Origin of the sequence: Falsiruegeria mediterranea M17 (assembly GCF_900302455.1) — a bacterium.
In the GTDB taxonomy this organism is placed as follows: domain Bacteria; phylum Pseudomonadota; class Alphaproteobacteria; order Rhodobacterales; family Rhodobacteraceae; genus Falsiruegeria; species Falsiruegeria mediterranea.
This window is the reverse complement of sequence record NZ_ONZG01000005.1, coordinates 1-115,343: the sequence shown is the minus strand read 5'-3', so window position 1 is coordinate 115,343 and position 115,343 is coordinate 1. Positions and strand designations below refer to the sequence as shown.

The following is a 115,343-nucleotide window of genomic DNA, read 5'->3' as shown; positions in this document are numbered from 1 at the left end:
GAGGATCAAGGGGGGCAGTTGCATAAGCCGGACAACCGGCGCAGGGAGGAAAATTTGGACAATTTGCAGCTGCTGATCAGCGGGCTGGCGAATGGCTGTGTGTACGGCCTGATCGCGCTTGGCTTTGTGCTGATCTACAAGGCGACCGAGGCCGTGAACTTCGCCCAGGGCGATCTCATGATGCTGGGCGCATTTATAACTATCGGGCTAACCAACACGGAATACATGGGGCTGCCATTCTGGATGGCCTTGCCGATCTCGTTGGGGTTGATGGCCGTTCTTGGGTATCTTCTGGATCGCTTCCTGATCCGCAAGATGTTCGGCGAAAGCCAAACCTCGGTCGTGATCCTGACCATCGCGCTTGGCTTTGTCATTCGCTTTGCCGCCGGGTTGATCTGGGGTCACGAACCACAAACCCTGCAAAACCCATTGGCCGGCAAAGAGCTCGCCCTTGGCGGACTTGTGTTGGGCATGGAAGACGTGGCCGTCATCATCGTTACCGTACTGCTGACGTGGTCCCTTTATGTCTTCTTCTCCAAAACCAAGATGGGCTTGGCGATGCAAGGGGCCTCGCAGAACCAGTTGGCCGCATACTACATGGGCGTGCCGGTGAAGCAGGTGCAAGGGTTGATCTGGGCATTGGGTGGCGTTGTCGCTTGCGTTGCGGGGATCCTCTTTGCTGCCAAGGGGTCCGTTGATCCGGCCACTGGTCTCATCGGTATCAAGGCGTTTGCCGCGGCGGTCATCGGTGGCTTCGGCTCGCTGCCCGGTGCCCTGGCGGGTGGCCTGATCGTTGGCGTGATCGAACCCTTTGCCAGCCGATATATCGCTGCCGGGTACAGCCAGATCGCACCTTATGCGCTGCTGCTTGCGGTGTTGATCTTCCGTCCGCACGGGCTGTTCAGCCAAGTGCGCACCAAGAAGGTATAAGCTCATGCGGATCGTATTCAAAACCGACTACATGCAAGACATCCGCCCTTGGAAGGACGGATATCAGCTGAGCCTTTACCTGCTGCTTCTGGCGGTGGCGATTGCCGCGCCCTGGTGGCTGGATGACTTCTATCTGGGCGAGCTCACCAACGTTCTGATCTGGGCCATCGCAGGCCTGGGGCTGATGGTTCTGACCGGGCACACCGGCCAGGCCAGCCTGGGCCACGCCGCGTTCCTGGCCATCGGGTGTTATGCCAACATCATCCTGGTCGAGGCGGGCGTACCCTTCATGATCGCCTTTCCCGTGGCTGGTTTGATTACCGGCATCATCGGGGCGACTGTTGCCGTCCCTGCCCTGCGGCTGCACGGCATCTATCTGGCGATCTTCACGCTGGCGATGTCGATCCTGATGGACGACATCATCGTTCTGGCCGAGCCGATCACCGGCGGGGTTGCCGGCAAATACGCGCCGCCCGTGGGTGTCTTTGGCTTCATGGTGGATCGCTGGGGCACTCCGAACGAGTTCTACTGGCTGACACTTGGCGTCGTGGTTCTGGTCACGCTTGGCTACATCAACCTGCTGCGCGCGCCTTTGGGCCGGTCGTTCATCGCAGTGCGTGACAGCGAAGTGTCAGCGCAAGCCATGGGCGTGGACATATCGCGCACCAAGACAATCTCGTTCGGCCTCAGCTGCATGGTCACTGGATGGGCGGGCGCCCTGATGGGGCTTTATGCTGGTGCCTTCAACAACGAGACGTTCAGCGTCGTGATCTCGATCCAGCTGTTGATGATGATCGTGATCGGTGGTCTTGGCTCGATCCACGGTGCCTTCTTTGGCGCTATCGTCATCGGCTTCCTGCCACAGTTCCTGTCGATCTCGAAAGAGTACGTCGGTGCTGTCTTTGGCGGATCCACGGTGGCCATTCCCGGTCTCGAGTTCGGCATCTTTGGCATGATCCTGATCGCCTTCATTCTGTTCGAACCCATGGGGATCTATGGCCGCTGGCTCAAGATCCGCACCTGGTTCGAGCTATTCCCGTTCTACCGCAAGGACATGTTCAAGCGGCAGAAATCCTACCTCAAGACGGAGCGCCTGAGATGAGCTTGCTTGAGCTTGAAAACGTCACACTGAAGTTTGGCGGGCTGACGGCGGTGGATGATCTGTCGTTCAGCGTCGAAGAGGGCGAGGTTTTCGCCATCGTGGGTCCCAACGGGGCGGGAAAATCGACCGTGTTCAACCTGATTTCGCGGTTCTATGACCCTTATGCGGGCAAGATCCGGTTTAATGGACACGACCTGTTGCAGGTCAAACCATCGGGCGTTGCGGCCTTTGGCGTGGCGCGGACGTTCCAGAACATCGAACTGTTCGAACACGCGACTGTGCTGCAAAACCTGCTGGTCGGGCGGCATCGCCATCGCACCACCAACCTGCTGTCCGAGGTGTTCTTCTCATCTTCGGCCAAGCGGCAAGAGATGGAGAACCGCGAAAAGGTCGAAGAGGTCATAGATTTCCTCGACCTGCAGGCCTATCGCGACAAGATGATCGCGGGGTTGCCATACGGCGTCCGCAAGGTGGTCGAGGTGGCGCGCGCACTCTCGACGGATCCAAAACTGCTGTTGCTTGATGAGCCGGCTTCGGGCCTCTCGGTCGAGGAAACAGCAGATATGCGGTGGTGGATCGACGACATCCGTCGTCAGATGGGCATCACCGTGTTGATGGTTGAACATGACATGGGGCTTGTGTCGGGCGTGTCCGACCGGGTTCTGGCCATGGCCGATGGCGCAAAACTGGCGCTTGGCACCCCGGCCGAGGTGCAATCGCACCCGGCAGTGATCGAAGCATATCTGGGGAAGGCCTCATGAGCGAACCCATCCTGAAAATCCGCAATATCGAGAGTTTCTACGGACCCATCATGGCGATCCGGGGCGTGTCGCTGGACGTGCACGAGGGGCGCGTGGTGTCGATCCTGGGCGCCAATGGCGCGGGCAAGACGACGCTGATGAAAACCGTGTCCGGCGTGATGGATCCCGAAAAAGGCACCATCACCTTTGCCGGGCAAGAGATCCAAGGATCGGAACCGCACAAGGTCGTACAGCAGGGCATCGTACATGTGCCCGAGGGGCGCGAGGTGTTCCCGCTGCTCACCGTGGACGAAAACCTGAGCTTGGGCGCCTATACCAGCACCGACAAAGGTCAGATCGAGCACGATCGAGAATTGGTGTTCAGCTATTTCCCAATCCTGAAAGAGCGGCGCAACCAGGAAGCGGGTACGCTTTCGGGTGGGCAACAGCAGATGCTGGCGATCGGTCGTGGGCTGATGGCCAACCCGCGCATCATGCTCTTGGATGAACCCAGCCTCGGGCTATCTCCACTCTTGGTGCAGGAAATCTTTGCCATTCTCAAACGGCTCAACGAAGAGCAGAACATGACCATGATGCTGGTGGAACAGAACGCCAGCGCGGCGCTGAACCTGGCGCACGATGGTTACGTGATGGAGGTGGGCCGCATCGTGATGGACGGCACCGCCGAGCAACTGATGGCGTCCGAGGACATCCAGAACTTCTATCTGGGTGTGCAAGAGGAAGGCGAGCGGGAGAACCGCCGCTGGAAACGCAAGAAAACGTGGAGGTGAGCCAAATGGATGCAACCACCCTACCCGCTCAGACCGTGATCAACGGTGTCTCGTTCAACGCCACACCCGGGCAACGCCCGGTGATGGTCGATGGCACCCAGACGATCGTGTCCCTGTTCAAGAAACGCTGCGCCGAAATGGGCGACCGCACCGCGCACCGCGAAAAGGACTTTGGGATCTGGAAGACCTACTCGTGGGCCGATTATTGGACCCATGCCAAATGGCTGGGTATGGCCCTGCGCAAGCTGGGTCTGCAACGGGGCGAGGTCGTCTCGATCCTGTCCGAAGATCGCAAGGAATGGGCCTACGCCGACCTTGGCATTCAATGCGTCGGCGGCATTGCGTCGGGTGTCTATACAACCGACAGTGCCAGTCAGCTTGCCTATCTGATCAACGACAGTGACAGCCGCTTTCTGATCGTCGAAAACGAAGAGCAGCTGGACAAGTTTCTGCAGATCGAAGCCGACGTGCCGGGGCTGTTGAATGTCATCATCCTGGAAGATGAAGGCCTGCACGATCTGGACCACCCGCGCTGCATCATGATCGATGACATCTACAAGATGGGTCAACAGGCGGAAAAGGATGAGCCCGGCGTTTTCGAGGCCGAGATCGACAAGGCGCAACCGCAGGATATCGGCCTTTTGATCTACACCTCGGGCACCACGGGCATGCCCAAGGGCGCAATGTTGAGCCAGGAAAACATCATGGCGGGGATCGAGGCCGGTGCGCACCGCCTGCCTGTACTGAGCACGGACGAGCAGCTGTGTTTCCTGCCGCTCTGTCACATCCTGGAACGCAACGTGTCGATCTATTTTCCGCTTGCTGGAATGACAACGGTGAACTTTGCCGAAAGCCCCGAAACGGTCTTTGCCAACCTGCAAGAGGTGTCACCTGCAACCTTCGTGGCCGTGCCGCGTGTGTGGGAGAAGATCTATTCCCAGGTTCTGATCCTGGCGCAAGAGGCCACACCAGCGGGCCGCGCGGCCTTTGGTATGGCGTTGAAGGCCGGGTTTGAACGGGCCGAGTATCTGCTTGCCAACAAACCGGTGCCTGCGGGCGTCGCTGCCAAATTCTGGTTGTGGGATCGTCTGGTCCTGCGCAACTTGCGTCGGATGCTGGGCATGGACAACATGCGCCGCGGCGGTACGGGCGCGGCCCCGATCTCGCCTGAGTTGCTGAAATGGTACTGGGCGATTGGTGTGCCCCTGCTTGAGGGTTGGGGCATGACCGAAACCTCTGGCCTGGGGTCGATCAACACGTTCGAGGAAAACAAGATCGGGTCAATCGGCAAACCGGTGCCAGGCTATGAAATCCGCATCGCGGACGATGGCGAGATCCAGACCAGGGGCCTCAACAACTTTAAAGGTTACTGGCGCAACAACGAAAAGACAGCCGAGACCTTTACCGACGATGGCTGGCTGCGCACCGGAGACATCGGTGAGATTGACACGGACGGCTACCTGAAGATCACCGGACGCCTCAAGGACATCATCATCACTGCAGGCGGCAAGAACATCACCCCGGCCGAGATCGAAAGCCGATTGAAATTCAGCCACTATGTCTCAGACGCGGTGATCATTGGCGACCGGCGTAAGTACCTGACGGCGCTGATAATGATTGATCAAGAGAACGTCGAGAAATACGCTCAGGACAGAAAGGTCCCGTTCTCGAACTTTGCGTCGCTGTGTGCTGCGCAAGAGGTCAAGGACCTGATCGCCGAAGAGGTCAAGGCGGTGAACAAGGAGTTTGCGCGGGTCGAACAGATCAAGGATTTCCGCCTGATCGACGTGCTTCTGACGGCCGAGGATGAGGAGCTTACGGCCACCATGAAGCTCAAGCGCAGCTATGTAGAAAAGGCGCACGCCCATCTGATCGACGACATGTACTGAGATAATAACAAGTTCCAAAGGGAGGAAACTTATGAAGACACTCATCAAACGGCTGGTCACAGCCACGGCACTGACCGCCGCTGCAACTCTGGCACATGCCGAAACCCAAGGCGTGAGCGACACAGAGATTCGCATCGGTTCGGTCAACGACCTGTCCGGCGTGTTTGCTGCCGTAGGCGTGCCCGCCACCAAAGGTGCAAACGTCTATTTTGACAAGGTCAACGCCGCTGGCGGTGTACACGGGCGCAAGATCACGTTCATTGTCGAAGACAACGGCTATCAAATGCCGCGCGCAATGCAGGGCTACAACAAGCTTTTGAACCGCGACAAAGTCTTTGCGATGCTGCAAAGCCTTGGCACACCAATGAACCTGGCTGGCTTTAAACTGCTGGATCCCAAGGGCATCCCAAACGTTGCGCCCCTGTCTGCTGCACGTCAGATGCTGCAAGAGCCGGTCCGCAACAAATTCGTGTCCTTTGCCGACTATTTCGAACAGGCCCGCATCGGTGTGAAGTTCTTGGCAGAAAAATATGATGCCAAAAACGTCTGCACCATGTATCTGCCCACTGACTTCGGCAAAGAGATCCTGGAAGGTTCGCATGCCGGTGCGAAAGAGGCGGGAATCGCATTTGCATCCGAGACAACGCACAAGCCGGACGAATCCGACTTTGTTGGCTCGCTCAGCAAGCTCAAGGCCGATGGCTGTGACATCGTTTCAATGGCGCTGACCGTCCGTCAAAGCATCACCGTAGCAGGCACTGCCAAGAAGATGGGCCTGACCGACATGAAGTTCATGAACACTTCGGCCGGTTTCCTGACGGTGGTTGCCAAGGTTCCGGGCGGTGTGACCGAGGGTCTTTATGCAGCGGCCAGCTGGCAGGATCTTTGGGCACGTGCCAACGACGAAGCCCCCAAGGCCTTCATCGAAGAGTACAAAGCCGCGACGGGTGAAGACCCGGTTGGCTTTGCTATGCTCGGCTACGCGGGTGCCCAGATGATGGTCAAAGCGCTTGAAGCGGCTGGCCCTGATCTGACACACGACAGTTTCATCGCAGCTATGGAAAGCCTCCGGTATGAGGATGAACTGGTCGGCAACTACATCGACTACAGCGCCGATGATCACCAGGGTGCCGACACCGTCTATGTTTCAGTCGTCGAGAATGGCAACTGGAAGAAAGTTCACGAAGAATAAGCACTTCGTCTTGGGGCGTTCGGGAAACCGAGCGCCCTTTTTCTGTCTACAGACACCCCAGCGAGGCCACCATGACCCAGCCGCAAACCCAGCACCGCACCTGCAACATCTGCGAGGCCATGTGTGGCTTGATCATTACCCATGACGCAACCCAGGTGTTGTCGATCAAACCCGACCCGAATGATCCGCTGTCGCGCGGTCACATCTGCCCTAAGGCCGTCGCTTTGCAGGATTTCCGCACCGACCCCGACCGGATCACCAAACCTTTGCGCAAAGTAAACGGTGAGTTTGTCGAGATCAGCTGGGACGAGGCGCTCGAATTTGCTGCTGAACGTATCCGCGCAGTGCAATCGGCCCATGACCGGGACGCTGTTGGCGTCTATCTGGGCAATCCCAACGCGCACAAATTTGGCAACCTTCTGAACCTGCCCAGCCTGGTCAAAGCGATTGGCACGTCAAACCGCTACAGTTCGGCCACGGCAGACCAGATCCCGCATCATGTCGCCTCTATTCACATGCTGGGCCATCCGATGCTGATCCCGGTGCCAGATATCGACCGCACCGACTACATGCTGATCATCGGTGGCAATCCGGTGGTGTCCAACGGCTCGATGATGACCGCGCCCGGATTTGGGCGCCGAATTGAAGAGGTCAAGGCCCGCGGCGGTCAGGTCATCGTCATCGATCCGCGCCGGACCGAGACAGCCGAAAAGGCGTCCGCCCATCACTTCATCCGCCCTGAAACAGACGCCTTTCTTATGTTAGCGATGGCACATGTGATCCTGGATCGCGGTTTGGTCGATTTGGGGCATCTGGCGGATCGGATCGACGGTTTGGATGCGCTGAAAGAGGCCATCAACCCCCTCACCCCTGCCCTTGCCGCGAAACACACCGGCATCGCGCAAGAGGTGATCGAACAAATGGCGCTGGATTTCGCCAACGCCAAATCTGCCGTCTGTTACGCCCGCATGGGCGCATCGACCCAAAGTTTCGGCAGCTTGTGCCAATGGGCCAGCAATTTGCTCAATATCCTTACGGGCAACTTCGACGCCGAAGGTGGTGCGATGTTCACCACGCCTGCGTTGGATTACGTCGGCATGACCAGCCGCAAGGGCAAGCACCGCACTTACCCTGAGCGTCGCTCGCGCGTGTCCGGGCAACCGCTCTACAACGGTGAGTTTCCCGTTTCCGTCATGGCCGAAGAGATGGAGACACCCGGCGCCGGTCAGATCAAGGCCTTGGTCACCGTCGCGGGCAATCCGGTTCTGACCGCGCCAAACGGGCGTCGGATCGAGGCCGCGTTGGAGGGGCTGGATTTCATGATGTCGATCGACATCCATCTAAACGATACCACCCGCCATGCGGATCTGATCCTTCCGGGCACCGTGGCATTGGAAGAGATGATGTACGACATCGTGTTTCACACCTTTGCCGTCCGCAACACCGCGGCCTATGCGCCCGCGATGTTTGCCCCGCCCAAAGGCAACCCCCAAGAATGGGAGGTCATCGCGCGCCTGACCGCCAAACTCACTGGTGCCAACCAGATCGGCCCGGCCCCGGAACAGGTGTTGTCGATGCTGCTGACCCAAGGGTTCCACGCCGATCAGGTCACGATCCCTGCCATTGAGACGGCCCAGGGTTCCATCGACCTTGGACCCATGGTGCCCAATCTGGCAGAGCGGTTGGAAACGCCCGAGGGTCGATTGAACCTGGCACCTGATGTGTTCCTGAACGACCTGCCCCGGTTGCTGGACAGTGCGTCGGCCAACACCGACGCCTTACCCTATCTGATGATCGGGCGGCGGCAGGTGCGCAGCCACAACAGCTGGACCCAAAACAGTCCGCGACTGGTCAAAGGACGCAACCGGTGCACGGTGCAGATCAACCCGGTGGATGCGACCCGGCTTGGCATCGAAGACGAAAGCGACGTGCAAGTCACCGGCCGGGTCGGATCCGTCACGCTTCCGGCAGAGATCACTGACGCGATGGCGCCCGGCGTGGTGTCGATCCCGCAGGGTTGGGGGCAACGGAACGGAAAACTGTCGGCGGCGACGCAGATGCAGACGGTGTCGATCAACGATCTGACCGATGACCTGCGCATCGACCCGATCAGCGGCAACGCGGCGTTCAACGGTGTGCCCGTGGCCTTGGCTGCGGCTGACTGAGCGAAATGTCATTCGACAGTCTGATCAAGTCTCGTATTGCAGCTCATCTCACGTCCGAGGCGCGCTTGAACGCAAGACGGCGGTCAGCAGAACGCAAGCGGTCACGCGGCGGGCAGCCGCACGTCGTGTCTTATTTCCACGATGTGTCCGACCCCTATTCCCACCTGACTGCGCAGATCCTGCGGGAATTGCAGGACCGATACAGTATTGAACTAAGGCCATTTTTGATCTCTGGCCCACCGGACTGGGCAACCCCGGCCCCTGAGCAGTTGAGGTCCTTTGCCCGGTCTGATGCGGCTCACTTGGCGCGCAGGGCTGGATTGTCCTTTTCATCTTCCTCCCACTATCCAGATGCGCGTGAAGTAGGCGTGGCCGAAACTCAAATCTGTGCAAGCCTAGGTTCCGAAGCATTTGCCGAAACGGCTGTGAACGTCGGAGCACAATTGTGGTCTGGCACCTTAGCGGCGTCATTGCTCAACGATGTGTCTGACACAAAGGCCAAAGGCGACAAAGAACTCGACCGTTTGGGCCATTATCTGGGCGCCACATTTCACTATGGCGGTGAATGGTATTGGGGGGTTGATCGGCTTCATTACCTTGAGACGCGGTTGATGGCCCTGGGGCTCGCACGCGATCCATCTGCGCGCGAACCCATTGTTCCCCCAGATCCAATTGTCCCGCCGCCCGCAACCAACGCAAATGTCGAGATCGAGGCCTTTTTATCCTTTCGCAGCCCGTACAGCTATTTGGCCTTTGAACGCGTGCGCGAACTGGCCAGCCAGTCCGGTGCGACGTTGCGCATTCGACCGGTTCTGCCGATGGTCATGCGTGGCTTGCCCGTTCCTAAAGCCAAGCGGATGTACATCCTGATGGATGTCGCCCGCGAGGCGCGCCGAATGGGTATTCCCTTTGGGCGTATCTGTGACCCGCTCGGCGAAGCGATCGAGCGGGCATATGCGTTGATTGGCTACGCGCGCGACACTGGCCGTCTGGAAAGCTTTACCTCCAGCTTTCTACGCGGCGTATGGTCCGAGGGCATTGATGGGCGCACCGACCGGGGTTTGGCGCGCATCGTGGAGCGTGCGGGGTTGAAGTGGTCAGAGGCCAAGCCGCTGCTCAACAGCACCGCTTGGAAACCTGAAGTCGAGACGAACCGCCAGGCCCTTACTGATATGGGTTTGTGGGGCGTGCCAAGCTTCCGCGTCGGTAAAACCGTCACCTGGGGCCAGGATCGCCTTTGGATGATCGCCGAGGCCCTAGGGCAGCATCATAACCAAGTCTGAAACTAAGGGTAATGTCGGAGAGACAGTCCGCCGTTTATCGTCAGCGGCAGCGACAACGCCACCGGGGACAGTTTTTGATCTGTTTGTCTTCTATGAGCATGGCGGACACGAATACTATGAGAGCGGTGGCAAGTACGGGACCGAGGGAGGCGATTTAAAGGCCGCTGTGGCCGCTTGTCGGATCATGTACACCAGTACTCATGGTTACGATGAAAAACAAAACCATCTCTTAGCAAATACCGCTATTTGGACCCAAAGGCGTTGACGTCAGACACCACAGGCGCTGACGTCAAATAGTTGCTACCACATCACACGATGCTCAGTTCCCAGATGTTTGTCGTCGTGTCGTCAAACTGGAAATATTCGACATTGATCAGACTGTCAGTGCCGTCTGCACCGACTGCCGTCACTTCGTTCGAAGAGGTCCGCGTCAGCGTGTAGTCTCCCCGGTTACCATCGAACAAGGCAAAGTCTGATCCGGCTCCACCATCCAGCGTGTCATTCCCGCGCCCTCCTTTCATGTAGTCGATATTGCCGTACCCCAACAGGTAATCGTCGCCATCCAAGCCCATCAGGTCATTGCGCTCACGGTTGCCCTCTAGCCGGTCGTTGAAGTCTGAGCCCACAAGGTTCTCGATCTCGAAGTAGAGATCACGGATCGCATCGCCGGCCGAGCCATAGCCCGTTTCCTGGCCTCCGAATTCGCCATTGCCGTTTCGGAGAGACGCGGTGACACCTGTTCCGGCGTTGTAATACGTCACGGTATCCACGCCATCTCCGCCAAAGTAGCGCTCGCGCCCTCCGGAGGAGCTGACGAACCAGTCAAAACCGCCTAGACCCCGGAAGTCATTTTGTTCGCCGTCCCCGAAAAAGACATCTTGATGCGAGGAGCCCGTAACACGCTCGACCGAAACGAGCGTCAGTCCTTCTGCCAAACCGGTGTTGTTCGAACCATCTGCAAGGTCCAGAAGTACCCCGCCCACGGCCGCGCCGGTGGGTGGAACGCCGTCGCTTTCAAAGATGTTCTGCACCACTGGAGCGCCGGACGCTTCGGCTTCGAGGAAGGTGATCATGTCGAGCCCATTGCCGCCATTCAGCGTGTCGTTTCCCGATGTAGCAATGAACCAGTCATAGTCGCCAATGCCTCTGAGTTCATCATTACCGTCCGTTCCGCGCATGACATCAGCGAAGATCGACCCGGTGGCGCGCTCGATGGAAATGAGTTGATCCACTTCACCGCCAAATATCTCGGCCCGGCCTGCGCCCAGATCAAGATCGACCATGAAATTGGTGCCGCGACCAGGAACTTCCTGAACGTCCGAGTAGGAAACCATGTCTCTGCCGGTGCCGCCATTAACAACGTCATCTCCGCGTCCAGGTACAATCCAATCATAGCCACCCAGACCATTGATCTGTTCCGATCCTGGCGTTCCGAAAAGTGTCTGTGATGTGTCGTCTCCGGTGATCGGAGATGACAGCGTCAGTAACGCGTTTGTGGTCAGGGTTCCGTCCGAAAACTTGAAGAACTCGATACCGCTAAGGGTGTCTTGCCCTTCTGCAGAGGTGAGGATCACCGTGTCGTCCACCTGGGTCACATCCTGAATTCCGCCGATCGCAAATCCGAATTGCGCTGTGTCGGTGCCCGCTTCGCCGTTCAGTTCATCATTGCCGAGGCCCCCCAACAGAGTGTCATTGCCAGTGCCGCCCAACAGCGTATCGTTTCCGGTTCCACCGATCAGACGGTCATTCCCGCCATCCGTCGCGACCCTGTCGTCACCGCCACCGGCATCAATAACGTCATCGGTTCCACCTGATGTGAAATTATTGTTCGTACCGTTGGCATCGGTGTAGTTGATGCGCTCGATCCCGTAGAACCAAACGTTGTTGCTGCCTGCGCCATCGATCACGCCGGAGAAGCCAGTTTCGTCACTGTTCAGAAACCCAAAGCCGATATTGCCAAGGTTCTGGTCATCTATGACCGTTAGCTCGTCAAAGCCCGCATTCCCATAAACGCTGTCATCGCCACCGAGCCAGAGGAAGAAGTCGTCGTCTCCGTCCCCTCCGACAAGACGGTCAACCAACCCGCTTGTCTGGTGCCCCGTGAGCCGGTCATCACCTGATGAACCAACAAGATTCATGCTTTCGAAATTGCGGACTGAACCGGTTCCTCTAAGCACTGACGTCGCATTAAGATCTATCTCAAGACCCGTGGTCTGGTCGCTGTGATCGGCGATCCAGTGATCATTGCCACCGCCACCGTCCAGCGTATCCACACCACCCGCAGAGTTGACGATATCGTTCCCGTCACCAGCGTTGATGAAATCGTTGCCGTTACCGGTGCGCAGGTTATCTGTTCCGCCTATCACGTCACGCAGACTGAAATGATCAACGTCATAGAACCAGACGTTGTTTGCTCCAACTCCATCCAAAACGCCTTGATTGCCGTCAATCGTGCCAGTGTTCCAGAAGCCGGTCGTAACGCCAGTTCCCAGCGTAAAGTCAACGGTGAGACGATCCGCGCCAGCGCCACCGTAAACGCTGTCGTCACCGCCCAGGGTCAATATGATGTTGTCACTACCTGCATTGGACCGCGCGATGTCCGTTAATGAGCTCGCCTCATGACCGATCAGGGTGTCATTTCCGGCCCCCGTCGTCACGTTGAAGCCTTCCATGTTGACGACGCTGCCGCCGCCCGACAGGGCCGAGCTTTTGTTGAGGTCGATCTCCACCGCGCCGGTTGCGGACTGATCGCCGATCCAGAAATCGTTGCCGTCGCCTCCGTCGATCGTGTCGCGTCCCGAACCGGAGTTCAGGGTATCGTCACCGCCGCCGCCCATCAGCGAGTCATCACCAGCCCCGGTGCGGATGTTGTCGTTGCCGGTGCTTTCGTCGATGAACGTGAAGTGGTTGATATTGTTGAACCATACATTGTTCGATCCGAACCCGTCGAAAACGCCAGAGTTGCCGTCAACCGATCCGACGTTCCAGAACCCTGTGGTGACACCAGCGAAATCGGAACCCAGCGTATTTGTCACCTGCAGGCGGTCGCCGCCCAATCCGCCATTGACGGTATCGTCGCCACGCAATTTCAGGATGATGAGATCATCGCCGTCATTTGACGTCACAACGTCGGCTCTGTCGGCGGTATCATGACCGATCAGGGTGTCATTTCCGGCCCCCGTCGTCACGTTGAAGCCTTCCATGTTGACGACGCTGCCGCCGCCCGACAGGTCCGAGCTTTTGTTGAGATCGATCTCCACCGCGCCGGTTGCGGACTGATCGCCGATCCAGAAATCGTTGCCGTCGCCTCCGTCGATCGTGTCGCGACCCGAACCGGAGTTCAGGGTATCGTCACCGCCGCCGCCCATCAGCGAGTCATCACCAGCCCCGGTGCGGATGTTGTCGTTGCCGGTGCTTTCATCGACGAATGTGAAGTGGTTGATATTGTAGAACCACACATTGTTGGCCCCGAACCCGTCGAAAACGCCAGAGTTGCCGTCAACCGATCCGACGTTCCAGAACCCTGTGGTGACACCAGCGAAATCGGAACCCAGCGTATTTGTCACCTGCAGGCGGTCGCCGCCCAATCCGCCATTGACGGTATCGTCGCCACGCAATTTCAGGATGATGAGATCATCGCCGTCATTTGACGTCACAACGTCGGCTCTGTCGGCGGTATCATGACCGATCAGGGTGTCATTTCCGACCCCCGTCGTCACGTTGAAGCCTTCCATGTTGACGACGCTGCCGCCGCCCGACAGGTCCGAGCTTTTGTTGAGATCGATCTCCACCGCGCCGGTTGCGGACTGATCGCCGATCCAGAAATCGTTGCCGTCGCCTCCGTCGATCGTGTCGCGACCCGAACCGGAGTTCAGGGTATCGTCACCGCCGCCGCCCATCAGCGAGTCATCACCAGCCCCGGTGCGGATGTTGTCGTTGCCCGCGCTTTCGTCAATGAACGTGAAGTGATCGATATTGTAGAACCACACATTGTTGGCCCCGAACCCGTCGAAAACACCGGAGTTGCCGTCAACCGATCCGACGTTCCAGAACCCTGTGGTGACGCCTGACATAGTGGGGCCCAGTGCATTCGTGACAACCAAACGGTCTTCACCGGCTTCCCCATTAACGCTGTCGTTGCCGCCCAAATGCAGGATGATAAGGTCGTCATTCGAACCCGACGAGATCGAGTCCTCAAGCGTACTGCTCTCGTGACCACGCAATGTGTCAGCGCCGCTTCCCGTTGAAAGGCGCATACCCTCGATGTTGCGGACTGCGCCAGTGGTCAAGAACGACGAAATCGCATTGAGATTTATATTGAAATCTGCGCTTTCGGATGAGTGATCACCGATCCAAAGGTCATTGCCTCTACCACCATCGATCTGATCGTTGCCCCCACCGGCATTGAGCGTGTCATCACCGTCACCCGAGTTCAGAATGTCGTTTCCATCACCAGTACGAATGTTGTCATTGCCAACAACGAAACTGTTGAAAGTGAAGTTTTCGATCCCTGAGAACCATGCATTGTTCGTTCCCAAACCGTCAAAAACACCTGAATATCCGCCCGGAAGCCCACCATTCCAGAAACCCACCGTTACCCCGGAATTTGGCACAGTGTAGTTGTAGATCAGGCGATCATCCGGCGTGCCGCCGACGGCAGTGTTATCTGCTCCCCCGGTCCCATCACCAAACGCATTTGTCACATTAATATCGGCCATGATAGCTCCCCCCCAAAATCAAACATATTCGAACTGTAGCAAGCGTAATCGAGACCCACTTTGATCTAGATTAAGCCCCATAATCCGCTCAGGCTTGGCCGCAGAACCACCCAAAACGGGTTACACAGCGAGGAGTTGGGGGGGTGCATACACAAGAATTGGCAAGGGCAATTTCAAAAGGTCAAACCGCTGTTTTGAAACAGGTCTCACATCCGGATGAGAATGGGCCCCAACGCGAAGGCAGCGTCATCACGATGCCCTCCGCTGCCTACGGGGGCGGAAGACCGGCCGCTTCAAAGCCAAGTCTGAGATGCGGAAAATGCCCGAGTTCGCAGGGGCAGGCTCGTGACCTTAAACTACAAGTGTTCTTACGGCATTGATCCAGCCCGGCCCAACTTTATCCGATCAACTCCGTTCGATGGCCTCAGACCGCATCGCACGTGAAAGTGTCATTGAACGAGGAGCAGCAGATAAGGCCACACTTGATGCTTTGGAAAACGAACTCTCGCAAGCTGGGTTCAAACGAAAAATTAGGCGTTTTCAGACAAGAAATCTATTCAGGCTCGTTAGCCTCCCTCACGGAGCAGATTTTTCTGTACCAGGCGCGGGGAAGACTACCGTTGCGCTAGCAGCAAACGCTATTCTGCGCGCCCGTAGTGTCGTCCGCCGCCTTGCAGTAATTGGCCCAATCGCGGCGTTTGGTGCTTGGAAGGAGGAACTTGTTGCCTGTTTTGAAAAGCCACCGATTCTCTTGATCCATGCTGGCGCAGGAACGGTCATACCGGGCAATACCGAAGTCTTGCTATCCAACTACAATCGAACGGCAAGCGACTAAGATACAGTCCGATCCTTCGTGGCAGCTGAACCAACGCAAGTGATCCTCGATGAAGCACATCGGGTCAAGCGCGGGGCGGCAGGTGTACACGGGAGAGCTGTTCTTGACCTTGCCTACGCGGCTCGTCGTCGGAACGTGCTTACTGGAATCCCTGCACCCCAAGGTGCTTTCGACTTGGTTGCATTGGTAAGCTTCCTTTTCCCAGGGCAAGATAGGCAGGTGCTTCCAGGCGCCGCATACTTCGAACGCAAAGGCCGGGATGAAGATGTTCTCATTGAAACAAACAGCGCGGTAAGACGATATTTTGTCCGTACCGCAAAAGCAGAGTTGGATCTGCCTCCTACTAGTTTCGAAGTGGTACGAGAACCTATGCGGCCAATCCAAGCGGCGATTTACGACGCTCTGCTGGGTCAGTATCGGTCAACGTTTTCCCTTCCCGACCGAGGTCGTCACGAGATGCAAAGATTAGGGCGGATCGTGATGTACCTATTGGAGGCTGCAACGAACCCAATGTTGCTTACCGCTGGTTCGGACGAAGGTGATGATCCGTCGTTTCTGCATCCGCCGTTGGAGCATCAAGGCCACGAACCATTGGCCGATTTGCTTGCTCGTTACAGCAGCTTTGAACAGCCCTGGAAGTACCAGCGTGTTTGTTCAATCGTCAAAGAAGCGGCCGAAAAGGGCGAAAAAATACTGATTTGGTCCAGCTATGTAAAAAACCTTAGGGCTCTCGCCCGTCTCTTGGATCAGTATCGACCAGCCGTTGTTCATGGCGGGGTACCCTCTGACGAAATCGCCCTTCCTGGAGTCATTACTCGCGAACGTGAATTCGAACGCTTTCGGCACGACCCGTCTTGCGCTGTACTCCTTGCGAATCCCGCTGCCTGTGGGGAAGGCGTTAGCCTCCACCATTGGTGCCATCATGCCGTATTTTTGGACAGAACATTTAACGCGGGACACTTTCTACAGAGTCAAGATCGCATCCATCGGCTGGAGCTAGCCGAGGACGTAGTCACACGTTTCACTTTACTAATTAGCGCAGGATCAATCGACGACTCAGTAGACGGGAGGCTAGCGGAGAAAGTAAGCGCGCTATCATTGTTGATGGACGATCCGGGACTGGTCCAAATAGCGTTGCCGTCAGCTGATGAAGGCTCAGGAGGCACGCCAGCATTTGACGACGACTATCAGGCAATTTCCGCCCATATCGCAGCTGAAAATGCGTGACCTACCCACCAGAGGCCGGTGTCATGCCGTTTTTCTCTTGGCTTTTAGCGCTAGGGTAAGGAGCTGACCCGACGTACATGCGTGGATTGTGGCAGCGCTGGACAAACCAACACATATGGCCGCCTCATTGGATATAACTGGAACGGCCAATCTACTTTTGGACATCGGTCTAGCTAGAGTTGATTCTTGTGTACTCACGGCTGGTGCTCTGTCCAGATTGGATCGAGAGGCGGATCTGACCACTCTTAAAGGCATTGCTCGGTTACTTTTGCGAAGCCGACCGCCAGGTTGGCTTAGAGCAGTTGTAAGTGACGGTCGTTTGCTGCCTGAGTTGATCCCACAACGTGACTTTGATGCGATCGCATGGCTAGGAGATGATTTAGAAGAGATTGTATTCACTGCTCATCAGCAGGTGTATGGCGCGAAAGATGAACATTTGCGTAAGATGCTAGGCGACGCCGGAGAAATTGCCATAATGTCTGCCTTGCGCCGCGATGGCCACAATCCGCGACATGTTTCGCTTACATCCGATCGCTTTGGTTACGACATAGAGCACAAAGAAGGTTTCCAAACCGTAGGACTGGAGATCAAAGCCGCCGTAAACGCCACGGCCGCCCGCGCACTCATCTCCCGCAACGAATTTGACGCCGCGAAAAGGATGGGCGAACGATGGAAACTGATCCAAGTGACGTTTTCATCGCGGGTGATAGCAAGTGGGCGCGTAACCGCAGGAGACGTGGAGAGGATACGCGAACTGCCAAGTCATTCACTCGTCGAGATGGCACCAGTCGAGAAAGAGGGATTTCGCTGGACTGAAGCTGCAGAAATTCGCCCCTCAGAAACTGAATGGAAGCCGAGCAACCTTCAAGTCGGAGAGGAATTTGAGGCCTTATTATCCAGTGACGAAGTATAGCGTCGGGTGCTCCGCACAGCGGTGGCCGGGGGCTTTGGTGCAAACGAAGTTAGGCACAAAAGAGCTTTGCAGCTGAGCTGCAAGATATAGGTGTTTCGACGACAGTTCTGTTTGGCACCGGCGTATTCGTTCCAAACGGACTGAAGCCAAGCCTGGAAATAGTCATTTAGTTTCCGACCCTTATATCTAATCACCGAAAACGTCGCAGTCATCAGGTCTGGAGAATATCGGCCCGGAGAGAGTGTTTTGAGGACCCCGCCGACCAGGACCGGTGTTCAGCTCCACCTGCACAACCCTCGAAAACAACGGGAAAATCCGGCCGCAGCCGGATGGGGAGAACGCTTTCTCAAGGGCAAGTGGCGGAGAGACAGGGATTCGAACCCTGGAGACGGTTTCCCGCCTACACACTTTCCAGGCGTGCGCCTTCGACCACTCGGCCACCTCTCCGTGTCGGGGTTATTTGGATGATCTTCCGGGGATTTGCAAGGGGGTAATCGCGCAGATCATGCATCTAAATGCAAGTATACGCGACGGTTCTGTCGGCCCTTCTTTTCGACCTTGCCCAAGCGGATTTTTCCGATCTCACCAGTGCGCGCCACATGGGTGCCGCCGCAAGGTTGCAGATCGACCTGCGCATCGCCCTGACCGATCAGAACCAGACGGATTTTGCCCGACCCACGCGGGGGCTGAACAGACATCGTCTTGACCAGACCGGGGTTGGCGTCCAACTCGGCATTGGTGATCCAGTCTTCGGTCACTGGCAAGTCCCGGTCGATCAGCTCCTGGAGCTGTGCTTGCAGTGCCGCCTTGTCTTCGGGCGCGTCGGGCATGTTGAAGTCAAGGCGTCCCTTGCCCGCGCTGATCGAGCCGCCGGTGACCTCAAGCGGAACCACAACTGACAGCAGGTGCAAGGCCGTATGGACGCGCATGAAGGCATAGCGTTCGTCCCAGTTCAGGTGCTGCGTAACTCTTGTGCCGACTGATGGCAGTTCGGCACCTTCGGCCGGAACGCAGGCAATTGTGTCGCCATCCGCCTTGACGGTGGTGGCCACGACCATTTCGCCGCCGTCCCACTGCAAGGTACCGGCGTCGCCGGGTTGGCCGCCACCGGTCGCATAGAACAGGCTTTGGTCAAGAACCACGCCGCCCTGATCGGTATGCGCCACAACTGTTGCCGGGGCTTGGCGCAAATACGCATCTTGCCGGAACAAAAGCTCAGTGGGTGTCGCCATCTGCGTCTCCATCGCTGTCTGCGTCCAGATCTGCCTCTGTCATCTCGGCAGGGGTTTGTGGCGCACTCGGCGCAGCCGAAGCGTTTGCCGCCGTCTGGGGACGCAGGGCCTCGGGGTTGCGCAGCCAGATGTCGCGCTGTGCGAAGGGGATTTCGATCCCTTCTTCGGCGAACCTTTTGGCGATCTCGTGGTTCATATCGGATTTGACCGACAGAACCCAGTTCACGTCCCGCAGGATCGCCCGGATCTCAAAGTCCAATGAATCGGCCCCGAACCCCTGGAAAACCACGCTTGGTGCAGGATTTGCCAGAACCATCGGATGGCTGTTGGCGATCTCGCGCAGGATATCCTCGATCACGCGGGTATCAGTCCCATAAGCCACACCAACCGGCACAATCACGCGGCCCACGGTGTTGCCGCGGGTATAGTTGGTGACCGAACCACTGATCAGGTCCGAGTTGGGGACGATCACGTCCGTGCGGTCAAAGGTCTCGATCCGGGTTGAGCGGACGGATATGTCACGCACGTATCCCATCTGACCATTCACATCGATCCAATCGCCTTTGGAGATTGGGCGCTCGACCAGCAGGATGATGCCTGAAACAAAGTTGGACACGATGGTCTGCAGGCCAAAACCGATGCCAACCGACAGCGCGCCGGCAACGATGGCAAGCGACGACAAGTCAAAGCCAGCCCCGGTAATGGCCACAAGCGCGGCCAGGAAGATCCCGATATAACCGGTGCCTGATACGATGGCATTCTGGCCACCAGGGTCCAAGTTCGTCTTGGGCAACAGCGAGTTGCGCAATCCACCCTGCACCAGCCGGGTCAGCCCGTATCCAACGGCAAAGATCACAGCAAAGGTCAAGAAGTTCGTCGGCGAAATGGTAACACCGCCGATGTTGATCCCTTGCAGCAGTCGCGCCCATTGTTCGGTCAGGTCTGCTTCGCGCGCGCCCCAGTAGAGTGCGATGATCGGCAAGGCGATGATGGCCAAAATGAATCCCACGATGACCGAAAACAGAGAATCCCGACCCGCGTCACCCTTTCCTGACAACCACCCATAAAGGTTCCCCAGGAACTGCTGGGTGATCACCAGAACAGCGATCAGGGCAATGGTCTTGACCGCCGGGAACACGATCGCCTCAGCTGCGTTGATGTAACCGGCAGCGGCCAGAACCGGAGAAAAGATGCCCAGAAGGTAAAGCCCGCGCCGAAACAGGTTTACCAGTTTGCCAAAGCCTGCCCCTTTGGGGCTGTCTTCAGGCGCCTCCTCCCGGTCTTGTGCACGGACGCGTTGCAGCTGAAACAACAGAAAGGCCGTGACAAGGATCACCGGGAAGGAAATCACAGCCCGGCTTGCATCCGATATGTTTTCGATCTGCTCTTGCAGAAGAACAAGATCGTGCAGGACAAGCATGACAGCAAGCAGATCGATATAGACCCTCAGAACCGCAATCTGCGGCGCCGTAAGGATGTTGAAGCTCTCACGCTCTCCGAGCAAAAACAGTTGTCGCCCGATCCAGTTGAAATACAGGATGGCCGCCGCCCACCCAGGCACATGTTCCCACAGCAACAGCCCGCGGATACCCAAGGCCCCTGTCAGGTAGACAGCCGACCACAGACACATCACACCCAGCCAGGGCAGCAGTATCCGAAACAAGGAAATGACAAAGGTCCAGACACCTGTGCCACGCCCGCCCAGCGAGCGCAGGTAATCACCTGCAACTTGAGACCAAGCCTTGCCGCGCCACAGCAGAACTGCGCCTATCGCAAACAACACCACGATTGCTGGAGCGTTGTTTTGCACCTGTTCACGTACCGTATCGGTACGGATATTCACGATGGTTTCATTAACCAGGGCGCTGGCGGATTCCTGAACGTCATGCCAAGCCGGGGTCCAATAGATCGGATTGAGAGGTGTCGGCCCGCGCTCCAGGAGTGTCTTGGTCTTACGGGCCCGGATTACCCGGTCAATCTCGTCAATTAACCCGTTAGAGCGGCTGAAAGCTTCTTGCGCAATGATGCGGGGCACCTGAACCGCATTGAGTTGATCTTCGAGGTGTTTGCGCAGCTGAGCCAGGTCCGGCGGCTCGGTCTTGCCATCGGCGGGCGCAGGGCCAAGGGCCGAAATCTGTCCCTCAAGCGTGCGGATGCGTTCCGAATTCTGGTTGCGAACGCGGTCAAAGATGTCTCGATAGTTGTTGATGTCGGACCGCAGCTGCTCGAACGCGGCATTGGACGCCTTGTTGGCGTCCACCGCTTCTTCGGCGCGTTCGGCAGTCTCGATCCAGCCGCGATAGTAGTCGCGACTTTCGTCGGAAAGTTGAGCCTGGGCGGTGCTGGCAAAAGCCAGCATAAAGACGGCACAGGCCGCCCACAGAATGCGGCACAGGCCGACCATGTCAGACGTCCTCGAACACGCCGGGGATCGAGCTGGGGGCGCGGGTCATCCATTCGGGCACCGGCAGCTCTTTTTCGCGCAAGAAATCGGGGTTGAACAGTTTCGACTGATAGCGCGTGCCAAAATCGCACAGGATTGTCACGATGGTGTGGCCCGGGCCAAGCTCTTTGGCCAGACGCACGGCACCTGCGATGTTGATGGCTGTCGAACCGCCCATGACCAGACCTTCGTCTCGCAGCAGATCAAAGATGTAGGGCAAGGCCTCGGCGTCGGTGATCTGATAGGCGTGATCGGGTTTGAACCCTTCCAGGTTCTTGGTGATCCTCACCTGCCCGATGCCTTCGGCGATCGAGCCACCCTCCGTCGCCAACTCGCCAGTCGTGTAATAGCTGAACAGTGCCGCGCCCATCGGGTCGGCCAAACCGATCTTGACGCCTTTGGGCTGAAGCACCTCGGACACACCAACAAGTGTCCCACCCGAGCCAACCGCAGAAACAAAGCCGTCAACCTTGCCGCCGGTCTGTTCCCAGATTTCAGGCCCGGTGGTTTCGATATGCGCTTGGCGATTGGCGACATTGTCGAACTGATTGGCCCAGATGGCGCCGTTGGGCTCGGTCTTGTTCAACTCGTGTGCCAAACGCTCCGAGTAGCGCACAAAGTTGTTGGGGTTGCGATAAGGGGCCGCGGGCACCTGCACCAGCTGGGCTCCGGCCAGACGCAGCATGTCTTTTTTCTCTTCGGATTGGGTTTCGGGGATGACGATCACCGTCTTGAACCCCATGGATGCGCCAACCAGGGCCAGGCCAATGCCGGTGTTGCCGGCCGTGCCTTCGACAATGGTGCCGCCGGGCTTCAGTTCACCGCGCGCGATCGCGTCCTTGATGATAAACAGCGCGGCGCGGTCCTTGACCGACTGGCCGGGGTTCATGAACTCGGCCTTGCCCAGAATTTCACAACCCGTTTCTTCGCTGACGCGGCGCAGCCGGATCAAAGGTGTTTTGCCTACGGCGTCGGCCAGATCGCGTGCAATGCGCATGGTGCCCCCAAAGTTCTGAAGATGTGTAACAGGTTTATCGCTCAGGTGACGCGACCTCAAGCTGTCATCGCACCCCGGCGCCGATCAAATATCGGCGCGCAGGCGCTCTCGGTTTCGGGCCAGCCAATTTGCGATCGAGATGAGCGGAACGTTTTTCAGTTTGCCTTGATCCAACTGGTCCATGAATGCGGCGAACGGAACGATATGGCTGCGAATGTCCTCGCCTTCGGTCTCGAGCCCCCCGGTCGAGGCGGGTTCGTCCAGGTCGGCCAGACCTACAAAAAGATGAAGGAATTCCGTTGACGAACCGCTGCTGGAATAGCCATCGCCAGCCGCAAACAGCTCTGTGACCTCGATGTTGGCCTCTTCACGGGTTTCGCGGCGGGCGGCCTCCTCGGGTGATTCCCCCGGATCGACCATGCCGGCGACAGCTTCGATCTGCCAAGGATTGGGATCGCCGATAAGATAGGCTGGTGCCCGGAACTGTTCGACCACCAGCACGCAATCGCGGACCGGGTCGTAAGGCAGGATGACCGCTGCCTGGCCGTTCACCAGAGCACTGCGGTGCAGGACAGGTCCCATCGAGCCGTCAAAATGGCGATGTCGCAGCGTTGCATCTTCCATGGTGAAATACCCCAGATACGGACGTCGATGGTCTTGCAACACCACGTCGCGCGATGTGTCCCACTCGGGGCTTGCCTCGCGCCGTCGCGCCGCCAACCGTCCTTGCGCCCGCATGCGGATCGCCGGAAAGCGTGGCGCGATGTCGGATGCAGGCAGGTGGCCAAAATGCGACATGACCTCTTCGGCGGCCAGAACCGTCAACTCTCCCCACTCGGCGGCCCAATCGTTGAGCGACCAGGGCGTCGACGGCTCCCACAGACCGGGGGCGGGAATGAACACCTCTGCCATCACGTCGTCACCATTGGCGGTGCGCAGCGGCAAAGTTTGCAGGTCATAGTCAAACCCGCCTTCGTAATAGATCACCCGCTCGATGTCCCCGGGCGTCAGCCCCTGCACCAGCAGGCCGTGGGTGACGCGCCCCTCGCCCTTGTCGACCATGGGAAATATCTGATCGCGCACCGAATAGGCGCCATAACCGTGCAATTCGGCCTGTGTCAGGTTGATGTGATCCGCAGTACGGCCCAGGACAAGTTCCAGAAGCGGCACATACCGAAGGGTGCCGTAGAAAAAGAGATCGGACACGAAATGAACCTTTTGTTCAGAAAACTTACCGCCACTGACGCCAAGCAAACTCGGTCGCAAGACCGGCCAGCACGCCGCCGACAAGCAAGGTCCATATAATACTGGGAACCATGATGGTAAGCCCATAATCGAACCCGATCGTGAAAATAGCGCCCAAGGCTTCGAACGGGCCGTCAAACCGGTTGCGCATGGCCTGGCGGAACATCTCGTACGCGCCTTGCACGAAAAGCCCCCAGAACAGCAGTGCCAGAACCCCGGTTACGCCGTTGTTGATCGCAGGCGTCATGCCGCGCCCTGCCCGCTTGCCCATGACAACCCAGCCGCAGATTACACCCAATCCCACATTCACCCAGGTGAAATAGCCGAAATCCATCCCCTCGGGCATCAGCGGCATAACCAGGCCTGAAACGATAAAGGCAATCAGAGCCAGGCTCAGGGCGGCGACTAGACGGGCGGCGTCGGGCATTTCTGGGGATCTTTCCTTGGTCGAGCTTCAGCCCTTGCGGGCAATGGTGATCTGGGTCACGTCGCAGTTGCCCATGTAAAAGGCCGCACCGCAAGAGGTCAGGTAAAAGTTCCACATACGCCGGAACCGATCATCAAACCCCATTTCGGCGATCTGCTCCCACTTTGCATTGAACGTGTCGTACCATCGGCGCAGGGTCAGATCGTAGCTTTGGCCGAACTCCTTGGATTTGACAAAAGTCAGCCCGGCCAGATCGACCTGCTCGTGCAGGATCTTTGGCGCAGGCAGCATGCCGCCCGGAAAGATATGTTTCTGGATGAAATCGACACCGTTCTTGTAGACCTCCCATCGGGCATCATTGACCGTGATGATCTGCAAAGTGGCTTGAGCGCCGGGTTTCAACCGGTCATGAACCGTGCCGAAATAGGTTGGCCAGTACTTTTGCCCAACCGCCTCGAACATCTCGATGCTGGCGATACCATCATAGCTGCCGGTTTCATCGCGATAGTCTTGTAGTTTGAAAGTTACCTGATCGGAAAGCCCTGCGTTTTCAATCCGCTCTTGCGCGTAGTTAAACTGTTCCTGGCTGATCGTCAGCCCTGTGACCTTCAGCCCGCGCTCCTTGGCCGCATATTCTGCAAACCCACCCCAACCACAGCCGATTTCCAACACGTGATCACCGGGTTGCACGCCCATTTCATCAATCAGGCTTGCGTATTTGGCGGTCTGCGCATTTTCCAGACTTTCCTGTCCGGTTTCATACAACGCGCTGGAATAGGTCATCGTATCATCCAGCCAAAGTGCGTAGAAATCATTCCCCAAATCATAGTGATACGAGATGTTCTTCCTAGCTTGCTCCTTGTGATTGCGATGCAGCCAAAAGCGCAATCGCTCATAGGCGCGGATCAACCCTCGGCCCGGGAAATGATCATACACAGTTTCGGAGCCTTGATGCACAAGATCCATAAAGGCCCGCAAGTCTGGTGAACTCCACCATTCCTCAAGATAGGCATCGGAAAAGCCGAGGTCCCCCTCGCGGATCAATCTTGCAAAGAGATCAGGATGATGCACGTCGATCTGGGCCACGGGGCCAGGTTTTGCACCGTCCGAACGAAACCTTCGGCCGTCTGGCAAGACGATGTCCAGACGTCCAGCTTCCATCTTGTGCAGCATCCGATGGACCTGCGTAAAATATCTTGGCAGATCTTTCTGCCCGTCAGTCGAAGTTAGAACCATCTTTCCTCCCCATGGTGGCTCTGGGGTAAAGGCTAGGCCGAGATGGTGTTTCTGGCAAGTTTTGAATGATTTAGCCCCTTTTTGAGGGCGAAACAGCCTATTTTAGGCGCAGTGCGCGGATGCTTGAATGCCTGAATGCTCAACGGCGCCGTGTTGAAGAGGCGCCGCTGGTCGTCATGGTTCTGCTTTTGGGTGCGGATCAAAGCACGTGATCGAGGGCTTCAATCAGCTTGTTTACTTCGTCCTGCGCGGTGTAGTGTGTGAAGCTCAACCGCAAAACCCCTTGTTTTTCTGGATCAATCCCCATCGCCTGCAGCGCGCGCACGGCGTAAAAGTCGCCACCACCAGCCATGATACCATGCTTGGCCAGCTCTGCGGCCACCGGCTCTGCGGGACGGTTCAGACCCAAGGCAACCGTGGGCGCGCGCTGCTCGGCGTCCGCCGGGCCGATCAACCGGACAGAGTTGCGGTCCTTGACGGCATCCAACAACGGCTGCAGCAAAGCCACCTCGTGCGCGCGCATCAGATCATGGGCGAAAGCACCTTTTTCGGCCAATCCTTCGGATGGGCCACCATGATGGCCGCTCAGATCTTCGATGTAATCCGCCATGCCGGCGCAGGCCGCGATTTGGGCATGGTCCGGTCCGGCGGGCGTGAAGCGTTTGTAAAGCACATCTGCGTTGAAATAATGCGCCTGGTTCGGCAGCAGTTCACCCAATGCGCGACGGATCACCATGCAGCCCTGATGCGGGCCATAGGTCTTGTAGGCCGAAAACAGGTAGATGTCGGGACCCAACTTACCCACATTCGCGAACCCATGCGGCGCGTATGACACGCCATCCACACAGACAAAGGCACCGGCTGCATGTGCGATCGCCGTGATCTCGGTCACCGGGTTGATCTCTCCGACAACGTTCGAGCAATGCGGAAAGCAGACCAGGCGCACTTTTTCGTCCAGCAGGGTTTCTAGATCGCTTGGGTTCAGGTGCCCCGTTTCCGGGTCGATGGCCCATTCCCGCACCTCGATGCCCTCGTCTGCCAAACGCCGCCAGGGGCCGCTGTTGGCCTCGTGATCCTGATTGGTGACGATGATGGCTTCGCCCGGCTTCATCCACTGCCGAAAGGCCTGCGCCAGAACATAGGTGTTCTGCGTCGTCGATGGGCCAAAGCTCAGCTCGTCCGTTTCAACGCCCAGGATCGCGGCCATGCGCGTGCGCGCCTCATCCATTTCTTCTCCCGCAAGACGGCTGGCGTCATAGGGGGCATACGGCTGCACCTTGCGCTGAGTGTAATAGCGGGTCAGTCGGTTGATGACCTGCTGACAGGTATACGAGCCACCTGCATTTTCAAAAAAGGCCTGTCCTTGCAGAACCGATTCCGAAAATGCCGGAAACTGCGCGCGCACAAAATCAATATCCAGGGTTGTCATCGCCACTATGTCCTTTTTCAGCTTCACATCTCGACCGGTCGCCCCAACCTTGTTTCGGGGCCTCCGGAACAGGGCAGGTCTTCCAGCCGAGCCGTGTCGCCGCCATTCCTCTTGTAAGGATAATGCGACACCGCGGCAGCCCTTCAAGTCGATTCCGACCCGATGGACGGGTCGAGGTAAACCTTTTGTGCCAATTCGGTCAAGCCACAGAAAAAGGGCCCCAAGGATTGCTCCCAGGGGCCCTGATTCATCATGTTACCGCGGGCCTACCGCTTTTCGCGCGACAGGCCGATGAAGATCGACACGCACATCAGGACCAGGATGATGGCAAAGGGAAAGCCCGTCGCAATCGCCGCCGCCTGAAGCGCACCCAGACCGCCGCCCAATAGCAGTACGATCGCGATCGCACCTTCCAGGATGCACCAGAACACGCGCTGTGCCGTGGGGGCGTTGGTCTTGCCCCCAGCGGTAATGGTGTCGATCACCAGCGAGCCGGAATCGGAGGAGGTCACGAAGAAGACCACCACCAGAATGATCCCTACCAGCGACAAAAGGCTGGACATCGGGAAGGCTTCGAACATCACGAACATCTTCAACTCCAACCCGGCGTCTTGCAGCGCCTCGGCACCACCTGCCATGACCTGCTCCAGTCCGGCGTTGCCGAACACGCTCATCCACAGGGCCCCGACGAGGGTTGGGATCAGCAGCACGCAAGTCACGAACTCTCGCACGGTTCGCCCGCGCGAAATGCGTGCAATGAACATGCCCACGAACGGTGACCAGGAAATCCACCACGCCCAGTAGAATGTGGTCCAGCCCTGCATGAAGTTGGTGTCTTCACGGCCAATCCAGTTCGACAATGCAGGCAGTTGAACGGCGTAGTCGACCAGATTGGTGAAGAAACCTGACAGGATGGCAACGGTCGGCCCAACAATCAGAACCAGCACCAACAGCGCAGCGGCAAGTATCATGTTGGCCTCGGACAGGCGCTTAACGCCCTTGTCCAGCCCCGCAACCACCGAGATCAGCGCAAATGCGGTGATGATGATGATCAACAGCACCTTCATGCCGTCAGTCACCGGCACACCAAACAGATAGTTGAGACCCGCCAGAGCTTGTGTTGCGCCCAGACCCAGGGAGGTTGCCAGACCAAAGATGGTGGCAAACACCGCCAGGACGTCAATGATGTGACCCAGAGGACCCCAGGTCGCCTCGCCAAAGATCGGGTAGAACACCGACCGCATCGTCAGCGGCAGTCCTTTGTTGAAGCTGAAGAAGGCCAGCGCCAGGGCCACGACTGCGTAGATAGCCCAAGGGTGCAGCCCCCAGTGAAAAATGGTAGCCGCCATTGCCAGGTCACGCGCGCCCTGCGGGTTATCGGCTGCCGCGCCAAGTGGTGCCCAGTCGGTGCGCAGGCCATCCTCGCCCGTGGCAACGCCACCCAGGCTGGCCCCATAGTGCGAGATCGGCTCGGCCACGCCCCAGAACACCAGACCGATGCCCATGCCAGCGGCAAACAGCATCGAGATCCAGCCCGCATAGCTGTAATCGGGCTTGGCGTCGGCCCCGCCCAAACGGATCGATCCATAGGGCGTCACGATCAACAGCAGCGAAAACACCACAAAGATGTTGCAGGCGATCATGAAGACCCAGTCGAACCGCGAGGTCAGCGCCACCCGCAGCCAGCCAAAGAATTCACCGGCTTGTTCGCGAAAGACCAGCGAGAAAAATACAAATGCAACGATGGTCAGCCCGGATACGGCAAACACCGGGTTGTGGATGTCCAGGCCCAAGACCTGAACATTGTCTTGACCGACCTCATAGTCGGTCTCCTTCTTTTCGGACATATATGCTCACTCCCATGATTGAGTGTGGCCGTGATCCGGAAATGCCGGCCAAATGGGCGCAGCAAAAGGGACGCCATGGCGTCTGAAAGCGACATTCCTGTTGGTTTTTTCGCGACACAAATTCAGTGGCTGGAATGCAAGGTCGGAAACGCAACATCAAGCGTCGCAAGGGTTTTTGATTTCCAGATCAATAAAAAACCCCGCAGATTTCACTGCGGGGTCTTGTGCCAAAAGCGACATCCAAGATGTAGGTTCAGGCGTTCACATCCACGACGACGCGGCCTTTGACCTGGCCTTGCAGGATATCCGCGCCAAGTTGTGGCAGGTCGCTGAGCGTCGCTGGCTGGATCATAGCCTCAAGCTTGTCCATCGGCAGGTCGGTTGCCACCCGCTGCCAGGCGCGCAGGCGGTTGTCATAGGGCTGCATGACACTGTCGATGCCCAAAAGGTTCACACCACGCAGCAGGAACGGGATCACGGTTGCTGGCAAGCCTGCGCCGCCAGCCAGACCGACCGATGCAACCGAAGCACCGTACTTCATCTGTCCCAGCACCCGCGCCAGCATGGCACCGCCAACCGCGTCGACGCAGCCTGCCCAAGTTTCGCTTTCCAGCGGGCGTTTGGTGGTCTCGTTGATCTCTTCGCGGGCTACGATCTGTGTGGCGCCCAAGGACTTCAGATAGTCCGCCGTTTCGGGACGCCCGGTGACGCCTGCCACCTCATAGCCCAAGTTGGCCAAGATCGCGGTCGCGACCGAGCCCACACCGCCCGCAGCACCAGTGACCAGAACAGGACCGTGATCCGGCTTCATACCGTGATCCTGCAGCGCCATCACCGCCAGCATCGCGGTGAATCCCGCCGTTCCCACCGCCATTGCTTGGCGCGCGTTCAGACCGTCGGGCAACGGAACCAGCCAATCGGCCCGCACATTGGCCTTTTGACTGTACCCGCCCCAGTGCGCCTCTCCCACGCGCCAGCCAGTCAGAACCACCTTGTCGCCCGGCTTATACCGGTCATCGCTTGATGCCTCGACCGTGCCGGCAAAATCGATGCCAGGAATATGCGGATACTTGCGAACCAAACCGCCGCCGCTGGAACTGAGGCACAGACCATCCTTGTAGTTCACGGTGGAATACTCCACCGCAACGGTCACCTCGCCCTCGGGCAGAGCGTCCAGACCGATTTGCTTGACCGAGGCGCTTGCCTTGCCGCTCTCTTCGTCTTTTTCAACAACCAATGCATTAAACATATCGTTTCTCCCCTGGTTACAGCGCCTTACGCGCCCACCTTCATCTTTTCCAAATGTTCCCGTCGGAGGTATCCGGCGGGGCAAAACTCACCGCCAGAACTTTTCCTGAACCACAGCACCACGCATCCCGTGTTCTGTTTCGATCTCCATCCGGGTTCCTGCGTCCCAATGCGAGCGGTCCACCATGCCGATGGCGACGTTCACGCCGAACTGGGGGCTGAACACAGCCGAAGCCACCTGCCCGACCTGACGACCATCCGCGAGCAACGGCCAGGAACCGGTGCAGGCACCGATCTCTCCCTCGATCACGATGGGGCGGATCTGACGTGGTGGGCCGTTCTGGGCCTGCTTGGCCAGCGCGACCTTGCCGATGTAATCCTCGGGCGAGTTGCAGAACCGCCCCAGTCTGCATTCATAGGGCGTGTTGTCCCGTCGCATGTCCGAGCCGAAGCTAAGCAATCCGCTCTCGATCCGCTCTAAGTTGTTGGGGCACCCTGCCCGCACATTCAGGTCCTCGCCAGCAGCAAACAAAGCATCCCACAGCGGCATGCCGTATTCCGTGCCCTCGACGTAGATCTCGAACCCGCCCTGCTTGGACCACCCCGAGCGCGCCACGACAAACTCCTGCCCCTCGAACGGCAGACGCTTGTAGCGGAAGAACTTGATGTCCCGTACCACGTCTCCAAAGACCCGCGCCATCAGATCATCAGCCTTGGGTCCTTGTACGGCCAAGGGTGAGACATCCGGCTCATCCACTTCGACATCCAGACCAAGCGCGATGGCAATTCCAAGCGTATATTGCCACAAATCACCATCCGCGACCGAGAGCCAATAGTGATCGTCGGCCAGCTTGATCGACACCGGATCGTTCAGCATGCCCCCGTTGTGATCCACGGATGGCACATAATAGCACTGATCATCCGCCATCTTGTCCATGTCGCGGGGACTGATCATCTTCATCAATCGCAACGCATCCGGGCCTTTGATCTGCACCTGGCGTTCCACAGACACATCCCAGACCTGCACATGCTGCTTCAGATGCGCGGCGTCGGCCTCGACGCTTTCGAAGAACGTCGGCAGCAGCATGTGATTATAGACAGTGTAGCCCTTGACCCCGGCGGCCTCGACCCCAGGCGAAAAAGGTGTTTTGCGCACGCGGCGCGATGGCATGATGATGGCCATGCCTTGTCTCCTCAAACAGTTGATGATCTGCCGCCGTTGTTTTCCCTAAGGCGGCAAGGTGCTTTGTCAGCGTGCGCCGCTCCAATTGATTGGGCAGATCTCGGCAGATTTTCCGCCGAAATCCCAGACGCGACCATAGTCGCGCACCTTGGATTTGGTGCCGCGCGCCACGATGATGTCGGGGCCCATCCAGTATTTAGAATTGCTGACCATGACGGGGTGTTCGGGATCCAGCCCACCCAGCATCTCGATTTCACCCTGGATCTTGCGTCCGATGGTGATGCGGCGCTTTGCACCGTCACGTTCGATGACAACCGGCGCGCGCTCGGCTCCGATGATCTCACTCACCAACATGGTGAACAGACCGGTGGTGCCGCCCGCCTTGCCCGAAAAGATCTCAAGCAGACCGTTATAGGCTTTGCCACTGGCGTTTTCGTCCACATAGGCCGCAACCTTCCACTGGCCTTCGCCCATGCGACCGGGAATGTCGACTAACAGACCCACGTTCAGGCCCGACAGATCCTCGCCCTCGTAATGACCTTCGTCGATGATGATCCCCATCCAGGCGTGGCAATGCCCTTCGGTCGGCGGGTGTGCGCCCAAGGAGACCACGCAGGGACAGAACACATCGCAGGAACAGTTCAGGATCAGCTCGCCCTTGATGGCCCAATCGGTGGGCGTCTTGTCGCGACGACTGGGATTGGCCATGCGGCTGTCTATCCGTTGGCTGACCGGCAGGCGGTCGGCATTGGGCTTACGTTTCACTGCCATCGGTTATCCTCCAATTACATATACATAGACCAGCAAGGCCAGACCCGCGGCGATCAGCAGAACGCCAAGGGGTTTGGTCACACGGTGGCCGATTTGCGGTAGTTTTTCCAGAACCATGAAAAAGGTGGCGAGGCCCATCCACAGCAGGCTCATGACACCACCGACGAAGCCAAGCGCCATGAACCCCCAGCAGCAGGCGGCGCAAAACGCGCCCAGACCCAGCCCCATTCGGAGCCCGCCGACGAACCCGGTGCGCCAATTGCCGATGAAATACATCATCGGGGCGTGACACACGCCATGGCAGACCTCTTTGGCGCGGGTGAACTGGAAAGCTCCGACTGCGATCAGCAGACCTGCTGACAGCCATGGTGACTTCGCGATCCCCAGCATATCCACGACACCGCCGAATAGCAGCGCCAGTTGCACGCCTGTGATCGCGGCGGCAAACGCCAGCCAAACCAGGAAATAGCCCAACAGAACACCGATCCAGCCAGCTCTTGTTCCGTTGGCCGACGTCATCAGGTCTTCGTAGCTTTGCAAGGTCGGGACCAATGTCGGCAACATCATCGCCGCCATCATGATGCCCCACATCCAGAACAGCGAGCCAAACTCGGCCATGGGCATGTACATGTCCATGCGCGGGTCCATCTGCCGCATGGCTTCGCCCATCGGGCCGGGACGGCCGATCAGATCCAGATCCATGTCGATCGCCATGGAATACAGGACCCACCACGCCGCCAGGATGATTCCGTAGAACCCAAGCCACAAAAATGATCTGACAGACAGACGGCTCACTTGATCCTCCCCGAGTCATCCCCTACGACTCAAATGTCAGACTTTTAAATGTCAGACAAATGAAAAATGGTGATGTCGTGAAAATTGATCCCAACAGCTCGGCCGATCTTTCGGTGCAAATCGCCCAGGCGATCAAAGACGCGATCATCGGCGGTGAGCTGATCGTCGACGAACGCCTCCCATCCGAGACCGAGCTGTGCGAGCAGTTTAAAGTGTCCCGTTCCACCGTACGCGAAGCCCTGAAACGCCTTGCCGCGCAGTCCCTGATCCGCACCCAACGTGGCGCCTCGGGGGGCGCATTTGTCAACCGGCTGAGTTTTGAGGACGCCTATCCTCAACAGGTCACCACCTCGACCCTATTGCTCAGCATGAATGCGGTCAGCTTTGACACGGCTTGCGAAGCGCGCTTCGCCTTGGAACGCGCCTGTGCGCCATTGTCCGCCCAACGCCGCACCCCGGACCACCTTGCCACCATGCGGGCTGAAATCGTGCGCCAGAGCCAGCCGGGCCTGACGGATGAGGCATTCTGCGCCTCGGACGTGGCCTTTCACCGGGCGCTGGTGGATGGGGCCGACAACCCGGTGCTGTCCTATCAACTGGCCGGCGCGGTCGAGGCGATGCAGCCTCTGATGAACATGATCACCTTCACTGCTCGTTCGCGCGAAGAAATCGTGGCCCTGCATACGCGTATTGCCGACGCGATTGAGGCCAACGACGCCACAACTGCAGACACCGCTCTGCAAGAGCTCACCGCCTATACTCTGACACTGAAAGACAACGTCATGGCGGCCCGCGCGGCGCGCGACAAAAGCTGATCTTGTGCCAACGGTCTGATCCGTCCTAGACGCAAGGTCAAAGATCTGGATCAGAGAGACCCCAATGCGCCCTACCGAACACCTGCGCCAACTGGCCGCCGACAATTGGCACGCCGCCACGACCCACGCGTTCACCACCGAACTGGCCGATGGCACGCTGCCGCTGGACAAGATGCGTTGGTATCTGGCGCAGGACTATCAGTTCATCGATGGCTTTGTGCGCCTATTGGCCAGCGCCATCGCCCATGCCCCGTCTCTGGCCGACAGCGTGCCCGCCGCGCAGTTCCTGGCGGTGATCACCGGACCGGAAAACACCTATTTTCTGCGGTCCTTCGAGGCGCTGGACGTAACCACCGACCAGCAGAACGCCGCCGCTGCCCCTGCCACCCGCGATTTCCAGGCCCTGATGGCTGAGGCCGCCGCGTCGGGCCGGTATGAGCTGATGCTGGCTGTTCTGGTGGTTGCGGAATGGACTTATCTTAGCTGGGCCACCCCGGTGAACCCACCGCGCGAGGATCTGCCTTTCTGGTTTGCAGAATGGATCACACTTCACGCAGGCGACGGGTTCGAAGGCGTCGTCGAGTATTTGCGCGCGCAACTCGACAAGGTATGGCCAACGCTGGATGCCGCTGCGCAATCTGAGGTCGAAGAACTCTTTACCCGGGCCGTTGAATTGGAACGCGCCTTCTTTGACGCCTCTTACGCTGCTTGATCTTGCCCCGATCCCGCGGGGTTCTAAATCGCGAACAAAGGAGCCCCGCATGATCCCCACCCTCAACACCCTTGCAGCACTGCTGACCATTGGGTTCGGCCTGTTTGGTTTTCTTGCGCCCAGTTACACCCTGGGTGCCCTCGACCTGGCGCCGACCAACAGCAACATGGGGCTCAGCGAAATGCGCGCCTCGGTTGGTGGTCTCTTTGTCGTGACCGCCGCTGCAGCTCTGTGGCTGGGCACGCCCGCAGCTTTCACCATGCTCGGTTTTGTCTATGCCGGTGCGGCCTTGGGTCGGTTCGTATCGCTTGTTTTGGACAATCCTCCCTTCGTCAAAGCGCTCGCCTTTGGTGGAATCGAGGCCGCCCTAGCTGCTTTCCTGATCATCGCCAACATGAGCCGCAGCGCGTAACCTTCTGCTTCTACTGATCTAAAATACGGGAAACCCGGCGATTGCATCCCCGGCTGCGACTGCCTATACAGGGGATGTCCTTCGGGACTATGGACATAAACGCGCTCGTAATAAACGGATCGGACCCGGGGGCGGTACCCGGCGACTCCACCATTCACTTTCGGCAGCATCCTTCGTTTGGGGATCACTTTCGAAATCGTGGGGTCGAAATAGGATCGACGGACGTCTAAAGGGGTTAGCTTTGTCTCGGCTGTCTGCCACCGTTACCGGCGAAAACAGTACAATTGCAAACGACAATCGTGCTCCGGTTGCTCTGGCTGCGTAAGCAGTCCGGGTTGAACCGACTTTAAGTCCTTGTGCCTAGCAGCGTAAGGCGGGGTTCGCAGGTACCTGGCAACAGAAACCTGCACTTTATCCCTAAATTGTTGGTGCTTTTTTCAATTTGGCGCAGGGTTATTCACCATTTGTTCACCTCATAGTCTCAGTTTGGACCTCGCAACGATGGAGGTGCATGATGACAAAATCCGAGTTGTTGAAGGAATGGTACGACCAAGTTTGGGTCCATGGCGATGTAGACGCGATTGAAAAGTTCTTTGACCCTGAAACGATGGCCGAAGGGATCATCCCCGAAATGCAGGTGGGTGTTGATGACTTTCGTGACCTTGTGACAGCCTTTCGCTATCACGTGGGCGAAATTGACGTGAAGCTGCCCAAAACCATCGAAAACGGCGATTGGGTGGCGGCGATGTTGCACGTTCACACGTCTCGGGCCGACAATGGTGCCCCGATCGAGGTCACGGGACAGGTCATGGCACGGTTCAAGGACGACAAGGTGGTCGAGGCCTATAACCAGTTCGACTTTATCTCGCTGTTTGAACAGCTGGGCCAGCTGCCCGAAGATACCCTGCCCGTCTGCATGACCGGGCAGCAGCTTTCCTGGGCCTAAACCCGGGTTGCCAATCTGGCCGGTGATCGGCCAGGCCATTGACCCCATGCGTCACTTTCCGTTACCCATGGCGCAAGGGGTCAACGTGCGAACGCCCCGTCAGGCTCAGGCCCAAGTTTCGCATTCTTTGCTGTACCAAAGCGGAAGGATGCCGACATGCCTGCCTTTAATTCTCTTTCCCCCAACGTTCTGATGCGTCGGATCGGGACACCTGATTGCCCGGTCGTTCTTGACGTGCGCATAGACGCCGATTTCGACGATGATCCTCATATGATCCCAAGCTCACTGCGTTGGCCCCATAACCGCGTGGAAGAGCTGAGTTCCGAACTGCAAGGCAAGGACGTCGTGGTCGTCTGCCAAAAAGGTTTGAAGCTGAGCCATGGCGCAGCAGCAATTTTGCGAAGCTCAGGCGCGTCCGCACAGGTGCTTGAAGGGGGAATGGTTGCCTGGCGGGATACCGCATATCCAACGGTGAACCCGGCCGCCCTACCCGCGCCAAATGGCGGCCAAACCACCTGGGTCACGCGCCACCGGCCCAAGGTTGACCGCATCGCCTGTGCATGGCTGATCCGCCGTTTCGTCGACCCCTATTCCCGCTTTCTGTTCGTTCCGCCTTCCGAGGTGGATGCGGTGGCTGAAAAGTTCAGCGCCACTGCGTTTGACACGGTTAACGCACCCTGGACCCATGACGGCGAGCTTTGCACGTTTGACGTGATGATCCGGGGTTTCGGTCTGCAAACACCGGCGCTCGAGCAAATGGGGACCGTTGTCAGAGCCGCCGACACCGACCGGCATGATCTTGCTCCGCAAGCCGCCGGATTGCTCGCGATCTCGGTTGGCTTGTCGCGGGCCTACAAGTCAGACCTGGACCAATTGGACGCAGGAATGATCCTTTATGATGCGCTCTATCGGTGGGCGCGAGACGGCCAAGGCGAACAGCACACCTGGTCCGAAGGGCACGGCGCATGACCCCCAGCTATTCTGACATGGCCCGCGTCTTTGGCCACATCGGCGTGATGTCCTTTGGCGGTCCTGCCGCCCAGATCGCCTTGATGCACAAGGAACTTGTAGAAGATCGCCCATGGTTGGACGAGCAAACCTACCTGCGGGCGCTGTCGCTGTGCATGCTGTTGCCAGGGCCCGAGGCGATGCAGCTGGCCACCTATTCCGGCTGGAAGTTGCGTGGCGTCGGGGGCGGTCTGCTTGCTGGCGGATTGTTCGTTCTGCCCGGCGCCTTCGTGATCGCAATTCTTGTTGGGCTTTATGCGCAGTTCGGCGATTTGCCTCTGGTGCAATCCATGTTTCTGGGCATCAAGGCCGCCGTGATCGTCATCGTTTTGCAGGCACTCAGAAACCTGTCCAGAAAGGCGCTCAAGGGGCGGTCGTCCTGGATATTGGCCGGGCTTGGTTTCCTGGCGATCTTTGCCCTGAACCTGCCCTTTCCACTGATCATCGCCGCTGCCGCGATTTGGGGCTATGCGACGGCACAGCCGGGAGAGACCCCACCTCTGTCCCAAGTCGACACGGGCGCCACGCTGCGGACGGCTTTGATCTGGGGCGGCTTGTGGTTGTTGCCGCTTGTGGCATTGACACTGACGGAACAAACGCTGCTCGCGGATCTTGGCTGGTTCTTTGCCAAGCTCGCCGTTGTCACTTTTGGCGGGGCCTATGCGGTGCTGGCCTACATGACGCAAACCATCGTCGACCAATACGGCTGGATTGGCACCGACCAGATGATTGACGCGCTTGGTCTGGCCGAAACAACGCCAGGGCCGCTAATCCTGGTGACGCAGTTCGTGGCCATGCTGACCGGGCAACTGCAGGGTGGCGCAACGCTGGCAATTGCGGCCGGGATCGTGGCGCTTTGGGCAACCTTTGTGCCCTGTTTCCTCTGGATATTCCTGGCCGCGCCTTACCTGGACCATATCTCTGCCCGCCCACGCCTGGCGGCCGCATTGCAGGCCATCACAGCCACCGTTGTCGGCATCATCCTGAACCTGTCGGTCTGGTTTGCCTTGCATGTTCTTTTTGCAGATGTCGGACAGAGCACGTGGGGCGTTCTGTCATTTCCAATGCCAGACTGGTCCACAATCGACGTGACGGCGGGCATCTTTTGCCTGGTTGCGGCCGTTTGGATTTGGGGCTTCAAACGGGGCTTGGGCGAGACATTGATCCTGATGGCGGCACTGGGGGCGGCCGTCCATCTGCTTTAAGCATTTAGTGTGTCGGCTGCTCTTTCGTTTCCCTCCGAATCCACTATGGTGAGGGCAAGACTTTTTGAGGAAATGACATGTCTCGGGACATCGACTACGGAAACCTCATGCACACGGCGATGCGCGGTCTGATCAAGACCGTTCTGCAAGACGTCGCCCAGCATGGACTGCCTGGTGCACACCACTTTTTCATCACCTTCGACACCTCGCACCCCGATGCTGAATTGGCCGATTGGCTGTCAGATCGCTACCCCGGGGAAATGACTGTTGTCATGCAGCATTGGTTCGAAAATCTGGAAGTTGGTGACGACGGGTTCGCGATCACGCTGAACTTTGGCGACGCGCCCGAGCCGCTCTATATCCCATACGATGCGATCAAGACCTTTGTGGATCCATCGGTGGAATTTGGTCTGCGGTTTGAAACCGGCGAGTCCGAAGAGGACGAGGAAGACAAACCCATCGTGGTTGAGGCGGATATGGCGGAAGAGGTCGAAGATGACACCCCCCACGATGCCGAGGTCGTATCGCTCGACAGTTTCCGCAAGTAACAGTTTGTTCTTGCTCAGGAAAACGCCCGCAAGTTGCGGGCGTTTTCCTGTGTGACCTCACTGTTTTTCGAGGAAGGTCTCAACCGTTCGCGCCTCTTTCCCGTTGCTCAAACGCGAAAATGCCAACATCAGGCCCCCTTCGGTTATTGTGCGATCAAACTGCTGCAACTCGTAACCGCCCGTTGCGTCGATGAACAAGTTGTAGACCGTCAACGTGTCACTCACGATCTGCCCCCAAACATAAGGCTCGCCCTTCATCGGATCGAGTTGCGTTGCATGGCCGAACACATTGCGCTTCATCGCCGCAGAAAAGACACCTGCGCGATCTGTCGGCAGGAAATCAACGGAATAAGATTTCTCCTTGGTGCGCCCGTCCGGCTTGTAGGTGGTTGAGCTCCAGGTGACGTTGAACCCGTCCTTGGTCTCGCCGATTTCGACACTCATGTCACGCGGCGTGCTCGAGCCATCCGCATTAATAACCTCGGCTGACCCTTTGTATTCACCTACAAAAGGCTCGATCAAACCGGAGCCTGCTTGCACCATTCCGGTGAGCAACAGAACAAGTGCAGACGCCAAGACCCAAATCGCAGGTCTCATTGGTCTCAAGCTGGAATAGCGCATCAAATGTCCTTTCGCGGGGTGGGGTTCTAACTTTCATTCTAACCCGCGCCGACCTGGGAACAATGGCCCAGTTCACACTGCACGCGGAAAAATGAACGTGATCGGCGTCTATACCTTGGCTGGCGTTGGTTTTATGCTGCGCGCAACTGGCCAATTGCGCGAATGGGCTGCCTTGGCTAAACGGCATACAAACGCATACCAACCGGAGTGAATACATGTCCGATACCCGCACCGAAACCGACAGCTTTGGCCCGCTGGAGGTCCCCACAGACAAGTACTGGGGCGCGCAGACGCAGCGTTCGATCATGAACTTCCCGATCGGTTGGGAAAAGCAGCCGGTCGCAATCGTGCGCGCGCTCGGCGTGATCAAAAAGGCCTGCGCCATGGCCAACAAGGAGAGCGGCAAGCTGGACGCCAAGATTGCCGATGCGGTTATTCAGGCCGCCGGCGAAGTGTTCGAAGGCAATTTTGACGACAATTTCCCCCTCGTTGTCTGGCAAACCGGTTCGGGCACGCAATCGAACATGAACTCGAACGAGGTGATCGCAAACCGCGCGATTGAGATCCTGGGCGGCGTCATCGGTTCCAAGGACCCGGTCCACCCGAACGATCACTGCAACATGGGCCAGTCGTCGAACGACACTTTCCCCACCGCGATGCACATCGCCGCCGCGATGACCGTGCGCGATGTGCTGTTGCCTGGCTTGACCAAACTGGCCGAGGGACTGGAGCAGAAGGCAGAAGAGTTCAAGGACATCATCAAGATCGGCCGGACGCACACTCAGGACGCGACTCCGCTGACCCTGGGCCAGGAATTTGGCGGCTATGCCCATCAGATCCGTCAGGGCATCGCCCGCGTCGAAGCGGCCCTACCCGGCATTTATGAGTTGGCACAAGGCGGCACTGCTGTTGGCACCGGCCTGAACACGCAAAAAGGCTGGGGCGAGACGGTCGCCGCCAATATGGCCGAGATCACCGGCCTGCCCTTTGTCACCGCGCCCAACAAGTTCGAAGCACTGGCCGCGCATGACGCCATGGTCTTTATGTCCGGTGCTTTGGCCACTGTTGCGGGCTCGATGTACAAGATCGCCAACGACATCCGCTTCCTGGGCTCTGGCCCGCGTTCGGGTCTTGGCGAACTAATCCTGCCGGAAAACGAGCCGGGCTCATCGATCATGCCGGGCAAGGTCAACCCGACCCAGGCCGAGGCGATGACGCAAGTTGCAGCCCACGTCATGGGCAACAACGCCGCGATGACCTTTGCAGGTTCGCAAGGCCACTTTGAGTTGAACGTTTACAACCCGATGATGTCTTACAACCTGCTGCAATCCATGCAGCTGTTGGGTGATGTCGCCGACAGTTTTACCGAGCGGATGCTGCTTGGCATTCAGGCCAACGAGCCGCGCATCGACAAGCTGATGAAGGAATCGCTGATGCTGGTGACGGCTCTGGCGCCGACCATCGGTTATGACAACGCCACAAAGGTTGCCAAGACCGCGCACAAGAACGGCACGACCCTGAAAGAGGAAGCCATCGCACTTGGCTTTGTCGACGAGGCGACGTTTGACGCGGTTGTCCGCCCCGAACAGATGATCGGGCCAAAAGACTGATGGCGGAACCGGTCAACCTGAACCGGTTTCGAAAAGAAAAAGCGCGGGCCGAGAAAAAGGCCCGCGCTGACCAGAACGCCGTCAAATTTGGCCGCACAAAGGCTGAAAAGGACTTGACCCAAGCGCGTGCGGACAAGGCCAAACGCGATCTGGACGGGCACAAGGCCGAGGAATGAGCGGCCCCCCGATCAAACGCTCTCTGACGCTCAAGGGCCATCGAACTTCGGTTTCTCTGGAGGATGAATTTTGGCTGGCATTCCGAGAGATCGCGAAAGCAAAAGGAAATCCAATCAATGTATTGGCCGCTGAAATTGATGTTGCACGCGACCCCGAAACCGGCCTTGCCTCGGCCATCCGCGTCTTTGTGCTAAACTGGTACAAGAATTCACAGGACAAGACTGGCTAGGCTTCGTACAGTCGGGCCATGTTCATTATTCTTCTGCGACTGACCAAAGACAACGGCCATATGGCCGAGCATCATTTTCCCGCACACAAGGCTTGGTTGACCCAAGGCTTTGAAGAAGGGGTCTTTGACCTGGCCGGTCGGCTCACCGATGTGGGCGGGGCCATACTGGCTCGAAACACCACGCGTGCCGATATTGAGGCGCGCATCGCCAAAGACCCTTTTGTGGTGTATGGCGTCGCTCAGCCTGAGATTTTGGAAATGTCCCCAAGTGTTGCCAGTGATGCCATGACGCATCTGATCCCCGAGGACGCGAGATGACAAAACTGATCGCCGGTCCTGACGACCAATCCCGTTGCGCGTGGAGCGCCTCGGCGCCCGAGTTCGTGGGGTATCATGACACCGAATGGGGATACCCTGTCGGAGATGATCAGCGCCTATTCGAAAAGTTCTGTCTTGAGAGCTTTCAATCGGGCCTGAGTTGGCGAACCATTTTGGCCAAACGCGAGAACTTTCGCGCGGCTTTTGCGCAGTTCGATTTCAACAAGATGGCCAAGTTCGACGACAAGGACGTACAGCGATTGCTGCAAGACGCGGGCATCATCCGCCATCGCGGCAAGATCGAGGCCGTGATCAACAACGCCAAGCGCGCGCAAGAGCTGGTGGCTGAACGTGGTTCTCTGGCCGCTTATGTCTGGTCCTATGAACCCGATCCCGCAGACCTGCCCGAACCCCAGACCGCCAGCATCATCCCGGCTTCAACCGCGATGTCCAAGGATCTGAAAAAGCGCGGGTGGAAGTTTGTCGGCCCCACCACCGTCTTTGCATTCATGCAAGCCATGGGGCTGGTCAATGACCACGCCATCGGCTGCGTCATGCGCGACAAAGCAACAGAGTTGCGAAAAAGCTTTGTGAAACCCGTTTGAACGCGGTCAGCTGTCGCTCATGTCGTTTCGATCGCGCTTAGCAAGCTCTGCAAACGGCTGCTGGACATATCCCGTGCAATGATCACGATCTTTGAGCGCCGGTCGCCCCCATACCAGGTTTTCAACTGCACGGGGGGCTCGATGGTGTGCTGCACACAGTGAAACACTGTCGGGGTGTCTTCGCCTTTGAAAAAGAGAATCCCTTTGACCCGCAAGATGTTCTCGCCCTGCCCCATGATCAGATCGCTGAGCCATATTCCAAGCCGTTGACGATCCAGGGGTTTGTCCACGACCAATGAGGCGGACTCGATACGCCCCTCATGCACCGACAGAACTGCAACGTTGGCAGGTGCGCTTGGGGCAAATCCTGACAGGTTTGCAAAGGGATCGCCCTTGGCCGTGTCCGGCTTTGGGGTCAACCAGGTCAGGACATCCGCCTGCGGTGCATCTTGTTTGATGGCCGAACAAGCCCAGAGAAGCGCAGGTTGGGCAACCGCTTCGTCCACTTCAATGATCCGCGCCGCATTCAGTCGCTCCAGCCTCGCACGCAAGTGTTGGATCTGCGCGGTCTCAGCGATATCCGTTTTGGTCAACACAATCAGATCTGCCATCGTCGCCTGCGAAACCGCCTCGAAATGCGCGTCCAGGGTTTTCGCCCCGTTGACCGCGTCCACCAAGGTCACGATACCGTCGAGCTTGATCAGCTTGGCCAGGGACGGTTCCATGATCAGCGTACGTTGGATCGGGCTGGGATCGGCAAGCCCGGTCGTCTCGATCACGATCCGATCGAATTCCAATTCACCGCGTTCCCGACGTGTCAGCAGATTGGGAATTGCCTCGACAAGGTCACCGCGCAGCGAACAACAGATGCAACCCGAGGATAACAAGGTGATATCTTCGGGGGTAACCTCGATGATCTCATGATCCAACCCGGCATCGCCAAACTCATTCACGACCACCGCCACGCGCCCTGTATCAGGATGCGTCAGCACATTATTGAGGAGGGTTGTCTTCCCCACCCCCAAAAACCCGGTGAGCAAGGTGACAGGGACGCGAGGTTCGGACATGTAAACGCCGTGAGGAAGGGGACAAAGTCCCCGTAGTTTCAATTAGCAGATCGACATCGTCAAAGAAAAAGACCCGCCAATCACTTGGCAGGTCAATCTCATACATTTCGTCAGCCACGGGTGGCTGTCTCTTTCATCAGCACTCAGATCGACGCGCGGTAGATCTTGTCGATGTTGCTGCCAAGCGCAGCGTTGAATTCATCATCCGACTGCTGCTTGGACAGGCCTTCGGTCAGCGCACGCGAGAATGATGCGATCATCTTGCCGTTCTGGCTCAGCAGATCACAGGCTTGCTCGGTCGAATAGCCACCTGACAGGGCCACCACGCGTACAACGCGGGCATGATCGGCCAGTGCGTCATAAAGGTTCGCCTCGGACGGGATGGTCAGCTTGAGCATCACGTCCTGACCATCTTCCAGAGTGTCCAGGTTTTTCAGGATTTCCGCTTTCAGGATCGCCTCAGCCTCGGCCTTGGTTTCCGAATGGATGTTCACCTCGGGCTCGACGATCGGAACCATGCCTGCTGCGATGACTTCGCGGGCCACGTCGAACTGCTGCGCCACGACGGCAGCGATGCCTGTCGCGTTGGCCTCATGGATGACCGAGCGTTCCTTGGTACCGAACACACCCGTCGCCTTGGCCAGAGTGTCCGCCAGGCCCGGGATCGGCTTCATCATCTGAACGCCGTTGGCCTCATCTTCCAAGCCCTTGTCGATCTTCAGGAACGGCACAACGCCTTTTTCCGACCAGATGTAATCGGCCACGGATTTGCCGTTGATCTGCTCGCCCAAGGTGCGTTCAAAAAGGATCGCGCCGATCACCTTGTTCTTGTCAAAGTCGTCCGACAGGATGATGCGGGCACGCATGTTCTGGATCTCGGCGAACATTTCTTCTTCGGATCCGTACTGCGCTGCATCAACGCCATAAAGCGCCAGCGCCTTGGGGGTCGAGCCGCCGCTCTGGTCGAGGGCCGCGATGAAACCCGCGCCGTTGGCCATCTGTTCGCGCTGTTCTGCCTTGGACATATCACTTTCCCGTAAATTGATTCCTCGTCGCGCTCGGCATACCCCAAGAAATCGCGGGATGATAGCGTGTTAGCGCCGGACAAGCCGCAGCCAGATACCATCCTTGGACCTCACCGTCAGATGCGCCACCGGGACCGGATCGCGCCCCTCGATCCGTTCCACACGATAGGTCCGCAGGATCATTGACAGGATCAATGGCCCCTCGACCATGGCAAAACCTGCCCCGGTGCAGACACGCGCGCCCGCTGAAAACGGCATATATGCTTCTCGCTGGCATTTCTTGCCGTTTTCCGTGGCCCACCGGGTCGGATCAAAGCCATCTGGGTTATCCCAAAGCCGTTCATGCCGGTGTAGGTGCCAGGGGCTCAGCACGATCTGCGAGCCCTCGGGGACCTCGCGGTCCCGGAACCGTTCGGGGCATGTGGCCTGTCGAACCATCATCGGTACCGGCGGGTACAGGCGCAGCGCCTCGCGGAATACATCGCGGGACAGGCGGAGTTTCGACATCACCGAGAACTCAGGCGCGCCCAACACCTGCGCCTCGGCCGCCAGTTTCTCCTGCCACTCGGGGTAGAGCGCCAACAGGTACAGCGTCCACGCAAGCGCCGACGCGCTGGTTTCATGCCCCGCCAGGAAAAAGATCGCGACCTGATCAACCATCTCCTGCGTGCTGAACCGTTCCCCCGTCTTAGGGTCCGCCGTTGTCATGATCTTGGTGGCCAGATCATCTGGGGCTGTCCCCGCTTCGATCTGCGCCATCTTTTCGGTGGTCAGTTGCGTGATCAACGCCCGGATTTCCTTGGCCGTGGCCTTGGTCTTGCGCGAATGAAACCGGGGCATCCATCGCGGCAATGGCACGAAGGCGGCAATGTTCAGGATCGGCTGTTCCCGCTGATAGGCGCGAAACTGGTGAAAGACCTGGGACGCCACCTCATGTTCGATCGGCAGAGAAAACAACGTGCGAAAGATCACATCTGCGGCGGCGTGGCTGGTGATCTCTTCAACCTCCACCTCCTGCCCGGCCTGACCCTGCATCCGTGCCACGCATGCCTCGGCAGCTTGCCACATGGCAGGAAAGGTGTCGCGCAGCCTGCCACCTTCGAACGCCGGGTCGATGATCCGGCGTTGGCGTTTCCAAGTCTCTCCATTCGTCAGAAAGACCGAGTCCCCCAGCAGCGGGCGCAAACCCTCGCTGATGCGGCTGGACTTGGGGAAATCATCGGGGCGCTGTTTCAGCACCTCATCCACCAGCTCTGGCTGGTTCATCAGGAACGAGCGAAAGAACGGCGTCTTGAACTCGGCCATCCACGCCCGATAGAGGCGCGCGGGTTGCGCCGACAGGATGTCCTGTCGGAACAGGCGCATGTAGCGGCCGAGCGAGACCTTGTCGGGCCGTGCGGGCGGTTTTGGCGGGATCATGCAGCAGCCACCGACGTGTATTTCGACACAGCCACATCAATACGTGATTTAGACGGTGCACGATCACGATACCGCTCAGCCAGGGTCATCGGCCCCGCCGTGATGCGGAAATAATCATAGTCCCCCGGGCGATCAAAGGCGCAGAGGTATTGAAAATGCAGGCGGAAAAACCGCCAGCGAAGTTCCGACCATCGTTCAGGCGACAGGGTCTGCGTGAAGGCGGCAGAAAAAACCAGCGGCCAGCGCTTGTCCTCGGGGGCTACGCCGCTGACGGTCACCGGATCGCAAAGCGCAAAGGCGCAGCCGTCCCCGGGTGCAGACACGTCGACCCAAGCCAGCTCTTCACGGGTCGAGAGGTATTGCAAGTCGGCGCGCAGACGGGTGGCATCGGGCAGGAACGACACCATCGGCACCACCTGCCCCAGCGAAAGAAATCCAAGGGCAGGCCCTTCAGCGGGCACCCGTTCTTGTCGGATCAGATCGGCAAGAACCGACACGCCGACGTGCGCGCCCGACGAATGACCCACCACCAGCACCTCATCGGCATCGCTTTGCAGCGCGTCGGCCACCAGCTCGGTGAATGCAGCAATCCGCGCGTCCAGCTCTGGCGGGTTGGCACCACGGGACTGCGCCGAATAGGCATAATCATGCATCAGGTAGTAGGCAAAGAACTTGCCGTCCCGCGCCCGGAACCACCGAAGCACAGCAATACCAGCGCCCAGCCCCAGGACAAGTCCCACAAGCTGCAGCGCAAGCGACGGCAGATAGGCATCCAAGAGCATGACCGCGCGTGTCACGCCCCAGCAAAGCAGCACGGCCAGCAGCAGCTGCAACAGCAGCATCCCAACCGGATAGAGCGCGGCGATCACCGGGCCCTTGCGCAGCTTCATCAACCGCCACAACGCACCCGACATGATGTAGGTCCAGGCCGTGCGCGCCAGTTGCAGATAGGTCGCAGGAATGGTCGATGACATGCTGTCGCGCACGATATCTGACCACACCAAGACCTCGACATCTGCCGCCACCGCGACCCCGTCTTGGGTTGAGGCCACGTGCCAGCCATAGGGCCCCTTGGTCGTTTTGGGCTTCAGGCCAACCTCATACCCCGAAATCCCCGCCTGCGCTGCGCTTTCCTTGCGATAAAGCTCGCGGTAGCGGCGCGGGTGAATCGGGTCGTAGCCGGGGATGTAAAACACCCGGCGACGGCGGACGGTGGTTGCGGGTTCTGAACTGCTCATGCTCTGGCCTCTTGGCCCGACCATACCCCATCAATGCGGCAAGACTACAGCAATTTGCAGGCTTTGACCGGCCCCGAGTGCCAACCGCCGAGCGAAGCGAGGCCCAGCCCAACGGGAGAAGGTTTTTCTGCAAAGAAAAATTGACGACGGGCGGGAGTGCTTCCCTCGATGGACCTACCAGTTACCCCAGCAGAGCCAACCCGGGGAAGGTTTCCAACAGCCACCAGCTGAACTGGGTGAACGCGCCGGTGACCAGCATCACACCAACCAGCAACAACAAGCCACCCATCACCTTTTCGATGGTGCCCATATGCGGCTTGATCTTGTTCATCACCCGCATCGAGCGGTTCAGGAACATCGCTGCCAGCAGGAACGGAATGCCAAGACCTGCTGCATAGACACCCAGCAGCAGCGTACCGCGCGCCACCGAGGCCTCGGATGCGGCCAAAGACAGGATCGCGCCTAACTGCGGCCCGATGCAGGGCGTCCAGCCAAAGGCAAAGGCCAGGCCCAGAACATAGGCACCGAAACTGGACCCGCCCGCATCACCCGTTTCCATCCGCGCCTCGCGGTCCAGGATCGAAATGCGGAAAATCCCAAGGAAATGCAGACCAAACAGGATCACCACACCGCCAGAGATCTTGGCGAAAAGCTCCTGATTCTGCAGCACAAATGCGCCAAAGGCCGACGCCGTGAACCCCAGCAGCAAAAAGACCGTCGACAGACCCAGCACAAAGAACAGCGCCGCAATGGTCGCCTTGCGCCGCGCGCGGGCTTCGTCCTGCATCTCGTTGATCGTCACGCCGCTCATGTAGGCCAGATAAGGCGGCACGATGGGCAGCACGCAGGGCGACAGAAAGCTGATGACGCCACCAAGCAGCGCCACCATCATGGCGGGAATCAGGCCCGCGTCTATGATCTCAATTCCGAACATGCATCAGCACTTAAGCCATCGAAGGGCCGTCGTCACGAGGCCATCCGGTCACATCCTCGTGGTGAAGATGTGGACAGCCGTGATCAAGCGGAATATCTCAAAGGCATGACTGATGAACCCGATACGCTGGATGCCCTGGGGCTGTTGTGCCCCCTGCCCGTCCTAAAGGCCCGCAAACGGCTCAAATCCATGGCTCCCGGCGCGCAATTGCGCCTGTTGGCTGACGACCCCGCGGCGGTGATCGACGTGCCGCATTTCTGCAATGAAAGCGGTCACCGGTTGGTGTCACAATCCGAGACGGACAACCATCAGATTTATGTGATCGAACGACGATAAGTACAAACTGCTTGGCCTTTAGCTTGCTTTGATTTGGACAAGGCTGGAAGAGACGCAAGCGAGATGAACCACTGCTGAGGCGAATATCCGTTTGGAGCCCAAACCAGCCGCGTCGCAATGAGTCCATTTAGCACTTGCAGCACGATCTGGAATTTTCACGACCGGCCCTGACATTCCCGTCAGTTGAATAAAGCATTTTGCTGTATTGTTTCTCATTGCGGACATTCATTGGTCGCGCAGTGTTTTTGGCAGTCAAGCGTTAGCCCAAGTGTCTGGAACCGCCTGTAACAAGTTGCCGCCGACAGACGGATCAGCCGTAATTCGGTCTGATTGAAGCGTAAAGTAAAGGCATGACACACCCCAAAAAGCGGTTAATGTCAGGTTTGGAGGGGTGTCGGTAGTTGATATCGGTACCTGTGGGAGATCAAGTTGCAGGATATTCAAAGCTGGCTCGCTAAACTCGGTTTGGAAAAATATGGACCAGCTTTTGCCGAGGCTGAGATTCAGTTCTCGGATCTGGTTGACCTGACCGAAGAAGACTTGAAGGAAGTCGGCTTGCCAGTGGGCCCGCGACGCAGGGCAAGCAGTGCAATAAGGGCGATGGCTGAAAACGATATGCCAGCGGCTATTGGCATTGCAAATGATCCAACCAAAGAACCCCAACATCAGGAACAGCTAGACACTTCTTCCGACGCCGAACGCCGCCACCTGACGGTTATGTTCGTCGATCTTGTCGGTTCCACCGAGATGGCGACGCGGCTGGATGCTGAAGACATGCGTACTGTCATCACCGGGTATCAGAACACAGTTGCTGGTGTTGTGAGCCGGTACGAAGGTTTCGTCGCCAAGTTCATGGGCGATGGCGTGATGTGTTACTTTGGCTGGCCCCGTGCCGGTGAAGACGATGCGGAGCGCGCTGTGCGCGCAGGGCTGGCGATCATCGACAGCGTCAGGTCAACAAAGGCTCCCGATGGTACAGCTCTTGCAACGCGGATCGGGGTCGCCACCGGTGTTGTGATCGTTGGCGACCTGATAGGCAGCGGTGCAACACAGGAAGCGGCCGTTGTCGGCGAGACGCCCAATCTGGCTGCTCGGCTGCAAGGCGTTGCAGGGCCGAACCAGCTTGTTCTGCCCAGCGAAACCCGGCGTCTGCTGGGCAGCACGTACAAGCTGACGTCAATTGGCACACAAGAGTTAAAGGGCGTGGGAACGCCGGTTGAAGCGTTCGTCGTCGAGGGCGAGGCAGCGCAGGAAAGCCGCTTTGCGGCGCGCCAGTCCGGCACCCTTACCCCCATCGTTGGGCGCGACCGTGAGATCGACCTAATGCTGGAGCGTTGGGCTTTGGCCCGCTCGGAACAGGGCCAGATGGTCATCGTCAGCGGCGAGGCCGGTATCGGAAAATCTCGTATCACCAGAGCGGTCATCGACGAAGTTGCGAAAGATGATCACACCCGCATCACCTATCAATGCTCGCCCTATCACGCAGATTCCGCGTTCTATCCGGTCATTCAACAATTGTCGTTTGCCGCCGGGTTCGCTCCATCAGACGGGCCGGATGTCCGGCTGGACAAGCTTGAGGCATTACTTGGCCAGGACCCCGAAACGCTGAAGCTGATCACGCCGATGATGGGTCTGGATGGAACCGCGCGATACGGTGCGCTTAATCTGACACCAGCCCAGCAACGGGCACATACCATGAAGACACTGGCCAAGCTGCTGGTTCAGCAAAGCCAGGACAGGCCGGTGCTCTTGGTCTACGAAGACCTGCACTGGATTGACCCAACTTCGCTGGAGTTGCTGGACCTGCTTTTGGATACTATTGCGGATCAAAAGATCATGATCCTCGCCACGGCGCGTCCCAGCTTTGAGTATGGCTTTGGGGGGCATCCCATCGTGACGCGGTTCGCGCTGAACCGGCTAGGAAAGGATCAGATCGGAGACATCGTCGCCAAGTTGACTGGCGGCAAGGCACTTCCAGACGAGATCATGGCAATTGTCGCTGCGCGCACCGATGGCGTGCCGCTCTTTGTTGAGGAACTGACCAAGACAATTCTGGAGTCCGGTTCGCTGAAAGAAGATGGAGACCGTCTCATTCTCGACGGACCGCTGAGCACCATCGCCATTCCGACCACGCTGCATGACAGCCTGATGGCGCGTCTGGACCGGTTGCAACCCATCAAGGAGGTAGCGCAGACCGCTGCCTGTATCGGGCGAGAGTTCAGTCACGGCCTCTTGGCGCAGATCTCTCTTTTGCCCGACGCTGAACTGACCGCCGCGCTGGACGGTTTGATCGCAGCCGAGCTGATCTATCGCCGTGGCCTGCCGCCAGAGGCGACCTATCTCTTCAAGCACGCGCTGGTCCGCGACGCCGCCTATGAAAGCCAGCTGAAGGAGAAGCGCCGCGCCATCCACGCGCGTATCCTGACAGAACTGGAGGCGGACACTGACATCGCCCCGGAAGTTCTCGCCGTACACGCCGAGGCTGCTGGTCTGACCGAACGAGCCATCGACCTATGGGAAGCAGCCAGCAAAACCGCCATCGCGCGACCGGCGTTCGACGAAGCGATCTCACATCTTGGTCGGGCAATTGAATTGATCACCCCTCAACTGGAAAACAGCGACGCCCCGCCGTTTGAACGCGCGCTTGGCTTGCAAGTGCCTCTCAGCATGACCCTTCTCGCCCGCAAGGGGTTCACGGCCGACGAAACACTGGACTCGTTTGAAAAGGCGTTGGTTCTTGCGGACAAGGTCGGTGAGACCCCAATGCGGTATTCAATTCTGTACGGTTTGTGGATTGGCAAGGGAGCCAGGGGGCAGCACAGAGAGGCTTTGCGAAGCGCGGAAGCGCTTGTCGAGGAGACGGCCAATGCGCCGAACACTCCCCCAATGGTGGTCGCCAATAGGGTTGCAGGCGCTTCGCACTTTTTGATGGGTAACTTTGCAGAAGCACAACGGTATCTGGATGTTGCCCTGGCTAACTATGACTCCATCGCACATGCGGGCCTCGCGAACCAGTTCGGGCAGGATATTGGTGTCACAATCCACATTTTCCAGGCAATGAACTCGTTGATGCTGGGTCAGACAGAGCGAGCCACGACTCACCTGAACGAGGCTGAGAGCGTTGCCAAGTCGACCGATCATATCCAGACAATCTGCTATCTGCTGAATATGCGTTTTATATATGGCTTGGCGTCCGGTGACCGACCTGACGTTGAGCGATGTCTTAACGAAGTATCGCCTATTGCTCAGGAACATAATCTGGCGCTCTGGTCGGCTATGATACCGATGTGTATCGAAAATTTGGCGGCATATAACGGCGACAAAACCAGTATGGAAAGATGGCAAAAGGCCGGAGCAGCGATTGACGCTATAAAGTTCAAATTGTTTATCGTGAGCTTTCACGTTGACCTTGCCCGATCAGCACTGGCGATGGGCTTTCACGACGATGCAGCCGAACTGGCCATGAAGGCGCAAGAGTTGATCGACGAAACAGGCGAGACTTACACCCTGTCCGACCTCCACCGGGTGCAAGCTGAGATCGCCATGGCGGATGACGACGCCGAGACCGCAGAAAACTACCTCGTTACGGCCCTGGACGTCGCCCGGCAGCAGGGAGCCAAACTGTGGGAACTGCGCGCGGCCATCGATCTGGCGAGCCTATTGCATGAACAAGGCCGGATAGATGAGGCCATTACCCTTCTAACCCCCATCCATAACAGCATCGCCGAAGGAGATTGCCCTGAAGATCAGGCGACGGTCCGCAAATTACTCGCTGAGTTGGCGGCGTAATTCTGCTGCCCACGGATTACAGTCGCGCCTCGTTTCGGCTGTGGTGTCAGCCAATGACCTCTTCGAACGGCCGCTTTATCGATTTTAAGTTTTTCATTTCCCGTTTCAACAGAGGCCCGGTTCACGCCCTCGCCAGCACAAGTCCCGATTTCAAAAGCCGAGGAGATGCAAGTGCAGCGAAAGGTAAGAAAGTCCGCAAAGATGCCTTTGTCTAAAGAAATAGAAAAAGCTCCCGAAGTCATCTTCGGGAGCTTTTTCTTGGGCTTTAATGTTGCTGCAGTGGATCCAGCGAACTCTCTCGCCTGTTAGCTTCCCAGCGACCACCAACCGCGTTTCTTAGGCTTGGGCGGCTCAGTGGCTTCTGGCGCTGGCGCGGATTCCTCTGCCACGGTTTCCAGAACCGGTTCAGGCTGCGGCTCTTCTGCCGGAGCTTCGGGCGCCACTTCCTCCGCAGCAGGCTCTTCGACCTGAGCTTCGGGTTCTGGTGTCACCTCTGCCACGGCCGGTTCTTCGACCGGCGGCGTTTCGACCGGTTGTTCTTCAGCGGCCGCTTCCGCGGGTGCCTCGTCGGTCGCATCGGTCACAAGCGTGTCAGTCACCTCTTCAGCAACCTCAACGGGGGTTTCGGATTCTTCACTGACGGCGACAGGCTCCTCGGCTGCAACCGCAGGTGCCTCATCGGTCGGAGTTTCTGCCGCAGGCTCTGTGGCGACAACCTCGGGCTCGGCTTTCTTGCGCGTGCGGCGACGTTTGGGCTTGGCCTCTTTATTGGGCTCTTCCTCGCCCTCTGCAGTGGCCTCACCTTCGGTCGGCGCGGCGCCTCCCTCTTCAGCAGCCTTTACCTCGTCCGCGGTTTCGTCGGCTTTCTTGCGCGTCCGACGGCGGCGTTTTGGCTTCGGGGCTTCCTCAGCTGCTTCGGGTTCTGCTGCGGTCTCGTCGGCCGCTTGCTCGCCCTCAGACGCAGTTTCAGCTTCCTCCGACGCGTCACCTTCCGGTTTGGCCGCACCCTCTTCGATGTCGTCACCATCAAATTGCTGCTGCGCCTGATCCCCGCCGTTTCCACCACGCCGACGACGCCGACGACGACGCTTGCGCTTTGGCTTGTTGTCATCATCCACTTCCGCGGTTTCCGCAGTGTCGACCTCAGCTTCGGCCTCGTCCGCCTCGTCCGCGTCGATCTGGTCCATCAACGAGGTGTCGACAGAGACCACCGGCGCGGTGGCTTCGGGCACAACACGGGTTGCGGTCTTGAACTTTTCGATCGAGAAATCCGGGCTCACCAGATGCACGTCCCCTTCGATGCGCACGGACAGTCCATAGCGCGCTTCGATCTGGGCGATATGCTCGCGTTTCTGGTTCATCAGGAAGTTCGCGATGCCAACCGGGCAACGCACCAGAACCTCGCGTGAGCGACGGCGCGTACCCTCTTCTTCGATCTGGCGCAGGATCGACAACGCCATGTTGTCGTCCGAGCGGATCAGGCCGGTGCCGTGGCAATGCGGGCAAGGCTGTGTCGTGGCCTCGATCATGCCGGGGCGCAGACGCTGACGGCTCATCTCCATCAGGCCAAAGCCCGAGATGCGGCCCACTTGAATGCGCGCGCGGTCGGTCTTGAGCTTGTCCTTCATCCGCTTTTCGACGGCGGCGTTGTTCTTGCGCTCGTCCATGTCGATGAAGTCGATGACGATCAGTCCGGCCAAGTCGCGCAGACGCAGTTGGCGCGCCACTTCTTCGGCGGCTTCAAGGTTGGTCTTGAGCGCGGTCTCCTCGATCGAGCCTTCCTTGGTGGCCCGGCCAGAGTTCACGTCGATGGCGACCAAGGCTTCGGTCACGCCGATGACGATGTAGCCACCGGATTTCAGCTGCACGGTCGGGTTGAACATCCCCGCCAGGTAGCTTTCCACCTGATAGCGGGCTAACAGTGGCAGCGCGTCCTCGTACCGTTTCACGTTTTTGGCGTGCGACGGCATGATCATCTTCATGAAGTCCTTGGCGATGCGGTAGCCGCGCTCGCCCTCGACAAAGACCTCGTCAATCTCGCGGTTATACAAGTCGCGGATCGAGCGTTTGATCAGGTCGCCTTCTTCATAGATCTTGGCAGGCGCGATCGACTTGAGCGTCAGTTCGCGGATCTGCTCCCACAGGCGTTGCAGGTATTCATAGTCGCGCTTGATCTCGGCCTTGGTACGTTTGGCACCGGCGGTGCGCACGATCAGGCCCGCGCCGGTGGGCACGTCGATTTCAGCAGCGATTTCCTTCAGTTTCTTGCGGTCGGCTGCGTTGGTGATCTTGCGGCTGATACCGCCGCCACGGGCGGTGTTGGGCATCAGGACGCAATAGCGACCGGCCAGCGAAAGGTAAGTGGTCAGCGCCGCGCCTTTGTTGCCACGCTCTTCCTTGACAACCTGTACCAGCAGGACCTGACGGACCTTGATGACTTCCTGGATCTTGTAACGGCGCGGACGTGGCTTACGACGGGGACGGATGTCTTCGCTGTCGTCTTCGTCAGCCACAGATTCAATGGTGTCATCCTTTGAGGTCGCATCCGCCTTGCGGGCGGTTTCTTCCTCGCCGTCGTCGTCCTGTGTGTCGTCTTCCGCGTCTGTCTGGGCCTCTTCAGCCTTGTCGTCACCGGCGTCAGCAGTTGCGGCCTCTTCAGGTTGCGCGTCGGCAGCTTCGGCTTGGGTATCCTCAGCGTTTGCGGCCTCGACCTCCTCGGCCGGTGCTTCCACAGCCTCAGCCGGGGTTTCGTTGGTCTCTACGACTTCTGCATCCTCAGCGGGCGCGGCTTCGGGAGCAGGATCTGCTTCTGCGGATACTTCTACGCCGTCTTCGGCTTCGACTGCGGCCGCAGTGGCCTCCTCCGCTTCGGGTGTTTCGGGTTCTTCAACGGGGGTTTCCGCCACCCGCTCCATTGGCGAACTGCCCTCAAGCGCGTCGATCACGTCAACTTCATCCGACTCATCGGTCAGATCGATGGTTTCCATGCCGCTGATTTCGGTCTCGACCTCTTTGGTCTCGACTGCATCCTCGGTTGTGACCTTGGCCGCCTTGGATTTGGATCGCGAGCGGGGCTTGCGTTTGGGCTTGGTCTCTTCTTCCTCATCCCGCGCCTTCATTGCCTCGGCATACGCGCGTTCTTCTTCCATCAGGGCTTCGCGGTCAGCGACCGGGATCTGATAGTAGTCAGGGTGGATTTCAGAAAAGGCCAAGAAACCATGGCGGTTGCCGCCATAGTCCACAAAGGCCGCCTGCAACGACGGCTCGACCCGGGTTACCTTTGCGAGGTAGATGTTGCCAGCAAGCTGGCGTTTGTTTTCGGATTCAAAATCGAACTCCTCGACCTTGTTTCCATCGACCACCACAACGCGAGTTTCCTCTGCGTGGGTGGCATCGATAAGCATCTTCTTTGCCATGTTACCTTGGTGCACCGCCGCAATCGCCCGCACCTGACCTGTCCTGGCGGTCCGGTGAGATTGGGGAGGTGTCTTGTAGGGGCGATAGAGAACGGCGCGCGGCAGGGTCTGGTCAATTGACCCCCTGCCCGAACTCTCGAAACTTGCGCGCGCGTCATCGCGGTTCTTCTCCGACAGGCGGGGTCTGTCCCAGTCGCCTGCCCATTTATTCCTTTCGCCCGTTTTGGGGCGAAGGCACTACAGCGCCCCTTTCGGGGCTCAATCGGTCTGTTGGATCCTTCGGCCTTGTGCCGCAGCAGATCAAACAGCGAATCTCAGGTCTGGGTCTTACGGCGCAAGATGCGCGCAGCCCGTCCAGACAACATAAGGGCAGACCTGTAGAAAAGACAATAGGTCAATGTATCTTCACCAACGCCTGCCCATGGTTTGGAGCAGCTCAATCTTCTTCTTGTAGGAAATGCGACGAGATGAATGTCACCGCAGGCAGCAGAGGGGGCTGCCCCCTCTGCCGATAATTCACAGGTAATCCGACCGTTGCAGACCGTATTTGGCCATCTTTTCGTTCAATGTCCGGCGCGGCAGACAGAGTTCTTCCATCACCGAGGCGATAGAGCCCTTGTGGCGCCGCATCGTGTTGTCGATCAGCATGCGCTCGAACGCCTCGACATACTCCTTGAGCGGCTTGCCTTCGGTGGTCATTACCGGCTGCATCTCTTCGTGATCGGACATCAGCAGCGACGCAATCGTCCCCGATCCACGCCGCGCCTGCAGCACGGCGCGTTCGGCGATGTTGATCAGCTGACGCACATTGCCGGGCCAAGGCGCCTGCAGCAGCTGTGCAGCTTCTTGTGCGGACACCTGTGGTGCCTCACAGCCGTATTCATCGGCAAACTGTTCACTGAGACGAGTGAAGAGCGACAGGATGTCCTCGCCCCGCTGGCGCAGCGGGGGCATTGTGATCCGCAGGGCGGCCAGTCGGTAGAAGAGATCGGGGCGCAGGGCATCTTCGCAAGTGCGGCCTGCCTCTTGCAGGTTTGAGATGGCGATGATGCGCGTCTCGGCTGGGGTGCCCTGCTCGTTGATTACATTGAGTAGCCGCGCCTGCAATGTGTCGCTGAGCGCTTCGATATCTTCCAACACCAGGGTTCCGCCCCGGGCCTCTTCGATGGCGGGCAGTTGGGTGTCTTCGGGCAACATCGGACCAAAGAGCCGCTTGGCCAGGGCCTCTTCTTCCAGAGCACCGCAGGACACCAGCACAAATTTCTTGCCCGCCCGGCTGCCAACCGCATGCAATGCATGCGCCACCAAAGTTTTGCCGGTTCCGGTTTCGCCGTCGATCAGCACGTGACCGTCCGCCTGCCCCAGATCCAGAATATCCTCTTTCAACCGCTCCATCACCGGGCTGGCACCGATCAGCTTGTTCATCAACTGGGTGCCGTCGCTCAGCTCACGGCGCAGTGCCCGGTTGTCGAGGGTGAGCCGCCGCGCGTTGGTCGCGCGTTTGGCAAGCTCGGACATCCGGTCCGGGTTAAAGGGCTTTTCCAGAAAGTCGAACGCGCCAACGCGCATCGCCTCAACCGCCATCGGCACATCGCCATGACCGGTGATCATGATCACCGGTAGGGTGCTGTCCGAACCCATCAGTTTTTTCAGGAACTGCATCCCGTCGATGCCCGGCATCTTGATGTCGGAAATCACGATGCCGGGATACTCTGGCCCCAGCACCTTGAGCGCCTCTTCGGCACTGCTGAAGGTTTCGGTGTCATAGCCCGACAGGGCCAGCCACTGGCTGATGGACTGGCGCATATCCTGTTCGTCGTCGACAATCGCGATTTTCATGGCCTGTGCCATACTGGTACCTCGTCATTCCGCGGCTTCAAGGCCGCTCTCTAGAATCGGCAGCTGCATTTCAAAGACCGCGCCGCCGTTTTGCCCGTTGCGCGCCGTCAGGCGCCCCCCAAGGTCGTTCACGATCCCAGAGGAGATGGCAAGCCCCAGCCCCACACCATCACCCGGTTGCTTGGTGGTGTAGAACGGCTCGAACAGGGCATCGAAATCTTCGATCCCCTGGCCATTGTCGCGCACGGTCAGCGTCGCGGTTTCCCCTGCGGCCAGAATGATTTCCACCTCGGGGTCTCGTACTGATTTGGTGGCGTCGAGCGCGTTGCGCAAGAGGTTCACCATAACCTGTTCAATGCGCAGGCGGTCCCCCATGACCTGCACCTGTTCATCGGGCAGGATCTGGGTGATCTGCACCTGCCGCTGGCGCAGCTGTGGTTCCATCATCGACAGGCTCGCAGCCAGCGCATCGCCCACGTTTACAGGCGAAAGCGTCTCTCCGCCCTTGCGGGCATAAGACTTGAGCTGGCGGGTGATCGCACCCATCCGCTCGATCAGGCTGTCGATCCGACCGAAGCTGGCCAACGCCTCTTCGGGGCGATTGCGGCGCAGTAGCAGACGGGCGCCCGCCAGATAGGTTTTCATCGCCGCCAAGGGCTGGTTCAATTCGTGGCTGACAGCCGCCGACATCTCGCCAAGTGCCGCCAGTTTGGAACTTTGAGCGAGGCTCTGTTCCGCCACTTCCAACGTCTTCTGCACCCGTTCCCGTTCAGCAATTTCCCGCTGCAGGCGTGCGTTCAATGCGCGAAGCTCTGCCGACTCGCGCTGGAACAGCGCCATGCGCACGGCCGTCTTTCGGCTCAGCGCATAGAAGGCCAGTGCCAGCAGAATCGCGAATCCCATGATTTCCAGCGCCAGCACCCCGTTCACCCGCTCGCGGATCGAGGCATAGGTTGTGAACGACGTCATCTGCCAGCCGCGGAACGGAATGCGGCTTTCCATGCGCATCACTGCCTCGCCTTGCAGATAAGCGTCCGCCGGCAGCGCGGTCCAATCCGCCGTAACCCGAATTGCGCGTTGAATAGCGCCCTGTGGGGTTTGCCTTTGCAGCGCTTCGGTCTCGTTCAAGCCACGCCAGCGAGGTTCGGTCGCCAGAATGATCGCCCCGGTGCTGTCAGTCACCATCACCGCATCTGAAATCCCGGCCCAGGCCCGTTCGAATTTGGCCAGATCGACCTCGACAACGATGACACCCAAAACCTCGGCCGCATCTTCCAGCCTGCGCGCGTAAGTAAAACTGTACCCGCCGGCCTCGCGCTGCAGCACGGTGAACACGGTCGCATTGGCCCGCATGGCATCGACGAAATGCGGCTCGCCCCGATGAGGTTCACCCAATCGGTTGCGGTCTGTGGCGGCCACGGTTCGACCATCTGAATCCAGCAGCATCAGCGAGGCGGCCCCGATCTCTTCGACAAAAGAGATCAAGCGTTGGGTCGAGCGGCTGAAGTCATTGGATTGCAGCGCCGAAATCAATGTGGGGTCGCGCGCCAAAAGCTGTGGCACGATGGCGTTCCGGCGAAGCTCACTCAGCAAGTTTCCTGAATAAAGCGTCAGGCGCAGTTCAGCGCGATTGCGGGTGCTTTCGGTAAATCGGTCGGTCAGCAGACGGTTGGTGATCCAGACCGTCGCTGACGCCACCACCAGCAGGACAAGCAAAGCCAGCCGCACACGCCAGCTGATCGCTGTGGATCTGGGCCAAGCCAATGCAGGTTCCGATGTTTTCCTAGGGGTGGTGTTCATGGCCCCACGCTACGCGCCCGGGGCCATCTACTCAAGTCAGGCCGGCGTGAGCACGCCCGCCAATGCGCGGAAGAGCGCCGTTCCGTCGGTGCCACCGTGGCCTTCGTCCGCCGCCCGTTCCGGGTGCGGCATCATGCCAAGCACGCGACGGTTTTCCGACAGGATGCCAGCGATGTCGTCGCGCGAGCCGTTGGGGTTCTCGGCATAGGTGAACGCGATCCGGTCCTGGTCGCGCAGCGCCGCCAGTGTTTCGTCATCGGCAAAGTAGTTGCCATCATGGTGCGCGATCGGAATGCCGATCACATCGCCCGCGTTGTAGCCTTCGGTGAAGGCGCTGTCGCTGGTTTCCACTTTCAAGCCGACGGTCTTGCAGATGTATTTCAGACCCGCATTGCGCAGCAGCGCACCCGGCAGGATGCCGGTTTCGGTCAGAACCTGAAAGCCGTTGCAGACACCAAAGGCATATCCGCCACGCTCGGTATGTGCAGCCACGGCCTTACAGATCGGCGATTGCGCGGCAATCGCACCGCAACGCAGATAGTCGCCATAGGAAAACCCGCCCGGCACGCCAACGATGTCCACCCCTTCGGGCAGCGCGTTGTCCTTGTGCCAGACCATCGAGACATCAAACCCTGCCTGTTCAAACGCAACCGCCAGATCGCGGTCACAGTTCGAACCCGGAAAGACTACGACCGCCGCCTTCATCCCTGCATCTCGATGCTGTAGGATTCGATCACGGTGTTGGCCAGCAGCTTTTCGCACATCGCGGTCACGTCGGCCTCGGTCGCACCAGCGGCCAGATCCAGGTCGATCACCTTGCCCTGACGCACGCCTTCGACCTTGTCAAAGCCCATGGCCCCCAACGCGTGGCGCACGGCCTCGCCCTGCGGGTCCAGAACCCCGTTCTTCAGCATCACATGCACCCGTGCTTTCATGTCGCGTCGTCCTTTGGCTCAGGTTCGAAACCTCTGTCAGGCTTCATCTTGTTTTCGTGGTCTCAACCTCAACGAGGCGAGGAATTCAGTTGATCAGTGTCGGCTTGGTGATCGAGGCCGGGTTGTTCGGCATCAGGCCCAGACGGCGCGCGACCTCGGAATAGGCGTCGGTGAGGCTGCCCAGATCGCGGCGGAACACGTCCTTGTCCAGCTTCTGCTCGGTCTTGATGTCCCACAGGCGGCAGCTGTCAGGGCTGATTTCATCGGCCACAACCAAGCGCTGGAAATCGCCATCGTAAATGCGGCCGATCTCGATCTTGAAGTCGATCAGCTTGATGCCGACGCCATACATGATGCCCGACAAAAAGTCGTTGACCCGCAAGGCGAGGCTGAGGATGTCGTCCATGTCCTGCTGACTGGCCCAGCCAAAGGCAGCGATGTGCTCTTCGGTGACCAGCGGATCGCCAAGGCTGTCGTCCTTGTAGCAATACTCCACGATCGGACGCGGCAGTTGCGTACCCTCGGCAATGCCAAGACGCTTGGACATGGTGCCAGCGGCATAGTTGCGCACAATGACTTCGAGCGGGACGATCTCGCACGACCGCACCAGTTGTTCGCGCATGTTGAGGCGTTTCAGAAAGTGCGTAGGAACACCCACCTGCCCCAGGCCCACCATGAAATATTCGCTCAGCAGGTTGTTCAACACACCCTTGCCTTCGATCACGTCCTTCTTCTCGGCGTTGAAAGCGGTGGCGTCATCCTTGAAATACTGCACGATGGTACCGGGTTCGGGACCTTCATACAGGGTTTTGGCTTTGCCTTCGTAGATCTTCTTGCGACGTGCCATGGGCAACCTTTCCAGGATGTGTGGGGAAATGAGTCCCCCCGCTTTGCCGCTCTCATAGTGCAAGCGCCGCAGTGTCGCAAGTTGGGTGCGCCCTCTTGCAGATATGATTGTCCGGCGTCATATGTTGATCAACGGTTTTACGGACAAAAGGGCCTATCCAATGAGCACATTCGACGATCGCGAAAATGCGTTTGAAAACAAGTTCGCACATGACGAGGAAATGCAATTCAAAGCCGTTGCGCGCCGCAACAAGCTGGTGGGTCTATGGGCCGCAGAGCTGATGGGCAAATCCGGCGACGAAGCCGCAGAATATGCCAAGAGCGTTGTTCTGGCCGATTTCGAAGAAGCAGGCCACGAAGATGTCGTGCGCAAGGTCGAGGGTGACCTGAACGGTCTGGCCGACGCCGATGCGATCCGCGCCAAGATGGCCGAGCTGATGCCGGAAGCCAAAGAGCAGATCATGAATGAAGTCGGCTAAGGCGACTTGCTGAAAGGCTCATGATCTTCATGAGTTTTATGAATTTGATTTGACACCCCGTTCATGAGAGACGGGGTGTCTGTATTTCCGGGCCAGGATTCCGGCCCCCTTTTCTCAGGAACACGATCATGACCAATGCGTTCTCCGCCATGCTGGAAAGCCACGATGTCATCCTTGCCGATGGCGCAACCGGCACCAACCTGTTCAACATGGGCCTGCAGTCGGGCGATGCGCCCGAGTTGTGGAACGTGGACGAGCCCGCAAAGATCCGCGCGCTCTATCAGGGTTCGGTCGATGCGGGCAGCGATCTGTTTCTGACCAATACATTCGGTGGCACCGCTGCGCGCTTGAAACTGCACGACGCCCAGGACCGCGTGCGCGAACTGAACCGTGCGGGTGCCGAATTGGGCCGCGAAGTGGCCGACAAAGCGGGCCGTAAGGTCATCGTCGCAGGGTCAGTCGGCCCAACCGGTGAAATCATGGAGCCTGTCGGGTCGCTGAGCCACGCCGCTGCTGTCGAGATGTTCCACGAACAGGCCGAGGGCCTGAAAGAGGGCGGCGTTGATGTTTTGTGGCTCGAGACGATTTCGGCTCCCGAAGAATACCGCGCTGCCGCCGAAGCCTTTGCTCTGGCAGATATGCCTTGGGTCGGCACCATGAGCTTTGATACCGCTGGTCGTACGATGATGGGCGTGACATCCGCCGATATGGTGCAGCTGGTCGAAAGCCTGCCAAACGCGCCGCTGGCTTTTGGCGCCAACTGCGGCACCGGCTCATCTGACATCCTGCGCACCGTTCTGGGCTTTGCCGCCCAAGGGACCGAGCGTCCGATCATTTCCAAAGGCAACGCGGGCATCCCGAAATACGTCGACGGCCATATCCATTATGACGGCACGCCCGAATTGATGGGCGAATACGCGGTGATGGCGCGCAACTCGGGCGCCAAGATCATCGGCGGTTGCTGTGGCACCATGCCCGAACATCTGCGTTCGATGCGCGAAGCCCTGGACACCACACCGCGCGGCGAACGCCCGACGCTAGATCAGATCACTGAAAAGTTGGGGGCCTTCACATCCGCCAGCGATGGCACCGGCGACGACGCTGCCGCCGCCCCTGAGCGCCGCACCCGCCGCCGCCGTCGCGCCTGATAAAAAGGGGGAGCGCCCATGAGCGCTCCCCTTCTACTTCCACGAGACACCTCGAGGTCCGGGGCCTAGCCCCGATCCGACCTCAGCGGCCTTCGAATTCCGCAGGTCGTTTCTGCATGAATGCCACGACACCTTCTTGGAAATCGCGTGTCCGACCACATTCGCCCTGCAAATGCGCCTCGCGGTTCAACTGGTCTGGCAGGGTGTTCTCATAGGTTCCCCGGATCGCTTTCTTGATCGCGCCATAGGCCGCTGTCGGCCCCTTGGCCAGGCTCGCCGCCCGCTTGCGCCAATGGGTGTCAAAGGCATCGTCTGACACCGCTTCCCAGATCATGCCCCAATCATCGGCCTGACGGGCGCTGATCTTGTCGGCAAAGAGCGCCGCCCCCATCGCCTTGGCCATGCCCATCTGACGCGGCATAAACCAGGTGCCGCCTGCATCCGGCATCAGGCCAATGCGCGCAAAGGCCTGCAGGAAATAGGCGCTTTCGGTCGCGATAACCACGTCCGTGGCCAAGGCCAGGCTTGCACCTGCACCCGCTGCCGGGCCATTCACGGCCGCGATGGTCGGCACGGGGCAATCATAGATCGCCTCCAACATCGGCGAATATTCATCGCGCAAGGTCCGCTCCAGGTCGATCTTGCCCGAAGATCCGGCATCGCCCAGGTCCTGGCCCGTGCAGAACGCCCCGCCTGCCCCGGTCAGCACGATGGCCCGCGCGGTCTTGGCGGCTTCGCGCATGGCATAGGTGATCTCGGCCCGCATCTGCGAGGTGAGCGAGTTCATTTTGTCGGGGCGGTTGAGCGTCAGAACGGCCAGACCGTCCGTGATATCGAGCGTGATGGTTTGGTATTCCATGACAATGGCCTTCACATATGCAGGTTTTGGCGCAGCCTGACCCAAGCGCGCGTCCGAGAAAAGGGGGACGGCGCGTCAATCGTCGAGAATTTCTTTCAGCCGCGCCTGTTCGCTGTCGCTGAGTTTTTCCTCGGGCGTGGGTGCCGCCTGAGACCGTCCGCGCAGGTAGAGCATCCCGACACCAGCCGCAATCAGCAGCATGATCGGCCCCGCCGCCCACAACAGCCAGTTGGCCCCGGTCACCGTGGGTTTGAGCAGAACATATTCACCATAGCGATCGACAATGAATTCGATGGCTTCGTCGTTGCTGTCCCCGGCCACCAGCCGCTCACGCACCAGTAGGCGCAGATCTCGCGCCAGATCCGCGTTGCTTTCATCGATGCTTTCGTTGCGACAGACAAGGCATCGCAAGCCCTGGCTCAAGTCGCGGGCGCGCTGTTCCAGCACCGGGTCATCCAGAACCTCATCGGGTTCCACAGCCATCGCCGAGAGCGGGGCCAAAAGACACGCCAGCAAAGCGGCACAAAGGACAAGCATCCGGGTCATTCCGCGGGCACTCCGCCTTGGGGCGCTTTGCGGGCTCCGGCCGCGACGCGGAACCGGCGATCCGACAGGCTGATGAACCCACCAAGCGCCATCAGGATACAGCCGCCCCAGATCCAGTTGGCAAAGGGCTTGATGTAAGTGCGCACCGTCCAGCCGCCATTGTTCTGCTGATCCCCGATCACGACATAGACGTCGCGCATCAGGCGATAGTCGATGGCCGCCTCGGTCGTGGGCATGCGGGCAACGGGATAATCTCGCTTTTCAGGACGCAGCAGAGCGATTTCACGGCCGTCATCCTCGAGACGCACAAAGCCCATGGTCGAGATATAGTTCGGCCCGGGCACACGCTCGACCATCTCAAGCGTCAACGTGTATCCGCCGACTTCGAACGGCTCGTTGAACTGCACAACGCGGATGTCTTCTTTTTCCCAGGCAGTCAGCCCAGCAACGGCAAAGATCGTGATCCCAAGCCCGGCATGGGCCACGGCCTTGCCCCAATCGGCCCGTGGCAGACGGGCCAACCGGGCCAAGCGGCCCTTGCGCCCCGTTCGGCTCCACAAGTCCATGACCGCGCCAGAGACCACCCAAGCCCCAAGGAAAAGGCCAGCAGGGCCAAGGGTGCTCTGCCCGGTTTGCATCGCCCAGACGAGCAGCGCCAGGGACACCGAAAGAACAAAGGCATAGCGCAGCGACCAAGCAGTCCGACCCAATCGCCCGCGTTTCCACGGCAACATCGACCCAATGGGCAAGGCCAGGCCCAACAACACCATGAACGGTGTAAAGGCAGCGTTGAAGAACGGTGGTCCGACCGACAGTTTCCGGTCAAAGAACATCTCGGCCACGATGGGCCACATCGTGCCGAAGAACACGACGAAACAGCTGACAGCCAGTAGGATGTTGTTCACAACCAACGCGCTTTCCCGGCTGACGATGCCAAACACACCTTTGGCTTCCATCTCTTGCGCACGAGCGGCAAAGAGCGTCAGCGCCCCGCCGGTAAAGAAGGCCAGAATGATCAGGATGAACACGCCCCGCTCGGGGTCGTTGGCAAAGGCATGGACCGAGGTCAGCAGCCCCGAGCGAACGATAAAGGTGCCAATCAGCGAGAACCCAAACGCGAGGATCGCAAGCAGAATGGTCCAGCTTTTCAATGCCTCGCGCTTTTCGACGACAATGGCGGAATGCAGCAAGGCAGCGGCCAACAGCCAGGGCATGAAGGACGCGTTTTCAACCGGGTCCCAGAACCAGAACCCGCCCCAACCTAATTCATAGTAGGCCCACCACGACCCAAGCGCGATGCCGATGGTCAGGAAAACCCAGGCCGCCAACGTCCAGGGCCGCACCCAACGGCCCCAAGCCGCGTCAACACGCCCCTCAATCAAGGCCGCTACGGCAAAGGAGAACGACATGCTCAGGCCAACATAGCCCAGATACAGGAACGGCGGGTGAAAGGCCAAACCAGGGTCTTGGAGCAGCGGGTTCAGGTCCTGCCCATCAAAGGGCGGCACCGCCATGCGCAAAAACGGGTTCGACGTGAACAGGATAAAGGCAAAGAACGCCACCGCGATAGCCGATTGCACGCTCAGCACTCGGGCCCGTAGGCCGGGTGGCAAGTTGCCTCCGAACCAGGCTGCCATGGCGCCAAACAGGGTGACGATCAACACCCACAGCAGCATCGACCCCTCGTGATTCCCCCAGGTGCCGCTGATCTTGTACAGCATCGGCTTGGCGGAGTGGCTGTTGAGCACCACCAGCCGAAGTGAAAAATCCGATGTGACAAAGGCCCATGTCAGCGCGGCAAATGAAAAGGCCGTCAGCAGAAACTGCGCATTTGCGGCAGGTTCTGCCACGGCCATCCAGCCGGACCACCGTTTCTGCGCGCCGACCATGGGCACGATCATCTGAACGACTGCGACCATGAAGGCCAGGATGAGGGCGAAGTGACCAAGCTCTGTAATCATGCTCATTGGTATAGACCGCCCAAGGGGACGGTCCAATCGCTTTCGTGCGAGGTCTCAGCGCATAGTGTCGCGGATCAGGCCGATTTAGGCTGTAGGGCCTTCCAATCCTCCAGCGCCGGATTGTCCGTGGGGGCCAGAGCTTTTACAACCGCGCGGGCGCCATCGCTGGGATTGGCCACGCCGGGGCTGTCCGACCGCATGGTCTGCAGTGTCGCGATATTGGCCATCACCTGCGGTGCCCGGGACATCGTTCCGGCCAGATCACGCTGCAGGTCCTGCACCTTGGCCTGATGGCGCGCGCCAAAATAGAACGACACGATCACGCCCAGCAACCACCACAGCGGCTCTGGCACCAGGGCGATACCCTGCATCCGCGCGGAAAACCACAACGGGTCCACCATTGCCGAAATGAACAGCCCCAAGGTACCAAGCGCCAAGGCTGGACGTGGCAGCCGGTTGAGCCCATCCACGAACCGATCAAACCACCCCTTGCGTGGCACCGCAAACTCGGCCCCGAATTGGGTCATCGCCTGCGTTTGCGTCGATTGCGCCCTCTGCGCGCCTGCTTCGGCGTTCTCGCGGAACACTTCGGCCGTTTCGCGCACGACATTGCGCCCGCCCGCAAACAGCAATTCAAATACGCCTGACATCAAGCCCATGACGATGTCCTTTCGCGAAACTGTACCGCTGTCAGATGATACCGGGGCGAGATGAACTCTTCGGCCCGCTTGATCCAGCCGCCCTTGCCACCACGGCGGGTGCGGGCGTATTTGCGGCTTTGCACACGCCGGTCTGCCAGTCGGAAATAGTAGTTCCGTCGCGCCACGCCGTATGCATCCGAAAAGGCCTGCGCGCCCTGCTCTGCCGCCTTCGCGGCTGCTCCTTCGGTCTGAGGCCCAAGGGCGCCGTCAACAGACACGGTGAACCCCATGTCCCGCAGCAACCGTTGCAAGATCTTCACCGCATTCGCACCGGCGTTGACATACATGTCGAAAACCGAAGCCTGAATGATGCGCGGCAAGCGATCAATACGCGGACGTTTGAAATAGTGTTCGATAAAGATTTCAACGGCTTGGTCACGGGTCAACGCTTTGACATCCGCCACCGACACACGCCCATCTCCGGTCAGATCCATGCCCAACCTTCGCATCGTATGGATGGTCATACCAAAATTCGTTGCACCACCCGGATCATCGGGATCATTCACGTAGCCACCTTCGCGGGCCACGATCTCTTCTGCGATCTGTTCCACTGTCAGCATTGAGTCGGTCCTACATCAGAATAGACGTAGATCACGCCACAGCCCGGTTAACGGGTCCAAAAGAACAAGGGCGCTGCCAAAGCAACGCCCCTTGTTTCGTCTTGTTCCCAATACAGGCGCCGCAGACTGCCAGCGCCAGCCGTCTTCAGCTGTCTTCGCCCTGATAAACGCCTTGTTCCTTCAGAGCATCAACGACCTCTTTCGGCATATAGGTTTCATCATGTTTCGCCAAAATTTCAGAGGCTTGAAAGACACCGTTCACGTAATTTCCGGTTCCAACCATCCCCTGGTTCTCAGCAAACAGATCCGGCAGCACGCCCGAAAACTCGACCGGAATCGTGGCCCCTCCATCGGTTACGGAAAAGCGCACAACCGCCCCCTCACCGCGTTGGATGCTGCCTTCTTCGACCAGTCCACCGATCCGAAACACCTCACTCGGCTGTGGCGGCTCGGCAGCGATCTGGCTGGGCGAGCGAAAGAAGTTGATGCCATCACGCATGGCATAACCAATCAGGCCCGTCGCGACCACAAGGGCCACGACAGCCAGCATGATGACCTGAATACGACGTTGTTTCTTGAGTGACTTCATGGCGACCTCAGCGGTGGCTTAGGGGAACAGCGGCGCCATCATCAGCCCGCGCGTTTCGTCCTCACCTAACATCAGGTTGGCGTTCTGCAAGGCCTGGCCGCTGCTACCTTTTGTCAGGTTATCCAAGGCCCCGATCACGATGGCGCGCCGTTCGATCCGATCTGCTGTCACACCGATGTGGCAGAAGTTCGAGCCGCGCACATGATGCGTCGACGGCGCTTCGCCAAACGGTAGCATCTGGATGAAGGGTTCGTTTTCGTAGGCTTGGCAAAGGGTTTCATAGATGCTCTGCGGATCACCGTGCACATAAGTGGTCGCCAGAATGCCCCGGTTTGCTGGCACCAGATGCGGGGTGAACTGCACATGCACGGTCCGGCCCGCGATCTTGGAAAACTCCTGATCGAACTCACCCAGGTGCCGGTGCGTGCCGCCAACGGCATAGGCGTTGTAACCTTCGCTCAACTCAGCATGGAGTAGATTTTCCTTCAGGCTCCGCCCCGCGCCGGAAACGGCGCATTTCAGGTCCAGAATGATGTCATCCAGATCAATCACGTTGGCCGAAATCAACGGACGCAGCACATATTGCCCCGTCGCTGAATTACAGCCCGTTCCTGCCACCAACCGCGCGTTGCGGATGTCATCCCGATAGAACTCGGTAAGGCCATAAACCGCTTCGGCCTGCTGCTCCAAAGCGATATGCGAATTGCCGTACCACTTTTCGTATTCGGCGGGATCGCGCAGCCGGAAGTCCGCCGACAGGTCCACGATCTTCAGCGTCTTGGGCAGTTCGCGAATGACCTCTTGGCTGGTCTTGTGCGGCAACGCGCAGAAACACAGGTCGATCTGGCTGAAATCGATCTCGCCGATCTTGCACAGGTCCGGCAGATCCATGTGGCGCAGGTGCGGGAACACCTGTGCCATGCTCATGCCCGCCTTACGCTCGGCGGCAAGCGCCACGATGTCCATGTTCGGGTGCTCGGCGATCAGCCTTACCAGTTCGGCGCCGGTGTAACCGCTGGCGCCCAGAATTGCGATTTTGTGGGTCATGTCAGACCTCTTCTCTTCAAATGTCGTGCAGTCATGGACCGCCACGTCGCGGTCCGGAGTTACCGGGCAAGATGCCCGCCGTCCTTGATCAGGGTCAAGCGGCTTGAAAGGTGATTTGTCGTCGGAGGAATTGCGTCGCCCGGTCACTGACGCGGGTCGGGTTGCCCGTGGTCAGATAACCCGCCTCGCCCGAACCCAGCATATGCGGGTGCCGATCCAGATAGTCGGCCAATGAATCGGCCACGAGCCGCCCTTGGCTGAACACCTTGACGTCCGGGCCCAATGCGGCCTGAAACGCCTCTTCCATCAGCGGATAATGCGTGCAGCCCAGAATGGCGGCCTGCGGATGGGGCATCTTGCGTTGCAAGGCCTCGACATGCGAACGCACCAACGCTTCGGCCAGGATCATATCGCCGTCTTCGATGGCGTCGACCACGCCGCCACAGGCCTGCGCTTCGACATCGACGCCGATGGCACGGAACGCGAGTTCCCGCTGAAACGCACGGCTCATCACGGTCGCGGGCGTGGCAAACAAAGCGACATGTTTGGTTTCCACCTCACGCGGGGGGGAGTTGTCGCCCCAGTTCCGCTCGGTCAGCGCCTCGATCAACGGCACAAACACACCTAGCACACGCTTGCCTTCGGGCACGCCCGCCTCTTGCATCCGGCGCAGGGCCGCAGCGCTTGCGGTGTTGCAGGCCAGGATCACCAAGTTGCAGCCTGCATCCCAAAGATGATGCACCGCCTTGTTGGTGAGTTGAAAGATGTCTTCGGCGTCGCGCACACCGTAAGGCGCGTGATCACTGTCTGCGAAATACAGAAAATCCACATCCCGCAGCCGCTTTTGCGCTGCGTTCAGGACAGTCAATCCGCCCAGACCAGAATCAAAGATACCTACTGCCATTTGCCCCTTAGGCGCGATGCCGTTCCTCAAACTCATAGCCGTAGTCGTAAGACTTCAACGGCTTCGGAGACAGCTCATACGTGGCTTTGCGCAGGAAATCCATCATCGCGCGGCTATCTTTTGCCATCGGGTCCAGAATGTCACGGCCAATGGGGTCACCGACAACCACTTTGACCGGCGTATCGACGCGTTTTTTGAACTCTTTGATCAAAAGCCCCATGCGCAGTGTGTTGTGCAAATGGCTGGCGATCTGGAACAGGCGGCTGGTATGGCCGTCGAAGTAGACCGGGACGACCGTGGCGTTCGATTTACCCACCATTCGCGCCGTAAACCCGCGCCAGCCGGGATCCATCGGCTGACCAAAGGGCTTGACCGCAGTACTTACAGTGCCACCCGGGAAAATCCCAATCGCGCCGCCCCGACCCAGGTAATTCAGCGAGGTTTTGCGCGTGTCCAGGTTCAGCTTCATCGCCTCTTTCGTCTGATCGAACGAGATTGGCAGGATGATGCGGTTGATGTCTTCGGCCTTGCGGAACACGCGATGTGCCAGAATACGGAAATCACCGCGCGTCTGAGACAGGATATGACCCATCATCAACCCATCCAGAATGCCATAAGGATGGTTCGCGATCAGAATCACTGGGCCATCTTTGGGGATGTTCGACAGGGACCCCCCAATCACATTCAAAGACAGGCCATAGCGTTCAACCATGACCGACCAGAAGTCGCGCCCGTTGGCCACCTCATGCTCATACCCATCCGCCCGCTTGATCAGCCCGATCCGTCCGGTCGAGTTCTCCATCAGCCGGATAACAGTACGGCCACCTTTGGTGGCTGCTGAATGAGCGTAGGAAATGTCGCGTGCGATATGACGGCGCGAGGTCATGGTCTTCTCCGTTTGGATGCCCGTTAGATAAGAACGGGCATCCATTTTGCAAAGATTGCATGACAGCAGTGTGACGGTATTACTCAGCCGCCTGTTTCAGATCAGCACCACCCTGACGGATCGCGGCGAGCAGCTCTTCACGACGCTTGGCGGCCTTGGCCTCATTTTGCAATTTGACAGGACCAAAGCCGCGAATATCCAGAGGCAACCGCGCAAGGGCGCAAACTGCGTCCTTGGTTTCCGGACTTACCTTGGCCAGCGCATCCTTCATGTCTTTTTCGTACTGACGGATCAATGCGCGTTCCATCTTGCGCTCGGCGGTATAGCCAAAGATATCGAGCGGCGTACCCCGCAGGCCTTTCATTCGTGACAGTAGCTTCATGGGCCCAAGCATCCACTCCCCGAACTCGCGCTTCTTGGGGCGCCCATCCGGTCCCGTGCCGCCCAGGATCGGCGGCGCCAGATGCAGGGTCATCTTCAGGTCGCCGTCAAACTCGGCCGCGGCCTTGCTCCGGCTGTCGAGCAGCAGGCGCGCAACCTCGTATTCATCCTTGTAGGACAAGAGCTTGTGATAGCCCAAGGCCACCGCCTCTTTCAATTCGGCATCCTCAATCCCCTCGAGCATCTTGGCATAGCGTTTCGCCAGTCGTTTGCTCTGATAAGCAGTCAGATGATCGGCGCGAAAGGCGATCTTTTCGTCCAGCGACTTGGGCAGCTCGACCACATTGGGTGTCAGCACCTTGGCCACCTGATCAGGATGCAGCACGGCCCAACGGCCAATCTCGAACGCGCGTTTGTTGCGTTCTACAGCAGCGCCATTCAGGTCAATAGCACCCATGATCGCGTCATGGCTCAGCGGCAAAAGTCCGCGCTGCCACGCGGCGCCAAAGACCATCATGTTCGAGAAGATGGAATCGCCCATGACATCCCGCGCCAGATCAGAGGCATCAAAGAGCGCCAGCCGCTCTTTCAGTCGCGCCTCCAGCGCCAGTTCCAGCCGGTCGGACGGGATCTGGAACTCGGTATCGCGAGTGAAATCACCGGTGATGATTTCATGAGAGTTGACCACGGCACCGGCCGTTTCGTTGCGCAGCAGACCAATGGTCTTGGCCCCGGCACTCACAACCAGATCGCCGCCGATCAGCGCATCACATTCACCGGTGGCTACACGGATGGCGCTGATGTCGTCGGGGTCATTGGCCAGACGGCAATGGATGTGAACCGCCCCGCCCTTTTGCGCCAGCCCGGCCATTTCCATCATGCCGGCACCCTTGCCGTCGATCTGAGCGGCCTGAGCAAGCACTGCGCCGATGGTCACGACACCGGTACCACCCACGCCCGTGATCACCACATTGTGGGTGCCGTTGATTGTCGGCACCACCGGCATCGGCAGGTCCGGCAGATCAATCTCGGTCGTGGCTTCCTTGCGCAGCTTGGCGCCCTCGAGCGTGACAAACGACGGACAGAAGCCTTTGACGCAAGAGAAGTCCTTGTTGCAGCTGGATTGGTCAATTGCCCGCTTGCGGCCCAATTCGGTTTCCTTGGGCACGATCGAGACACAGTTCGACTGCACCCCGCAGTCGCCGCAGCCTTCGCATATATCGGTATTGATGAACACGCGCTTGTCGGGATCAGGGAATGTGCCCCGTTTGCGGCGGCGGCGCTTTTCGGCGGCGCAGGTCTGGATATATACGATGACGCTGACGCCTTCGATCTCGCGGAACTTCTCCTGCACGTTCATCAATTCGGCGCGCTCATGGGTCTCGATGCCCGCAGGCAACGCCTTGAAGTTCACGTCTTCTTTCTCGTCGTAGACAACAGCGACGTCCTTGACCCCCATCGCCTTGACCTCGGCCACAATGCGTTCTGCGCTCAGGCCACCCTCGTTGTCCTGTCCCCCCGTCATCGCGACGGCATCATTGTACAGGATTTTGTAGGTGATGTTCGTTCCGGCGGCCAAGGCAGCACGGATCGCCTGGACACCCGAATGGTTGTAGGTACCGTCGCCCAGGTTCTGGAACACGTGATCGGTGGTCGAAAACGGCGCCTCGCCGATCCAGTTCGCCCCTTCGCCGCCCATGTGGGTATACCCCAGCGTTTCGCGGTCCATCCACTGCACCATGAAATGGCACCCGATCCCGGCATAAGCCCGGCTGCCATCTGGCACCTTCGTTCCAGTGTTGTGCGGACAGCCCGAGCAGAAATACGGCAGGCGCGCCGCGATCTCTTGCGCGTTATCGGCGCGCCGTGCGTCATCGAGCGCCTGTAGGCCCGCCCGAACGCCGTCGGTATCATGACCCTCATCGATCAGGATTTGCCCCAGCTTCTCGGCAATCATGATCGGATCCAGCGCGCCGCGCGTCGGGAACAGCTCTTCGCCATGCATCGAGCCCGCACCGCCACCTTTGTGCCAGCCATAGACACGACGTCCACGGCGGTCGTCAAAGATGGCTTCCTTGATCTGAACCTCGATCAGCTTGCGCTTTTCCTCGACCACCACGATCAGGTCGAGGCCCTCGGCCCAATCGTGGAACCCTTTCATGTCCAGCGGGAAAACCTGTCCCACTTTATAGGTGGTGATGCCCAACCGTTCGGCTTCGGCCTCGTCAATGTTGAGCAGTGCCATCGCATGGACCAGATCCAGCCAGTTCTTGCCCGCCGCGACAAAGCCGATCTTGGCCCCGGATTTGCCCCAGACACGTTTGTCCATCTTGTTGGCATGACTAAACGCCTCGGCCGCAAAGCGTTTGTGGTCGATGATCCGCGCCTCTTGCGGGGTGCGGTCGTCGACCAGCCGGATGTTCAGCCCGCCCTCGGGCATGTCGAACTCAGGCGTGACGATCTGCATCCGGTCCGGGTCGCCATCGACCACCGATGTGACTTCGATCGTGTCTTTCATCGTCTTCAGGCCAACCCACAGACCCGAGAAACGCGACAGAGCCATGCCGTACAAACCATAATCCAGGATTTCCTGAACACCCGCGGGGCTGACGATGGGCATGTACGCATCCATCAAGGCCCATTCCGACTGGTGCAACACGGTCGAGCTTTCGCCTGTGTGGTCATCCCCCATGGCCATGACGACGCCGCCCAACGGCGCGGTGCCCGCCATATTCGCGTGCCGGATCGCATCGCCCGAACGGTCGACGCCCGGCCCCTTGCCGTACCACAGGCCAAAGACGCCGTCGTACTTGCCGTCGCCACGCAAACCCGCCTGTTGCGCCCCCCACAGCGCGGTGGCCGCCAGATCCTCGTTCAGACCGAATTGAAACGTGACGTCAGATTCAGCCAGCTGTTTGGCAGCACGGTTCATCTGCATATCAACGGCGCCCAAGGGTGAGCCGCGATAACCTGTCACCAGCCCCGCCGTATTGTGGCCTGCCGCCTCGTCCCGCGCCTTTTGCATCAGCATCAAGCGAACCAGCGCCTGTGTGCCATTCAACAGGACCTGTTTCTTGCTCAGGTCAAAGCGGTCGTTCAGCGAAATTTCGTGCTGACTCATCAAACGTCTCCCCACGTAAGATTAGTTTGCCGGGGTATTTTCCCCTCTCACCACCCACTTTAGGTCACAATTGCTGACCTGTATAGTCGCTTTTTTTCCCGCTGCGACAGCAAGACGGTTGATTGTAGCCTTTGGCATGCCATTGATATAGTGCGTCGGCTCCAAATCGAAAGTTGGGACAATGGACTGGGATAAACTGAGAATTTTTCACGCCGTGGCCGACGCGGGCAGCTTGACCCATGCCGGGGACAAACTGAATTTGTCGCAATCTGCTGTCAGCCGCCAAATCCGCGCGCTTGAGGAATCCTTGAATTCGACCCTCTTCCACCGACACGCACGCGGCCTGATTCTGACGGAACAGGGAGAGCTGTTGTTCGATGCCACCAGCGCCATGACCAAACGCCTTGATGCTGCTGCAGCGCGCATTCGCGACAGCGAGGAAGAAGTCTTTGGCGAACTGCGTGTCACCACCACATTCGGGTTCGGCACTCTGTGGCTGGCTCCGCGCCTACCCAAGCTCTATGAAAAATATCCGGACCTCAAGGTCGATCTGATGCTGGAAGAGCGCGTATTGGACCTGCCCATGCGCGAAGCCGATGTTGCAATCCGCATGAAGGAACCCAGCCAGGCCGATCTGATCCGCAAGCGACTGATGACAGTGCGCATGCAGCTCTATGCTTCGCGTGAATATCTCAACGAGCATGGCACGCCGACGGGAATCGTTGATATCGTCAAACATCGATTGATTTGTCAGAACACCAGCGCCGCGCAGGTTGGGGCCGGTGCGACGTTGGTCCAGACCTTGATGGCGCATAATCCGCAATCGCTGCTGACGGTGAACAACTACTTTGGCGTTCTGCAGGGTGTGTTGCACAACTTGGGGATTGGCGTGCTGCCTGATTACGTGACCCAGGATTTCCCGGATCTGGTGCATGTCATGACCGAGACGGAGTCTGCCGATGTCCCAGTATTCTTGGCCTATCCCGAGGAATTGCGGCACTCGCAACGGGTCGCGGCCTTCAAGGATTTTGTCCAGGACGAGATCATCGCGCACCGCAAACAGTTGCGACAGCAAGGAAAAATCTGAGCTATGCATTCCAGGCATATCGGGAATGTCAAGAGCGTGACATTATAAGCCTTGATCGTTCACAAAGTGCCACCTAAATGAACTCTCGAAGGCGATGATGCTGAAACGCTGGTCACCTTCATACCTCCCTGTTGGACTACGGCCGAGCTTAGTGCTCGGCCTTTTTTTTCTTGCCGATCGTCCTGACAGGCCGGAAAATCCGATACGAAATCGCACTCGGACTATTCTTTAGCTCGTAACATTGCCCTATGAACTCGGCGCTTGGTTGAGTAAGCTTCGCAAAACAAACCAAAATCCGTTTCGAGGGCAAATTTATGGTCTACTTGTTTCGATTGCTTGCTGTGCTGGTGTTTACCAGCGTGCTCGCGGTCCCACTGCATGCGCAGGTTCCTGTATCGACATCCAGTGGGTCCACCACATCTTCATCCGCACCTGTTGTACCCGAAGACCTGTCCCCTGATCAGGTGGACGATCTCGTGGCGCGCATGTCCGATGACCAGGTTCGTGCGCTTCTTCTCGAACGACTGGATGCGGTTGCGGAACAGCAGACCCAAGCGGCCCCAGAGAAAAGCATTCTGACCGTCATTCGCGAGCTGGGAACCAACATGGTCCTCGGATGGGTCCATGTCTTGCAGCAGGTCCCCAATCTGGTGTCGGGTCAGTTGCAGGCTTTTGCCAACTTTGCAGCGTCATTTGGCTCCGGTGAAATGGTGGCGATGTTCGGCTACATTCTGGCTGCACTTTTGGCCGGTTATGGTGCTGAAAAACTCGTTGTTTGGCTTGTTCTACGACGAGCGCGGGCCGAGACTGGCCAAGAGGCGGACAACCTCTGGTCCACAGTCGGTTTCTTGTTCCGCCGGTTCTGCCGTGAATTGCTGGGGTTGGTCGTTTTTTATGTTGTCCTGCGTTTTGTCGGAACCCAACTTCTGTCGGCCGAAGAACTGACATTTGCCGCCCCATTGGTTTTCTATCTGATCTGGATTCCACGCCTTGGCGCCGCGATTTCGCGATTTGTGCTGGCCCCGAACCGAGCTGACTTGCGATTGGTAAATGTCTCGGACAAATGGGCCAAATACTTGCACCGCAATCTCATCGGCCTGTTTCTGCTGGGTGGCTTCACAATATTTATTGTTGGCTTCAACCAGGCGAACGGCGTTCCGATGGGCGAAACGCGATTGGGCTTTTGGCTGAACACATCCGTCCATATCTATATCGGCATCATCGCTTGGCGCGCCCGCGAGGGCCTGAGCGACATGATGCGCGGAACCGACCCCGACCGCTCGCGCTTTGACGAGGCCGTAGCAAAGGCATATCCCTTCATGGCGATCGGTGTTTCCTTTGTGATGTGGCTTGTGGTCGAAATGATCATCGGTTCCGGGGACCGCCGGTTGCTGATGCTTCTCGGGACCGCTCCGCATTACACCACGATGTTCTGGTTGCTGATGGCGCCCGCCATCGACACGCTGATCCGCGGTCTGGTGCGCCATCTGGCACCGCCGATGATGGGCGATGGTCCAATTGCTGAACGTGCCTATAAATCAACAAAGCGCAGCTACATTCGCATTGGTCGGGTTCTGGCCGGCATATTCGTGATCCTGCAGATTGCCAACGTCTGGGAAATCGACCTGCGAAACGTTGCAGCTGCTGGTGTCGGACACGACGTGGCCGGTGCTTTGGTCGAATTCCTTATGATCGTGGCAATTGGCTATATCTTGAACGAGGTCGTCTCGCTCTGGATCAACCGTCGTCTGGCGGCAGAAATGACCGCCAGCGAACAGAGCCCGGACGAGGAAGCCGGCGAAGGAGGCGGCGCAGGCGGTTCGCGCCTGGCAACCGTTCTGCCGCTTTTGCGGGTCAGTGCGCAGGTGGCGATCTCGGTCATCTTTGGCCTGCTGGCGATCGGTGCTTTGGGTGTCGACATTACCCCGCTTCTGGCCGGTGCCGGTATCTTGGGTCTGGCCATCGGTTTCGGTGCGCAGAAACTGGTCGCTGACATCGTGGGAGGGATTTTCTTCCTGATCGACGACGCGTTCCGCGTGGGCGAATATGTTGATGTCGGCGGCACCATGGGTACGGTCGAAAAGATCTCGATCCGCTCGATGCAGTTGCGTCACCATCGCGGCGCGGTTCATACGATCCCCTATGGTGAAATCCAGAAGCTGACCAACTTCAGCCGTGACTGGGTGATCATGAAACTCAAGTTCACCGTGCCCTTCGACACCGACCCCAACAAGGTCAAGAAGATCTTCAAGAAGATCGGCGCCGAGATGATGCAGGACGAGGTTCACAAGGATGGCTTCCTGCAGCCGTTCAAATCGCAAGGTGTCTTTGACTTTGACGATGTCGGCATGATCATCCGAGGCAAGTTCATGGCCAAGCCCGGCAAGCAGTTCACATTGCGCAAAGAAATCTTCAACCGCGTCAAGACGTCGTTCAACGAGGCAGGGATTGACTTTGCCCGCCGCGAGGTGCGCGTTGCCATTCCGGGCATGGAGGACCACGACAACATGACTGACGAACAGAAGACGGCTGTTGCGGCTGCTGCGTCCGAGGCTTCCAACCAACAGGGGCAAGCCGCGCCGCCTGCTGACGATCGCTAAACACTGTCCCGCCCCGGCTTTAAACCGGGGCGGAATCCTTTGATTGTATTCGCCACGAGAGCACCTTGAAACGCACGTGTTTTGTCGCTGTACTATGGACCTTCATCGTGTCCAGCCAAGTCCAAGCATCCGGGGTTGTCGACGCCCAGGTGGATGATTTCGACGATGTCCAAAAAGAAGAAACCGTCGGAGTGCGCGAAGGCTCTGTGGTTGTCGCCCCGATCCCCTTTTCCAATCCGACCATAGGATCAGGCCTGGTTCTGGGAGCAGGCTATCTGTTCAACATCGACGAAGGGTCCGACCCGTCACTCTTGGGTCTCGCCGCGTTGCGTTCGGACAATGGCAGCGAAGGGTACGGACTGGCGGCAAATTTCTATTTCGACAACAACCATTGGCAAATCGAGACGCTTTTTGCCAACGCCCAGATCAACTATGACCTCTATACGCCGACGGCCCCCTTGCCCATCAGCCAAAGCGGCATCCTGGCCCGTGCCAGCCTGTCCTATGGGTTCACGCAGGACGCATCTGTTGGAATGTCGTTGCGCTACCTGAACACCGACATCAACCCGGCTTCCCCAGGGCTGCCCCCAATCCCGCCACCCTTTGACCAATTCCTGAACGTTGAGATCGCCAACATCGGTCTTGTGGGGAAATGGGACACCCGCGACGACACCATCTATCCCACCAACGGCTTCATCGTCGAAGGCGAGGTCACCCAGGGGTACACGCTGGCGGGTCTGACAGACGACTATGGCAAGGGGTGGATCAATTTCACCCACTACATGCAACCCTTTCAAAGAGCCGTCATCGCGACGCGTCTTTCAACCTGCGCCGTGTCGACCACGACGCCCTTCTTCGATCAATGCTCTTTAGGTGGCACAGACGGGTTTCGTGGGTTCTCGGCCACGCAGTTCTTGGATTTTCGGTCCCTTTCGGCTCAAGTAGAGTTTCGTCGGCAGTTTACCGACAGATTGGGAGCCATCGCATTTGCCGGAGTGGGTATGGTCGGCCCCCAATTCAACGAACTCAAGATCGGCGGCACGCACAGCTCCTACGGCTTGGGTGCCCGCTATCGCGTGTCCAAGAAGTTTCCGGTGGATTTTTCGATCGACTATTCCCGAAACAGCGAGCGCGAAGATCAGCTCTATATCTACGTCGGGCAACGCTTCTGACGACCCACCCGACCTCCTGTGCGTTCTTGGCTCTTTCCACCGGCGCGCCCTTGCCCTAAAAGGCCCGCAATATCGGCCACCCTGGGGATACGGATACACGATGCAAGAGCCAGCCATCACACCCGAACTGATCGCGAACCATGGGCTCAAGCCCGAGGAATACGACATGATCCTCGAGATCATCGGGCGCGAACCCACCTTTACCGAGCTCGGCATCTTTTCGGCCATGTGGAACGAGCACTGCTCGTACAAGTCGTCCAAAAAATGGCTGCGCACCCTGCCCACCGACGGACCCCAAGTGATCTGTGGCCCGGGTGAGAATGCTGGCATCGTGGACATTGGCGATGGTCAGGCGGTTGTCTTCAAGATGGAAAGCCACAACCACCCGTCCTACATCGAACCCTATCAGGGCGCAGCGACCGGCGTTGGCGGCATCCTGCGCGACGTCTTCACCATGGGCGCTCGCCCCATTGCCTCGATGAACGCGCTGTCCTTTGGAGAGCCCGACCACCACAAGACCCGTCAGCTGGTCAACGGTGTGGTCGAAGGCGTCGGCGGCTATGGCAACTGCTTTGGCGTGCCTTGTGTCGGTGGCGAGGTTCGTTTCCATCCGGCCTACAACGGCAACTGTCTGGTGAACGCATTTGCTGCTGGTCTGGCCGACGCGGACAAAATCTTCTACTCCGCAGCCTCTGGCATCGGAATGCCTGTCGTGTATCTGGGTGCCAAGACCGGCCGGGATGGCGTTGGCGGCGCGACCATGGCATCGGCCGAGTTCGACGACACCATCGAAGAAAAGCGCCCCACCGTTCAGGTCGGCGATCCCTTCACCGAAAAACGCCTGATGGAAGCGACGTTGGAGCTGATGCAGACAGGTGCCGTGATCTCGATCCAGGATATGGGTGCTGCTGGCCTGACCTGCTCGGCCGTGGAAATGGGTGACAAGGGCGGCTTGGGCGTACGTCTGGACCTGGAAAACGTGCCACAGCGCGAAGAGAACATGACAGCCTACGAAATGATGCTGTCGGAATCTCAGGAACGCATGCTGATGGTTCTCAAGCCCGAGCTTGAGGCCGAAGCCCGCGCCGTGTTCGAGAAATGGGACCTGGATTTCGCCATCGTTGGTGAAACCATTGCCGAAGACCGCTTCTTGATCATGCACAACGGCGAAGTGAAAGCCGACCTCGTGCTGTCGAAACTGTCCTCGACCGCCCCCGAATACGACCGCCCCTGGGAACCCACGCCGCAGGCCGAGCCGCTGGCGGATGTGCCCCAGATCGACCCCATTGATGGCCTGCGCGCTCTGCTCGCCTCGCCCAACTATGCGGGCAAGCAGTGGGTGTACGAGCAGTACGACACCATGGTCATGGCCGACAGCACCCGCACCCCGGGTCTTGGCGCTGGCATGGTCCGTGTGCACGGTACCGACAAGGTGTTGGCGTTTACCAGCGACGTGACCCCGCGCTATGTGCGTGCCAACCCGGTTGAGGGCGGCAAACAGGCGGTGGCCGAAGCTTATCGCAACCTGACCGCCGTTGGGGCCAAACCGCTGGCCACCACCGACAACCTAAACTTCGGCAACCCCGAAAAGCCCGAGATCATGGGCCAGTTCGTGGGCGCGATTCAGGGCATCGGCGCCGCCGTTGGCGCATTGGACATGCCGATCGTCTCGGGCAACGTTTCGCTCTACAACGAAACCGACGGTCAGGCGATCCTGCCCACGCCCACCATCGGGGCTGTGGGCCTGCTGACCTCGACCGACGATATCATCGGCAACGAGGTCCGTGACGGTCACATCGCCTTGGTGATCGGCGCCACCGAAGGCCACCTGGGCCAATCGGCGCTGTTGGCCGAGGTCTTCAACCGCGAAGAAGGTGATGCGCCTGCCGTGGATCTGGCCGCCGAGGCCCGCAACGGCGACTTCATCCGTGAAAACCGCGAAATGATCAAAGCCTGCACCGACCTTTCCGACGGCGGCCTGGCTTTGGCCGCGTTCGAACTGGCCGAGGCCGCTGGCGTTGGTGTGCAGTTGGATGATGCCCCGACCGAGTTCCTGTTTGGCGAAGATCAGGCGCGCTATCTGGTGGCCTGCAACTTTGACCAGGCCGAGGCGCTGATGATCGCGGCCGGTCAGGTTGGCGTACCGGTGACTTCTGTTGGCCGCTTTACGGGCGACAGCGTCAAGATCGGTTCCTCCGAAGCGCCGCTGGCCGAACTGACCGAAGTGTTCCGCAGCAGCTTTGCCGCTGCAGTCGCCTGACCTAGCGCTTCCGTCCGCTCCGAATACAGCAAGCCCTGCGCTCCCTCGAGGGTGCAGGGCTTTCCTCTGAGACGGGCCACGCCCACTTGCGCGCCCTGACCCATCGCCCTACATTTCTGCCAAGAGCAACACACGAAGGACCACCCTAATGCCAATGACAGCCCACGAGATCGAAGAACTGCTGCGTGAAAGCTTTCCCGATGCAGAGATTCAGGTCGGCGGCAACGACGGTGTCCACATGGCAGCCATGGTCGTGGACGAGAGCTTTCGCGGCAAGAACCGGATCCAGCAGCAGCGCGCGGTCTATGCCGCTCTGAAGGGAAAGATGGACGGCCCTGATGGTGATCTGCACGCGCTTGCCCTGACCACCAAAGTGCCGGACTGACCGCGCCAGGACCATCAAGGACCGTGTCACATGTCTTTCTGGAGCACCCTCACCTATCCGTTTCGTCGCGGCCCCCGCAGGCCACTTGCCGCGCGGCAGCCGAAGCTTGAACAACGTGAGACACCACTAGGCATGGAAGCCACTGATCTGGACGTTGTCGAGGCCACGATCCGCCAAAACCAATCTCTGGAACGCTCTGGTACGATCTTTGGTCAACCCAAGGGCAGCTTTGCCCAGGCCGCTGACAGAACGGTTCGCACATTCAAAGACGATGAAACCTATGCTGCGGAATACCACCGCACCTTCGGGAAAAAGGACTAACCCCATGACCGAGACAACCAACCCAGCCCACGCGCAAATCGACGAAACCGTCAAAGCCAACCCCGTTGTGCTGTTCATGAAAGGCACCAAGGAAATGCCGCAGTGCGGGTTCTCCTCGCGCGTGGCTGGCGTTCTGAACTACATGGGCGTTGATTTTTCCGATGTGAACGTTCTGGCCGACGATGCCCTGCGCCAAGGTATCAAGGATTATTCCGACTGGCCGACCATCCCCCAGCTTTACGTCAAAGGCGAATTTGTCGGCGGTTGCGACATCATCACCGAAATGACCCTGTCGGGCGAACTGGACACTTTGTTTGACGCCAATGGCGTGGGCTACGACAAGGACGCCGCAAACAAGATCCGCGAAGCAAACGCCTGATTTTACGCGGCCTTTTGCCTAATCAATAAAGCCGGGGGCGTTCGCCTCCGGCTTTTTTCCGCTTTATTGAAATCGGATCAAGAAGTTGCGCCGCGCTCTTCAACGTCCGCAGCCAGTGCTTCGGCACGGGCAGCAAGTTCCGCCAGAGTGTCCGTAACCGACGGCGGGATCACCGCAACTTCGACCCGCTCGGGATCAGGTGCTGGCGCATTGCGAAGCTGAGACAACTCTGCCTCACGCTCGGCCAACTGACCTTCGACCTCTTTGATCCGATCCTCAACCGCTGCGGTCTTGTCGGCCAGCATTAGGCCGGCCATCAACAACATCCGCGCCTCGGGCATACGACCGATCTGATCGGACAGAACCTGCGATTCATCGTCCAGCATCTTGGCGGCGGAATGCAGATAGCTTTCTTCGCCTTCCTGGCACGACACCTCGAACGAGCGGCCACCGATGTGAATAGTAACCTCGGGCATTATTCATCCTCCCCTTCGGCAAGATCGGCTTGCGCCAAAAGCGGTTCAAGACGGGACAGGATCGCCTTGGCTTCAGCCGCGTCCGTGGCCCGGCTGGCGCGCAACGCTTCGAGCTCGGCCAGCATGGCCTGATTGATCAAGCTTGGCTCGCCGACGCCCGCCTCATTGGCCTCGCGCAGGGCTGCGTTTGCCTCGCGAAGCAGATCGTTTGCCTTGCGCAGGCGTTGCAGGTCCTTGTCCAGTTGCGTCGTGACGTCTGCCTGGCTCACCCGTTCAGCGCGCAACATGTTCAATTCGGATTTCAGCTCATCCAAACGTTCGGAATTGGCCAGTTCCGCTTTCAAAGCCGTAATTTCGATATTCAGACCATCGACTTCTTCTGTGTTGTCGGCCTTGGCGCGCAGCTCTTCCAACTCGGCACGCAAGCTTTCAACTTCTCCTGCGTCTGCCGCCGCCGCGTTTGCTTCGGCCTTGGCCGCTTCGGCTGCGACCAGCTTGGCCGTTGCCTCGGCCAGTTCCGCCTTCAAACCATCAATTTCGGAGGTATCCGCCACTTGCGCCTTGAGCCCATCCAGCTCGGCCTGTAACGCGTCAACGTCGGGACCATCTGCGACAGGTTCAGCCGACTGCGCCGCTTCCAACTCGGCGGCGTGTTTGGCCTTGATGGACTTCAATCGTTCTTCCAACTGAGCGTTGGCCAGTTTTTCTTCTTCCAGCGCAGATTGCAGGGCGGCATCCGCATCGGCGTTGGACCCCATCTGGTCTACCAGCGTCTCGACCCCAGCCCCGATGCGATCCATCGCGGCGGTGATACGGCTTTGCAATTCCTCGATCTGGCTCATGCCCCTCACCTTGCTTGTTTACGTTCTCTTGCCCGCCGCAAATGCCTGGTCGACCTGACACGCGAATCGGACTTGCGTGGTATCAGCCTTAGTCTAACCAAACATGATCGAAAATACCCCCCCTTTGGTTTCAGGCACTTGGGGCGCACTCCTGAAGTTGCATAGCAGAGTTTCGCCCAGTTCTGCTTGATCTTTGGAGGATGGGTGGTATTGAGCGCCAAACTTGTCCGAAATCCCAAAGGAAAGCTTCTCGTGGATCTTACTGCGCTGCGCACTGCGAACCCTGAACATTGGACCAAGGCCGCGGCTATTCGCGCCCTGACCCTTGACGCCATCCATGCTGCAAATTCCGGTCACTCAGGCATGCCCATGGGGATGGCCGACGTGGCAACCGTGCTCTATGAAAAGCACCTCAAATTTGATGCATCTGCCCCCAACTGGCCCGACCGCGACCGGTTCATCCTGTCCGCAGGCCATGGCTCGATGCTGCTTTACTCGCTGCTGTACCTCACCGGTAACCCGGACATCACGCTCGAGCAGATCAAGAACTTCCGCCAGATGGGCGCGCTGACAGCGGGCCACCCGGAAAACTTCCTGGCCTCGGGCATCGAGACCACCACAGGTCCGCTGGGTCAGGGCATTTCCAACGCCGTTGGCTTTGCCATGGCAGAGGAAGTCCAGCGCGCCCGCTACGGGAAAAAGGTCGTAGACCACTACACCTATGTCATCGCCGGCGACGGCTGCTTGATGGAGGGCGTCAGCCAAGAGGCCATCGGTCTTGCCGGCCGTCACGAGCTGAGCAAGCTGATCGTCCTGTGGGACAACAACAACATCACCATTGACGGCACCGTTGATATCGCCGATCGCACCGATCAGGTTGCGCGCTTCAAGGCGTCGGGCTGGCAGGTGATCGAGATCGATGGCCACAACCCGGCCGCGATCGACGCTGCGCTGACCAAGGCGAAATCGTCGAACAAGCCCACGATGATTGCCTGCAAAACCCATATCGCTCTGGGTCACGCGGCACAGGACACCTCCAAGGGCCACGGTGCGTTGACTGACCCCGATCAGCTCAAGGCAGCCAAAGACGCTTATGGCTGGGACCACGGCGCGTTCGAGGTGCCGGCGGACGTTCTGGACGCCTGGCGCGCGATTGGCGCGCGTGGTTCGGCCGACCGTGTGGAATGGGAAGAGCGCTTTGCACAGATCTCGGAACGCAAGCAGGGTGAATTCCGCCGTGCATATGCGTTTGAAGCCCCCAAGAAACTGTCCGGTGCCATCCGTTCGCTGAAAAAGCAGGTTTCGGAAGAGCAGCCCAAATGGGCGACACGCAAAAGCTCCGAAGAAGTGCTCAAGGTCGTGAACCCGATCGTGACCGAAACCGTTGGCGGCTCGGCTGATCTGACCGGCTCGAACAACACCAAGACCGACGACATGGGTATCTTCCTGCCCGAGAACCGCAAGGGTCGCTACATCCATTGGGGCATCCGCGAGCACGGTATGGCTGCTGCCATGAACGGTATGGCCCTGCATGGTGGCATCCGCCCCTATGGCGGCACCTTCATGTGCTTCACCGACTATGCCCGCCCCGCGATGCGTCTGGCCGCCCTGATGAAGATCCCCACGGTCTTTGTCATGACCCATGACAGCATCGGTCTGGGCGAAGACGGCCCCACCCACCAGCCGGTCGAGCATCTGGCGATCAGCCGCGCAACACCGAACACCTATGTGTTCCGTCCCGCCGACACTGTCGAAACGGCTGAAGCCTGGGAAATCGCGCTGAGCACCAAGGAAACGCCTTCGGTCCTGTCGCTGACCCGTCAAGGGCTGCCGACCGTGCGCACTCAGCACAAGACCAAGAACCTGACCGCGCAAGGCGCCTATGTTCTGGCCGAAGGCGAAGGCAAGCGTCAGGCCATCCTGATCGCCACCGGGTCCGAGGTGGCCATCGCGATGGAGGCCAAGGCCAAGCTGGAGGCCGAAGGCATCGGCACCCGCGTTGTGTCCATGCCCTGCATGGAACTGTTTGCGCAACAGGAAGAAGCCTATCGCAAGCGTGTCCTGCCAGCAGGCGCTGTACGCGTCGGCATCGAGGCAGCTGTGCGTGATGGCGGTTGGGATCGCTGGTTGCTGGGCGAGCGCGGCCGCGAAGCCAAGGCCGGTTTCATCGGAATGTCTTCGTTTGGTGCATCGGCTCCGGCCGACGAACTTTATGCAAAATTCGGCATCACCGCTGAGGCGACCGTAGCCAAAGTCAAAGACCTGCTTGGCTAATGCCTAGTGATAGAAACACCAAAGGGCGGCCCTGTGGCCGCCCTTTCTGTTTGAACATGTCGCTGTTCAGCAACTTCACCTCATACGAAAATAACGACCGACTGCATGCCGTCGATCACCAAATCACCATCGGCATTCCACATCCGCATGACCTGCGAGCTATAGCCATCGCGCGCCACAGTCAGATCGGTCTCCATCATCCACCACCCATCACGACTGGTCAGATCCTCGCTCAGAAAGTTGCAGATCCAGTTCATCGACGAATTGGGGCCCAGTTTGCGCGCCTTGGAAAACACCGCGGGCGGGAGAACATCGGCAAGGCTCATCAACCCTTCTGGTGTTTGCCGGACGGCGTCGTCCCTGTGACGCACCCAGGCGCGGATGTACCCGCGATCCGCACCGGAAAAGGGCCGATGCCCTTCGATCAGCTTGGCGTCGAAGTTTTTGAAGAAGTTGATGGGCAGTTGGATGTTGGCCGGTAGAAAATCCTCGACTTCGTCCGGCAATGGCGCAGACGGAGCAGGCAAATCTTGGCTGATGTGGCTCTCTTGCGCCTGCCCGAACGAGAATGTGCTTTGCGCGCACAGTGTGTCCTCGCAGAACGCCTCGACCTGTACGGTGACAACATTGCGCCCCTGCCGCAGGATACGCGTGGTCATGGTCGGCGCGCTGGTGACAGGTCCGGTGAAATTAACGAGCACCGAGCGCAACGGTGGCAGATCGGGCAGCGTCTGGCGGGCAGCTGCCAAAAGCAGCCCGGCGGTGAACCCGCCATAGGCCGTCCGCCCCTGTTTCCAATTCTCCGTCACCGCAAAGCGCAGGCCCTCGGGCGTCTCCTCTGCCGTCTTAAGGATCTCTCCAAAGGTCAGGTCGCTCATCACGTTATCTCCGCCAAATCACTCGCCAAAGCTTATCGGGCAAATGCGACGGGACCATCCGTAACCTCGCGTCAGATATCTTTCAGCCCCAAGTCCGCAACCGGGCTGGCACCATAGGGCAAACCGGTACGAAAGATCAAAGACTTGCCTGTTTTCCGTTTGATCTTGAATGCCGATGACCTGAAACCTTTCACCGCATCGGTGCGTTTCAATTTGCCGTTCCATCCCCCCAAAGGCGCGCAGAGTTTGTAGTCGAACTGAGAAGCCTCGAACACTGGCCCGCTCACACGTTGGCCTGCAACCTGGCCCCCCTGGGCGCTGTACTTTTGGGGGAAACAAGGCTCATTGGTTACCATCTCCGCGACTTCCATCCCTTCTGTCCAAGTCATGAGCTCAAACACCTGTTGCAGCGGCGCAGGTTCAACAGGGTGTTCTTTGGCATAAAGCCCCATCAACGTGTAGCGGTCAGACCACTGCCTGGACCGCCCCTCGACCGCGTAATTCGTACGGGCCTGCACCGAGTTGAACACAGACCACAGCCCTTTGCGTGGCGCAGGTTCCATATTGTCGGTCAGCTCGGGTGGCGCCAGGAACTTGAATATCTTGCCGCCCGTATTCTTCTGCTTGGGTCGCCCGCCCGGTCGTTCGGTGTTCAGGAACCAATTCCCGATGATCACGTAATCACGTATCGCCACCCCATCCAAAGACATCGCCGCATGGCAGTTGAAGAAGTGGTTGTTGTAAATCGCCCAATCTTCGGCGCCCATTTCGGGTTCCACCGCATTGTCCCGGATGAACGAGAATTTGTTGTTGTAGACCCGAACCTTGCGATTGCGGGTGATCCGAGGCTCATCTTTGGTGCCCTTGATCCGCTTGGCGCGAATGTCCATGCGGATGGCATTGAACGCATGCGAAATCTCGCAATTCCGGATCGTCACATCACCCTTGATGTCGAACGAGCCGAACATGGCCCCGTTGAAAAAGCTGTTGTCGATATGACCCGGCTTGGCCTTGACGTCTTTCCAGGTGACCTTGCCCTGCCACATTTCGAAATGCCGGTCCTGCACCCAGTTGACACCGTCCAGCGTGATACCCTTGGTGTCACGCCGATTTGTTTGACGCGCATAGACGAAATACCGCGACCCGCGCCCGCTGCAATTGCGGATCTCGATGTTCTGGGCCGAGCGTACAAAGATCGAACTGGGCCAACAATTGTCGAACGCCAGCCCCTCGATCCGGATGTGTTCGGCGTGAAAAATTTTGATGAACGCGAAATCCCCATCCGTGGGTTTCATCCCGCCCGAGCGCCCTTGCTCGCGCGTACGACCGCCCTCCATTCGAGCACGGCCCTGTTTCGGGCCGCGGATGGTGATCGGTTTGTCCTTGGTGCCCGACACGGCTATGACAACAGGCGCGATGTAGTCGCCCGGAAGCAACTCGATCACGTCACCTGGATTGGCCTTGTTGATCACCGTTTGCAAATCAAGGGACCAAGTATTGTCCTGGCCTTTGACTTGCTGATTGATCACGCGAGTGGTCGGGGCTGCATACAATACGGCCATCTGACTAAAATCCCTTTGGTTGCAATATCCAGGGATTTGACAGGTCAAACGGGTACAGTTGCAAGAAAATTATGCAGCTGACCCAATCACCCCCGCTTGAATACGGATGTGATGGCCCCTGCGATCGGGGCCAGAACTTTGGTTGCAACCGGGATCAGGGCAAAGCCGATCGCCAACCCCAGGATGCCATCCATCGTCGCTGTGGCGAACCACTTGACGAAACCAGCCCAGGCTTCGGGCACCATATGACCCACCGCATAGGCCCAATCGTGGATGTGATGCCCCAGCCAGCCATATCCCATCTCTTCCAGACCATGAACGATGATCGAACCGCCAACCCAAAGCATGGCAGCCGTGCCCACGATGGTCAGCAGCTTCATGAACCCTGGCATCGCGCGGACCAGACCGCGACCAAGCGCCCGGGTCAGGGCAAAGTTGCCGTTCTGGGCGGCGTAAAGCCCCACGTCGTCCGCCTTAACGATCAAGGCCACCGCGCCATAGACCGCAACGGTGATCCCGATCCCGACAAGTGCGAGCGTCGCCGCCTCCATCCAGATGTTGCTTGGCGGGATAGCGGCAAGCGCAATGGTCATGATCTCGGCGGACAGGATGAAGTCGGTCTTGATTGCACCGGCCGCCTTCTGCTCTTCCAAATGGGCGGGATCGCCCGGCGCATCCTCTTTGAACACATGGGTGTCGTCATGGGGCACCAACAGGTGATAGATTTTTTCGGCCCCTTCAAAACACAGATACCCGCCGCCCAGCATCAAGAGCGGCGCAATGGCCCAGGGCGCAAAGCTGCTCAAGAGCAATGCGGCGGGCAACAGGAACAGCAGCTTGTTCTTGAAAGAACCCTTGGCAATCTTCCAAATCACCGGCAGTTCGCGTGCGGCCGAAAACCCATGCAGGTATTTTGGCGTTACAGCCGCGTCATCAATCACGGCACCGGCCGCCTTTGACCCGGCCTTGAGCGCCTGTGCGGCCACGTCATCCACGGACGCGGCTGCAACCTTGGCGATACCCGCCACATCATCCAACAACGCCAGAAGACCGCTCATCGAGACACCTTTCACCTTGATCTGTCGCAGCTGCACCCTAAACGATCGCACGTCTGGTGCAAGCGTTAGCGCAACCGCGTGAAGTTTGCGCTAACACACTCAAAATGCGGCGCTTTTGCACTTTCTGCACACGATCAGGGCGTCTATACGGCGAGGCAATTGCACATGTTCGGAGTCGCAAAATGACCATCAAGGTTGGCATCAACGGTTTTGGCCGCATCGGCCGCTGCACCCTGTCCCACATCGCCGCATCTGGCCGCGACGATATCGAAGTGATCAAGGTCAACGCGACCGGCCCCCTGGAAACCGCTGCCCACCTGATCAAATACGACAGCGTCCACGGCCGCTTTCCCGGCGAGGTCACCATCGGCGACGGCACCATGAACCTGGGCCGTGGCGACATGCAGATGTTCTCAACCTACGACATGAACGAGCTCGACTGGGACGGCTGTGACGTGGTTCTGGAATGCACCGGTAAATTCAACGATGGCACCAAGGCCAACGCACACCTCGATCGCGGCGCAAAAAAGGTTCTGCTGTCCGCGCCGGGCAAGAACGTCAACAAGACCATCGTATTTGGTGTCAACGACGGCGAGCTGACCGCAGACGACAAGATGGTGTCGAACGGGTCCTGCACCACCAACTGCCTGGCACCGCTGGCCAAAGTGCTGGACGAGGCCGTTGGCATCGAGCACGGCATCATGACCACCATCCATGCCTACACCGGTGACCAGCCGACGTTGGACCGTCGCCACAAGGACCTGTATCGCGCCCGCGCAGCTGCGATGTCGATGATCCCGACCTCGACCGGGGCAGCCAAGGCGCTTGGCGAAGTGCTCCCCAACCTCAAGGGCCGTCTTGATGGGTCTGCGATCCGAGTGCCAACGCCCAACGTTTCAGCCGTTGACCTGACCTTCCGCGCGGCGCGTGATGTGACCGCAGAAGAGGTGAACGAGGCCGCCCGCGCCGCCGCCGAAGGCGCCCTGAAAGGCGTTCTGGGGTATGAACCCGCGCCGCTGGTGTCGACCGACTTCAACCACTCGCCCGAAAGCTCGATCTTTGCGCCGGATCAGACCCGCATCGTCGGTGACCGCCTGGTGCGCGTTCTGGCCTGGTACGACAACGAATGGGGTTTCTCGGTTCGTATGGCCGATGTAGCCGTTGCCATGGGCAAACTTGGGTAAACAGCCCAACCTCTTGAATCAAAACGCCCGCTCAGGTTATCTGGGCGGGCGTTTCTTATCTCTTGAGGATGACATGACCAATCAAATTGCCGTATGGCTTGCGGTGTTCATCCTCGGAGCATTGATGCTCGACATCACCTTTTTCGGCACCGAGCACGTGTACTTCCTGGGCAAGAAATTCTACGAGTTCCTCGAATGGCTGGCCTTTTGGCGCTAGGACGACTGGCTGCCGAGAAACTTTGACCCGTTGAGCAGATAGGTCGTCATCATCCCTCGCCCCTTGACCTCTACTTCGCCCCGTTCCGTGATGTCATACCGATAAGACAACCGGTCACGGGTCGCCTTGGTCAACTGAATGGAGCCGTCCTCACCGGTGGATTCCATCCGACTGGCAAGGTTCACCGCATCGCCCCACAAGTCATGGATGAACTTGTTCTTGCCTATGATCCCGGCCACCACGACACCGCTGTTGATCCCCACCCTGAGCCGTAACGCCACCCCCCGTTCCTGGGAAAAAGCCTGCGTCGTTTCAATCATTCTGAGCGCCATATCCGCCAGCTTGTCGGCGTGGTTTTCATCCGGTTCCGGTAGCCCCGAAACCACCATATAGGCATCCCCGATGGTCTTGATCTTTTCCAACCCCGACTGCATCGCCAAATCATCAAACTGGCTGAACAACCCGTTGAGAATGTCCAACAGTTCCGCTGCGGGCATGGTAGCTGACATTTCGGTAAACCCGACGATATCGGCGAACAGGATCGACACCTCGTCATAGCTTTGAGCGATGGATTTCAGGTTGGTTTTCAGGCGCTTGGCGATGGGCTCTGGTAAGATGTTGAGCAACAGCCCCTCGCCGCGCTCATGCTCTTCTTCCAGTTGCCGGTTGCTCAGCTCCAACTGTTCCAGCATCCAGTCCACAGACTGACCCACGCGCGAAAACTCGTCCTTTCCGGATGCGGCGACGCGCCTTCCAAGGTCTTGTGTCTCGCCGATACGGACCACATCCTGCCCCAGTTTTGCCAACCGCCGCAACACGATCTTGTCCAACAAAACCAGAACGGCCAGGATCAACAGGGTTCCCGCCGCTGCCAAGGCCATGAGCAGAATGTTCAGGCTTTGCTTGCCCGCCGCATAGATCGTTCTGGGAATCGGTGCCAAGGCCAACAGGATCGGGTCCCCATCGGGATCCGAAAACAGCACATGCCCATGAGCATGTCCTCATCCAAATATTCGAGGTGCTTCAGGGGGCTTTCCGTCTCAAACACTTGATCATGAGAGGCGCCAAAATGATGCGCGTCATCCGCTTAAGGTCCCGCTCTGCACTTGCGCGTTCCAGCTCGCGGTAACTGGCCATCTGGATGTGGGCAACAACCTGATACAAAACGATTGTCGAAACGGTCAGGACAATCCCGATCAGGATCAGAGTTCTGGCACGAATGCTCATCAGGTATCGCACCGGCTTGGCATATCAGAATGCAAGGAAACGCCCCCAACAAAAACTGCGCCCAAGCTAACATGCCGGACGCAGTTCTCAAAATCTGGCGCTCTTTTCAGCTCAGGCGTTCGGTCAGCGCTTCATGCACCTTGGGTGTCACGAATTTCGAGACGTCGCCGCCGAGCCGGGCGATTTCCTTAACCAGCTTGGAGGCGATCGCCTGGTGCCTGGCTTCAGCCATCAGAAATACGGTTTCAACCGAGTCGTCGAGCGACCGGTTCATGCCAACCATCTGAAACTCGTATTCAAAATCCGCCACAGCGCGCAAACCCCTGACGATGATTTGCGCGCCAACATCATGGGCGCAATCGATCAGCAAGTTTTCAAATGGGTGCGCTACGATGTCGGTACCGGTCTGTTCCGACAGCTTCGCACATTCCGATTCGATCATGGCCACCCGCTCTTCGAGCGAAAACAAAGGTCCCTTGTCACGATTGATGGCCACACCAATGACCAGTTTGTCGACGAGCGCAGCAGCGCGGCGAATGATATCTACATGGCCAAGGGTAATCGGGTCAAATGTTCCCGGATACAAACCGACGCGCATGATTGTCTCCACTTTGAGGCATTATGCTGCGCACGCAAACACATGTGCGCACTGGGTTCAAGAGCAGGTTTTTAGTGACCCATAATCATGCCGGCAAGGGCGTCTTTTTCCATCGCAACCTCGGCCAACTGAGCTTTGACGGCGTCGCCCAATGTCACGATGCCAACCAGCTTACCGTCTTCAACGACGGGCATATGGCGAAAACGTCCCTCGGTCATCTTTGAAAGAACGTCCTGCACGTTCGAATCGCTGGTACAGGTCACCAGTTCCGAGGTCATGTACGTGCTCACCGCCTGGTTCAGACAGCCGCTGCCGCTCTTGGCCAGCTCTCGCACGATGTCCCGCTCTGACAGGATACCAGCAGGTGTTTCCCCGTCATCGGACACAACCACCGTCCCAATGCGCTTTTCCGACAAAATCTTGGCTGCGTCAGCAACAGAGGCTGAAGGTTTGACTGTGACCACACCGGAACCCGATTTGGAGTTCAAAATTGCCCGAACTAGCATGCCTCTGGACCTCCGCAATAATCTTTCATATTCCAAAGCGTTGCCGCAATAAGTGACGGTGTCAAGTCGCCGCTTCCAAGGTGGCCACTTCGTCGCGGAGGTTCGAAACCAACAGCTCTGCAAATCGGTTCATGCGCTCACTGCGTTGGTCAGATTGATGGCGTACAAGATAGAAACTTCTAGTCAGCTCAAATTCCTCTGGCAGAACCTTGCGCAAGGGCCGATGTGACGGCATGGCAAAGGTGTGTGCTATACCAAAGCCACCGAGTTGAACCACCATCTTGAGTTGGACGGACACCGAGTTTGACGCCAATTGGACACGCTCCACGCCCAACTCGTTCAAGTAGTCTAATTCGGCGTCAAAAATCATGTCCGGGATATAACCGACAAAACGCCGCCCTTTGAGATCATCGAGTGTTTCAATCGGATCCTCAGTGGCCAAAAGCCGTCGCGATGCAACCAGGTTCAATTTGTAATCCGTGATCTTTTGCACCAGCAAACGCCCCGCCGATGGCGGGCTGACGGTGATGGCCATGTCCGCCTCGCGCCGAGACAGGTTCACCACACGGGGCAGCGACACGATCTGAATATCCAGATCAGGGTTTTGTTCAGAGATTCTTGCGCAGACGTGCGGCAACAGATAGTTGGCACAGCCGTCCGGCGCTCCGATGCGGATTTGACCCTCCAGCGTGTCCTTTGGTCCGGCCAAGGCTTCGGCTGCTGCACGCATGGCTTCTTCTGCCTGCTCACCATGGGACAGCAGACGCTCGCCCGCAGTCGTCAGGGAATATCCTTGGGGGGACTTCAAGAACAACGGCGCATCAAAAGAGGTTTCCAGCCGCGCAATGCGCCGCCCCACTGTCGCAGGATCCAGCTTTAGAATGCGCCCTGCCCCTGACAAGCTTTCCTCTCTCGCCACTGCAAGAAAGATTTTCATATCGTCCCAATGTGGTTCCATTCTGCCCCTCTTGCGGTTTTGCAAAACCTTTTTGAAATCTTGCCCCTGTTCGATTGAAATTTGCAAGCCTATCCTGTGCCCAAATTTCCCGGAGGAGACATCCAATGCAGGAACTGACGCATTACATCAACGGCGAACACGTCAAAGGCACCTCGGGTCGCTTTGCTGACGTGTACAACCCGGCAACCGGCGAAGTGCAGGCAAAATGCCCGCTGGCCAGCACCGCCGAGATGGAACAAGCGGTCGAAATAGCCGCCGCCGCGCAACCCGCATGGGCCGCGACCAACCCGCAGCGCCGCGCGCGTGTGATGATGAAATTCGTCGCCCTTCTGAACCGCGACATGGACAAGCTGGCCGAGGCGCTGAGCCGCGAGCACGGCAAGACCCTGCCCGACGCCGCAGGTGATGTGCAGCGTGGCCTTGAGGTCGTCGAATACTGCATCGGCGCCCCCCAGATGCTGAAAGGTGAGTTCACCGACAGCGCCGGCCCCGGCATCGACATGTATTCGATGCGTCAAGCCCTGGGTGTCACTGCAGGCATCACGCCCTTCAACTTTCCGGCAATGATCCCGATGTGGATGTTTGCGCCCGCCATCGCCTGCGGCAACGCTTTCATCCTGAAACCGTCCGAGCGTGACCCGTCCGTTCCGCTGATGCTGGCCGAACTGATGGAAGAAGCCGGTCTGCCCAAAGGCATCCTTCAGGTCGTCAACGGCGACAAGGAAGCGGTCGACGCGATCCTCTACAATGACACCATCCAGTCGGTTGGCTTTGTCGGCTCGACCCCGATTGCCGAATACATCTATGGCACCGGCTGTGCCCAAGGTAAGCGCGTACAGTGCTTTGGCGGCGCCAAGAACCACATGATCATCATGCCCGATGCAGACATGGATCAGGCTGCAGATGCTCTGGTGGGTGCCGGTTACGGCGCGGCAGGCGAACGCTGCATGGCGATCTCGGTCGCGGTTCCGGTGGGCGATGAGACCGCCGATCGCCTGATCGAAAAGCTGGTTCCGCGTGTCGAGGCGCTCAAGGTAGGCCCCTATACCGCTGGCAACGACGTGGACTATGGCCCCGTTGTCACCGGCGCGGCCAAGCAGAACATCCTGAACCTGGTGCAGTCTGGCATCGATCAGGGCGCCAAGCTGGTGGTCGATGGCCGTGACTTCAGCCTGCAAGGCTATGAAGACGGCTTCTTTGTCGGCGCACACCTGTTCGACAACGTGACCCCGGATATGGACATCTACAAGAAAGAGATCTTCGGCCCCGTCCTGTCGACCGTTCGTGCGCAGACTTATGAAGAGGCCATCGGCCTGGCCATGGATCACGAATACGGCAACGGCACCGCGATCTACACCCGCGACGGCGACACCGCGCGTGACTTTGCCAACCGCATCAACATCGGCATGGTCGGCGTGAACGTTCCGATCCCGGTTCCGCTGGCCTATCACACCTTCGGCGGCTGGAAGAAATCGGCATTCGGCGACCTGAACCAGCACGGCCCGGATGCATTCAAGTTCTACACCCGCACCAAGACGATCACAGCACGCTGGCCGTCGGGCATCAAAGAAGGCGGCGAATTCTCGATCCCCGTCATGGAATAATCAGACCTGATCTGAACCAGGAGAAACGCCCCGACCAATCGGCCGGGGCGTTTTTCGTTCACGTCACAGGACCGATACCCATGGCATTGCGCAGGATTGTCGCCGTGGGCCGATAGAAATGCCGGTCGGTCCAATAACCGTTGTGCGAAGCGGGGTTCCAAAACTCCAAAGCACCGCCGCTGTCGATCCAACGGTCATCCAAGTGCCCCGAGGCCGCCAAGGCCTGATACCCCGGCGAGGTTCCCGCCAGCGGCATCCCAAGCGCATCGTCCTTGTCGTTCATGTTCACCCACCAGGGATGCAATCGTTTTGACTGGGGGATGTTGGTGCCGGGGTACTTGATCGGGTGAATGTCCTGGGGCTTGTAGGCAAAGGAAAACACCGGGATGTTGCAGCCAAAGGTCACAAACCCGGCCACAGTCTTGAGCTGTTGAAAATCCGACCCTGCCGCAACCTCGGGGTCGCCTTTCATCATGTCGTAAATGTAGTTCGACATGATGTGGCCCCCGAGCGAGTGCGCTAAGATAACCAGCGGAGTGTTTGCATCCGTGATCTCTTCGAGCCGCGCGATGGTCTGATGCACCCGCGCATGGATGCGGTGATAGATCTGATCACGCACGTCGCCCTTGTTGCGCCGATATGACGCCGCATCGGCCAGGTTGTGCATCACGAACCGCCGGGTTTTCATCCAGCGTGCACCTTTTGCAGCAAGGTTATCCTTGATGAAATCCTCTTGCCGGGATTGCAGGATGTCTGCCCAGAAAACCTCGCGCCATCCGACACGCTGAAAAAACTGGTTGCCCATGTGCTCTTTCAGACGCTTGTAAAGACCTGCAGAAAAACTAAGCTCGTCAACACCTTGGGTTTTCTTCCCCTGGCTGCCCATTCCATGTATCACTGCGACTGCAATTTTGTTTGATGCCATAATCAACTCCCTGAAAATACCATCAGTGTACCACATCCGACGCCAATGAGCATCGGCACTTTTCCGCCACGTTGGTTCCCTGCCGTCTCAACCCGCGAAAATGTGAAGCATGTCGGTATGGAAATGAGGGTCAATCGACCCTAATTTGACCCAGATTCAAGGTATTCGAGGTCCCCATGTCCGGCAGCAAGATCACCCGCCGTAGCGCCCTGCTGGGCGTTGCAGCCACCCTGTCCACGCCCGCGCTGTTGCGTGCGCAAGATGCATTTCCGCAAGATGAACCGCCGATCGAGACGCAAGTCCCCGTGCGTCGTAATATCTCATCCTTTGCGCAGCAACGGTGGGAAGATCATTTCAAAAAGCTGGGTGTTGGCTGTCTGTTGGCAGACATCACCAGCCGCGCGGTGCACTATTGGGGCGAGGATGGAACCTATCGTCTGTATCCCTCATCCGTCCCGATGTCCGAAGACCTGACCAAACGCGGCTATACCGAGGTGGTGCGCAAGCGCGAAAACCCCAGCTGGACGCCAACTGCATCCATGCGCGAACGCGATCCTTCCTTGCCAGTAAGGATCGAGGGCGGCGAACAGGGCAACCCATTGGGTACGCGCGCAATGTATCTGACCTGGCCTGCTTATCTGGTGCATGGCACCCACGACACACGCAAGATTGGCCGTCAAAGCTCGTCCGGCTGTATCGGTCTCTACAATGAACACGTGGAAGAGCTTTTTGCTCTGGTCAAGATCGGCACCCAGGTCCGTTTGACGTAAAGCGATTAGTCCAACGCAAACGTCAAACCATACGTCAGCGTGGCATCCACCGAGCTGCCACCTGACGGGATCGCCTGAACAAATACGTTGCGATAACGGGCTTGCAGGCCCGCAATTGGCACCACGTCGCCGATGGAATACGTGAACTGATCGCCTTCTCCGGGATAGGTCGCGAGCGCTGCAAACAGGTCCAACCCCCAATTCTGATTGCGTACCAGTGGAAACGCCGTCGTCGCCACCACCGATGCATCACCATAACTGTTGCGAAAGACGCCAACGCCGACATCAAGGCGGTTCTGCCAAAGCACCTCTTTCCAGGTCAGGATGACGCCAGGATTGAACTCTTCGAAATTGCGGGTTGCGCCGACGTGGTGCGACCCCAGCAGGATCGAGACCTGATCAGGGCCTGCGTCCGCTGCCGTTGCACCGCCAGCCAATAGGGTCACGGCCAGAATGGCCTGTTTCACTTGCATAGCTCGACTGCCTCTATCTGTGCCCGGTCTTGTGCCGGGCTGAACGTGCTTGACCCCATGTTAACCATGGAATTCGACCAGACTATGGCAGAGAACACACTTTAAGTCTTGCGGATCCAGAAACTCTGAGCGCGGCCACCGGCCAGAAACGGCAAGGCCTGCACGGCGTCCGGGCGATCCTGCTGCAGGTAATAACCAGGCCACAGCAACTGATAGCCACTGGTCTGGATCAGCGTGTGGAGAACGTACTGCTCCGCCCAGGACGGACAATCATAAAAGAACCGCTTGGGGTATTCGTAGGGCAAAAACACGTCATGCACATGGATCACCACACCCGGTGCAAGCCTTGGGATGATCCGGCAGAACAGATGCGCCACATCGTTGCTCATGCGCACCTGATGGCTGCTGTCGATGAACAGGATGTCCCCCGGCCCCAGCGTGTCAAAGAGCGCCGGATCCACCTCTTCCAGTCGTTTCTGTTCAAAGGCGTTGACCACATGGGCGATGTCGGCGCGCGGATAGGGATCGATCGCGGTGATCTTGGTGTCCAGCCCACCATCGATAACCGCCTGCCGCGTGATCCGGGTGGAGTTGCCGCATCCGACCTCGATCACATGCTTCGGCTGATAGCGTCGTACCATCAAGTACAGCGCCTCGGCGTCTGGCGTATCGTAATAGCCGTTGTTCGATGTGTAACCGGTCTTGTTCTGCTCAGGATCGTGAAGCGCGGCGAGCGCGTCCTCATAGGTCTCGTACTCGCGCACCAGGCCCGAGATATCGAACCCTTCCATCCCCGGGCTCAGCGCATATGCCGGTTTTTCCAATCCGCCGCGCCGTTCAAAGGCCACCAAACGCTCGGTCTCGGCGATCTCATCTGCACGGTCGATCAGCTTGACATCAAGAGGGTCCAGCAAGGTGTTGATCTTGGGGAATTTTCTTTTCTTCACGATCTGATCCCTTTTGGCATAGGCTGCCTGTGCTTACCGTGCTTTTGCGCGCGGTCCAACCCCGACAAAACAGAACCCGCCGCGGTGTTCCGAAGCGGGTTCTCTTGTCATCCTGCCGCGTCGATCATTCAGAGGTTTCGACAACCATCAATTCGCGTTCTGATGCATCACGCGCATGGCTCAACGCCTCTTGGTACTCGGGCGAGTTGTAGCAATCGACCGCCGCATCAACGCTCGGAAAGCGCGCCACTACATTGCGGGGACGTTCCTTGCCTTCGAGCTGAACAAACCGGCCGCCGCGCGCGATGAAACTGCCGCCATGTTTGGCAATCGCGGGCCCTGCCAGTTCTGCATATTTGCCATAGGCCTCGGCGTCGGTGACGGTCACATGTGCGATCCAAAGTGCGGGCATGGGTGTTCTCCTTAATGTGCTTTCCGGCAGCTTACGTCATCTGCCGGAAAGACCAACCCGTTTTTGACCAGTTGGTCAAGCTTGCAGAACAGCCTCAGCCGCCTTGATCGCCGCATCGGCGTTCGACGCATCCTTGCCACCGCCCTGGGCCATATCGGGACGGCCACCGCCGCCCTTGCCGCCCAGCTCAACCACGGCCGCCTTGACCAGATCCACCGCCGACACCGTATCGGTCAGATCCTTGGTCACGCCAGCTGCCACAGCTGCTTTGCCGCCAGCATCCGCGATCAGCAGAACCGCGCCCGACCCCAGACGTTCCTTGTGCTCGTCGATCAGCGCAGGCAGGTCTTTGCCCGACACACCGCTCAGGGCTTGGGCCAGGAATTTGACGCCATTCACGTCCCGCGCCTCGGCACCGCCGCCCTGCCCCGCACCACCGGCCATGGCCAGTTCGCGGCGCAGGCTTGCAACCTCATTCTGCAGCGCCTTGCGCTCATCCATCAACGCTTTGACACGATCTGCGGCCTCAGCCGATTGCGCCTTTAGCATGCCGGTGATCTCGCCCAGAAGGGACGCTTCAGCCGACAAGTGTTCAAACGCGGCTGCACCGGTCAACGCCTCGATACGACGCACACCAGCCGACGACGCACTGTCGCCCAGCAGAACAAAAGTGCCGATATCACCGGTCTGCTTGACGTGCGTACCACCACAGAGCTCGATCGAGTAAGTGCTGCCGTCCTGCCCCTTGCCGGTCTCGGCCTGACCCATGGACACAACGCGCACCTCATCCCCGTATTTCTCACCAAACAGAGCCTGCGCGCCAATACCGCGCGCATCATCCGGCGTCATGATCCGGGTTTCCACGGTCGAGTTCTGACGGATGAAACGGTTCACATCGGTCGCAACCTTGCCCAGTTCCTCTTCGCTCAATGCCTTGCCGTGGCTGAAATCAAACCGAAGACGATCAGCGGCATTCAACGAGCCGCGCTGCGCTACATGATCCCCGAGGTGTTCGCGCAGGGCTTCATGCAGCAAATGCGTGGCAGAGTGATTGGCACGGATAGCCGACCGGCGGGCATGATCCACCTCCAACTCGACCGGATCGCCTTTGGAGATCGCGCCGCGTTCGACGGTCACCTTATGGGCATAGATCTTGCCATCGGCGAACTTCTTGGTGTCCTCGACGAGCGAGACTTCGTCCCGGTTTTCCAAACGTCGAATCACGCCACTGTCGCCTACCTGACCGCCGGCTTCACCATAAAATGGCGTCTGGTTCACGATGATCCAGCCGGTGCCCCCCTCGGCAATCTTGTCGGTCAACGCACCATCCGCAACCAGGGCCATTACCTGACCTTCGGCCTTTTCGGTGTCATAGCCCAGGAAATCAGTCGCATCGCTGGCATCCAGCACATCAAACCAAACCGCATTGTCCGCAGCTTCACCCGAGCCTGCCCAGGCAGCACGCGCCTTGGCCTTCTGCTCAGCCATGGCCGCATCAAACCCGTCAGTGTCCACCGTGCGCCCAACTTCGCGCAACGCATCCTGCGTCAGGTCCAACGGGAAACCATATGTGTCGTACAGTTTGAAGGCAGCCTGCCCCGACAGCGGCGCACCTTCGTCCAAGCTGTCCAACTCGCTGTCCAGCAAGTTCAAACCGCGGTCCAACATTTTTTTGAACCGGGTTTCTTCCTGCTGCAACGTCTCCTCGATCAGCGCTTGCGCCTGACCCAGCTCCGGATAGGCCGCACCCATCTGCTGCACCAGCGCGGGCACCAGCCGGTGCATGACCGGATCTTTGGCACCCAGCAAATGCGCGTGACGCATAGCGCGGCGCATGATCCGTCGCAGCACATAGCCGCGCCCGTCACTTGCAGGCATCACGCCATCGGCAATCAGGAACGAAGTCGAGCGCAGGTGATCTGCGATCACCCGATGATGCACGTTCTGATCCCCATAAGGGTCGACGTTGGTGACATCAGCGCTGGCTTCGATCAGCGCCTTGAACAGATCCGTGTCATAATTGTCATGGCTGCCCTGCAGCAGAGCACCTATGCGTTCCAACCCCATGCCGGTGTCGATCGACTGCATGTCGAGCGGCACCATAGAGCCATCTTCGAACTGCTCGTTCTGCATGAAAACGATATTCCAGATCTCGATAAACCGATCGCCATCTTCTTCGGGAGAGCCCGGAGGGCCACCCCAGATATGGTCGCCGTGGTCATAGAAAATCTCGGTACAGGGACCGCAAGGGCCGGTTGGCCCCATCTGCCAGAAGTTGTCGGATGTGTCGATGCGGATGATCCGATCCTCGGGCACGCCGACTTTCTTCCAGATCTCAAACGCTTCGTCATCGGTATGATAGACCGTGGTCAGAAGGCGCGACTTGTCGATCTCGAAATCTTTGGTGATCAGTTCCCAAGCAAAAGGGATCGCCTCATGCTTGAAATAGTCGCCGAACGAGAAGTTGCCGAGCATCTCGAAAAACGTGTGGTGGCGTGCGGTGTAGCCCACGTTGTCGAGGTCATTGTGCTTGCCACCTGCCCGCACGCATTTCTGTGACGTGGTGGCGCGCTTGTAGTCGCGGCTTTCCAGACCGGTGAACAGGTTCTTGAACTGCACCATCCCTGAGTTTGCGAACATCAGCGTCGGATCGTTGCGCGGCACCAGCGGGCTCGAGGCGACAACCTCATGCCCTTGCTTGGCGAAGTAGTTCAAAAAGGTCGAGCGGATATCATTCAGCGTGGCCATCAGGTTCTCTCGGCGGCGGGGAAAGTGTTTCCGTGCAGGTGTATCGCCACGGTTTCCGACTGTCCACAGGCCGCAATGCCGCAAACGAAACAAGACGGCCCCAAAGGCCGCCTTGTTCCGCGTGTTCTCAGCTCTACTTCAGTGCCGGGAGATAGGTCACCACCCCCCAAAGCGACCATTCACGCTTCCAGGATATCGTCATCCGTCGCTTCACCAGGCGGCATGTCAAAATCCAGCCCATGTGCAGCGCGGATCTTGTCTTCGATCTCAAACGCAACGCGATTGTTGTCTCGCAGGAACTGCTTGGCGTTTTCGCGACCCTGCCCGATACGCTCGTCGCCATAACTGAACCAAGAGCCCGATTTCGCGACCACACCCGCCTTGACGCCCAGGTCCAGCAACTCACCCATTTTAGAAATACCTTCGCCGTACATGATGTCGAATTCCACCTGCTTGAACGGCGGTGCCACCTTGTTCTTGACGACTTTCACACGGGTCGCGTTGCCGACAACCTCGTCGCGATCCTTGATCTGACCAATCCGGCGGATATCCAGGCGCACCGAACTATAGAATTTCAACGCGTTGCCGCCAGTGGTGGTTTCAGGCGAGCCGAACATGACGCCGATTTTCATCCGGATCTGGTTGATGAAGATCACCATGCAGTTCGAACGGCTGATCGAGCCGGTCAGCTTGCGCATCGCCTGGCTCATCAACCGGGCTTGAACACCAACGCTACTGTCGCCCATGTCGCCTTCAAGTTCGGACTTGGGTGTCAATGCGGCCACCGAGTCGACGATCACCATGTTCACCGCCCCGGATCGCACCAACGTGTCGGTGATCTCCAGCGCTTGTTCGCCAGTGTCGGGCTGAGAAATTAAAAGCTCATCCAAGTCAACGCCCAACTTGCGCGCATATAGCGGATCCAGCGCGTGCTCCGCGTCGACAAATGCGCAAACCCCGCCGCGTTTTTGCTGTTCGGCGACACAATGCAGCGTCAGGGTTGTCTTGCCCGAACTTTCCGGGCCATAGATCTCGACAATCCGGCCCATCGGCAGGCCACCGATCCCCAGCGCGATGTCCAGTCCCAGTGAACCGGTCGAGCTGGCTTCGATCTCCTGGATGGCGTTGCCATCACCCAGCTTCATGATCGACCCTTTGCCGAACTGCCGCTCGATCTGGGCCAGGGCGCTGTCCAACGCCTTTTGCTTGTCCGCGTTCTGCTTGCTGCTCATTGTTAGAAGATCCGCCATTGTCTCGTTCGCCTTCCTTATTGTCATAGCCTGCCGCAGGCGGCAATCACTGCTTTGTTCCCCTCTTGTTCCTTATGAGATCAAAAGAGGAACATTTCAATTAAAATCTTACCTGCCCTACTTTTTCCGAATTGTATTAACAGTAGGTTTACGGCATTTTCTGACTGAAGTTGCGATGAGAGGTGCCCAGCAAATGCTTGTTTTCTACAAAGAAAGACTGGCTTTCCTTGCCGTTCCAAAAACGGGAACGACCGCCTATCAGTCCGCGCTCAGGACCCGCGCCGACATCGTGATTGCGAATCCCCCCGAGCTGAAACATGCGCCTGTCTATCGCTACAACCGGTTCTTTCGACCGATGTTCGACCGGGTTTGTGGCGTCGAGATGGAAACCTTGGCCGTTATTCGCCACCCGCTCAGTTGGCTGGGCAGCTGGTATCGCTACCGACGTCGCGAAGGCATGGAGGGGCACAAGAACTCCACTCATGATGTCAGTTTCGATACATTTGTGGACGCTTACCTTAGGGGGGATCGCCCAAGTTACGCCAATGTTGGAAGCCAACTCAAATTTCTGGAAACGCGTCCAAACGGGACAGGAATCACCTTTTTGTACAAGTATGAAAACCAGCCTGGCCTAAATGCCTTTCTCGAAGAGCGTTTGAAGGTTCGGTTGAACCTGTCTCGGGAAAACGCCTCTCCTGAGATGGAGCTTTCCTTGTCCCAAGGCACCAGGAACAAATTGGAGCGCAAATTGCAGCAAGAGTTCGAACTGCACGCAAACGCTTTGTGATATTAGACACTCAATGAAGTTGCTGGTGCACCGTCTCGGTCAGTTGGTTCAACGAGAAAGGCTTGGGCAGGAAGACCGAGTTTGGAATGTCAGGGTCACAATCCCCGAATGCCCCCTCGGCATAGCCCGAAACAAACACCACGCGAACCTGCGGTCGTTCTTTCAAAGCTTCGCGCACCCACGTTGGCCCATCCAGGCCAGGCATAACCACATCCGTCACAAACACATCCACCGATAGATCCGGGTCTTTGAGTGTTTTCAAGGCATCTTCAGCGGATTCAGCCTCCAGAACTGTATATCCCCTCAATCTCAATGCTCGTGAAGCAAAGGCACGCACGGGGGCTTCATCTTCGACCAACAGGACAACTCCTTCTCCATGTCGGGCGGCCGGATTTTTCTGGTCTTCCTTTGGTTGGGTTTCGATCCGTTCGGATTGGTCATGGACCGGGAAATAGATGATGAATTCGGTTCCCTGCCCTTCGACGCTGTCTACAAAGATGTACCCGCCCGTCTGTTTGATGATTCCGTAAGCAGTTGAAAGGCCCAATCCCGTTCCTTCGCCCGTACGTTTGGTGGTGTAAAATGGCTCGAACACGTTTTGAATCTTGTCCGGCGCGATGCCGATGCCCTCATCACGAACCTTGACGGTCACGTATTCGCCTGGCGGCAAAGTTGCTCTGTCCCGTTCCAGAGCGTTGTCCAGGTGGACGACTTCGGTTTCAATCCGGATTTCACCGCCTTGCGGCATCGCATCACGGGCGTTGACAACCAGGTTCATAAGCACCTGTTCAAGCTGGCGTTTGTCGGCTCTGACCGGCTTCAAAACCGGATCATGGCTAAGTGTCAGCGTGACTTTTTCACCCACAAGCCGGTTCAACAGATGGGTCAGATCGGACAGCGTATCGCGAAAATCCAGAGTTTCCGGGCGCAACGTCTGCTTTCGTGAAAACGCCAAGAGTTGTCCAACCAATGCAGCTGCACGATTGGCATTCTGATTGATCTGGACCAGATCGCCATAGTCCTGGTCCCCCTGATCATGGCGCAACAACAACAGATCGCAATGCCCGGAAATTGCGGTCAAAAGATTGTTGAAGTCATGCGCCACACCGCCGGCGAGCTGGCCAATGGCTTGCATCTTCTGGCTTTGAACAAATTGGGCTTCGAGCGTTTTGAGTTCTGTTGCGTCGTTCAATACGGCGATCAGCCCGGTGTTCCCGTTTTCCGAAGTTCGACTGAGCGTAACTTGGACATAGACCTCTTTGTCTTTCCGCGACAACCTAAGGAATTCCGATTTTTGCACGGCCACGCCCTCGGCCACATCCCGCAGCCAATCCTCGATCGGCCGCCCCAGACCTTGCATGAACTCACTGATATGCATTCCGCCTGCGACTGCGTTCCCCAACAACTCTGAAGCCAGCCGGTTTGCTTCCCTTACTTCTCCATGTGCCGCAATCTTCAACATCGGCACTGGCAGGGTGTTGAACCCTTCTTCTCTTTCTGGCCGATCCAGATTGCGGACCGTCATCAGATACAGCTCGCGCCTGACCGGGGACGTGCCGTGTTCCCCCACGACGACCGAGACAATTCCCGTCGATGTGGTGATGTCCTGTACCTGACCAGGTTCGACCGGGGTAGAGACAAACAGACGATCCAAGGATTTCACCCGTTCCCCCACCATCTTTCGGGCAGCCTCATTCATGAACAGGACAGCGCCGGAACGCCCGACGGTCAGCATTGGAACATGACAGGTATCACCGCCGCTCCCCCAACCGGATCGATCCGATACCTCCTCTACCCGCCACAAAAGACCGCCATCCGCCAAAGAGTGCACCCTCAAACGGATGTGTCCACGTCGGGTCACGATATCTTCGGCAGCATTTCCGTCCATGCGAGCGCGCGACTGGAGCCGAAACAAAACAGCGGATGGATTCGCAAAAATCGAGCGCAGCGTCGCTGCCAGCGTATCCGCTTGATCGTCTGAGAACCGAACGCGCGCCGCGGAATTCCGGGTCAGGATCAACCCTTCGTCATCGGTCACGAAACTTGGGCTCACGTCCTTTTCAATGAACCCCGCCAGCATGTCCCGCGCCATTGAATGCGCAGCCGAGACCCGATGCCCCCAGACCCCCAAAACAACGGCTACGACGGTCATGCTGCCTGCGGCGGCAATCAACACCCGATCCACCAAGTCAGCGAACGGGCCCCAAACTCCGGTCACAGCCAGCACCAATGCCAACAACATGACGGCAAAGATACGCGCACCACTTGGGCTCCGCTCCGGAAGGTCGGGGGTGATCGAGGCGCTGAACGCGGACAAGGCGCGACTCCATTCGAGTTTCTTTGACAGTATTTCGCGCCACAAGGGTTAAGCCCTGCTTAACGAAATGAAACTCTACTCTGAGTTGTTACTTAAGTCAAAGCACCCGCGAAAGCAGTGCAACAAAGAAACCATCAGCACCGTCCAGAACGGTCCATGCCTGACTGAACCCCAATTCCCATCCAGAATTTTTGTCAAGAAACGCGTTTACGCGACCGGAGTTTTCGGCGCTCAGAGACGAACATGTCGCATAAGCAAAAGCACCGTCTGCACAAGTGAACTGACTGGCCTTTTCGATGACTTGCAGCTGGGTTTCCAGCAGTTCCTCAAATCTCGCTGGTGTAAGCTGCCACTTACCTGCCGGAGCTCTCCGCCACGATCCACTTCCCGAGCATGGCGCGTCTGCCAAGACCAGGTCAAACTTTCCGGCCTGGTCAAGCTCACCCGGTGACAGCACAGTAACCTTGGCCTTCGCACGGGACGCGCGTTCGGGCAAATCCCGCATCCGTTTCGGCGCAATATCGTGCGCAAAGACATCAACGCCAGCATGCGCGGCCAAGGCCAGGGCCTTTCCTCCGCCGCCAGCACAGTAGTCGAGCACCCGCATACCCGGTTCCAGCGGCAGAGATTCGACCACAGCCTGGCTGGCCGCGTCCTGCAATTCTATCAAACCCGATTTATACGCTTCGCTTTGATGGACGCGACGCGCGCCTTCGACAACTTCCAAGGCGGTCGAAGCCATAGGATGCGGACTGCAGTCAATTCCTTCTGCGGCCAGTTTTTCGATCGCTCTCTCGCGACTGGTTCGAGCAACATTGACTCTCAGGTGAACCGGTGCGCGCGTTTGCATGACTTGGGCCGCTTTGGCAGCCTTGTCTCCAAGGCTCGCACTGAATTCCGGCCACAACCAATCCGGAAGGTCTGCCGCTTCCGGCCCGTCGAGAGGCGCCCGCCCCCCTGCTCGCTCTGCGTCCGACAACTCGGCAGGTGCGTGAGGCGCCGCATTGAACATGTCTTCGGGGGAAACGCCGGTTCGACGGCACAATCCTATCATCAGGTGTCGGCCACTGTCGCCTCCGCCCAATGCGGCAAGGGACCGGCGTTGGCGAATGACATCGAACACATGATCCCGGACGGCCGCCCGATCCTTGGAGCCGGCATAGCGGCTGCGCCGGGCCCACCCGGTCAAGGCCTTCTCGACGGGGCCCCCGGCGCCTATTTCATCCAGGATGGTAATCGCGGTTTGAACGCGCGCCGCCGGGGTCATGTCCGTTGCCTCACATGATGCGGTAGTTGGGGCTTTCGCGGGTGATCTGCACGTCGTGCACGTGGCTTTCTTTCAGACCCGCGCCGGTGATTTTGACAAAGTTGCAGTTGCGCCGCATCTCATCGACCGTGGCACAGCCGGTATAGCCCATGGCCGCGCGCAGGCCTCCCACCAGTTGGTGGATCACTGCACTGGCCGGGCCTTTGTACGGCACCTGCCCTTCGATCCCTTCGGGCACCAACTTGTCGCTGGCCGCATCCTTTTGGAAATAGCGATCGGCCGAGCCGCGGGCCATGGCACCCAGAGAACCCATGCCACGATAGGATTTGAACGAACGGCCTTGATACAAGATCACCTCGCCCGGGCTTTCGTCCGTGCCCGCAATCATCGACCCGACCATGGCGCAGGACGCACCCGCCGCAATCGCCTTGGCAAAATCGCCTGAGAACTTGATGCCACCATCAGCGATCACCGGCACGTCTCCTGCTGCCGTCGCGCAATCCATGATCGCGGTCAGCTGAGGTACGCCCACACCGGCAACCATGCGCGTGGTACAGATCGAACCCGGCCCGATGCCCACCTTGATCGCGTCAGCTCCGGCGTCGATCAACGCCCTGGTCGCCTCACCAGTTGCGACGTTGCCCGCGATGATCTGAACTTCGTTCGACAGTGCCTTGGCGCGCTTCACCGCGTCGATGACACCGGCCGAGTGGCCATGCGCCGTATCCACGACAATGATGTCGACGCCTGCGTCCACCAGCATCTCGCTGCGCGCAAAACCGCTGTCCCCGACCGAGCTGGCCGCAGCCACGCGCAACCGGCCCAGCTGGTCCTTACACGCCGTTGGGTTCAGCACCGCTTGTTCGGTGTCCTTGAGTGTCAGCAGACCGGTCAACTTGCCATCAGCATCCGTCACCAGCAGTTTTTCGATCCGGCGAGCCTGCATCAATGACTTGGCCTCGTCCCGATCGGCAGGTTCGCGCAAGATCGCCAAATTCTCCGACGTCATCACCGCCTTGATCGGCGTGTCGTCGGAGGTGGCAAAGCGCATGTCGCGGTTGGTCACGATGCCTACAACGCGGCCTGCTTCGTCCACCACGGGGAAGCCGGTGAAGTTGTAACGCTGCACCAGCGCCTTGGCATCGGCAACCGTCTGCTCTGCACGCAAGGTGACCGGGTTGTAAACGATACCAGATTCGAAGCGTTTCACTCGGCGCACTTCGCGCGCCTGTTTGTCCGCGTCCAGGTTCTTGTGGATCACACCAATGCCACCTGCCTGGGCCATGGCAATGGCCATACGCCCTTCGGTCACGGTGTCCATGGCCGAGCTGAGCAATGGGATATTCATCGAAATCGACCGCGTCACGCGCGTGGTCGTATCCGCCGTTGCAGGCAGCACCGACGAGGCCGCCGGCTCCAGTAGAACATCATCAAAGGTGAGCGCCTCACGAATCTGCATTTGTCATCCCCATGCATAACCCCGTTTGACGGTGACCCTATGACATGGATCGAAACCGGGGGAAAGGTCTGGAAACAAGGAAATTGACCCAAGAATACGCCAACCCGCGGGTTGCCCGATGTTTGGGCTGCCTACCGTCTGGCCATCAAGTGCACATCAGGCCGCGCCTGAGGCCGCACCGTCAGCCAATGCACCTCGGTCTGTGGGTTGGCAATGGCGGACATGTCGACACGTTTGTCGAACCAATTCACCACAATTTCGCGGTACCCTTAAAAGACCACGACGCAATAAGCGCCCAAGGTCACATCGCAGCTGTCACGCTCGAGCACGTTCACGATAAACGGGTCCGAGATATTGCGCTGTATCTGGATCATTGCCATGCGCCCCTTGCCCGTCACAACCAGACCGCCAACAAAAACTGCAATCGCAACGCCGATCAGACCAAATCCGGAAAACCCTGCTAACGAGTTGGAAACCTTCAAGCTGGGACCAAAGGCCGCAAATACCTGCCGCCCAACCAACCCCAAAATCGCGATCATCAGGATAATCGTGAATTTTCCGGACAGACCGCTGCGCGCCTCGGAAACCCGGGCCACCAATCCGGAAACGTCGAACCCAAAGTCCATAACAAACCCCTTACTGGTCAAATCTTCTGTCAAATGTCTCTGACGCCACTTAGCGTCTTGATTCTGTCGGGATTGGGGCGGCCATTGCGCATTTTGGCGAAAGATTTCAGACCGGGCGTCCAAAAGGTTAACGTTGCAGGAATCCGGCCACAGAAGCGGGTATTTTTGGTGCTTTTCCCAATCGGCCCTGATCAAAAACTGCATTTCAGGTGCAAGATTTTTTACAAAATGACGCCCACTGACCGAAATATGCCGCCGGACACCTTTCGCTTTGCTGTGAACTTCATATTCTCCGCGACATACGCGGAACCAGAAGGCACCTGAATGAGCACCGATCCTCTTGTCGTTTTCACCCCATCCGGCAAACGTGGCCACTTTCCGGTTGGCACTCCGATCCTGACGGCAGCACGCCAATTGGGCGTCGACCTTGATTCCGTCTGTGGCGGGCGCGGCATCTGTTCGAAATGCCAAATCACCCCGTCTTATGGCGAATTTCCAAAACATGGCGTGACCGTGAAAGAGGATGCCCTTTCTGAATGGAACAAGGTCGAACAGCGCTATGACGACAAGCGCGGGCTGACACCGGGCCGTCGTCTGGGGTGTCAGGCCACCGTGCAGGGTGACATCGTCATCGACGTGCCCCCCGAAAGTCAGGTGCACCGTCAGGTAGTTCGCAAACGGGCCGAAGCGCGCGACATCACACTGAACCCCACCGTGCGCCTATGCTACGTAGAGGTGCAGGAACCGGATATGCACGACCCCTCGGGCGATCTGGAGCGCCTGCGCGATGCGCTGCGCGATCAGTGGCAGGTCGAGGGGTTCGAAATTGCGCTGCCGATCATCTCCAAGATGCAGCCGGTGTTGCGCAAAGGCGGCTGGACCGTCACCTGCCTGCTGCACGAGGCGCCGGGACGCCCTACCCGCCTGCTCGATCTTTATCCGGGACTACATGAAAACAGCATCTACGGGTTGGCCGTCGACCTAGGCTCGACCACCATCGCCGCGCACCTATGCGATCTGGCAACTGGCGAAGTCGTCGCGTCCTCTGGTCTCATGAACCCGCAGATCCGCTTTGGCGAAGATCTGATGAGCCGCGTGAGCTATGCCATGATGAACGCAGGCGGTGATCAGGAAATGACCCGCGCGGTTCGCGATGGAATGAACGAGCTGCTCCGCAACATCGTTTCGGATGCCCAGATCGAAGCGCATCAAGTGGTTGATGCCGTGTTCGTCTGCAACCCGGTGATGCACCACCTTTTCCTTGGCATTGACCCCTTCGAGCTGGGGCAGGCACCTTTTGCGCTCGCGACGGCAAACAGCATGAACCTTGCTGCCGCGGAGCTTGGCCTGAACAGCCTCCACCCCTCGGCGCAAGTCTACCTGCTGCCCTGCATCGCTGGTCACGTGGGCGCAGATGCGGCCGCTGTGGCACTGTCCGAGGCCCCTGACAAGTCACAGGACCTGGTGCTTGTCGTGGACGTGGGCACCAACGCCGAGATCCTGCTGGGCAACACCGACAAGGTGCTGGCCTGTTCCTCGCCCACCGGCCCCGCATTCGAAGGCGCCCAGATCAGCTCGGGCCAACGGGCCGCGCCTGGCGCCATCGAACGTGTGCAAATCGATCCCGTGACCAAGGAGCCCAGGTTCCGTGTCATCGGTTCCGATCTCTGGTCGGATGAGGACGGCTTTGCCGAGGCCATCGCCACCACCGGCATCACCGGCATCTGTGGCTCGGGCATCATCGAAATGGTCGCCGAAATGCGCATGGCAGGCATCGTTGACGGCCCCGGCTTGATCGGAAACCCCGAGCAGACCGGCACCGAACGCTGTTTCCTGGACGGTCGTACCTATTCCTACAAGGTCTGGGATGGCAGCGCCGATGGCGGCCCGGTGATCACTGTCACCAACCGCGACATCCGCGAGATCCAGATGGCCAAGGCCGCGCTTTATTCCGGCGCACGGCTGTTGATGGACAAATTTGGCGTGGACACCGTGGACCGCATCGTGCTGGCCGGAGCCTTTGGCGCCCACATCAGTCCGAAACACGCGATGGTTCTGGGCATGATCCCTGACTGTGAGTTGGGCAAGGTCACATCGGCGGGCAACGCCGCAGGCACCGGCGCGCGCATCGCGCTTTTGAACAGCAAGGCCCGGACCGAGATCGAGGATACCGTACGCGCCATCCACAAGATCGAGACTGCGATCGAACCGCGGTTCCAGGAGCATTTCGTGAACGCCTCGGCCATCCCGAACTCGGCCGAACCCTTCCCGATCCTGGCGACCGAAGTCACTCTGCCAGAGGTGAATTTCAACACCGGCGCCGAGGCTTCGGCGAGCTCTGGCGGCCGCCGTCGCCGTCGTCGCGGCTGAGCCTGATACAAACCGTCAAGCGGGGTCATTCTCGCTTGACGTCTCTAGCCCCAAGACATAGTCACCTCTGCAGAGCGCGGGTATGGTGAAAAGGTATCACGCGAGCTTCCCAAGCTTAAGTTACGGGTTCAATTCCCGTTACCCGCTCCAAGACCGCATCTCTCAAAGCCCAATAAAACAAGGCGAAAGCTGCTGTGGCCGCAAACGAAGGCCGTTTCACTTCGCCTCAATTCGCCTCAGACCACCGTTTGCGTCTGGGGGAAATTTGGAGAAATCTTGGAGAAATCCGGGTTTCGGACTGCAAAGAGAGAGACCGACCAAGACCAAGACCAAGACCAAGACCAAGAAGGCCAAGGCCAGAACCGACCTGTCCACACCTGAAAGCCGCGAGGCCCTGCCGCCCCGCAAAGCGCCCTAGGCCGTGATCACCGGCGGCAAGGGCAATGCCATCCTGTACTACGTCGGCGCAACAGGTGCCCGGTGGGGCATCCGAACTGTCTATGGCGACCGTGTCGTCGCCGATGCGGGCGACATGACCTATGCAGAGGTGATCGCCCGCCTTGAGGCCACCAAGGCCGCCGAGGCGGCCGCCATCGCCAAGGTGATGGATCCGTCCGACACGCCCGAACGAGAGGCCAGCACGATCACCTTTGGTCAGGCGTGGGACGACTACGTCCAATGGGCAGAGGCGTCCGGCAAGACACCCGTCGCCATGCGCACCATCCGCGCCTATGGCACCTACTTCGACGGCATCCGCGACTGGCGCGTTGCAACCACCTCGCTGGCCGCCCTGAGCCGGTGGCGCGATGGTCTGGTGGGCACCACCAGCAGTGGCAAACGCAAGCGCACGGCCAACAGCGTGGCCAAGGCGGTGTCCGCATTGCGCACCCGCCCTGACCCGGCGCGGCCTGACAAAGGTGGGTCAATGGGTCGACCTGAAGGCGGGCGTGCAGAAGTTTCAGCCCAACCGCACCGAGGTTGTCCCGCTGGTGGGCGACCAGCGGGACACCTTCGTGACGCACATCATGGCTGAAGACGCCAATACGGGCGCCTTCGTGCAGGTGCTGGCCCTGACCGCTGCGGCCCGGGCCTATATCAGCCGTCTGGCCGCTGGGCGGGCCGGTGATGAGCCTCTGGTGCCGGGCGGGCCGTGGTCTGCCGACCGCTGCCGTTATGCCACTGCGCGCGCCGCTGACGCGGCGGGGTGCCGGGTGCCACGTTGTACAGCCTGCGCCACGGTTTCGTCACAGAAGCGCTCTATGCGAACGTGCCGATCGTGACCGTCGCCAAATCCTGCGGCACGTCCGTCCAGATGATCGAGGCAACCTATGCGCACGCCATGGCCGAACGTGACGTTGAAGTGTGGTCTGCGTTGGGCACGCAGTTGCGTGTGGTTGGGGCTGAGACATGAAGCTCGAAACTATTGATGAAACCCTCTCGGCAAAGGCGGAAATCCTGCGGCTACTGCCAGCGTCATACAGCTGGCTAATCATCCGCCTGATCCAGCTGGCGGAAACCACTGACCTCACAGCTGAGGATCGACAGGAGGCGGCCCTGAAGCTGGTTCTCAGCATGCTCAACGACATTCCCGTCCTGAATGCCGACGGTCGCCTGCTGGCCCCGCTTTACGAACTGCTTGATGATCACATGAACAATCCCAAAAACGGCGGAAAGCCACATCGGCACGGCGCGCTGCAGGCGGCGGGAATGGCTTATGTCGAAATCTGCAAGGAAAATGGCGAAGCTGTCGGGAAGGCTCAGGAGCATGTTGCGAAAACGATGCGTGAGGCTGGATGGTCAATAAAGCCGGCGGGCGTCGAGAAGTGGCGCACAGGGAAGATCGACGAACAGCTCCGGGCGAAAATTCTGTGGCAGAAGAAACTGATGGCCCTGCATGTACCCATTAAAGTGAACGCCGATTCGTTGCCAGCGGGTCGGGCCAAGGATCTTTTTGACGATCTCGCCCAAACTTTTTCACGAAAAGAGCGATAAAAACCGCTAATCCCGAAAACCCCCTTATGGCTTTTCGGGACCGATGCAGGAGACTTAAGGGGCCTAACGCAATCACGCGAAAGGCACCCATATGGGACATCCTGCCCTCGCCGCGTATGACGGCGAAACACTGTCACATGACAGAATTGAACCAGACCGCAGCCTGATGCGCGCTGACGCGGTCTACACGATGCGAGAAGCCGCAGCATTCACCCGGCTGAAATCAGCCGAGCTGCGCGAGCTTCTGGATCGCATCAACATCAAACCCTTCAAGCTTAAAGGCAGCGAGCTGGTCAAAGGCACAGATGTGCTGCGCGCACTGGAGGCTGTCTGATGAATGCCCCCCTGATGATCGATGTAGAGGCGCTGTCCAAGACGCTCAAGCAGGTTGTCGGCGATCAGCTCGACGCCCGCGCCCCTTCCGATCGTGACACCCAGATCAAACAGGCCGAACTGGTCACGGCGATCTTGGCAAAGCCGATCATGGCCCTGCCCGAGGACCTTACGGCGGTCACCGGTTTTGGGTCGACTGCCGCCTACAAACTGATCGGCCGGCCGAATTTCCCTAAGACGTTCAAACTGGGCAAGCGGCGCTACTGCTACCCGGCAGATTTCTTGGCCGCCCTGCCCGGGATCCAGACGGATGAAACGCGTCCAGATAATGAAACGCGTGAAGCCGAGGACTGAGCCCCGGCTTCGACTGCAAAAGAACCACCACCGACCAAAGAGGAGGCCCTCGGTGACAGACATAAGCCATCAGACCCGACCTGTCGAGGTTGCACGCCGCAAACTGGGAACGACCATAGCGCTGCCCGAGGGCGCTGACGCCCGCGCACACGCCCGCCTGCTGGCTGTCTTCGACGGAGATGTCGCCCGCGCCGACCGAGCGCTCCTTGCAGTGGAAGGGGCAAACCAGCCATGACCCGGAAATGGACCCGGAACCTCACCCGCATCGCCCGGCGGTATGGCCGCACAGTCATGAGCGCCCGGTCGGGGCACCTGAAACTGGTTGACCCCGCAGGCCGCCTGCCCGCCATCACCTGCGCTTCGTCGCCGTCATGTCCGCATGCACTCAAGCATGTCGAACGCGACTGCAGGAGGGCGGCCCGATGAAGGATCTAGAGGTTCAGACTGGCCGCGAACGCCTGCCCCCGCGCCGTAGCTCGGTGACCGAGACGATCCTGTGGGGCAACCACGCCATCAACGTCACGTTTGGTTTCAATGCGCACGGGCGCATCGCAGAGGTGTTCGCCGGGAACGGCGACGGCAACGATCTGGCGCACCTGACCAATGACGCGGCGATCGTCCTCTCGATCGCGCTGCAGCAGGGCGTGTCGCTCACGCAGTTGAACCATTCACTGGGGACCGTCCCCGCTTGGGACGGCGCAGATGCACCTGCGTCCCTGATCGGGGCCATCGTCGCCCACGCCATCACACTCGAACAGGAGCTCTGGGCATGACGGACAAGACCGCCCTCGCGCATATCACGCTATTCAAGAAGAACGGCGGTGTCCTGTCGAAACGGATCACGGCCGATCCCGAAACCGGCGCACCGGTTTCGGACGGCAGCGCCTGCATCATGGGCGCCGGGCTTGCCAAGTTGCAGCGGGTCAACTGGTCTTCCCCCACTGAAGTGGTCCTCCGCTATGTTTAGGAAAACGGAGGAAACACATGGCCAACAAGCGACCAAAGCCTGAGGAGATTGTCACGAAGTTGCGGCAGGTTGAGGTTCTGACGGGGCA

General features: G+C 58.7%; 103 protein-coding genes, 2 tRNA genes and 1 other RNA gene. 50 read left to right on the top strand and 56 right to left on the bottom strand.

Annotated elements, in window-relative coordinates; all coding sequences use genetic code 11:
- Window positions 1-54: 54 nt before the first annotated feature.
- The 8 genes from TRM7615_RS11240 (at window position 55) to TRM7615_RS11205 (ending at window position 10,092) form a co-directional block, all read left to right on the top strand.
- Window positions 55-930 (top strand): branched-chain amino acid ABC transporter permease, encoded by an 876-nt coding sequence (locus TRM7615_RS11240; RefSeq protein WP_108787502.1) that lies wholly within the window; start codon window positions 55-57, stop codon window positions 928-930.
- Between the two features lie 4 nt (window positions 931-934).
- Complete coding sequence (locus TRM7615_RS11235) at window positions 935-2,032, top strand: branched-chain amino acid ABC transporter permease (protein WP_108787500.1); 1,098 nt, start codon at window positions 935-937, stop codon at window positions 2,030-2,032.
- Window positions 2,029-2,793 (top strand): ABC transporter ATP-binding protein, encoded by a 765-nt coding sequence (locus TRM7615_RS11230; protein ID WP_108787498.1) that lies wholly within the window; start codon window positions 2,029-2,031, stop codon window positions 2,791-2,793. Before TRM7615_RS11235 ends, TRM7615_RS11230 begins: the two co-directional genes overlap by 4 nt.
- A complete protein-coding gene (locus TRM7615_RS11225) occupies window positions 2,790-3,563 on the top strand; it encodes an ABC transporter ATP-binding protein (RefSeq protein WP_085795556.1) in 774 nt (257 codons plus the stop codon). The genes TRM7615_RS11230 and TRM7615_RS11225 overlap by 4 nt, the downstream gene beginning before the upstream one ends.
- A gap of 5 nt (window positions 3,564-3,568) precedes the next feature.
- Complete coding sequence (locus TRM7615_RS11220) at window positions 3,569-5,452, top strand: AMP-dependent synthetase/ligase (protein WP_108787496.1); 1,884 nt, start codon at window positions 3,569-3,571, stop codon at window positions 5,450-5,452.
- A 31-nt stretch (window positions 5,453-5,483) separates the two neighbouring features.
- Window positions 5,484-6,644, top strand: a complete 1,161-nt coding sequence (locus TRM7615_RS11215) for an ABC transporter substrate-binding protein (protein WP_108787494.1) — start codon at window positions 5,484-5,486, stop codon at window positions 6,642-6,644.
- Window positions 6,645-6,715: 71 nt separating this feature from the next.
- Window positions 6,716-8,809 (top strand): molybdopterin oxidoreductase family protein, encoded by a 2,094-nt coding sequence (locus tag TRM7615_RS11210; protein ID WP_108787492.1) that lies wholly within the window; start codon window positions 6,716-6,718, stop codon window positions 8,807-8,809.
- 5 nt (window positions 8,810-8,814) lie between these two features.
- Window positions 8,815-10,092 carry a DsbA family protein gene (locus TRM7615_RS11205; RefSeq protein ID WP_108787490.1) on the top strand — a complete coding sequence of 426 codons (1,278 nt, stop codon included), beginning with the start codon at window positions 8,815-8,817 and terminating at the stop codon, window positions 10,090-10,092.
- Window positions 10,093-10,400: 308 nt separating this feature from the next.
- On the opposite strand, the gene TRM7615_RS11200 is transcribed toward TRM7615_RS11205, so the two are convergent.
- Window positions 10,401-14,810, bottom strand: coding sequence for a calcium-binding protein (locus TRM7615_RS11200; protein WP_108787488.1), 4,410 nt, complete (start codon window positions 14,808-14,810; stop codon window positions 10,401-10,403).
- A gap of 874 nt (window positions 14,811-15,684) precedes the next feature.
- Here TRM7615_RS11200 and TRM7615_RS11195 point away from each other — a divergent pair.
- Both TRM7615_RS11195 and TRM7615_RS11190 read left to right on the top strand, forming a co-directional pair.
- Window positions 15,685-16,872: an SNF2-related protein gene (locus tag TRM7615_RS11195; RefSeq protein WP_165821417.1), complete on the top strand. Its 1,188-nt coding sequence runs from the start codon at window positions 15,685-15,687 to the stop codon at window positions 16,870-16,872.
- An 88-nt stretch (window positions 16,873-16,960) separates the two neighbouring features.
- A complete protein-coding gene (locus tag TRM7615_RS11190; protein ID WP_165821416.1) occupies window positions 16,961-17,785 on the top strand; it encodes a protein NO VEIN domain-containing protein in 825 nt (274 codons plus the stop codon).
- 357 nt (window positions 17,786-18,142) lie between these two features.
- On the opposite strand, the gene TRM7615_RS11185 is transcribed toward TRM7615_RS11190, so the two are convergent.
- From TRM7615_RS11185 to TRM7615_RS11125, 13 genes are all read right to left on the bottom strand, one after another.
- A tRNA-Ser gene (locus tag TRM7615_RS11185) sits at window positions 18,143-18,232 on the bottom strand.
- A 56-nt stretch (window positions 18,233-18,288) separates the two neighbouring features.
- Window positions 18,289-19,017 (bottom strand): alanyl-tRNA editing protein, encoded by a 729-nt coding sequence (locus TRM7615_RS11180; protein WP_235824069.1) that lies wholly within the window; start codon window positions 19,015-19,017, stop codon window positions 18,289-18,291.
- Window positions 19,001-21,421 (bottom strand): DUF3772 domain-containing protein, encoded by a 2,421-nt coding sequence (locus TRM7615_RS11175; protein WP_108787480.1) that lies wholly within the window; start codon window positions 21,419-21,421, stop codon window positions 19,001-19,003. The genes TRM7615_RS11180 and TRM7615_RS11175 overlap by 17 nt, the downstream gene beginning before the upstream one ends.
- Before the next feature lies 1 nt (window position 21,422).
- On the bottom strand, window positions 21,423-22,457 hold the full coding sequence (locus TRM7615_RS11170) for a cysteine synthase A (protein WP_108787478.1): 1,035 nt from the start codon (window positions 22,455-22,457) through the stop codon (window positions 21,423-21,425).
- Window positions 22,458-22,541: 84 nt separating this feature from the next.
- Window positions 22,542-23,663, bottom strand: a complete 1,122-nt coding sequence (locus TRM7615_RS11165) for an NUDIX domain-containing protein (protein WP_108787969.1) — start codon at window positions 23,661-23,663, stop codon at window positions 22,542-22,544.
- A 25-nt stretch (window positions 23,664-23,688) separates the two neighbouring features.
- The gene (locus TRM7615_RS11160) at window positions 23,689-24,129 is read right to left on the bottom strand and encodes a TrgA family protein (RefSeq protein WP_108787476.1); all 441 of its coding nucleotides are present in this window, start codon (window positions 24,127-24,129) and stop codon (window positions 23,689-23,691) included.
- 27 nt (window positions 24,130-24,156) lie between these two features.
- A complete protein-coding gene (locus tag TRM7615_RS11155; protein WP_108787474.1) occupies window positions 24,157-25,365 on the bottom strand; it encodes an SAM-dependent methyltransferase in 1,209 nt (402 codons plus the stop codon).
- A 199-nt stretch (window positions 25,366-25,564) separates the two neighbouring features.
- On the bottom strand, window positions 25,565-26,794 hold the full coding sequence (locus TRM7615_RS11150) for an aminotransferase class V-fold PLP-dependent enzyme (RefSeq protein WP_108787472.1): 1,230 nt from the start codon (window positions 26,792-26,794) through the stop codon (window positions 25,565-25,567).
- Between the two features lie 266 nt (window positions 26,795-27,060).
- A complete protein-coding gene (locus tag TRM7615_RS11145) occupies window positions 27,061-28,641 on the bottom strand; it encodes a BCCT family transporter (protein WP_108787470.1) in 1,581 nt (526 codons plus the stop codon).
- Between the two features lie 253 nt (window positions 28,642-28,894).
- Window positions 28,895-29,890, bottom strand: coding sequence for an acryloyl-CoA reductase (acuI, locus tag TRM7615_RS11140; protein WP_108787468.1), 996 nt, complete (start codon window positions 29,888-29,890; stop codon window positions 28,895-28,897).
- An 87-nt stretch (window positions 29,891-29,977) separates the two neighbouring features.
- Entirely contained in the window at window positions 29,978-31,072 is a 1,095-nt protein-coding gene (locus TRM7615_RS11135; protein ID WP_108787466.1) for a dimethylsulfoniopropionate demethylase, read from the bottom strand.
- 66 nt (window positions 31,073-31,138) lie between these two features.
- Window positions 31,139-31,843 (bottom strand): DUF1326 domain-containing protein, encoded by a 705-nt coding sequence (locus TRM7615_RS11130; RefSeq protein ID WP_085795545.1) that lies wholly within the window; start codon window positions 31,841-31,843, stop codon window positions 31,139-31,141.
- 3 nt (window positions 31,844-31,846) lie between these two features.
- The gene (locus TRM7615_RS11125; protein WP_235824068.1) at window positions 31,847-32,638 is read right to left on the bottom strand and encodes a DUF2182 domain-containing protein; all 792 of its coding nucleotides are present in this window, start codon (window positions 32,636-32,638) and stop codon (window positions 31,847-31,849) included.
- A 77-nt stretch (window positions 32,639-32,715) separates the two neighbouring features.
- On the opposite strand from TRM7615_RS11125, the gene TRM7615_RS11120 reads away from it, so the two are divergent.
- From TRM7615_RS11120 to TRM7615_RS11085, 8 genes are all read left to right on the top strand, one after another.
- Complete coding sequence (locus TRM7615_RS11120; protein WP_108787965.1) at window positions 32,716-33,453, top strand: FadR/GntR family transcriptional regulator; 738 nt, start codon at window positions 32,716-32,718, stop codon at window positions 33,451-33,453.
- 64 nt (window positions 33,454-33,517) lie between these two features.
- On the top strand, window positions 33,518-34,165 hold the full coding sequence (locus TRM7615_RS11115; protein WP_108787464.1) for a TenA family protein: 648 nt from the start codon (window positions 33,518-33,520) through the stop codon (window positions 34,163-34,165).
- Between the two features lie 49 nt (window positions 34,166-34,214).
- Window positions 34,215-34,577, top strand: coding sequence for a DUF4345 family protein (locus TRM7615_RS11110; RefSeq protein ID WP_108787462.1), 363 nt, complete (start codon window positions 34,215-34,217; stop codon window positions 34,575-34,577).
- Between the two features lie 37 nt (window positions 34,578-34,614).
- Window positions 34,615-34,988: a transfer-messenger RNA gene (gene ssrA, locus TRM7615_RS11105) on the top strand.
- Window positions 34,989-35,091: 103 nt separating this feature from the next.
- Window positions 35,092-35,523, top strand: coding sequence for an ester cyclase (locus TRM7615_RS11100; RefSeq protein WP_108787460.1), 432 nt, complete (start codon window positions 35,092-35,094; stop codon window positions 35,521-35,523).
- A gap of 156 nt (window positions 35,524-35,679) precedes the next feature.
- Window positions 35,680-36,492, top strand: a complete 813-nt coding sequence (locus TRM7615_RS11095) for a chromate resistance protein ChrB domain-containing protein (RefSeq protein WP_108787458.1) — start codon at window positions 35,680-35,682, stop codon at window positions 36,490-36,492.
- Window positions 36,489-37,736 carry a chromate efflux transporter gene (gene chrA / locus TRM7615_RS11090; RefSeq protein WP_108787456.1) on the top strand — a complete coding sequence of 416 codons (1,248 nt, stop codon included), beginning with the start codon at window positions 36,489-36,491 and terminating at the stop codon, window positions 37,734-37,736. The genes TRM7615_RS11095 and chrA overlap by 4 nt, the downstream gene beginning before the upstream one ends.
- 77 nt (window positions 37,737-37,813) lie before the next feature.
- Window positions 37,814-38,284 carry an SspB family protein gene (locus TRM7615_RS11085; RefSeq protein ID WP_108787454.1) on the top strand — a complete coding sequence of 157 codons (471 nt, stop codon included), beginning with the start codon at window positions 37,814-37,816 and terminating at the stop codon, window positions 38,282-38,284.
- A gap of 57 nt (window positions 38,285-38,341) precedes the next feature.
- On the opposite strand, the gene TRM7615_RS11080 is transcribed toward TRM7615_RS11085, so the two are convergent.
- On the bottom strand, window positions 38,342-38,881 hold the full coding sequence (locus tag TRM7615_RS11080; protein ID WP_235824067.1) for a hypothetical protein: 540 nt from the start codon (window positions 38,879-38,881) through the stop codon (window positions 38,342-38,344).
- A gap of 239 nt (window positions 38,882-39,120) precedes the next feature.
- Between TRM7615_RS11080 and fumC the strand changes: the two genes are divergently transcribed.
- Genes fumC through TRM7615_RS11055 form a run of 5 tightly spaced genes read left to right on the top strand, consistent with a single transcriptional unit; the run spans window position 39,121 to window position 41,844 of the window.
- Complete coding sequence (gene fumC / locus TRM7615_RS11075) at window positions 39,121-40,515, top strand: class II fumarate hydratase (protein ID WP_108787450.1); 1,395 nt, start codon at window positions 39,121-39,123, stop codon at window positions 40,513-40,515.
- The gene (locus tag TRM7615_RS11070) at window positions 40,515-40,691 is read left to right on the top strand and encodes a DUF4169 family protein (RefSeq protein ID WP_108787448.1); all 177 of its coding nucleotides are present in this window, start codon (window positions 40,515-40,517) and stop codon (window positions 40,689-40,691) included. The genes fumC and TRM7615_RS11070 overlap by 1 nt, the downstream gene beginning before the upstream one ends.
- A complete protein-coding gene (locus TRM7615_RS11065) occupies window positions 40,688-40,921 on the top strand; it encodes a ribbon-helix-helix domain-containing protein (RefSeq protein ID WP_108787446.1) in 234 nt (77 codons plus the stop codon). The genes TRM7615_RS11070 and TRM7615_RS11065 overlap by 4 nt, the downstream gene beginning before the upstream one ends.
- 18 nt (window positions 40,922-40,939) lie before the next feature.
- Window positions 40,940-41,239, top strand: coding sequence for a YciI family protein (locus TRM7615_RS11060; protein WP_108787444.1), 300 nt, complete (start codon window positions 40,940-40,942; stop codon window positions 41,237-41,239).
- Window positions 41,236-41,844, top strand: coding sequence for a DNA-3-methyladenine glycosylase I (locus TRM7615_RS11055; RefSeq protein ID WP_108787442.1), 609 nt, complete (start codon window positions 41,236-41,238; stop codon window positions 41,842-41,844). Before TRM7615_RS11060 ends, TRM7615_RS11055 begins: the two co-directional genes overlap by 4 nt.
- Before the next feature lie 17 nt (window positions 41,845-41,861).
- Here the strand turns inward: TRM7615_RS11055 and TRM7615_RS11050 are convergent, their stop codons facing one another.
- The 5 genes from TRM7615_RS11050 to TRM7615_RS11030 form a co-directional block, all read right to left on the bottom strand.
- Window positions 41,862-42,911 (bottom strand): CobW family GTP-binding protein, encoded by a 1,050-nt coding sequence (locus TRM7615_RS11050; RefSeq protein WP_108787440.1) that lies wholly within the window; start codon window positions 42,909-42,911, stop codon window positions 41,862-41,864.
- 143 nt (window positions 42,912-43,054) lie between these two features.
- A complete protein-coding gene (locus TRM7615_RS11045; protein WP_108787438.1) occupies window positions 43,055-43,936 on the bottom strand; it encodes a fructose bisphosphate aldolase in 882 nt (293 codons plus the stop codon).
- Window positions 43,937-44,005: 69 nt separating this feature from the next.
- Window positions 44,006-45,355, bottom strand: coding sequence for a cytochrome P450 (locus TRM7615_RS11040; RefSeq protein ID WP_108787436.1), 1,350 nt, complete (start codon window positions 45,353-45,355; stop codon window positions 44,006-44,008).
- The gene (locus TRM7615_RS11035) at window positions 45,352-46,593 is read right to left on the bottom strand and encodes a hypothetical protein (RefSeq protein ID WP_108787434.1); all 1,242 of its coding nucleotides are present in this window, start codon (window positions 46,591-46,593) and stop codon (window positions 45,352-45,354) included. The genes TRM7615_RS11040 and TRM7615_RS11035 overlap by 4 nt, the downstream gene beginning before the upstream one ends.
- Window positions 46,594-46,774: 181 nt before the next feature.
- Window positions 46,775-47,527 carry a cytochrome c biogenesis CcdA family protein gene (locus TRM7615_RS11030; protein WP_108787432.1) on the bottom strand — a complete coding sequence of 251 codons (753 nt, stop codon included), beginning with the start codon at window positions 47,525-47,527 and terminating at the stop codon, window positions 46,775-46,777.
- Between the two features lie 105 nt (window positions 47,528-47,632).
- Here TRM7615_RS11030 and TRM7615_RS11025 point away from each other — a divergent pair, with 105 nt between their 5' ends.
- Together TRM7615_RS11025 and TRM7615_RS11020 are read left to right on the top strand one after the other, a co-directional pair.
- The gene (locus tag TRM7615_RS11025; RefSeq protein ID WP_108787963.1) at window positions 47,633-47,863 is read left to right on the top strand and encodes a sulfurtransferase TusA family protein; all 231 of its coding nucleotides are present in this window, start codon (window positions 47,633-47,635) and stop codon (window positions 47,861-47,863) included.
- A gap of 429 nt (window positions 47,864-48,292) precedes the next feature.
- The gene (locus tag TRM7615_RS11020) at window positions 48,293-51,652 is read left to right on the top strand and encodes an AAA family ATPase (RefSeq protein ID WP_108787430.1); all 3,360 of its coding nucleotides are present in this window, start codon (window positions 48,293-48,295) and stop codon (window positions 51,650-51,652) included.
- Window positions 51,653-51,957: 305 nt separating this feature from the next.
- Here TRM7615_RS11020 and TRM7615_RS11015 read toward each other — a convergent pair whose 3' ends face one another.
- The 6 genes from TRM7615_RS11015 to purC all read right to left on the bottom strand — a co-directional run bounded on the left by TRM7615_RS11015 (window position 51,958) and on the right by purC (window position 60,489).
- Window positions 51,958-55,068: an Rne/Rng family ribonuclease gene (locus TRM7615_RS11015; protein WP_108787961.1), complete on the bottom strand. Its 3,111-nt coding sequence runs from the start codon at window positions 55,066-55,068 to the stop codon at window positions 51,958-51,960.
- A 516-nt stretch (window positions 55,069-55,584) separates the two neighbouring features.
- Window positions 55,585-56,919: a sigma-54-dependent transcriptional regulator gene (locus TRM7615_RS11010; protein ID WP_108787428.1), complete on the bottom strand. Its 1,335-nt coding sequence runs from the start codon at window positions 56,917-56,919 to the stop codon at window positions 55,585-55,587.
- Between the two features lie 12 nt (window positions 56,920-56,931).
- Window positions 56,932-58,707 (bottom strand): sensor histidine kinase, encoded by a 1,776-nt coding sequence (locus TRM7615_RS11005; RefSeq protein WP_108787426.1) that lies wholly within the window; start codon window positions 58,705-58,707, stop codon window positions 56,932-56,934.
- Window positions 58,708-58,743: 36 nt separating this feature from the next.
- On the bottom strand, window positions 58,744-59,412 hold the full coding sequence (gene purQ, locus TRM7615_RS11000) for a phosphoribosylformylglycinamidine synthase subunit PurQ (RefSeq protein WP_108787424.1): 669 nt from the start codon (window positions 59,410-59,412) through the stop codon (window positions 58,744-58,746).
- Window positions 59,409-59,642 (bottom strand): phosphoribosylformylglycinamidine synthase subunit PurS, encoded by a 234-nt coding sequence (gene purS / locus TRM7615_RS10995; protein WP_085795522.1) that lies wholly within the window; start codon window positions 59,640-59,642, stop codon window positions 59,409-59,411. The genes purQ and purS overlap by 4 nt, the downstream gene beginning before the upstream one ends.
- A gap of 85 nt (window positions 59,643-59,727) precedes the next feature.
- A complete protein-coding gene (gene purC / locus TRM7615_RS10990) occupies window positions 59,728-60,489 on the bottom strand; it encodes a phosphoribosylaminoimidazolesuccinocarboxamide synthase (protein WP_085795521.1) in 762 nt (253 codons plus the stop codon).
- Window positions 60,490-60,649: 160 nt separating this feature from the next.
- On the opposite strand from purC, the gene TRM7615_RS10985 reads away from it, so the two are divergent.
- Both TRM7615_RS10985 and bmt read left to right on the top strand, forming a co-directional pair.
- Window positions 60,650-60,967, top strand: a complete 318-nt coding sequence (locus TRM7615_RS10985) for a DUF1476 domain-containing protein (protein WP_108787959.1) — start codon at window positions 60,650-60,652, stop codon at window positions 60,965-60,967.
- A gap of 128 nt (window positions 60,968-61,095) precedes the next feature.
- A complete protein-coding gene (gene bmt / locus TRM7615_RS10980; RefSeq protein ID WP_108787422.1) occupies window positions 61,096-62,115 on the top strand; it encodes a betaine--homocysteine S-methyltransferase in 1,020 nt (339 codons plus the stop codon).
- Window positions 62,116-62,197: 82 nt separating this feature from the next.
- On the opposite strand, the gene TRM7615_RS10975 is transcribed toward bmt, so the two are convergent.
- The 10 genes from TRM7615_RS10975 to TRM7615_RS10930 all read right to left on the bottom strand — a co-directional run bounded on the left by TRM7615_RS10975 (window position 62,198) and on the right by TRM7615_RS10930 (window position 73,670).
- Window positions 62,198-62,974 carry an enoyl-CoA hydratase-related protein gene (locus TRM7615_RS10975; RefSeq protein ID WP_108787420.1) on the bottom strand — a complete coding sequence of 259 codons (777 nt, stop codon included), beginning with the start codon at window positions 62,972-62,974 and terminating at the stop codon, window positions 62,198-62,200.
- A 75-nt stretch (window positions 62,975-63,049) separates the two neighbouring features.
- Complete coding sequence (locus TRM7615_RS10970; RefSeq protein ID WP_235824082.1) at window positions 63,050-63,511, bottom strand: cytochrome c-type biogenesis protein; 462 nt, start codon at window positions 63,509-63,511, stop codon at window positions 63,050-63,052.
- A 5-nt stretch (window positions 63,512-63,516) separates the two neighbouring features.
- Window positions 63,517-65,481 (bottom strand): heme lyase CcmF/NrfE family subunit, encoded by a 1,965-nt coding sequence (locus TRM7615_RS10965; protein ID WP_108787957.1) that lies wholly within the window; start codon window positions 65,479-65,481, stop codon window positions 63,517-63,519.
- A 74-nt stretch (window positions 65,482-65,555) separates the two neighbouring features.
- The gene (locus TRM7615_RS10960) at window positions 65,556-66,140 is read right to left on the bottom strand and encodes a holin family protein (protein ID WP_108787416.1); all 585 of its coding nucleotides are present in this window, start codon (window positions 66,138-66,140) and stop codon (window positions 65,556-65,558) included.
- A complete protein-coding gene (locus TRM7615_RS10955) occupies window positions 66,131-66,742 on the bottom strand; it encodes a holin-associated N-acetylmuramidase (protein ID WP_108787414.1) in 612 nt (203 codons plus the stop codon). The genes TRM7615_RS10960 and TRM7615_RS10955 overlap by 10 nt, the downstream gene beginning before the upstream one ends.
- 145 nt (window positions 66,743-66,887) lie before the next feature.
- Entirely contained in the window at window positions 66,888-67,331 is a 444-nt protein-coding gene (gene ccmE, locus TRM7615_RS10950) for a cytochrome c maturation protein CcmE (protein WP_108787412.1), read from the bottom strand.
- Between the two features lie 18 nt (window positions 67,332-67,349).
- Window positions 67,350-68,378 carry an N-acetyl-gamma-glutamyl-phosphate reductase gene (gene argC / locus TRM7615_RS10945; RefSeq protein WP_108787410.1) on the bottom strand — a complete coding sequence of 343 codons (1,029 nt, stop codon included), beginning with the start codon at window positions 68,376-68,378 and terminating at the stop codon, window positions 67,350-67,352.
- A gap of 94 nt (window positions 68,379-68,472) precedes the next feature.
- On the bottom strand, window positions 68,473-69,282 hold the full coding sequence (locus TRM7615_RS10940) for a glutamate racemase (protein WP_108787408.1): 810 nt from the start codon (window positions 69,280-69,282) through the stop codon (window positions 68,473-68,475).
- A 7-nt stretch (window positions 69,283-69,289) separates the two neighbouring features.
- On the bottom strand, window positions 69,290-70,168 hold the full coding sequence (locus TRM7615_RS10935) for a lysophospholipid acyltransferase family protein (RefSeq protein WP_108787406.1): 879 nt from the start codon (window positions 70,166-70,168) through the stop codon (window positions 69,290-69,292).
- A 79-nt stretch (window positions 70,169-70,247) separates the two neighbouring features.
- The gene (locus tag TRM7615_RS10930) at window positions 70,248-73,670 is read right to left on the bottom strand and encodes an indolepyruvate ferredoxin oxidoreductase family protein (protein ID WP_108787404.1); all 3,423 of its coding nucleotides are present in this window, start codon (window positions 73,668-73,670) and stop codon (window positions 70,248-70,250) included.
- A 181-nt stretch (window positions 73,671-73,851) separates the two neighbouring features.
- Between TRM7615_RS10930 and TRM7615_RS10925 the strand changes: the two genes are divergently transcribed.
- The 7 genes from TRM7615_RS10925 to grxD all read left to right on the top strand — a co-directional run bounded on the left by TRM7615_RS10925 (window position 73,852) and on the right by grxD (window position 81,874).
- Entirely contained in the window at window positions 73,852-74,757 is a 906-nt protein-coding gene (locus TRM7615_RS10925) for a LysR family transcriptional regulator (RefSeq protein ID WP_108787402.1), read from the top strand.
- A gap of 314 nt (window positions 74,758-75,071) precedes the next feature.
- Window positions 75,072-77,357 (top strand): mechanosensitive ion channel family protein, encoded by a 2,286-nt coding sequence (locus TRM7615_RS10920; protein ID WP_108787400.1) that lies wholly within the window; start codon window positions 75,072-75,074, stop codon window positions 77,355-77,357.
- A gap of 65 nt (window positions 77,358-77,422) precedes the next feature.
- Complete coding sequence (locus TRM7615_RS10915) at window positions 77,423-78,529, top strand: BamA/TamA family outer membrane protein (protein WP_235824065.1); 1,107 nt, start codon at window positions 77,423-77,425, stop codon at window positions 78,527-78,529.
- Window positions 78,530-78,629: 100 nt separating this feature from the next.
- Window positions 78,630-80,789: a phosphoribosylformylglycinamidine synthase subunit PurL gene (gene purL, locus TRM7615_RS10910; protein WP_108787398.1), complete on the top strand. Its 2,160-nt coding sequence runs from the start codon at window positions 78,630-78,632 to the stop codon at window positions 80,787-80,789.
- A gap of 148 nt (window positions 80,790-80,937) precedes the next feature.
- Entirely contained in the window at window positions 80,938-81,174 is a 237-nt protein-coding gene (locus TRM7615_RS10905; RefSeq protein WP_108787396.1) for a BolA/IbaG family iron-sulfur metabolism protein, read from the top strand.
- A gap of 30 nt (window positions 81,175-81,204) precedes the next feature.
- A complete protein-coding gene (locus TRM7615_RS10900) occupies window positions 81,205-81,495 on the top strand; it encodes a hypothetical protein (RefSeq protein ID WP_108787394.1) in 291 nt (96 codons plus the stop codon).
- Between the two features lie 4 nt (window positions 81,496-81,499).
- Window positions 81,500-81,874: a Grx4 family monothiol glutaredoxin gene (gene grxD / locus TRM7615_RS10895; RefSeq protein ID WP_108787392.1), complete on the top strand. Its 375-nt coding sequence runs from the start codon at window positions 81,500-81,502 to the stop codon at window positions 81,872-81,874.
- Window positions 81,875-81,951: 77 nt separating this feature from the next.
- On the opposite strand, the gene TRM7615_RS10890 is transcribed toward grxD, so the two are convergent.
- Both TRM7615_RS10890 and TRM7615_RS10885 read right to left on the bottom strand, forming a co-directional pair.
- Complete coding sequence (locus TRM7615_RS10890; RefSeq protein WP_108787390.1) at window positions 81,952-82,350, bottom strand: cell division protein ZapA; 399 nt, start codon at window positions 82,348-82,350, stop codon at window positions 81,952-81,954.
- Window positions 82,350-83,192, bottom strand: a complete 843-nt coding sequence (locus TRM7615_RS10885; protein ID WP_108787388.1) for a coiled-coil domain-containing protein — start codon at window positions 83,190-83,192, stop codon at window positions 82,350-82,352. Before TRM7615_RS10885 ends, TRM7615_RS10890 begins: the two co-directional genes overlap by 1 nt.
- Before the next feature lie 252 nt (window positions 83,193-83,444).
- On the opposite strand from TRM7615_RS10885, the gene tkt reads away from it, so the two are divergent.
- Window positions 83,445-85,466 (top strand): transketolase, encoded by a 2,022-nt coding sequence (tkt, locus tag TRM7615_RS10880; RefSeq protein WP_108787386.1) that lies wholly within the window; start codon window positions 83,445-83,447, stop codon window positions 85,464-85,466.
- A gap of 80 nt (window positions 85,467-85,546) precedes the next feature.
- Here the strand turns inward: tkt and TRM7615_RS10875 are convergent, their stop codons facing one another.
- The 3 genes from TRM7615_RS10875 to TRM7615_RS10865 all read right to left on the bottom strand — a co-directional run bounded on the left by TRM7615_RS10875 (window position 85,547) and on the right by TRM7615_RS10865 (window position 88,964).
- Window positions 85,547-86,344, bottom strand: coding sequence for a thioesterase family protein (locus TRM7615_RS10875; RefSeq protein WP_108787384.1), 798 nt, complete (start codon window positions 86,342-86,344; stop codon window positions 85,547-85,549).
- A gap of 71 nt (window positions 86,345-86,415) precedes the next feature.
- Window positions 86,416-87,906: a right-handed parallel beta-helix repeat-containing protein gene (locus TRM7615_RS10870; protein WP_108787382.1), complete on the bottom strand. Its 1,491-nt coding sequence runs from the start codon at window positions 87,904-87,906 to the stop codon at window positions 86,416-86,418.
- Window positions 87,907-87,992: 86 nt separating this feature from the next.
- Entirely contained in the window at window positions 87,993-88,964 is a 972-nt protein-coding gene (locus tag TRM7615_RS10865; protein ID WP_108787380.1) for a DUF808 domain-containing protein, read from the bottom strand.
- A gap of 182 nt (window positions 88,965-89,146) precedes the next feature.
- Here TRM7615_RS10865 and gap point away from each other — a divergent pair, with 182 nt between their 5' ends.
- Complete coding sequence (gene gap, locus TRM7615_RS10860) at window positions 89,147-90,148, top strand: type I glyceraldehyde-3-phosphate dehydrogenase (protein WP_108787378.1); 1,002 nt, start codon at window positions 89,147-89,149, stop codon at window positions 90,146-90,148.
- A gap of 73 nt (window positions 90,149-90,221) precedes the next feature.
- On the top strand, window positions 90,222-90,365 hold the full coding sequence (locus TRM7615_RS25545; RefSeq protein WP_165821415.1) for a hypothetical protein: 144 nt from the start codon (window positions 90,222-90,224) through the stop codon (window positions 90,363-90,365).
- On the opposite strand, the gene TRM7615_RS10855 is transcribed toward TRM7615_RS25545, so the two are convergent.
- The 5 genes from TRM7615_RS10855 to TRM7615_RS10835 all read right to left on the bottom strand — a co-directional run bounded on the left by TRM7615_RS10855 (window position 90,362) and on the right by TRM7615_RS10835 (window position 93,654).
- Window positions 90,362-91,348, bottom strand: a complete 987-nt coding sequence (locus TRM7615_RS10855) for an adenylate/guanylate cyclase domain-containing protein (RefSeq protein ID WP_108787376.1) — start codon at window positions 91,346-91,348, stop codon at window positions 90,362-90,364. The two genes, TRM7615_RS25545 and TRM7615_RS10855, sit on opposite strands and share 4 nt — an antisense overlap.
- Before the next feature lie 40 nt (window positions 91,349-91,388).
- Window positions 91,389-91,592 carry a hypothetical protein gene (locus tag TRM7615_RS10850; protein ID WP_108787374.1) on the bottom strand — a complete coding sequence of 68 codons (204 nt, stop codon included), beginning with the start codon at window positions 91,590-91,592 and terminating at the stop codon, window positions 91,389-91,391.
- A gap of 106 nt (window positions 91,593-91,698) precedes the next feature.
- Window positions 91,699-92,190: a pantetheine-phosphate adenylyltransferase gene (gene coaD / locus TRM7615_RS10845; RefSeq protein WP_108787372.1), complete on the bottom strand. Its 492-nt coding sequence runs from the start codon at window positions 92,188-92,190 to the stop codon at window positions 91,699-91,701.
- Between the two features lie 71 nt (window positions 92,191-92,261).
- Window positions 92,262-92,696 carry a CBS domain-containing protein gene (locus tag TRM7615_RS10840; RefSeq protein ID WP_108787370.1) on the bottom strand — a complete coding sequence of 145 codons (435 nt, stop codon included), beginning with the start codon at window positions 92,694-92,696 and terminating at the stop codon, window positions 92,262-92,264.
- 61 nt (window positions 92,697-92,757) lie between these two features.
- Window positions 92,758-93,654, bottom strand: coding sequence for a LysR family transcriptional regulator (locus TRM7615_RS10835; protein ID WP_108787368.1), 897 nt, complete (start codon window positions 93,652-93,654; stop codon window positions 92,758-92,760).
- Window positions 93,655-93,758: 104 nt separating this feature from the next.
- On the opposite strand from TRM7615_RS10835, the gene TRM7615_RS10830 reads away from it, so the two are divergent.
- On the top strand, window positions 93,759-95,258 hold the full coding sequence (locus TRM7615_RS10830; RefSeq protein ID WP_108787366.1) for a CoA-acylating methylmalonate-semialdehyde dehydrogenase: 1,500 nt from the start codon (window positions 93,759-93,761) through the stop codon (window positions 95,256-95,258).
- A gap of 58 nt (window positions 95,259-95,316) precedes the next feature.
- Here TRM7615_RS10830 and TRM7615_RS10825 read toward each other — a convergent pair whose 3' ends face one another.
- Window positions 95,317-96,183, bottom strand: a complete 867-nt coding sequence (locus TRM7615_RS10825) for a cytochrome P450 family protein (protein ID WP_108787953.1) — start codon at window positions 96,181-96,183, stop codon at window positions 95,317-95,319.
- Between the two features lie 176 nt (window positions 96,184-96,359).
- Between TRM7615_RS10825 and TRM7615_RS10820 the strand changes: the two genes are divergently transcribed.
- Window positions 96,360-96,953 carry a L,D-transpeptidase gene (locus TRM7615_RS10820; RefSeq protein ID WP_108787364.1) on the top strand — a complete coding sequence of 198 codons (594 nt, stop codon included), beginning with the start codon at window positions 96,360-96,362 and terminating at the stop codon, window positions 96,951-96,953.
- 5 nt (window positions 96,954-96,958) lie between these two features.
- On the opposite strand, the gene TRM7615_RS10815 is transcribed toward TRM7615_RS10820, so the two are convergent.
- The 5 genes from TRM7615_RS10815 to recA form a co-directional block, all read right to left on the bottom strand.
- Window positions 96,959-97,426 carry a hypothetical protein gene (locus TRM7615_RS10815; RefSeq protein WP_108787362.1) on the bottom strand — a complete coding sequence of 156 codons (468 nt, stop codon included), beginning with the start codon at window positions 97,424-97,426 and terminating at the stop codon, window positions 96,959-96,961.
- A 101-nt stretch (window positions 97,427-97,527) separates the two neighbouring features.
- A complete protein-coding gene (locus tag TRM7615_RS10810; protein ID WP_108787360.1) occupies window positions 97,528-98,373 on the bottom strand; it encodes a class I SAM-dependent methyltransferase in 846 nt (281 codons plus the stop codon).
- A 124-nt stretch (window positions 98,374-98,497) separates the two neighbouring features.
- The gene (locus TRM7615_RS10805; protein ID WP_108787358.1) at window positions 98,498-98,785 is read right to left on the bottom strand and encodes a DUF1330 domain-containing protein; all 288 of its coding nucleotides are present in this window, start codon (window positions 98,783-98,785) and stop codon (window positions 98,498-98,500) included.
- A 75-nt stretch (window positions 98,786-98,860) separates the two neighbouring features.
- On the bottom strand, window positions 98,861-101,533 hold the full coding sequence (alaS, locus tag TRM7615_RS10800; protein WP_108787356.1) for an alanine--tRNA ligase: 2,673 nt from the start codon (window positions 101,531-101,533) through the stop codon (window positions 98,861-98,863).
- 179 nt (window positions 101,534-101,712) lie between these two features.
- The gene (recA, locus tag TRM7615_RS10795; protein ID WP_108787354.1) at window positions 101,713-102,783 is read right to left on the bottom strand and encodes a recombinase RecA; all 1,071 of its coding nucleotides are present in this window, start codon (window positions 102,781-102,783) and stop codon (window positions 101,713-101,715) included.
- Between recA and TRM7615_RS10790 the strand changes: the two genes are divergently transcribed.
- Complete coding sequence (locus tag TRM7615_RS10790; RefSeq protein WP_306417727.1) at window positions 102,755-103,570, top strand: gamma-glutamyl kinase; 816 nt, start codon at window positions 102,755-102,757, stop codon at window positions 103,568-103,570. The two genes, recA and TRM7615_RS10790, sit on opposite strands and share 29 nt — an antisense overlap.
- Window positions 103,571-103,580: 10 nt before the next feature.
- On the opposite strand, the gene TRM7615_RS10785 is transcribed toward TRM7615_RS10790, so the two are convergent.
- From TRM7615_RS10785 to TRM7615_RS10770, 4 genes are all read right to left on the bottom strand, one after another.
- Window positions 103,581-105,887, bottom strand: a complete 2,307-nt coding sequence (locus TRM7615_RS10785) for a hybrid sensor histidine kinase/response regulator (RefSeq protein WP_235824064.1) — start codon at window positions 105,885-105,887, stop codon at window positions 103,581-103,583.
- 97 nt (window positions 105,888-105,984) lie between these two features.
- Window positions 105,985-107,154 carry an RsmB/NOP family class I SAM-dependent RNA methyltransferase gene (locus TRM7615_RS10780; protein ID WP_108787350.1) on the bottom strand — a complete coding sequence of 390 codons (1,170 nt, stop codon included), beginning with the start codon at window positions 107,152-107,154 and terminating at the stop codon, window positions 105,985-105,987.
- Between the two features lie 10 nt (window positions 107,155-107,164).
- Window positions 107,165-108,613, bottom strand: a complete 1,449-nt coding sequence (guaB, locus tag TRM7615_RS10775) for an IMP dehydrogenase (RefSeq protein ID WP_108787348.1) — start codon at window positions 108,611-108,613, stop codon at window positions 107,165-107,167.
- Between the two features lie 269 nt (window positions 108,614-108,882).
- Window positions 108,883-109,239, bottom strand: a complete 357-nt coding sequence (locus TRM7615_RS10770; protein WP_125133669.1) for a hypothetical protein — start codon at window positions 109,237-109,239, stop codon at window positions 108,883-108,885.
- 324 nt (window positions 109,240-109,563) lie between these two features.
- Between TRM7615_RS10770 and TRM7615_RS10760 the strand changes: the two genes are divergently transcribed.
- The 10 genes from TRM7615_RS10760 to TRM7615_RS10715 all read left to right on the top strand — a co-directional run bounded on the left by TRM7615_RS10760 (window position 109,564) and on the right by TRM7615_RS10715 (window position 115,255).
- Window positions 109,564-111,609, top strand: a complete 2,046-nt coding sequence (locus tag TRM7615_RS10760; RefSeq protein WP_108787342.1) for an ASKHA domain-containing protein — start codon at window positions 109,564-109,566, stop codon at window positions 111,607-111,609.
- Window positions 111,610-111,685: 76 nt separating this feature from the next.
- Window positions 111,686-111,759: transfer RNA gene (locus TRM7615_RS10755), tRNA-Gly, on the top strand.
- A 271-nt stretch (window positions 111,760-112,030) separates the two neighbouring features.
- Window positions 112,031-112,642 (top strand): hypothetical protein, encoded by a 612-nt coding sequence (locus TRM7615_RS10750; protein WP_108787340.1) that lies wholly within the window; start codon window positions 112,031-112,033, stop codon window positions 112,640-112,642.
- 186 nt (window positions 112,643-112,828) lie between these two features.
- Window positions 112,829-113,020, top strand: coding sequence for a hypothetical protein (locus TRM7615_RS10745; RefSeq protein WP_165821414.1), 192 nt, complete (start codon window positions 112,829-112,831; stop codon window positions 113,018-113,020).
- Window positions 113,017-113,601, top strand: a complete 585-nt coding sequence (locus TRM7615_RS10740) for a hypothetical protein (RefSeq protein ID WP_108787336.1) — start codon at window positions 113,017-113,019, stop codon at window positions 113,599-113,601. The genes TRM7615_RS10745 and TRM7615_RS10740 overlap by 4 nt, the downstream gene beginning before the upstream one ends.
- A 91-nt stretch (window positions 113,602-113,692) precedes the next feature.
- Window positions 113,693-113,935 (top strand): hypothetical protein, encoded by a 243-nt coding sequence (locus tag TRM7615_RS10735; protein ID WP_108787334.1) that lies wholly within the window; start codon window positions 113,693-113,695, stop codon window positions 113,933-113,935.
- Complete coding sequence (locus TRM7615_RS10730; protein ID WP_108787332.1) at window positions 113,935-114,288, top strand: helix-turn-helix transcriptional regulator; 354 nt, start codon at window positions 113,935-113,937, stop codon at window positions 114,286-114,288. Before TRM7615_RS10735 ends, TRM7615_RS10730 begins: the two co-directional genes overlap by 1 nt.
- Before the next feature lie 52 nt (window positions 114,289-114,340).
- Window positions 114,341-114,523, top strand: coding sequence for a hypothetical protein (locus TRM7615_RS10725; protein ID WP_108787330.1), 183 nt, complete (start codon window positions 114,341-114,343; stop codon window positions 114,521-114,523).
- A 187-nt stretch (window positions 114,524-114,710) separates the two neighbouring features.
- Window positions 114,711-115,061, top strand: coding sequence for a TSCPD domain-containing protein (locus TRM7615_RS10720; RefSeq protein WP_108787328.1), 351 nt, complete (start codon window positions 114,711-114,713; stop codon window positions 115,059-115,061).
- Window positions 115,058-115,255 carry a hypothetical protein gene (locus tag TRM7615_RS10715; protein WP_108787326.1) on the top strand — a complete coding sequence of 66 codons (198 nt, stop codon included), beginning with the start codon at window positions 115,058-115,060 and terminating at the stop codon, window positions 115,253-115,255. Before TRM7615_RS10720 ends, TRM7615_RS10715 begins: the two co-directional genes overlap by 4 nt.
- Window positions 115,256-115,343 lie beyond the last annotated feature (88 nt).

What these genes read in the sequence shown, in the direction of transcription:
- TRM7615_RS11235 (WP_108787500.1), top strand. Translation starts at nt 935, where the DNA reads ATGCGGATCGTATTCAAAACCGACTACATGCAAGACATCCGCCCTTGG.
- TRM7615_RS11230 (WP_108787498.1), top strand. Translation starts at nt 2,029, where the DNA reads ATGAGCTTGCTTGAGCTTGAAAACGTCACACTGAAGTTTGGCGGGCTG.
- TRM7615_RS11225 (WP_085795556.1), top strand. Translation starts at nt 2,790, where the DNA reads ATGAGCGAACCCATCCTGAAAATCCGCAATATCGAGAGTTTCTACGGA.
- TRM7615_RS11220 (WP_108787496.1), top strand. Translation starts at nt 3,569, where the DNA reads ATGGATGCAACCACCCTACCCGCTCAGACCGTGATCAACGGTGTCTCG.
- TRM7615_RS11215 (WP_108787494.1), top strand. Translation starts at nt 5,484, where the DNA reads ATGAAGACACTCATCAAACGGCTGGTCACAGCCACGGCACTGACCGCC.
- TRM7615_RS11210 (WP_108787492.1), top strand. Translation starts at nt 6,716, where the DNA reads ATGACCCAGCCGCAAACCCAGCACCGCACCTGCAACATCTGCGAGGCC.
- TRM7615_RS11205 (WP_108787490.1), top strand. Translation starts at nt 8,815, where the DNA reads ATGTCATTCGACAGTCTGATCAAGTCTCGTATTGCAGCTCATCTCACG.
- TRM7615_RS11200 (WP_108787488.1), bottom strand. Translation starts at nt 14,810, where the DNA reads ATGGCCGATATTAATGTGACAAATGCGTTTGGTGATGGGACCGGGGGA.
- TRM7615_RS11180 (WP_235824069.1), bottom strand. Translation starts at nt 19,017, where the DNA reads ATGGCGACACCCACTGAGCTTTTGTTCCGGCAAGATGCGTATTTGCGC.
- TRM7615_RS11175 (WP_108787480.1), bottom strand. Translation starts at nt 21,421, where the DNA reads ATGGTCGGCCTGTGCCGCATTCTGTGGGCGGCCTGTGCCGTCTTTATG.
- TRM7615_RS11170 (WP_108787478.1), bottom strand. Translation starts at nt 22,457, where the DNA reads ATGCGCATTGCACGCGATCTGGCCGACGCCGTAGGCAAAACACCTTTG.
- TRM7615_RS11160 (WP_108787476.1), bottom strand. Translation starts at nt 24,129, where the DNA reads ATGCCCGACGCCGCCCGTCTAGTCGCCGCCCTGAGCCTGGCTCTGATT.
- TRM7615_RS11155 (WP_108787474.1), bottom strand. Translation starts at nt 25,365, where the DNA reads ATGGTTCTAACTTCGACTGACGGGCAGAAAGATCTGCCAAGATATTTT.
- TRM7615_RS11150 (WP_108787472.1), bottom strand. Translation starts at nt 26,794, where the DNA reads ATGACAACCCTGGATATTGATTTTGTGCGCGCGCAGTTTCCGGCATTT.
- TRM7615_RS11145 (WP_108787470.1), bottom strand. Translation starts at nt 28,641, where the DNA reads ATGTCCGAAAAGAAGGAGACCGACTATGAGGTCGGTCAAGACAATGTT.
- acuI (WP_108787468.1), bottom strand. Translation starts at nt 29,890, where the DNA reads ATGTTTAATGCATTGGTTGTTGAAAAAGACGAAGAGAGCGGCAAGGCA.
- TRM7615_RS11135 (WP_108787466.1), bottom strand. Translation starts at nt 31,072, where the DNA reads ATGGCCATCATCATGCCATCGCGCCGCGTGCGCAAAACACCTTTTTCG.
- TRM7615_RS11130 (WP_085795545.1), bottom strand. Translation starts at nt 31,843, where the DNA reads ATGGCAGTGAAACGTAAGCCCAATGCCGACCGCCTGCCGGTCAGCCAA.
- TRM7615_RS11115 (WP_108787464.1), top strand. Translation starts at nt 33,518, where the DNA reads ATGCGCCCTACCGAACACCTGCGCCAACTGGCCGCCGACAATTGGCAC.
- TRM7615_RS11110 (WP_108787462.1), top strand. Translation starts at nt 34,215, where the DNA reads ATGATCCCCACCCTCAACACCCTTGCAGCACTGCTGACCATTGGGTTC.
- TRM7615_RS11100 (WP_108787460.1), top strand. Translation starts at nt 35,092, where the DNA reads ATGACAAAATCCGAGTTGTTGAAGGAATGGTACGACCAAGTTTGGGTC.
- TRM7615_RS11095 (WP_108787458.1), top strand. Translation starts at nt 35,680, where the DNA reads ATGCCTGCCTTTAATTCTCTTTCCCCCAACGTTCTGATGCGTCGGATC.
- chrA (WP_108787456.1), top strand. Translation starts at nt 36,489, where the DNA reads ATGACCCCCAGCTATTCTGACATGGCCCGCGTCTTTGGCCACATCGGC.
- TRM7615_RS11085 (WP_108787454.1), top strand. Translation starts at nt 37,814, where the DNA reads ATGTCTCGGGACATCGACTACGGAAACCTCATGCACACGGCGATGCGC.
- TRM7615_RS11080 (WP_235824067.1), bottom strand. Translation starts at nt 38,881, where the DNA reads ATGAGACCTGCGATTTGGGTCTTGGCGTCTGCACTTGTTCTGTTGCTC.
- fumC (WP_108787450.1), top strand. Translation starts at nt 39,121, where the DNA reads ATGTCCGATACCCGCACCGAAACCGACAGCTTTGGCCCGCTGGAGGTC.
- TRM7615_RS11070 (WP_108787448.1), top strand. Translation starts at nt 40,515, where the DNA reads ATGGCGGAACCGGTCAACCTGAACCGGTTTCGAAAAGAAAAAGCGCGG.
- TRM7615_RS11065 (WP_108787446.1), top strand. Translation starts at nt 40,688, where the DNA reads ATGAGCGGCCCCCCGATCAAACGCTCTCTGACGCTCAAGGGCCATCGA.
- TRM7615_RS11060 (WP_108787444.1), top strand. Translation starts at nt 40,940, where the DNA reads ATGTTCATTATTCTTCTGCGACTGACCAAAGACAACGGCCATATGGCC.
- TRM7615_RS11055 (WP_108787442.1), top strand. Translation starts at nt 41,236, where the DNA reads ATGACAAAACTGATCGCCGGTCCTGACGACCAATCCCGTTGCGCGTGG.
- TRM7615_RS11050 (WP_108787440.1), bottom strand. Translation starts at nt 42,911, where the DNA reads ATGTCCGAACCTCGCGTCCCTGTCACCTTGCTCACCGGGTTTTTGGGG.
- TRM7615_RS11045 (WP_108787438.1), bottom strand. Translation starts at nt 43,936, where the DNA reads ATGTCCAAGGCAGAACAGCGCGAACAGATGGCCAACGGCGCGGGTTTC.
- TRM7615_RS11040 (WP_108787436.1), bottom strand. Translation starts at nt 45,355, where the DNA reads ATGATCCCGCCAAAACCGCCCGCACGGCCCGACAAGGTCTCGCTCGGC.
- TRM7615_RS11035 (WP_108787434.1), bottom strand. Translation starts at nt 46,593, where the DNA reads ATGAGCAGTTCAGAACCCGCAACCACCGTCCGCCGTCGCCGGGTGTTT.
- TRM7615_RS11030 (WP_108787432.1), bottom strand. Translation starts at nt 47,527, where the DNA reads ATGTTCGGAATTGAGATCATAGACGCGGGCCTGATTCCCGCCATGATG.
- TRM7615_RS11025 (WP_108787963.1), top strand. Translation starts at nt 47,633, where the DNA reads ATGACTGATGAACCCGATACGCTGGATGCCCTGGGGCTGTTGTGCCCC.
- TRM7615_RS11015 (WP_108787961.1), bottom strand. Translation starts at nt 55,068, where the DNA reads ATGGCAAAGAAGATGCTTATCGATGCCACCCACGCAGAGGAAACTCGC.
- TRM7615_RS11010 (WP_108787428.1), bottom strand. Translation starts at nt 56,919, where the DNA reads ATGGCACAGGCCATGAAAATCGCGATTGTCGACGACGAACAGGATATG.
- TRM7615_RS11005 (WP_108787426.1), bottom strand. Translation starts at nt 58,707, where the DNA reads ATGAACACCACCCCTAGGAAAACATCGGAACCTGCATTGGCTTGGCCC.
- purQ (WP_108787424.1), bottom strand. Translation starts at nt 59,412, where the DNA reads ATGAAGGCGGCGGTCGTAGTCTTTCCGGGTTCGAACTGTGACCGCGAT.
- purS (WP_085795522.1), bottom strand. Translation starts at nt 59,642, where the DNA reads ATGAAAGCACGGGTGCATGTGATGCTGAAGAACGGGGTTCTGGACCCG.
- purC (WP_085795521.1), bottom strand. Translation starts at nt 60,489, where the DNA reads ATGGCACGTCGCAAGAAGATCTACGAAGGCAAAGCCAAAACCCTGTAT.
- TRM7615_RS10985 (WP_108787959.1), top strand. Translation starts at nt 60,650, where the DNA reads ATGAGCACATTCGACGATCGCGAAAATGCGTTTGAAAACAAGTTCGCA.
- bmt (WP_108787422.1), top strand. Translation starts at nt 61,096, where the DNA reads ATGACCAATGCGTTCTCCGCCATGCTGGAAAGCCACGATGTCATCCTT.
- TRM7615_RS10975 (WP_108787420.1), bottom strand. Translation starts at nt 62,974, where the DNA reads ATGGAATACCAAACCATCACGCTCGATATCACGGACGGTCTGGCCGTT.
- TRM7615_RS10970 (WP_235824082.1), bottom strand. Translation starts at nt 63,511, where the DNA reads ATGCTTGTCCTTTGTGCCGCTTTGCTGGCGTGTCTTTTGGCCCCGCTC.
- TRM7615_RS10965 (WP_108787957.1), bottom strand. Translation starts at nt 65,481, where the DNA reads ATGATTACAGAGCTTGGTCACTTCGCCCTCATCCTGGCCTTCATGGTC.
- TRM7615_RS10960 (WP_108787416.1), bottom strand. Translation starts at nt 66,140, where the DNA reads ATGGGCTTGATGTCAGGCGTATTTGAATTGCTGTTTGCGGGCGGGCGC.
- TRM7615_RS10955 (WP_108787414.1), bottom strand. Translation starts at nt 66,742, where the DNA reads ATGCTGACAGTGGAACAGATCGCAGAAGAGATCGTGGCCCGCGAAGGT.
- ccmE (WP_108787412.1), bottom strand. Translation starts at nt 67,331, where the DNA reads ATGAAGTCACTCAAGAAACAACGTCGTATTCAGGTCATCATGCTGGCT.
- argC (WP_108787410.1), bottom strand. Translation starts at nt 68,378, where the DNA reads ATGACCCACAAAATCGCAATTCTGGGCGCCAGCGGTTACACCGGCGCC.
- TRM7615_RS10940 (WP_108787408.1), bottom strand. Translation starts at nt 69,282, where the DNA reads ATGGCAGTAGGTATCTTTGATTCTGGTCTGGGCGGATTGACTGTCCTG.
- TRM7615_RS10935 (WP_108787406.1), bottom strand. Translation starts at nt 70,168, where the DNA reads ATGACCTCGCGCCGTCATATCGCACGCGACATTTCCTACGCTCATTCA.
- TRM7615_RS10930 (WP_108787404.1), bottom strand. Translation starts at nt 73,670, where the DNA reads ATGAGTCAGCACGAAATTTCGCTGAACGACCGCTTTGACCTGAGCAAG.
- TRM7615_RS10925 (WP_108787402.1), top strand. Translation starts at nt 73,852, where the DNA reads ATGGACTGGGATAAACTGAGAATTTTTCACGCCGTGGCCGACGCGGGC.
- TRM7615_RS10920 (WP_108787400.1), top strand. Translation starts at nt 75,072, where the DNA reads ATGGTCTACTTGTTTCGATTGCTTGCTGTGCTGGTGTTTACCAGCGTG.
- purL (WP_108787398.1), top strand. Translation starts at nt 78,630, where the DNA reads ATGCAAGAGCCAGCCATCACACCCGAACTGATCGCGAACCATGGGCTC.
- TRM7615_RS10905 (WP_108787396.1), top strand. Translation starts at nt 80,938, where the DNA reads ATGCCAATGACAGCCCACGAGATCGAAGAACTGCTGCGTGAAAGCTTT.
- TRM7615_RS10900 (WP_108787394.1), top strand. Translation starts at nt 81,205, where the DNA reads ATGTCTTTCTGGAGCACCCTCACCTATCCGTTTCGTCGCGGCCCCCGC.
- grxD (WP_108787392.1), top strand. Translation starts at nt 81,500, where the DNA reads ATGACCGAGACAACCAACCCAGCCCACGCGCAAATCGACGAAACCGTC.
- TRM7615_RS10890 (WP_108787390.1), bottom strand. Translation starts at nt 82,350, where the DNA reads ATGCCCGAGGTTACTATTCACATCGGTGGCCGCTCGTTCGAGGTGTCG.
- TRM7615_RS10885 (WP_108787388.1), bottom strand. Translation starts at nt 83,192, where the DNA reads ATGAGCCAGATCGAGGAATTGCAAAGCCGTATCACCGCCGCGATGGAT.
- TRM7615_RS10875 (WP_108787384.1), bottom strand. Translation starts at nt 86,344, where the DNA reads ATGAGCGACCTGACCTTTGGAGAGATCCTTAAGACGGCAGAGGAGACG.
- TRM7615_RS10870 (WP_108787382.1), bottom strand. Translation starts at nt 87,906, where the DNA reads ATGGCCGTATTGTATGCAGCCCCGACCACTCGCGTGATCAATCAGCAA.
- TRM7615_RS10865 (WP_108787380.1), bottom strand. Translation starts at nt 88,964, where the DNA reads ATGAGCGGTCTTCTGGCGTTGTTGGATGATGTGGCGGGTATCGCCAAG.
- gap (WP_108787378.1), top strand. Translation starts at nt 89,147, where the DNA reads ATGACCATCAAGGTTGGCATCAACGGTTTTGGCCGCATCGGCCGCTGC.
- TRM7615_RS25545 (WP_165821415.1), top strand. Translation starts at nt 90,222, where the DNA reads ATGACCAATCAAATTGCCGTATGGCTTGCGGTGTTCATCCTCGGAGCA.
- TRM7615_RS10850 (WP_108787374.1), bottom strand. Translation starts at nt 91,592, where the DNA reads ATGAGCATTCGTGCCAGAACTCTGATCCTGATCGGGATTGTCCTGACC.
- coaD (WP_108787372.1), bottom strand. Translation starts at nt 92,190, where the DNA reads ATGCGCGTCGGTTTGTATCCGGGAACATTTGACCCGATTACCCTTGGC.
- TRM7615_RS10840 (WP_108787370.1), bottom strand. Translation starts at nt 92,696, where the DNA reads ATGCTAGTTCGGGCAATTTTGAACTCCAAATCGGGTTCCGGTGTGGTC.
- TRM7615_RS10835 (WP_108787368.1), bottom strand. Translation starts at nt 93,654, where the DNA reads ATGGAACCACATTGGGACGATATGAAAATCTTTCTTGCAGTGGCGAGA.
- TRM7615_RS10830 (WP_108787366.1), top strand. Translation starts at nt 93,759, where the DNA reads ATGCAGGAACTGACGCATTACATCAACGGCGAACACGTCAAAGGCACC.
- TRM7615_RS10825 (WP_108787953.1), bottom strand. Translation starts at nt 96,183, where the DNA reads ATGGCATCAAACAAAATTGCAGTCGCAGTGATACATGGAATGGGCAGC.
- TRM7615_RS10820 (WP_108787364.1), top strand. Translation starts at nt 96,360, where the DNA reads ATGTCCGGCAGCAAGATCACCCGCCGTAGCGCCCTGCTGGGCGTTGCA.
- TRM7615_RS10815 (WP_108787362.1), bottom strand. Translation starts at nt 97,426, where the DNA reads ATGCAAGTGAAACAGGCCATTCTGGCCGTGACCCTATTGGCTGGCGGT.
- TRM7615_RS10805 (WP_108787358.1), bottom strand. Translation starts at nt 98,785, where the DNA reads ATGCCCGCACTTTGGATCGCACATGTGACCGTCACCGACGCCGAGGCC.
- alaS (WP_108787356.1), bottom strand. Translation starts at nt 101,533, where the DNA reads ATGGCCACGCTGAATGATATCCGCTCGACCTTTTTGAACTACTTCGCC.
- recA (WP_108787354.1), bottom strand. Translation starts at nt 102,783, where the DNA reads ATGGCGGATCTTCTAACAATGAGCAGCAAGCAGAACGCGGACAAGCAA.
- TRM7615_RS10780 (WP_108787350.1), bottom strand. Translation starts at nt 107,154, where the DNA reads ATGACCCCGGCGGCGCGCGTTCAAACCGCGATTACCATCCTGGATGAA.
- guaB (WP_108787348.1), bottom strand. Translation starts at nt 108,613, where the DNA reads ATGCAGATTCGTGAGGCGCTCACCTTTGATGATGTTCTACTGGAGCCG.
- TRM7615_RS10770 (WP_125133669.1), bottom strand. Translation starts at nt 109,239, where the DNA reads ATGGACTTTGGGTTCGACGTTTCCGGATTGGTGGCCCGGGTTTCCGAG.
- TRM7615_RS10760 (WP_108787342.1), top strand. Translation starts at nt 109,564, where the DNA reads ATGAGCACCGATCCTCTTGTCGTTTTCACCCCATCCGGCAAACGTGGC.
- TRM7615_RS10740 (WP_108787336.1), top strand. Translation starts at nt 113,017, where the DNA reads ATGAAGCTCGAAACTATTGATGAAACCCTCTCGGCAAAGGCGGAAATC.
- TRM7615_RS10735 (WP_108787334.1), top strand. Translation starts at nt 113,693, where the DNA reads ATGGGACATCCTGCCCTCGCCGCGTATGACGGCGAAACACTGTCACAT.
- TRM7615_RS10730 (WP_108787332.1), top strand. Translation starts at nt 113,935, where the DNA reads ATGAATGCCCCCCTGATGATCGATGTAGAGGCGCTGTCCAAGACGCTC.
- TRM7615_RS10720 (WP_108787328.1), top strand. Translation starts at nt 114,711, where the DNA reads ATGAAGGATCTAGAGGTTCAGACTGGCCGCGAACGCCTGCCCCCGCGC.
- TRM7615_RS10715 (WP_108787326.1), top strand. Translation starts at nt 115,058, where the DNA reads ATGACGGACAAGACCGCCCTCGCGCATATCACGCTATTCAAGAAGAAC.